The sequence below is a fragment of the Amycolatopsis suaedae genome, assembly GCF_004214935.1.
GTDB lineage: Bacteria > Actinomycetota > Actinomycetes > Mycobacteriales > Pseudonocardiaceae > Amycolatopsis > Amycolatopsis suaedae.
On sequence record NZ_SFCC01000002.1, the window covers coordinates 56,119 to 171,461 of the forward strand.

103 protein-coding genes and 2 tRNA genes (2 of these 105 only partly in view) are annotated in these 115,343 nt (G+C 70.5%); 35 read left to right on the forward strand and 70 right to left on the reverse strand.

From position 1 onward, the window contains the following. Positions 1-392, reverse strand: the 5' portion of a protein-coding gene (locus tag EWH70_RS03480; protein ID WP_130473769.1) for a nucleotidyltransferase domain-containing protein. The gene continues 376 nt to the left of window position 1, outside the view; the window shows 392 of its 768 coding nt (coding positions 1-392); it begins with the start codon at positions 390-392; the stop codon falls past the left edge of the window. 30 nt (positions 393-422) lie between these two features. Beyond that, complete coding sequence (locus EWH70_RS03485; RefSeq protein WP_130473770.1) at positions 423-1,226, reverse strand: LLM class flavin-dependent oxidoreductase; 804 nt, start codon at positions 1,224-1,226, stop codon at positions 423-425. 53 nt (positions 1,227-1,279) lie between these two features. Here EWH70_RS03485 and EWH70_RS03490 point away from each other — a divergent pair, with 53 nt between their 5' ends. After that, positions 1,280-2,104 (forward strand): LLM class F420-dependent oxidoreductase, encoded by an 825-nt coding sequence (locus tag EWH70_RS03490; protein WP_130473771.1) that lies wholly within the window; start codon positions 1,280-1,282, stop codon positions 2,102-2,104. On the opposite strand, the gene EWH70_RS03495 is transcribed toward EWH70_RS03490, so the two are convergent. Continuing rightward, a complete protein-coding gene (locus EWH70_RS03495) occupies positions 2,094-3,284 on the reverse strand; it encodes a cytochrome P450 (RefSeq protein WP_205669020.1) in 1,191 nt (396 codons plus the stop codon). The two genes, EWH70_RS03490 and EWH70_RS03495, sit on opposite strands and share 11 nt — an antisense overlap. Positions 3,285-3,388: 104 nt before the next feature. Between EWH70_RS03495 and EWH70_RS03500 the strand changes: the two genes are divergently transcribed. After that, complete coding sequence (locus EWH70_RS03500) at positions 3,389-6,475, forward strand: ATP-binding protein (protein ID WP_130473772.1); 3,087 nt, start codon at positions 3,389-3,391, stop codon at positions 6,473-6,475. Positions 6,476-6,478: 3 nt separating this feature from the next. Here the strand turns inward: EWH70_RS03500 and EWH70_RS03505 are convergent, their stop codons facing one another. From EWH70_RS03505 to dnaA, 15 genes are all read right to left on the reverse strand, one after another. Beyond that, a complete protein-coding gene (locus EWH70_RS03505; protein ID WP_130473773.1) occupies positions 6,479-7,279 on the reverse strand; it encodes a TrmH family RNA methyltransferase in 801 nt (266 codons plus the stop codon). 4 nt (positions 7,280-7,283) lie between these two features. Then, positions 7,284-8,090 carry a TrmH family RNA methyltransferase gene (locus EWH70_RS03510; RefSeq protein ID WP_130473774.1) on the reverse strand — a complete coding sequence of 269 codons (807 nt, stop codon included), beginning with the start codon at positions 8,088-8,090 and terminating at the stop codon, positions 7,284-7,286. Between the two features lie 17 nt (positions 8,091-8,107). Continuing rightward, positions 8,108-8,180: transfer RNA gene (locus EWH70_RS03515), tRNA-Ala, on the reverse strand. Positions 8,181-8,206: 26 nt separating this feature from the next. Beyond that, positions 8,207-8,401: a DLW-39 family protein gene (locus tag EWH70_RS03520; protein ID WP_130473775.1), complete on the reverse strand. Its 195-nt coding sequence runs from the start codon at positions 8,399-8,401 to the stop codon at positions 8,207-8,209. 109 nt (positions 8,402-8,510) lie between these two features. Beyond that, positions 8,511-10,058 carry a tannase/feruloyl esterase family alpha/beta hydrolase gene (locus EWH70_RS03525; RefSeq protein WP_338078558.1) on the reverse strand — a complete coding sequence of 516 codons (1,548 nt, stop codon included), beginning with the start codon at positions 10,056-10,058 and terminating at the stop codon, positions 8,511-8,513. 9 nt (positions 10,059-10,067) lie between these two features. Then, positions 10,068-10,811, reverse strand: coding sequence for a glycosyltransferase family 2 protein (locus EWH70_RS03530; RefSeq protein ID WP_130473776.1), 744 nt, complete (start codon positions 10,809-10,811; stop codon positions 10,068-10,070). 242 nt (positions 10,812-11,053) lie between these two features. Further along, a tRNA-Ile gene (locus EWH70_RS03535) sits at positions 11,054-11,127 on the reverse strand. Between the two features lie 50 nt (positions 11,128-11,177). Then, positions 11,178-11,942 carry a DUF3566 domain-containing protein gene (locus EWH70_RS03540; protein ID WP_130473777.1) on the reverse strand — a complete coding sequence of 255 codons (765 nt, stop codon included), beginning with the start codon at positions 11,940-11,942 and terminating at the stop codon, positions 11,178-11,180. 31 nt (positions 11,943-11,973) lie between these two features. Further along, positions 11,974-14,520: a DNA gyrase subunit A gene (gene gyrA, locus EWH70_RS03545; RefSeq protein WP_130473778.1), complete on the reverse strand. Its 2,547-nt coding sequence runs from the start codon at positions 14,518-14,520 to the stop codon at positions 11,974-11,976. 36 nt (positions 14,521-14,556) lie between these two features. Further along, positions 14,557-16,521 carry a DNA topoisomerase (ATP-hydrolyzing) subunit B gene (gene gyrB / locus EWH70_RS03550; RefSeq protein ID WP_130473779.1) on the reverse strand — a complete coding sequence of 655 codons (1,965 nt, stop codon included), beginning with the start codon at positions 16,519-16,521 and terminating at the stop codon, positions 14,557-14,559. 196 nt (positions 16,522-16,717) lie between these two features. Then, complete coding sequence (locus EWH70_RS03555; RefSeq protein ID WP_130473780.1) at positions 16,718-17,293, reverse strand: DciA family protein; 576 nt, start codon at positions 17,291-17,293, stop codon at positions 16,718-16,720. A gap of 206 nt (positions 17,294-17,499) precedes the next feature. Beyond that, positions 17,500-18,657, reverse strand: coding sequence for a DNA replication/repair protein RecF (gene recF, locus EWH70_RS03560; RefSeq protein ID WP_130473781.1), 1,158 nt, complete (start codon positions 18,655-18,657; stop codon positions 17,500-17,502). Positions 18,658-18,665: 8 nt separating this feature from the next. Next, a complete protein-coding gene (gnd, locus tag EWH70_RS03565; protein WP_130473782.1) occupies positions 18,666-19,556 on the reverse strand; it encodes a phosphogluconate dehydrogenase (NAD(+)-dependent, decarboxylating) in 891 nt (296 codons plus the stop codon). A 28-nt stretch (positions 19,557-19,584) separates the two neighbouring features. Next, the gene (gene dnaN, locus EWH70_RS03570; RefSeq protein WP_130473783.1) at positions 19,585-20,709 is read right to left on the reverse strand and encodes a DNA polymerase III subunit beta; all 1,125 of its coding nucleotides are present in this window, start codon (positions 20,707-20,709) and stop codon (positions 19,585-19,587) included. A gap of 685 nt (positions 20,710-21,394) precedes the next feature. Next, positions 21,395-23,041 carry a chromosomal replication initiator protein DnaA gene (gene dnaA, locus EWH70_RS03575; RefSeq protein WP_130473784.1) on the reverse strand — a complete coding sequence of 549 codons (1,647 nt, stop codon included), beginning with the start codon at positions 23,039-23,041 and terminating at the stop codon, positions 21,395-21,397. Positions 23,042-23,501: 460 nt separating this feature from the next. Between dnaA and rpmH the strand changes: the two genes are divergently transcribed. The 7 genes from rpmH (at position 23,502) to EWH70_RS03610 (ending at position 27,746) form a co-directional block, all read left to right on the forward strand. Beyond that, a complete protein-coding gene (gene rpmH, locus EWH70_RS03580; protein WP_130474218.1) occupies positions 23,502-23,645 on the forward strand; it encodes a 50S ribosomal protein L34 in 144 nt (47 codons plus the stop codon). A gap of 17 nt (positions 23,646-23,662) precedes the next feature. Next, entirely contained in the window at positions 23,663-24,046 is a 384-nt protein-coding gene (gene rnpA / locus EWH70_RS03585) for a ribonuclease P protein component (protein WP_130473785.1), read from the forward strand. After that, a complete protein-coding gene (yidD, locus tag EWH70_RS03590) occupies positions 24,043-24,351 on the forward strand; it encodes a membrane protein insertion efficiency factor YidD (RefSeq protein ID WP_130473786.1) in 309 nt (102 codons plus the stop codon). The genes rnpA and yidD overlap by 4 nt, the downstream gene beginning before the upstream one ends. 84 nt (positions 24,352-24,435) lie before the next feature. Then, a complete protein-coding gene (locus EWH70_RS03595) occupies positions 24,436-24,981 on the forward strand; it encodes a Jag family protein (RefSeq protein WP_130473787.1) in 546 nt (181 codons plus the stop codon). Between the two features lie 159 nt (positions 24,982-25,140). After that, positions 25,141-25,815, forward strand: coding sequence for a 16S rRNA (guanine(527)-N(7))-methyltransferase RsmG (rsmG, locus tag EWH70_RS03600; RefSeq protein WP_130473788.1), 675 nt, complete (start codon positions 25,141-25,143; stop codon positions 25,813-25,815). A 42-nt stretch (positions 25,816-25,857) separates the two neighbouring features. Beyond that, complete coding sequence (locus tag EWH70_RS03605; RefSeq protein ID WP_130473789.1) at positions 25,858-26,772, forward strand: ParA family protein; 915 nt, start codon at positions 25,858-25,860, stop codon at positions 26,770-26,772. Continuing rightward, positions 26,772-27,746, forward strand: a complete 975-nt coding sequence (locus EWH70_RS03610) for a ParB/RepB/Spo0J family partition protein (RefSeq protein ID WP_130473790.1) — start codon at positions 26,772-26,774, stop codon at positions 27,744-27,746. The genes EWH70_RS03605 and EWH70_RS03610 overlap by 1 nt, the downstream gene beginning before the upstream one ends. Positions 27,747-27,812: 66 nt before the next feature. Here the strand turns inward: EWH70_RS03610 and EWH70_RS03615 are convergent, their stop codons facing one another. Together EWH70_RS03615 and EWH70_RS03620 are read right to left on the reverse strand one after the other, a co-directional pair. Beyond that, positions 27,813-28,763, reverse strand: a complete 951-nt coding sequence (locus tag EWH70_RS03615) for a D-alanine--D-alanine ligase family protein (RefSeq protein WP_130473791.1) — start codon at positions 28,761-28,763, stop codon at positions 27,813-27,815. Positions 28,764-28,794: 31 nt separating this feature from the next. After that, positions 28,795-30,120, reverse strand: coding sequence for an aminotransferase-like domain-containing protein (locus EWH70_RS03620; protein WP_130473792.1), 1,326 nt, complete (start codon positions 30,118-30,120; stop codon positions 28,795-28,797). A 186-nt stretch (positions 30,121-30,306) separates the two neighbouring features. Here EWH70_RS03620 and EWH70_RS03625 point away from each other — a divergent pair, with 186 nt between their 5' ends. After that, positions 30,307-30,942: a GNAT family N-acetyltransferase gene (locus tag EWH70_RS03625; protein WP_130473793.1), complete on the forward strand. Its 636-nt coding sequence runs from the start codon at positions 30,307-30,309 to the stop codon at positions 30,940-30,942. Between the two features lie 92 nt (positions 30,943-31,034). Here EWH70_RS03625 and EWH70_RS03630 read toward each other — a convergent pair whose 3' ends face one another. From EWH70_RS03630 to EWH70_RS03670, 9 genes are all read right to left on the reverse strand, one after another. Continuing rightward, positions 31,035-32,171, reverse strand: coding sequence for an N-acetylmuramoyl-L-alanine amidase (locus tag EWH70_RS03630; protein ID WP_130473794.1), 1,137 nt, complete (start codon positions 32,169-32,171; stop codon positions 31,035-31,037). Positions 32,172-32,373: 202 nt separating this feature from the next. Beyond that, on the reverse strand, positions 32,374-32,700 hold the full coding sequence (trxA, locus tag EWH70_RS03635) for a thioredoxin (protein ID WP_130473795.1): 327 nt from the start codon (positions 32,698-32,700) through the stop codon (positions 32,374-32,376). 30 nt (positions 32,701-32,730) lie between these two features. Then, positions 32,731-33,720 (reverse strand): thioredoxin-disulfide reductase, encoded by a 990-nt coding sequence (gene trxB, locus EWH70_RS03640; protein WP_130473796.1) that lies wholly within the window; start codon positions 33,718-33,720, stop codon positions 32,731-32,733. A 140-nt stretch (positions 33,721-33,860) separates the two neighbouring features. Further along, complete coding sequence (locus tag EWH70_RS03645) at positions 33,861-34,640, reverse strand: hypothetical protein (RefSeq protein WP_130473797.1); 780 nt, start codon at positions 34,638-34,640, stop codon at positions 33,861-33,863. Then, the gene (gene sigM / locus EWH70_RS03650; RefSeq protein WP_130473798.1) at positions 34,637-35,239 is read right to left on the reverse strand and encodes an RNA polymerase sigma factor SigM; all 603 of its coding nucleotides are present in this window, start codon (positions 35,237-35,239) and stop codon (positions 34,637-34,639) included. Before sigM ends, EWH70_RS03645 begins: the two co-directional genes overlap by 4 nt. A 53-nt stretch (positions 35,240-35,292) precedes the next feature. Then, positions 35,293-36,837 carry a protein kinase family protein gene (locus EWH70_RS03655; RefSeq protein WP_130473799.1) on the reverse strand — a complete coding sequence of 515 codons (1,545 nt, stop codon included), beginning with the start codon at positions 36,835-36,837 and terminating at the stop codon, positions 35,293-35,295. Between the two features lie 92 nt (positions 36,838-36,929). Then, the gene (gene murJ, locus EWH70_RS03660) at positions 36,930-38,939 is read right to left on the reverse strand and encodes a murein biosynthesis integral membrane protein MurJ (RefSeq protein WP_420809030.1); all 2,010 of its coding nucleotides are present in this window, start codon (positions 38,937-38,939) and stop codon (positions 36,930-36,932) included. Positions 38,940-39,141: 202 nt separating this feature from the next. Next, on the reverse strand, positions 39,142-41,262 hold the full coding sequence (locus EWH70_RS03665) for a DUF6049 family protein (protein ID WP_130473800.1): 2,121 nt from the start codon (positions 41,260-41,262) through the stop codon (positions 39,142-39,144). Further along, on the reverse strand, positions 41,259-41,765 hold the full coding sequence (locus tag EWH70_RS03670; protein WP_130473801.1) for an NUDIX hydrolase: 507 nt from the start codon (positions 41,763-41,765) through the stop codon (positions 41,259-41,261). Before EWH70_RS03670 ends, EWH70_RS03665 begins: the two co-directional genes overlap by 4 nt. Before the next feature lie 72 nt (positions 41,766-41,837). Between EWH70_RS03670 and EWH70_RS03675 the strand changes: the two genes are divergently transcribed. Then, positions 41,838-43,295, forward strand: a complete 1,458-nt coding sequence (locus tag EWH70_RS03675) for a CCA tRNA nucleotidyltransferase (RefSeq protein ID WP_130473802.1) — start codon at positions 41,838-41,840, stop codon at positions 43,293-43,295. Here the strand turns inward: EWH70_RS03675 and EWH70_RS03680 are convergent. Continuing rightward, positions 43,292-43,591 (reverse strand): hypothetical protein, encoded by a 300-nt coding sequence (locus EWH70_RS03680; protein ID WP_130473803.1) that lies wholly within the window; start codon positions 43,589-43,591, stop codon positions 43,292-43,294. The genes EWH70_RS03675 and EWH70_RS03680 overlap by 4 nt on opposite strands. A gap of 150 nt (positions 43,592-43,741) precedes the next feature. Here EWH70_RS03680 and EWH70_RS03685 point away from each other — a divergent pair, with 150 nt between their 5' ends. Genes EWH70_RS03685 through EWH70_RS03695 form a run of 3 tightly spaced genes read left to right on the forward strand, consistent with a single transcriptional unit; the run spans position 43,742 to position 46,924 of the window. Next, a complete protein-coding gene (locus EWH70_RS03685) occupies positions 43,742-45,037 on the forward strand; it encodes a sensor histidine kinase (protein ID WP_240686778.1) in 1,296 nt (431 codons plus the stop codon). Beyond that, complete coding sequence (locus EWH70_RS03690) at positions 45,031-45,894, forward strand: class I SAM-dependent methyltransferase (RefSeq protein WP_240686779.1); 864 nt, start codon at positions 45,031-45,033, stop codon at positions 45,892-45,894. The genes EWH70_RS03685 and EWH70_RS03690 overlap by 7 nt, the downstream gene beginning before the upstream one ends. After that, positions 45,884-46,924: a cytochrome P450 gene (locus EWH70_RS03695; RefSeq protein WP_130473804.1), complete on the forward strand. Its 1,041-nt coding sequence runs from the start codon at positions 45,884-45,886 to the stop codon at positions 46,922-46,924. The genes EWH70_RS03690 and EWH70_RS03695 overlap by 11 nt, the downstream gene beginning before the upstream one ends. On the opposite strand, the gene EWH70_RS03700 is transcribed toward EWH70_RS03695, so the two are convergent. From EWH70_RS03700 to EWH70_RS03765, 14 genes are all read right to left on the reverse strand, one after another. Further along, on the reverse strand, positions 46,921-48,825 hold the full coding sequence (locus EWH70_RS03700; RefSeq protein WP_130473805.1) for a TNT domain-containing protein: 1,905 nt from the start codon (positions 48,823-48,825) through the stop codon (positions 46,921-46,923). The two genes, EWH70_RS03695 and EWH70_RS03700, sit on opposite strands and share 4 nt — an antisense overlap. A gap of 52 nt (positions 48,826-48,877) precedes the next feature. Then, positions 48,878-50,269, reverse strand: coding sequence for an ADP-ribosylglycohydrolase family protein (locus EWH70_RS03705; protein ID WP_240686780.1), 1,392 nt, complete (start codon positions 50,267-50,269; stop codon positions 48,878-48,880). 1 nt (position 50,270) lies between these two features. Further along, positions 50,271-52,373 (reverse strand): YrhB domain-containing protein, encoded by a 2,103-nt coding sequence (locus EWH70_RS03710; protein ID WP_130473806.1) that lies wholly within the window; start codon positions 52,371-52,373, stop codon positions 50,271-50,273. Next, on the reverse strand, positions 52,346-54,541 hold the full coding sequence (locus EWH70_RS03715) for an ADP-ribosylglycohydrolase family protein (protein ID WP_130473807.1): 2,196 nt from the start codon (positions 54,539-54,541) through the stop codon (positions 52,346-52,348). The genes EWH70_RS03710 and EWH70_RS03715 overlap by 28 nt, the downstream gene beginning before the upstream one ends. Next, positions 54,542-56,227, reverse strand: a complete 1,686-nt coding sequence (locus EWH70_RS03720) for a TNT domain-containing protein (RefSeq protein WP_130473808.1) — start codon at positions 56,225-56,227, stop codon at positions 54,542-54,544. It abuts the gene before it with no gap. 3 nt (positions 56,228-56,230) lie between these two features. Next, positions 56,231-56,653, reverse strand: coding sequence for a hypothetical protein (locus EWH70_RS03725; protein ID WP_130473809.1), 423 nt, complete (start codon positions 56,651-56,653; stop codon positions 56,231-56,233). Positions 56,654-56,677: 24 nt separating this feature from the next. After that, positions 56,678-57,121 carry a hypothetical protein gene (locus EWH70_RS03730; protein WP_130473810.1) on the reverse strand — a complete coding sequence of 148 codons (444 nt, stop codon included), beginning with the start codon at positions 57,119-57,121 and terminating at the stop codon, positions 56,678-56,680. 2 nt (positions 57,122-57,123) lie between these two features. Continuing rightward, positions 57,124-57,567, reverse strand: a complete 444-nt coding sequence (locus EWH70_RS03735) for a hypothetical protein (RefSeq protein WP_130473811.1) — start codon at positions 57,565-57,567, stop codon at positions 57,124-57,126. A 2-nt stretch (positions 57,568-57,569) separates the two neighbouring features. Beyond that, on the reverse strand, positions 57,570-57,935 hold the full coding sequence (locus EWH70_RS03740; RefSeq protein ID WP_240686781.1) for a hypothetical protein: 366 nt from the start codon (positions 57,933-57,935) through the stop codon (positions 57,570-57,572). 80 nt (positions 57,936-58,015) lie between these two features. Further along, positions 58,016-58,459, reverse strand: coding sequence for a hypothetical protein (locus EWH70_RS03745; RefSeq protein ID WP_130473813.1), 444 nt, complete (start codon positions 58,457-58,459; stop codon positions 58,016-58,018). A 1-nt stretch (position 58,460) separates the two neighbouring features. Further along, positions 58,461-58,910 carry a hypothetical protein gene (locus EWH70_RS03750; protein ID WP_130473814.1) on the reverse strand — a complete coding sequence of 150 codons (450 nt, stop codon included), beginning with the start codon at positions 58,908-58,910 and terminating at the stop codon, positions 58,461-58,463. After that, positions 58,897-66,501, reverse strand: coding sequence for a WXG100-like domain-containing protein (locus tag EWH70_RS36460; protein ID WP_130473815.1), 7,605 nt, complete (start codon positions 66,499-66,501; stop codon positions 58,897-58,899). Before EWH70_RS36460 ends, EWH70_RS03750 begins: the two co-directional genes overlap by 14 nt. A gap of 59 nt (positions 66,502-66,560) precedes the next feature. Beyond that, positions 66,561-66,884, reverse strand: coding sequence for a WXG100 family type VII secretion target (locus tag EWH70_RS03760; protein ID WP_130473816.1), 324 nt, complete (start codon positions 66,882-66,884; stop codon positions 66,561-66,563). Continuing rightward, positions 66,884-67,480 carry a YbaB/EbfC family nucleoid-associated protein gene (locus EWH70_RS03765; RefSeq protein WP_130473817.1) on the reverse strand — a complete coding sequence of 199 codons (597 nt, stop codon included), beginning with the start codon at positions 67,478-67,480 and terminating at the stop codon, positions 66,884-66,886. Before EWH70_RS03765 ends, EWH70_RS03760 begins: the two co-directional genes overlap by 1 nt. Before the next feature lie 381 nt (positions 67,481-67,861). Between EWH70_RS03765 and EWH70_RS03770 the strand changes: the two genes are divergently transcribed. Next, positions 67,862-68,434 (forward strand): YqgE/AlgH family protein, encoded by a 573-nt coding sequence (locus EWH70_RS03770; RefSeq protein WP_130473818.1) that lies wholly within the window; start codon positions 67,862-67,864, stop codon positions 68,432-68,434. On the opposite strand, the gene EWH70_RS03775 is transcribed toward EWH70_RS03770, so the two are convergent. Next, positions 68,431-68,826 (reverse strand): SdpI family protein, encoded by a 396-nt coding sequence (locus tag EWH70_RS03775; protein WP_130473819.1) that lies wholly within the window; start codon positions 68,824-68,826, stop codon positions 68,431-68,433. The genes EWH70_RS03770 and EWH70_RS03775 overlap by 4 nt on opposite strands. A gap of 65 nt (positions 68,827-68,891) precedes the next feature. Between EWH70_RS03775 and EWH70_RS03780 the strand changes: the two genes are divergently transcribed. From EWH70_RS03780 to EWH70_RS03790, 3 genes are all read left to right on the forward strand, one after another. Further along, complete coding sequence (locus EWH70_RS03780; RefSeq protein ID WP_130473820.1) at positions 68,892-70,019, forward strand: esterase-like activity of phytase family protein; 1,128 nt, start codon at positions 68,892-68,894, stop codon at positions 70,017-70,019. A 152-nt stretch (positions 70,020-70,171) separates the two neighbouring features. Further along, a complete protein-coding gene (gene leuS, locus EWH70_RS03785; protein WP_130473821.1) occupies positions 70,172-72,994 on the forward strand; it encodes a leucine--tRNA ligase in 2,823 nt (940 codons plus the stop codon). 72 nt (positions 72,995-73,066) lie between these two features. Continuing rightward, entirely contained in the window at positions 73,067-73,804 is a 738-nt protein-coding gene (locus EWH70_RS03790) for an SDR family NAD(P)-dependent oxidoreductase (RefSeq protein WP_130473822.1), read from the forward strand. A 2-nt stretch (positions 73,805-73,806) separates the two neighbouring features. On the opposite strand, the gene EWH70_RS03795 is transcribed toward EWH70_RS03790, so the two are convergent. Beyond that, positions 73,807-74,667: a tetratricopeptide repeat protein gene (locus EWH70_RS03795; protein WP_130473823.1), complete on the reverse strand. Its 861-nt coding sequence runs from the start codon at positions 74,665-74,667 to the stop codon at positions 73,807-73,809. Positions 74,668-74,766: 99 nt separating this feature from the next. On the opposite strand from EWH70_RS03795, the gene EWH70_RS03800 reads away from it, so the two are divergent. Beyond that, complete coding sequence (locus EWH70_RS03800; protein WP_165436139.1) at positions 74,767-76,608, forward strand: Xaa-Pro dipeptidyl-peptidase; 1,842 nt, start codon at positions 74,767-74,769, stop codon at positions 76,606-76,608. On the opposite strand, the gene EWH70_RS03805 is transcribed toward EWH70_RS03800, so the two are convergent. Together EWH70_RS03805 and EWH70_RS03810 are read right to left on the reverse strand one after the other, a co-directional pair. Beyond that, on the reverse strand, positions 76,598-77,344 hold the full coding sequence (locus EWH70_RS03805) for a TetR/AcrR family transcriptional regulator (RefSeq protein ID WP_130473825.1): 747 nt from the start codon (positions 77,342-77,344) through the stop codon (positions 76,598-76,600). The two genes, EWH70_RS03800 and EWH70_RS03805, sit on opposite strands and share 11 nt — an antisense overlap. Positions 77,345-77,362: 18 nt before the next feature. After that, on the reverse strand, positions 77,363-77,602 hold the full coding sequence (locus tag EWH70_RS03810) for a hypothetical protein (RefSeq protein ID WP_130473826.1): 240 nt from the start codon (positions 77,600-77,602) through the stop codon (positions 77,363-77,365). Positions 77,603-77,982: 380 nt separating this feature from the next. Between EWH70_RS03810 and EWH70_RS03815 the strand changes: the two genes are divergently transcribed. From EWH70_RS03815 to ptsP, 3 genes are read left to right on the forward strand one after another with little or no spacing between them, the layout of a single operon-like run. Continuing rightward, positions 77,983-78,870 (forward strand): ribokinase, encoded by an 888-nt coding sequence (locus tag EWH70_RS03815; protein ID WP_130473827.1) that lies wholly within the window; start codon positions 77,983-77,985, stop codon positions 78,868-78,870. 7 nt (positions 78,871-78,877) lie between these two features. Next, positions 78,878-79,624 (forward strand): hypothetical protein, encoded by a 747-nt coding sequence (locus EWH70_RS03820; RefSeq protein WP_130473828.1) that lies wholly within the window; start codon positions 78,878-78,880, stop codon positions 79,622-79,624. A gap of 3 nt (positions 79,625-79,627) precedes the next feature. Beyond that, positions 79,628-81,253: a phosphoenolpyruvate--protein phosphotransferase gene (gene ptsP / locus EWH70_RS03825; RefSeq protein WP_130473829.1), complete on the forward strand. Its 1,626-nt coding sequence runs from the start codon at positions 79,628-79,630 to the stop codon at positions 81,251-81,253. Here the strand turns inward: ptsP and EWH70_RS03830 are convergent. Continuing rightward, entirely contained in the window at positions 81,213-81,830 is a 618-nt protein-coding gene (locus EWH70_RS03830; protein ID WP_130473830.1) for a DUF1707 SHOCT-like domain-containing protein, read from the reverse strand. The two genes, ptsP and EWH70_RS03830, sit on opposite strands and share 41 nt — an antisense overlap. Before the next feature lie 4 nt (positions 81,831-81,834). Further along, positions 81,835-82,464: a DUF1707 SHOCT-like domain-containing protein gene (locus EWH70_RS03835; RefSeq protein ID WP_130473831.1), complete on the reverse strand. Its 630-nt coding sequence runs from the start codon at positions 82,462-82,464 to the stop codon at positions 81,835-81,837. Positions 82,465-82,523: 59 nt separating this feature from the next. Here EWH70_RS03835 and EWH70_RS03840 point away from each other — a divergent pair, with 59 nt between their 5' ends. Beyond that, on the forward strand, positions 82,524-83,588 hold the full coding sequence (locus EWH70_RS03840) for a Kelch repeat-containing protein (protein ID WP_130473832.1): 1,065 nt from the start codon (positions 82,524-82,526) through the stop codon (positions 83,586-83,588). Here EWH70_RS03840 and EWH70_RS03845 read toward each other — a convergent pair. The 3 genes from EWH70_RS03845 to EWH70_RS03855 are packed head-to-tail and all read right to left on the reverse strand — an operon-like array spanning position 83,585 to position 86,522. Beyond that, on the reverse strand, positions 83,585-84,235 hold the full coding sequence (locus EWH70_RS03845) for a response regulator (protein ID WP_130473833.1): 651 nt from the start codon (positions 84,233-84,235) through the stop codon (positions 83,585-83,587). The genes EWH70_RS03840 and EWH70_RS03845 overlap by 4 nt on opposite strands. After that, a complete protein-coding gene (gene macS, locus EWH70_RS03850) occupies positions 84,232-85,383 on the reverse strand; it encodes a MacS family sensor histidine kinase (protein ID WP_130473834.1) in 1,152 nt (383 codons plus the stop codon). Before macS ends, EWH70_RS03845 begins: the two co-directional genes overlap by 4 nt. After that, positions 85,380-86,522: an AI-2E family transporter gene (locus tag EWH70_RS03855; RefSeq protein WP_240686822.1), complete on the reverse strand. Its 1,143-nt coding sequence runs from the start codon at positions 86,520-86,522 to the stop codon at positions 85,380-85,382. The genes macS and EWH70_RS03855 overlap by 4 nt, the downstream gene beginning before the upstream one ends. Positions 86,523-86,810: 288 nt before the next feature. Between EWH70_RS03855 and EWH70_RS03860 the strand changes: the two genes are divergently transcribed. Both EWH70_RS03860 and EWH70_RS03865 read left to right on the forward strand, forming a co-directional pair. Continuing rightward, on the forward strand, positions 86,811-87,722 hold the full coding sequence (locus EWH70_RS03860) for a hypothetical protein (protein WP_130473836.1): 912 nt from the start codon (positions 86,811-86,813) through the stop codon (positions 87,720-87,722). A gap of 167 nt (positions 87,723-87,889) precedes the next feature. After that, entirely contained in the window at positions 87,890-91,027 is a 3,138-nt protein-coding gene (locus EWH70_RS03865; RefSeq protein WP_130473837.1) for a PE-PGRS family protein, read from the forward strand. 68 nt (positions 91,028-91,095) lie between these two features. Here the strand turns inward: EWH70_RS03865 and EWH70_RS03870 are convergent, their stop codons facing one another. Then, the gene (locus EWH70_RS03870; RefSeq protein ID WP_130473838.1) at positions 91,096-91,854 is read right to left on the reverse strand and encodes a dioxygenase family protein; all 759 of its coding nucleotides are present in this window, start codon (positions 91,852-91,854) and stop codon (positions 91,096-91,098) included. A 112-nt stretch (positions 91,855-91,966) separates the two neighbouring features. Between EWH70_RS03870 and EWH70_RS03875 the strand changes: the two genes are divergently transcribed. Continuing rightward, positions 91,967-92,656, forward strand: a complete 690-nt coding sequence (locus EWH70_RS03875; protein WP_130473839.1) for a hypothetical protein — start codon at positions 91,967-91,969, stop codon at positions 92,654-92,656. A gap of 162 nt (positions 92,657-92,818) precedes the next feature. Here the strand turns inward: EWH70_RS03875 and EWH70_RS03880 are convergent, their stop codons facing one another. Then, on the reverse strand, positions 92,819-93,346 hold the full coding sequence (locus EWH70_RS03880; protein ID WP_130473840.1) for a ClpP family protease: 528 nt from the start codon (positions 93,344-93,346) through the stop codon (positions 92,819-92,821). A 38-nt stretch (positions 93,347-93,384) separates the two neighbouring features. Between EWH70_RS03880 and EWH70_RS03885 the strand changes: the two genes are divergently transcribed. Then, a complete protein-coding gene (locus EWH70_RS03885) occupies positions 93,385-94,134 on the forward strand; it encodes a PIG-L deacetylase family protein (protein WP_130473841.1) in 750 nt (249 codons plus the stop codon). Positions 94,135-94,136: 2 nt separating this feature from the next. On the opposite strand, the gene dnaB is transcribed toward EWH70_RS03885, so the two are convergent. The 12 genes from dnaB to EWH70_RS03945 all read right to left on the reverse strand — a co-directional run bounded on the left by dnaB (position 94,137) and on the right by EWH70_RS03945 (position 103,715). Then, positions 94,137-95,549, reverse strand: coding sequence for a replicative DNA helicase (dnaB, locus tag EWH70_RS03890; protein WP_130474223.1), 1,413 nt, complete (start codon positions 95,547-95,549; stop codon positions 94,137-94,139). A gap of 443 nt (positions 95,550-95,992) precedes the next feature. Then, positions 95,993-96,784 (reverse strand): ESX secretion-associated protein EspG, encoded by a 792-nt coding sequence (locus tag EWH70_RS03895; protein WP_130473842.1) that lies wholly within the window; start codon positions 96,782-96,784, stop codon positions 95,993-95,995. Positions 96,785-96,828: 44 nt separating this feature from the next. Continuing rightward, a complete protein-coding gene (locus EWH70_RS03900) occupies positions 96,829-98,139 on the reverse strand; it encodes a hypothetical protein (protein ID WP_165436141.1) in 1,311 nt (436 codons plus the stop codon). 90 nt (positions 98,140-98,229) lie between these two features. Further along, on the reverse strand, positions 98,230-98,841 hold the full coding sequence (locus EWH70_RS03905) for a DUF3558 domain-containing protein (RefSeq protein WP_130473843.1): 612 nt from the start codon (positions 98,839-98,841) through the stop codon (positions 98,230-98,232). Further along, a complete protein-coding gene (locus EWH70_RS03910) occupies positions 98,838-99,188 on the reverse strand; it encodes a hypothetical protein (protein ID WP_130473844.1) in 351 nt (116 codons plus the stop codon). The genes EWH70_RS03905 and EWH70_RS03910 overlap by 4 nt, the downstream gene beginning before the upstream one ends. 136 nt (positions 99,189-99,324) lie before the next feature. Further along, entirely contained in the window at positions 99,325-99,780 is a 456-nt protein-coding gene (rplI, locus tag EWH70_RS03915; RefSeq protein ID WP_130473845.1) for a 50S ribosomal protein L9, read from the reverse strand. Positions 99,781-99,805: 25 nt separating this feature from the next. Further along, positions 99,806-100,054 (reverse strand): 30S ribosomal protein S18, encoded by a 249-nt coding sequence (gene rpsR / locus EWH70_RS03920; RefSeq protein WP_130473846.1) that lies wholly within the window; start codon positions 100,052-100,054, stop codon positions 99,806-99,808. A 38-nt stretch (positions 100,055-100,092) separates the two neighbouring features. Beyond that, positions 100,093-100,593, reverse strand: a complete 501-nt coding sequence (locus EWH70_RS03925) for a single-stranded DNA-binding protein (RefSeq protein WP_130473847.1) — start codon at positions 100,591-100,593, stop codon at positions 100,093-100,095. Between the two features lie 2 nt (positions 100,594-100,595). Next, a complete protein-coding gene (gene rpsF / locus EWH70_RS03930; RefSeq protein WP_205669022.1) occupies positions 100,596-100,907 on the reverse strand; it encodes a 30S ribosomal protein S6 in 312 nt (103 codons plus the stop codon). Positions 100,908-100,987: 80 nt separating this feature from the next. Then, positions 100,988-101,848: a hypothetical protein gene (locus tag EWH70_RS03935; protein ID WP_130473848.1), complete on the reverse strand. Its 861-nt coding sequence runs from the start codon at positions 101,846-101,848 to the stop codon at positions 100,988-100,990. A 64-nt stretch (positions 101,849-101,912) separates the two neighbouring features. Then, a complete protein-coding gene (locus EWH70_RS03940; RefSeq protein ID WP_130473849.1) occupies positions 101,913-102,749 on the reverse strand; it encodes a hypothetical protein in 837 nt (278 codons plus the stop codon). 162 nt (positions 102,750-102,911) lie between these two features. Then, positions 102,912-103,715: a hypothetical protein gene (locus EWH70_RS03945; RefSeq protein WP_130473850.1), complete on the reverse strand. Its 804-nt coding sequence runs from the start codon at positions 103,713-103,715 to the stop codon at positions 102,912-102,914. A 94-nt stretch (positions 103,716-103,809) separates the two neighbouring features. On the opposite strand from EWH70_RS03945, the gene EWH70_RS03950 reads away from it, so the two are divergent. The 3 genes from EWH70_RS03950 (at position 103,810) to EWH70_RS03960 (ending at position 105,589) form a co-directional block, all read left to right on the forward strand. After that, the gene (locus EWH70_RS03950; protein WP_130473851.1) at positions 103,810-104,580 is read left to right on the forward strand and encodes a deoxyribonuclease IV; all 771 of its coding nucleotides are present in this window, start codon (positions 103,810-103,812) and stop codon (positions 104,578-104,580) included. A gap of 34 nt (positions 104,581-104,614) precedes the next feature. Further along, positions 104,615-104,956 (forward strand): hypothetical protein, encoded by a 342-nt coding sequence (locus tag EWH70_RS03955; protein ID WP_240686783.1) that lies wholly within the window; start codon positions 104,615-104,617, stop codon positions 104,954-104,956. A 96-nt stretch (positions 104,957-105,052) separates the two neighbouring features. Beyond that, positions 105,053-105,589, forward strand: coding sequence for a hypothetical protein (locus EWH70_RS03960; protein ID WP_130473852.1), 537 nt, complete (start codon positions 105,053-105,055; stop codon positions 105,587-105,589). On the opposite strand, the gene EWH70_RS03965 is transcribed toward EWH70_RS03960, so the two are convergent. After that, positions 105,567-107,099, reverse strand: a complete 1,533-nt coding sequence (locus EWH70_RS03965; RefSeq protein ID WP_130473853.1) for a glycosyltransferase family 87 protein — start codon at positions 107,097-107,099, stop codon at positions 105,567-105,569. The two genes, EWH70_RS03960 and EWH70_RS03965, sit on opposite strands and share 23 nt — an antisense overlap. A 66-nt stretch (positions 107,100-107,165) precedes the next feature. On the opposite strand from EWH70_RS03965, the gene EWH70_RS03970 reads away from it, so the two are divergent. Next, a complete protein-coding gene (locus EWH70_RS03970) occupies positions 107,166-108,212 on the forward strand; it encodes a Gfo/Idh/MocA family oxidoreductase (RefSeq protein ID WP_130473854.1) in 1,047 nt (348 codons plus the stop codon). Between the two features lie 49 nt (positions 108,213-108,261). On the opposite strand, the gene EWH70_RS03975 is transcribed toward EWH70_RS03970, so the two are convergent. Continuing rightward, a complete protein-coding gene (locus EWH70_RS03975) occupies positions 108,262-110,901 on the reverse strand; it encodes a transglycosylase domain-containing protein (protein WP_130473855.1) in 2,640 nt (879 codons plus the stop codon). A gap of 70 nt (positions 110,902-110,971) precedes the next feature. After that, positions 110,972-111,376, reverse strand: coding sequence for a DUF5318 domain-containing protein (locus EWH70_RS03980; protein ID WP_130473856.1), 405 nt, complete (start codon positions 111,374-111,376; stop codon positions 110,972-110,974). Between the two features lie 249 nt (positions 111,377-111,625). Between EWH70_RS03980 and EWH70_RS03985 the strand changes: the two genes are divergently transcribed. The 4 genes from EWH70_RS03985 to EWH70_RS04000 form a co-directional block, all read left to right on the forward strand. After that, positions 111,626-112,180, forward strand: coding sequence for a PadR family transcriptional regulator (locus EWH70_RS03985; RefSeq protein WP_130473857.1), 555 nt, complete (start codon positions 111,626-111,628; stop codon positions 112,178-112,180). A 51-nt stretch (positions 112,181-112,231) separates the two neighbouring features. Further along, positions 112,232-113,323: an inositol-3-phosphate synthase gene (locus EWH70_RS03990; RefSeq protein ID WP_130473858.1), complete on the forward strand. Its 1,092-nt coding sequence runs from the start codon at positions 112,232-112,234 to the stop codon at positions 113,321-113,323. A 99-nt stretch (positions 113,324-113,422) separates the two neighbouring features. Further along, complete coding sequence (locus EWH70_RS03995) at positions 113,423-114,628, forward strand: MFS transporter (protein ID WP_130473859.1); 1,206 nt, start codon at positions 113,423-113,425, stop codon at positions 114,626-114,628. A gap of 96 nt (positions 114,629-114,724) precedes the next feature. Further along, positions 114,725-115,343: the 5' end (the start) of a PhoX family protein gene (locus EWH70_RS04000; RefSeq protein ID WP_130473860.1), read on the forward strand. The gene runs 1,427 nt beyond the window's last position; the window shows 619 of its 2,046 coding nt (coding positions 1-619); its start codon is at positions 114,725-114,727; its stop codon lies beyond the right edge, outside the window.

Sequence of the window (115,343 nt, forward strand, 5' to 3'; positions counted from 1 at the left end):
AGTGCCAGCTCCGCCACCACCAGGTACGACGGGATGCCGGCGAGGTGGAACAGCAGCGGCTCCACGTGGAACCGGCCCTCCCGTGCCTCGGCGAGCTGGTGTTCGACCACGTCGAGATCGCGGTAATGCACGTCGACGTGGATTCCCTCCGGCCGCAGCCACGCGCCGCCGTTGAACACGCCGCCGCCCCAGCCGCCGATCTCCGAGACCTCACCCGGCCAGCCGAGATCGCGTACGTGCTGGGGATCGAACGTACCGCGGTAGTAGATCGCCAGATCCCAGTCACTGTCCGGCCGGTTGGTCCCCAGTGCCCGTGATCCGCCCAGTGAAACGGCCTCCACCCCCGGCAGTCCGGCGAGCGACTGGGCAACTCGTGCGAGAAACTCGTCCATCCGGCCCATCTTCCACAATGGACCGTTCGGTCACGCCGCCGGACCGTCGCGAAGGATCGCGCGCACCCGGTCGACCGACACCTCGGCCGGCGAGATGTCGGTCAGCCACCAGGTGGCGCCCGCGTCCGCGTACGGGCGCGGGTCGGTCCCCGGCGCCAGCGCCACGACGAGGTCGTACGGCCCGGGATCGGTTCGCAGCTCACCGATCGTGCCCGCGACGTCCGCGAGCTGACCAGGACCGTCCAGGTGCACCGGGAAGAACCCGTCGAGCCGCGCCGCACGGCGCAACGGCTTGAGGTTGCCGGGAAAACCCGCCGCCCAGACCGGAACTCCCGGCCGCTGCACCGGTCGCGGCAGGAACCGCAGGCCGTCGACCGTGTAGTGCTCGCCGCGGTGGTGGACCTCATCGCCGCTCCACGCGGTGGTGAGGACGTCGAGGAACTCGTCGAGCATCGCGCCCCGTGCGCGGTCGGCGAGCTGCTCCCCCGTCCCGGAGAACTCAGCGCCGAACCGGTCGCTGCCGATGCCGACGCCCAGCGTGAGCCTGCCGCCGCTGAGCACGTCGAGCGTCGACGTCTCCCTGGCCACCTTGGCGGGCCGCCGCCGGGGCAGCGGGGTGACCATCGGCCCGATCCGCAGTTCGCTGGTGGCGCCGGCGACCGCGGCGAGCGTGATCCACGGGTCGGCGACCGGCAGTTCCGAAGTACCCCAGCGCAGGTGGTCCCAGACGAAGAACCCGTGCCAGCCGGCCTCCTCCGCCTCCACGGCGAGCCGGGTGACCACCCGAGGATCGGCCAGTTCGTCGAAGATCGGGAGCCACAGAGCAGCACGCATTCCAGGGATCGTGCTTGACTCTGACACTGGCGTCAATGTCTAGCGTCGAGGGCATGAAGATCGGGATCTCGACGTTCGCCACCGACGAAACGCTGCGACCGGACGCGCTGGCCAGAGCTGTCGAGGAACGTGGGTTCGAATCCCTCTTCCTCGCCGAGCACTCCCACATGCCGAAGGGTTCGACGGGTCCGGACGGCGCCGAGCTGGGGCGCGCCTACTACCGGTCGCTCGACCCGTTCCTCGCGCTGACGGCCGCCGCGTCGTCCACCGAACGGCTGTTGCTCGGCACCGGAGTCGCGCTGCTGGTCCAGCGCGACGTCATCCACACGGCCAAGGAGGTCGCTACCCTCGACCTACTCTCCGGCGGCCGCGTGCTGTTCACGGTCGGCGCGGGGTGGAACCGGGCGGAGATGCGCAACCACGGTGTCGATCCGGGCAGCCGCGGCAGGCGCCTGGATGAGCAGCTCGCGGCGTTGAAGCTGATCTGGACCAGGGACGAGGCCAGCTTCCGCGGTGCGCACGTCGAGTTCGGCCCGATCCACATGTGGCCCAAGCCGGTCCAGTCTCCGCACCCGCCGATCTACATCGGCGGGCACAGCGCGGCGGCCCGGCGCCGGGTGGTCGAGTACGGCGACGGCTGGTTCCCGATCACCGTCACGCCGGACGACGTCCGCGGAATGCGGGCCACGCTGGCCGCGCACGGCCGCACCGGCGTCGTCATCAACGTGCCTGCCGACGAGGACGACCTCGACCTGGTGCACGAGTTCGCCGAGGCAGGCGCCGACCGCGCCACCTTCCACTTGACGACGGTCGGTGACGCGGCCACCCTGCGCAAACTCGACGAACTGGCCGCCGTGCGGGAGCGGCTCACCAGGTGACCGGCAGCTCGTGCACGCCGTAGATGTTCATGTCCGTCTTCAGCCTCACTTCCCTGGCCGGGACGGCGAGCCGTAGACCGGGGAAACGACGCAGCAGCCCGCTGAAGCCGGCCCGCATCTCGATACGGGCCAGCTGCTGGCCGAGGCACTGGTGGATGCCGTGCCCGAAGGCCACGTGGCCACGCGCCTTGCGGTGGATGTCCAGGGTGTCCGGGTTCGCGAAGCGCTTCGGGTCGTGGTTGGCGGCCAGCAGCGCGAGGACGACGGTCGAGCCCGCGCTGATCGTCTCACCGCAGAGTTCGATGTCCTCCGTGGCGTAGCGGTAGAAGATGTCGGCGACGGACAGGTACCGCAGCAGTTCCTCGACGGCGTCCGGCATCAGCTCCGGGTTCGCCCGTAGCTCGGTCAGCTGGTCGGGGTGCTCCAGCAGCGCGAACGTGCCCAGCGACAGCATGTTGGCGGTGGTCTCGTGCCCGGCCAGCAGCAGCAGGAACGCGACGCCGGTCAGTTCCTCGATGGTCAGGTCGTCCTGGCGGGCGAGGTCGGACAGGATGTCCTCGCCCGGCTCGGCCCGCTTACGCGTCACCAGCCCGGCGAGGTAGCCGGTCAGCGCGCCGACCACGCTCGCCTTCTCCTCCAGCTCGATGTCCCTCGCCATGAACCTGGCGGAGTTGGCCTGGAACGTCTCCCGGTCCTCGTAGGGCACCCCGAGCAGTTCGCAGATCACCAGTGACGGCACCGGCAGCGCGAACTCGCTGACCAGGTCGACCGGCGGCGTGAGCCGCTCCAGCGCGTCCAGTTGCCGCTCGGTGATGTCGGCGATGTGCTCTTCGAGCGCCTTCATGCGTTTGACGGTGAAGGCGCCGGTGAGCCGCTTGCGCAGCCGGGTGTGGTCCGGCGGGTCCATCGCGACGAACACGCCCGGCATCGGCGGGTTCGGCTCGGTCGGGGCCGGCATGCCGGGGGTCGCGTACGGCACGTGGACGATGCCGATGTCCAGGCGGGAACTGAACCGGGTGTCGACCAGGGCCTGGCGGACCGCCTCGTGCCCGGTGACCAGCCAGCCCTCGTGACCGTCGGGGAACAGCAGCGGGCTGACCGGGCGGGTGTCCCGCAGCTGGGACAGCCGGCTGGGCGGGTCGAAGGGGCCCGCGTCACGCTGCATCGGAAGGCCGTTCATCGGGTGTCCTCTCGTGGTGGGTGCTGAGACCAGGTTCGCCACCGGACCTGTCACCCTCCTGACACCGCCCTGACACCATTGGCCACCGTGGCAAAATCGGCCCGGTGCAGATCGGGATGCTCGGACCGTTCGAGGTTCGCACGGACGACGGCGTCCCAGCCGACGTGCCGGGTGCCCGCCTGCGCGGGCTGCTGATCGCACTCGCCCTCGAACCGGGCCGCGTCGTCCCGAAGGCGACGCTGGTCGACTGGATCTGGGGTGAGCACCCGCCCGCCGACGCGGCCAACGCCCTGCAGCGCCTGGTTTCCCGGCTGCGCAAGGTGCTGCCCGAAGGCTCCGTCGAGGGAACGAACAGCGGTTACCGGCTGCTGGTGGAACCCGACTCCGTCGACGCCGTGCGGTTCGAACGCCTCGTCGGTCAGGGCCGGTTGCGGGACGCCCTCGCGCTGTGGCGCGGCGCGGCCATGCAGGACGTCGGACTCCAGGACAGCGCGGCGTTCGACGCGGCGGTCACCCGGCTCGAAGGCCTTCGCCTGACCGCGCTCGAGGACCGCTTCGACGCCGAGATCCCGGGCGCGAACGCGGTCGCGGAACTCACCGACCTGGTGGCCGCGCACCCGGTGCGGGAACGCCTCGTCGCCGCGCTGATGCGTGCCCTCGCCGCGAGTGGCCGGGACACCGACGCGTTGCTGCTCTACCAGCGCACCAGGGAAACCCTCGCCGAGACACTGGGCGTCGATCCCTCACCGGAACTGTCCGCGGTCCACCTCGCGCTGCTGCGCGGCGAGCTGGGCCGCCGCGAGGACGACCGGAAGAGCAACCTGCGGGCCGAGCTGACCAGCTATGTCGGCAAGGAAGCCGACATCAGCGCCGTCCGCGAGCTGGTCACCGGACACCGGCTGACCACCGTGATCGGCCCGGGCGGCTCGGGAAAGACCAGGCTGGCCACCGAAGCGGCCCGCACCCTGCTCGGCGACCTGCCGGAGGCCTGGCTGGTGGAACTCGCGGCCGTCGGCGCGAACAGCGACGTCGCACACGCGACGCTGTCCGCGCTCGGCGGGCGCGACCCGCTGATCGGCGACGCTCCGGACGCCGAGCCGGCGGATCGGGTCGTTGCCGCGATCCGCGAGCGGGAAATGCTGCTGATCCTGGACAACTGCGAGCACGTGATCGAATCCGCCGCCGCGTTCGCCCACCGGCTGCTCGGCGAGTGCGGCCGGCTGCGGATCCTCGCGACGAGCAGGGAACCACTCGGCATCACCGGCGAGGCGCTGTGGCCGGTCGCGCCACTGACCCTGCCCGCACCGGACGCCGACCCGGCCGAGATCGAGTCGTCGCCTGCCGTCCGGCTGCTCCGCGACCGGGCCGGCGCGGTACGCAGCGACCTCAGGATGGACGCCCGGACGCTGGCGACCATGGCGCACATGTGCCGGGCGCTGGACGGCATGCCGCTGGCGATCGAACTCGCCGCGGCAAGGCTGCGCACGATGTCACTGGAACAGCTCGCCGACCGGCTCGACGACCGGTTCCGCATGCTGACCGGCGGCAGTCGCACCGCACTGCCCCGGCATCGGACGCTGCGTGCGGTGATCGACTGGAGCTGGGAGCTGCTCACCGACGCCGAACGGGCGGTGCTGCGCAGGCTCTCGGTGTTCTCCGGCGGTGCGAGCCTGGAAGCCGCGGAACAGGTCTGCGCGGGTGGCGGCGTCGAAGCGGGCGAGGTACTGGAACTGCTGACCGCGCTGACCGAGAAGTCGTTGGTGGTCACCAAGGACGACCGGTACCGCATGCTCGGCACGATCAAGGAATACGCCGAGCAGCGACTCGCCGAGGCGGACGAAGCGGAGCGGACCCGGCTCGCGCATCTGGCCTACTTCACCGAGCTGGCCGAGACCGCGGATCCACATCTGCGCCGCACCGAGCAACTGGAGTGGCTCGCCAGGATCGAGGCCGAGCACGACAACGTCACCGCGGCGATGCGTGGCGCACTCGCCGCCGCCGACGCGCAGGCGGCGATGCGGCTCGCGGCGGCGTCCGGGTGGTACTGGTGGCTCGGCGGGCACAAGGCCGAGGGCAGCGAGCTGATCATGGCGGCGACCAAGGTGCCCGGCGAGGTCAGCGACGAGGCCAAAACCATCGTCTACGCGTTCGTCTCGTCGTTCCTGACCTCGGGAATGGCCGACGAACGCCACGCGGAGGAGTGGATCCGCACGGCACATGAGATCAACCAGCGGGTCAGGAGTTCGCACCCCGCACCGAAGCTCATGGCCGCGCTGGAGCGCGTCCTGCGAGATCCGGACGCGTTGCTGGACGTGTGGGACGAGTTCCGCGCCGACGAGGATCCCTGGGTTCGGGCACTCGCCACGATGCATCTCGGCAGGACACGTGTCGTTCTCGGGCACAGCGGCCGGGAAGCCGAGGAGTATCTCGAGACGGCGCTCGACGAGTTCCGCGCGCTGGGTGAGCGCTGGGGAATCTCGCTGACCCTGTCCACCCTGGCGGACCGGATCGCGACGCGCGGCGAGTTCGCCGTCGCCTGCGAGTACTACGAGCAGGCGATCGCGGTCGTCACCGAGGTCGGTGCCGTCGAGGACGTCGTGCACCTGCGGTCGCGGCAGGCTCAGCTCTACTGGCTGGCCGGCGACCTGGACTCCTGCGCCGCCGCCGTGGCCGACGCGGAACGGGCGGCGGAAGGGATCTCCTGGGCGAACGCGCTGGCTGACCTGGCGCTGGCGAAGGCGGAACTCGCGCGCTGGCGTGGCGACGCCGCGGAGGCACGCCGGCAGGTCGGCGTCGCCGAGGAGCTGCTGGGCGCTGAGGCCCAGGAGCACTACGTTCGCGCGCTGACCCAGAACCTGCTCGGCTACCTGACCGAGGATCTGGCCGGGGCACGCGAGCATCGCGTGGCGGCCCTCCGCTCGGTGACCGAGGCCGGGCACGCGCTCGGGATCGCGCAGGTACTCGTCGGCATCGCGGATCTGGCTCTGCGGCACGGCGAGTACGAGCAGGCCGCGCGGCTGCTCGGGGCGAGCGCGGTCGTGCGCGGCCTGCCCGACAGTTCCCAGCCCGACGTCGCCCGGATCGAACGTGCCGTGCGCGACCACCTCGGTGAACCACGGTTCGCCGTGGCGACCGGGGAGGGCGCGCGGACGGACTGGCAGGAACTGGCCGCGGCCACGCTCGCCCGCTGACGGTTACCTTGCCGCCCTGCGTGCCTCGTAGAGCATGATCGACGCGGCCACGCCGATGTTCAGCGAATCCACGGTGCCGACCATCGGAATCCGCAGCCGGCGCGTCGCCCGCGCCAGCAGGTCGTCCGGCAGACCTTCCCGCTCGCTGCCGAGCAGAAACGCGAGCGGCGGCTCGTAGCCGGCGTCCCAGTGGTCGTCGTCCGCGGTGCCCGACGTGGCGAGAACGCTGACTCCGCGGTCCTCGGCCCAGGCGAAGAACTCGCCGGCGTCGGGCGTGTGCACCACGTCGACGGCGAACAGCGAACCCATGCTGGCCTTGACCGCGGCGGGCGAGTAGGCGTCCACCGTCTCACCGATCAGGACGACGCCCGCTCCGCCGACGGCGTCCACGGTACGGATGATCGTGCCGAGGTTGCCGGGATTGGCGATCCGGTGCAGTGCGACGAAGATCGATCCCGGTTGGACGTCCAGAGTGGACAGATCACCGGTCCGGCTCCGCACGATGGCCGCGAGACCGCCGGGACCGTCCCGGTCGACGAGGCGTTTGAACAGCTCGCCGCTGAGCCGCGCCACCGGCACGCCAGCCCGTTCCCGGTCGTCGACCATGCGCTGGGCGGCCTGGCCGGTCAGCAGGCTGGGCGCGACGATCAGCGTCTCGATCTCCCACCCCGCCTCGACGGCGTACCAGACCGGCTGGAGTCCCTCGACGACGAACGCGCCCTCCCGGCGCCGGTGTTTGCGGTCCGCGAGGAGCCGGACCCGCTTCGCGAGCGGGTTGGCCGCGCTGCTGATCGTGTCTGCCACTGACCTACCAGCCGTTCTTGTGCGCCCGCGCCTCGTACAGCAGAACCGACGCCGACACCGAGACGTTCAGCGAGTCCGCCGACCCCAGCATCGGAATCCCCACCCGCTGGAACCCGGCGTCGTACCACGGCCGGGAAACGCCGAACCGCTCGCTGCCGACCACCAGCGCCGTGCGGCCGCGGTAGTCCAGCTCGCGGTAGTTCACGCTGTCGTCGGTGTCCGCGATGTAGACCCGGAACCGGTTTCGCTTCAGCCAGTCGATGGCGTCGTCGACGTCGTCGAAATCGAGCGAGGGAACCTTGATGCTCATTCCCTGACTGCTGCGCAGCACCTTCGGATGGGTCATCCGGGTGCGCCGGTTCGTCATGACCAGGCAGTCAGCGCCGCAGGCATCCATGGTGCGCAGCAGCGTGCCGAGGTTGCCGGGGATCTCCAGCGCGTCGGTCACCAGCACCAGCGCGTCGTCGCCGAACTCGAAGGTCGCCGGATCCCAGTCGGGCAACCTGGCGACGGAGAGGAGGCCGTCCGGATTCGGCCGTTCGGCCAGGCGTGCCAACGTCTTCTCGGAGATCTGGTACGCGCGTCGCGCGCGGTCCGCGAGTTGTGCCGCTCGCTTCTTCGCCTCGTCGGAGTAGGCGGCATCGGGACACCAGAGCAGCGTTTCCACCGGGACGCCGGTCTCCAGGACGATGTTGTTCTCGAACAGTCCCTCGGCGACGAAGGTACGGCGCGGAATACCGGTGCGGTTGTTCTGGATGTCCCGGACGAGACTCGCCGCCGGATGCTGCAGGCCGATCTGCTGGAGTTCCATATCGCCGTTCGGTTACGTGGAGCTGAGGGGAATCGAACCCCTGACCCCCGCCTTGCAAAGGCGGTGCTCTACCAATTGAGCTACAGCCCCGGACGCGGGCGGTGCCCGCGTTGAGTTCAGTTGTTGGTGGCGGCGTCCGAGGAGCTCGCCTTGGCGGGCGCGCTGCCGTTGCTGGAGACCGTGCCACGGCCGGCGGGCACCGGAGCGGTGGCCTCGCGCCAGAGGGCAGCCTCGGCCTTGTTGTCCTTGTTCCGCTTGATGACGAAGAGAACGCCACCAGCGACGACCGCGAGTGCCAACAGCTTCTTCACGTGAGGCCCCTCCTCGAACTGCGATTACCGTGCTGCCCTGTTGATGCTACTGCACCCGGCCGGGGGCTTGCCGTCCTGGTCCGGCCGTGGTTCCACGTGGAACCATCCGTCATGGCGCCACCGGCCCCGGCCGGTGGTACAGGCCCTCGCCCACCCACCGCACGACGTCCCGCGGACGCCCGTCCGACTGCCGCGGGTACGGGAACACCGGCTCCGACCGCTTCCCGGTGGCGACGATGCGCTCGGGTGCCGTACCGCGCTCGACCCACGACACCAGCTCCCGGAACGGGTCGAACCGCTGCAGCTGGTAGCCACCCGAGCAGTGCGCCATCGTGGGCACCATGAACAACCGCGCCCACTGCTGGGTCGCCCGCAGACCGCCGCTTCGCTCCCAGAGCCGCTGGTAGTAGTCCAGGGTTCCGGCCGCCGGGATGGCCTGGTCGTCCCAGCCGTGCCAGATGATCAACTTGCCACCTGACCTGCGGAACCCGCTCAGGTCGGTGTTCATCGCGTTGGCCTTGACGCCCTCGGCTGCCAGTCTGCTGAAGTCCCGCGTGTCCAGCCTGAAGTCGGCCAGCGACGAGTGCGGCCTGCCGATCGGGAAGCTGACGTGACGCAGGGCGTTGTCCGCCAGCAGGCCGGCGACCGAACTGCCGATCGCGGGGTCGGCGACGCCCCACTCCGCCCAGGCCAGCTCCGAGCCCCTGGTCTGCGAGCCCGGGTACAGCCGCCGGCCGTGCGAATCGACCGGCCCGCGGTACAGCTCCCGCGCGACGGCGACCTGGTCGGCGGTCAGGCAGGTCTTCCCGTCGCCGTCGGGGCACTGGATGCTCGCCGGGTCGAACGTGCACTTCCTCGGGTCGTCGATCTGCTGGTCGACGCGTCCGTCCAGGCCGTCACAGGCCGAGACGACGGCACTGTGCAGCACGGGCAACTTGTCGACACCGATGATCGGCGTGCCATCCGCGCGGTGGTTGGTGCGGTGCAGCCAGGTCTGGTAGACCCCCGCCAGCGAGGAGAAGTGAAGAGCCGGGGCACCAGCGATGATGCCGTCGAAGTCGTCCGGGTAACGCTGGGCGAGGATCAGTGCCTCGCGGCCGCCGTTGGAGCAGCCGGAGAAGTACGACGTCCTCGGTGGTGCGCCGTAGAACTCGGCGATGATCCGTTTCGCCGCCTTCGACAGCACGTGCGGCGCGCGGAAGAAGTAGTCATCCCTGGCGGCCTGGTTGTCCCGCGCCCACCGGCCGTCGGTGAAGGCGAGCTCACCTCCCTCGCCGACGTGGCCGTCGTCGGTCGCGGCGACCGCCACGTCACCGGCCTTCGGCCCGCAGTCCGGGAACGGCGTGTTCGGCACGGTCCCGCACAGGCCACCACAGCCGTACTGCAGGTACCGGCCGAAGAACGTGTCCAGCGGCAACCGCAGGGTGAAGCGGACCGCGGGTTCGATGACGCCCCGGACCTCGCAGTGCGCGGGGCCGGTGCTCACCTCGGTCGCCGAGGTGACCGTGGTCCGCGCGTGTGGGACGTCGAACGTCCGCTCCAGGTCCGCGCATGTCCGCACCGGCCTGAGCGCGCCGGATTCGGCCACGGCCGGAGCCACCGGCGACAACAGTGCCGCACAGCCGATCAGAATCGTCAGCCTCTTTCCCCAGTTCACGCGCCGACGCTAACGACCGTCGAACGGCCACCGCCACCCCGCACGCCGCAGTTCTTCGGTACGGCTGACTGCCATTGACAGGCGGGCCGCGTGTTCCTCGTCGGCCCAGTACCGGCCGTCCGCGGTCGTCTGACCGTCGTGTTTGCGGTACAGCATGCTCGGCCGGGCGATGAACTCACCGGGCGCGACCGCCTCCGCGGCCAGCAGCAGGCCGACGGTCTCGGCGCCGGTGAGGGCGGGCCACCCGCCCAGCGCGCGGACGAGCCCGGTGTGCGCGGCGAACGTCGACGCCTGCACGGACAGCCGGTCCTCTCGCTGTTCGGCCAGGAACCGGCCGGGCGCGACCGGACCGTCCGGCGGGTCGTACGGGCCCGGGGTGACTGACCCGTCCGGGTGCAGGTCCAGGCACGCCGACACACACCAGGCCGCCCTGTGCAACGCCTCGATGTCCCGCGCCAGCGCACCCGGCAGCAGCAGGTCGTCGGCGTCGAGGCAGCGAACCAGCTCGCCGTTGGCCCTGGCCAGGGCCATGGTGCGGGCGACGGCCGCCCGGCCGGGCAGGCCGGTGCCGTGGCTGATCCGCGGGTCGTCCGGCAGCTCCCGGCGGGCGACGCCGGTGTCGCCGTCCTCCTGCACGCACCACTCCCAGGTCCAGCCGGCGGGCAGGTCCTGCTGGAGCAGCGACTCGTAGGCCGCACGCAGGTGCTGATGCCCACCGTCGAACACCGCCGTGACGACTGTGACCGCGCTCACCAGTTCCCCCATTTCGGTGACAGCCGTCACCGGTTCGGGCCGTTAGCCTTGACCTCACAAATCTACGGAGGTGATCGCCGTGGAGTTCTGGACGGTCCTCCCGGTGGTACTCGCCATCCTGTTGGTGGTCGCACTGATCGTGGGCAGGCACCATCAGGAACCCGGCAGAACGATCGACTGGCGCGACTGAGGCCCAAACGAAAACCGCCCCCGTCCCGAGTGGGACGAGGGCTGGTGATCTGTGGGCCCAGGAGGACTTGAACCTCCGACCTCTTCGTTATCAGCGAAGCGCTCTAACCGCCTGAGCTATGGGCCCGTGGAACGCAGGAAAGACTACCCGACGCCCCACAGAGCCCCGCAACCGGGTTACTCCCGCTCGGACAGCGTGACCTCCAGGCCGCCTGCGAGGTCGGCGGACACGTTGTAGATGAACGCGCTGACGGTAGTGAGCGCGGACAGCAGCACGATGTTCACCGCGCCGATGATGGCCGCGATACCGAACACGCGACCGGCGCTGATCAGCGGTTCCGCGGCGGTGGCGGTGCCCTCGCCCTGGACGAGCTGGGTGTAGGTGCCGTTGAGGTTGTCCCACACGCCCATGCCGTCCAGCACGGTGTAGAGGACCCCGACCGCGACCAGCCAGACGAAGAACAACGCGACGCCCAGCACCAGCGACAGCTTCAGCACCGACCACGGGTCGAACCGCTTGATCTGCAGGCTCGCCCGCCGCGGCCCCCGCCCGGGGCGGCGCAACGCCGTCGGCGTGGCCCGGCCGCCCCGGCTGCGGTCGCGGTCCGGCCGCGCGCTCGGCGGAACGGCGTCCTGTGCGCCGGTGTCGCCGAACAGCCGGTTGGCCGCCGTGCCGGTCACGACCGGCGGCTCGTCGGCACGCGGCGGTTCCGGGGCAGGCTGGCGCACCTCCGTGGTGGTGGCCTGCGACGGCCACATCGCCGTCGGTGCCTGACTGGGGTCGGCAGCCTGCCCGGCAGCGGAACCGGCCGGCGGGGTGGACGTGGCCCCGCCCGCCGAAGCGGCGGGGGCGTCCTCCTCCTTGGCCACACGCTGCCACGGAGGCGTGGACGCGCCGGCGCCGTTGGATCCTTGTGCCTCGGGTTTGTCGGCTGGAGTCACGAAGTGTCAGTCCTTACCCAGTTCGCGCCGCTTACTCCTGCGGTGCCTGCGTGTCAGTTGTCTCGGAGCCGTCGGTTTCCGCGGCGGTGCCCTCCTGGGCCGCCGCACCGTTGACGTTCGAGGGCTCGTCGGCGTTGCGTGCCACCGCCAGCAGGGTGGTCCCCTCGCCCAGGTTCATCAACCGCACACCCTTGGTCTGCCTGCCCGCCTTGCGAACCTCCTTGGCCGCGGTGCGGATCACGCCGCCGCTCGACGTGATCGCGTAGAGCTCGTCGTCGACGTCGACGATGAGTGCCCCCACCAGCCTGCCACGTTTCCGGTCGTGCTGGATGGTGAGCACGCCCTTGCCACCCCTGCCCTGCACCGGGTAGTCCTCGATCGGGGTGCGCTTGGCGTATCCGCCGTCGGTGGCGACCAGCAGGAACTTGCTCTCCGACACCACGCCGATGGCGAGCAGCTCGTCGCCCTCGTTGAACCGCATGCCCAGCACGCCGGACGTCGCCCTGCCCATCGGGCGCAGCGTCTCGTCCGAGGCGTGGAAGCGGATCGACTGGCCCTCCGCCGACACCAGCAGCAGGTCGTCGGTCGGACCGGCGAGCACGGCGCCGACCAGCTCGTCGCCCTCCCGCAGGTTGACCGCGATCAGCCCGCCCGCGCGGTTGGAGTCGAAGTCGACCAGCTTGGTCTTCTTGACCAGGCCGTTGCGGGTCGCCAGCACCAGGTACGGCGCGACCTCGTAGTTCTTGATCTGGATGACCTGGGCGATCTGCTCCTCCGGCTGGAACGCGAGCAGGTTCGCCACGTGCTGGCCGCGGGCGTTGCGGTTGGCCTCCGGCAGGTCGTACGCCTTCGCCCGGTAGACCCGCCCCTTGTTGGTGAAGAACAGGATCCAGTCGTGCGTCGAGCACACGAAGAAGTGCTGGACGATGTCGTCCTGCTTCAGCGTCGCGCCCTGCACGCCCTTGCCACCGCGCTTCTGCGCCCGGTACAGGTCGGTTTTCGTTCGCTTGGCGTAACCCGTGCGGGTGATCGTGACGACCACGTCCTCGACCGCGATCAGGTCCTCGACGTTGACGTCGCCGTCGAACGGGATGATCTGGGTCCGCCGGTCGTCGCCGTGCTTGTCGACGATCTCGGTCAGCTCGTCGGCGATGATCTGCCGCTGCCGCTCCGGCTTGGCCAGGATGTCCTGCAGGTCGGCGATCTCGGCCTCGATCCGGGCCAGCTCGTCGATGATCTTCTGCCGCTCCAGTGCGGCGAGGCGGCGCAGCTGCATGTCCAGGATCGCGGTGGCCTGGATCTCGTCGACGTCGAGCAGCTCCATCAGGCCGGTCCGCGCGATGTCGACCGTCTGCGACCGGCGGATCAGCGCGATGACCTCGTCGATCGCGTCCAGCGCCTTGACGAAACCACGCAGGATGTGGGCCCGCTCCTCCGCCTTGTTCAGGAGGAATCGGGTACGCCGGACGATGACTTCGATCTGGTGCTTGATGTAGTGCCGGATGATCTGGTCCAGCCGCAGCGTGCGCGGCACGCCGTCGACCAGGGCCAGCATGTTGACACCGAAGTTGTACTGCAGCTGGGTGTGCTTGTAGAGGTTGTTCAGCACGACCTTGGCCACGGCGTCGCGCTTGAGCGTGACCACGATGCGCATGCCGCGCCGGCTGTTGGACTCGTCGGCGATGTCGGCGATACCGGTGATCTTGCCGTCGCGGACCAGCGAGGCGATGTTCTCGACCAGGTTGTCCGGGTTGACCTGGTACGGCAGCTCGGTGGCGACCAGGATCGTCCGCCCCTTGGCGTCCTCCTCGACCTCGACCACCGCGCGCATGCGGACCGAGCCGCGGCCGGTGCGGTAGGCGTCCTCGATGCCGGACGTGCCGAGGATCAGGCCCTTGGTCGGGAAGTCCGGGCCCTTGATCCGCTGCAGCAGCGCGGCGAGCAGCTCGTCCTCGCTGGCTTCGGGGTTCTGCAGCGACCAGATGACGCCGTCGGCGACCTCGCGCAGGTTGTGCGGCGGGATGTTGGTCGCCATGCCGACCGCGATCCCGGAGCCGCCGTTGACCAGCAGGTTCGGGAACCGGCTGGGCAGGACGTCTGGTTCCTTCGTGCGGCCGTCATAGTTGTCGGAGAAGTCGACGGTGTCCTCTTCGATGCCGGCCAGCATGTGCATGGCCAGCGGGGCGAGCCGCGACTCGGTGTACCTCATCGCGGCGGCCGGGTCGTTGCCCGGCGAGCCGAAGTTGCCCTGGCCGTCGATCAGCGGATACCGCATCGACCAGTGCTGGGCCAGCCGCACCAGCGCGTCGTAGATGGCCGAGTCGCCGTGCGGGTGGTAGTTGCCCATCACGTCGCCGACCACGCGCGAGCACTTGTTGTACCCGCGTTCCGGCCGGAAGCCGGAGTCGTACATCGAGTACATGATCCGGCGGGCGACCGGCTTCAGACCGTCACGCACGTCCGGCAGCGCCCGCGACACGATCACGCTCATCGCGTAGTCGATGTAGGAGCGCTGCATCTCCTGCTGGATGTCGACCGGCTCGGTGCGGTCGTGCTCCGGCGGCAAGGTTTCCGTCATGGGTTCCTTCTCAGTGGTAACGCGCGGCGGGCTGGACTACACGTCCAGGAAGCGAACGTCCTTGGCATTGCGGGTGATGAACGACCGGCGGGCCTCGACGTCCTCGCCCATCAGCACGGAGAACAGCTCGTCGGCGGTGGCCGCGTCGTCCAGCGTCACCTGCCGCAGCAGCCGGTTGGCCGGGTCCATGGTGGTCTCCCACAGTTCCTCGGCGTTCATCTCACCGAGACCCTTGTACCGCTGGATCGCGTCGTCCTTCGGCAGCCTCTTGCCAGCCTCGACGCCGGCCGCGATCAGGCCGTCGCGCTCCTTGTCGGAGTAGGCGTACTCGGGTTCGGACCTCGGCCACTTGATCTTGTACAGCGGCGGGGACGCCAGGTAGACGTGCCCGTGCTCGATCAGCGGGCGCATGAACCGGAACAGCAGCGTCAGCAGCAGGGTGCGGATGTGCTGACCGTCGACGTCGGCGTCGGCCATCAGGATGACCTTGTGGTACCGGATCTTCTCGACGTCGAAGTCCTCGTGGATGCCGGTGCCCAGCGCGGTGATCAGGCTCTGCACCTCGGTGTTCTTCAGCACGCGGTCGATGCGGGCCTTCTCCACGTTGATGATCTTGCCCCGGATCGGCAGGATCGCCTGGTACATGGAGTCGCGGCCCTCCTTGGCGGAGCCGCCCGCCGAGTCACCCTCGACGATGTAGAGCTCGCACTCCTCCGGGTTGGTGGAGCGGCAGTCCTTCAGCTTGCCGGGCAGACCGCCGATGTCCAGCGCGCCCTTGCGGCGCACCAGGTCGCGTGCCTTGCGGGCGGCCAGGCGCGCTTGCGCCGAGGAGATCGACTTGTTGATGATCGTCTTGGCCTCGGCGGGGTTGGCCTCGAACCAGTGCCCCAGCCACTCGTTGGTGGTGGTCTGCACGAACGACTTGGCCTCGCTGTTGCCCAGCTTGGTCTTCGTCTGCCCCTCGAACTGCGGCTCGGCGAGCTTGATCGACACGATGGCGGCGAGGCCCTCGCGCACGTCGTCGCCGGTGAGGTTGGCGTCCTTCTCCTTGAGCAGCTTCTTGTCGCGCGCGTAGGCGTTGACGACCCTGGTCAGCGCGGCGCGGAAGCCCTCCTCGTGGGTACCGCCCTCGTGCGTGTTGATGGTGTTGGCGAATGTGTACACCGACGGCGTGAAGCCGTCGTTCCACTGCATCGCCACCTCGACCTCGAGGCCGGTGCCCTTGGCCTCGAACGCGATCACGTTCTTGTGGATCGGGTCCTTGCTGCCGTTGATGTGCCGGACGAAGTCCTCGAGCCCGCCGGGGTAGTGGTAGGTGCGCTCGGAGATGTGCGCCTTCTGCCCCTCGGCGTCCTCCTCGGTGTCCTGGCTGACCCGCTCGTCTCGCAGGACGATGGTCAGTCCCTTGTTCAGGAACGCCATCTCCTGCAGCCGGCGGGCGACGGTCTCGGCGCTGTAGGTGGTGGTCTCGAAGATCTCCGGGTCGGCCCAGAAGGTGACCGAGGTACCGGTGGTGTCGGCGGGCCCGGCGTCGATCAGCTCACCCGGCACGGACCGGTCGTAGTGCTGCCGCCAGATCCGGCCGTCGACCTTGATCTCCACGTCCAGCGCGGTGGACAGCGCGTTCACCACGGAGACGCCGACGCCGTGCAGGCCGCCGGAGACGGCGTAGGAGTCGCTGTCGAACTTGCCGCCCGCGTGCAGCATCGTGAGCACGACCTCGACGGTCGGCTTCTGCTCCTTGGGGTGCATGGCGACCGGGATGCCGCGGCCGTCGTCGACGACCCGGACACCGCCGTCGGCCAGCAGCGTGACCTCGACCCTGGTGGCGTAACCGGCCATCGCCTCGTCGACGGAGTTGTCCACGACCTCCTGGATCAGGTGGTGCAGACCGCGCTCGCCGGTGGAACCGATGTACATACCGGGGCGCTTGCGGACCGCCTCGAGTCCCTCGAGCACGGTGATGGACTCTGCGCCGTATTCTTTCTTCTGGTCAGCCACCGGGCCTGCTTTCTCCTCGGGACGCGCGCCTGGCGGCGCATGGGGTCGGGGTCGACTCACCACTCCATCTACATCCTACTTGCCCACCTTCGCTGACATACGGCAAGGACACCCCTGATTAGCTCACAGAGCCACGAAATCGCCCTTGGGCGTGTCGGATCGTAGCCAACGGGCCGTTCGCATGCTTGCGCGAAGCTCAGCCGTACGTGTCACGCGGGCCGCGGCCGGGCACGTGCCGGGGCCCCTTACGCCAACTGGGGGCAGTCGGCCCCTGGATCCGCATGCGCTTGACGACGCCGTTGCCGACCCCGGCCGCGATCTTCCCGATGAGCTGCCCCTGCAGCAGCCGCAACTGCGTGGCCCAGGCCGTCGAGCTGGCGCGGACGGTCAGCTCGCCGTCCTTCAGCGCGACCGGCTGGGCATGCTCGGCGACGTCCTCACCGACCAGCCGGGCCCAGCGGCCGAAAATCTGCCCGTTGGCGAGGTTGGTGTTCCACCCACGCTCGACGGCCAGCCGCGACGCGAGCCTGCCGAGCGGCTGCGGGTCCCTGCTGTCCGCGCCGGGCCCCGACCAGCGGCGACGGCGGGGGTCCTGCCGCATGCCGGTGCCGGAGCCGCCTCGGCTAGGCTTGCGAACACCCGGCTCCGAGCCCCGGGCGTCGGCTTTCGCCTTCGCCGCGGCCAGCGCCTGCCGGGCCAGGTCCCTCCCTGAACCACCGTTCACGTTTGGCCCAGCGTGATCATCACGTTCCGTGTTCGGTACCGTGGTCATCTCGGGATGATCGCCCACGCGAGGAGCAATCCCTCGACCATTTGGCCGTGTGTTCACCACCGGCGATGACTCTTTCCTCGTGTTATCCACACTATCCACAGGTTTATCCCCAACTTGGGGGGTAATTGCTGTGGCCCCGGTCACCCCTCGTGCCCGCGGACGGTCAGCGCTGTTCATCGACGGTGTCCTCTCGGTATCACTCAGGGTCACTCGCGGACGACAGTGGCGTCCGCGATGGTGAACCGGTCACCGGCCAGTTCGGCGGGAACGTCCTCCGCCACCGCCGCCGTGACCAGCACCTGCTCGGCGTCGGCGGCCACCTCGGCAAGCCGGGCCCGCCGGTTCCGGTCCAGCTCGGCGAACACGTCGTCGAGCAGCAGGACCGGCTCACCCGCCTCGGCCCGCAGCAGCTCGTAACTGCCCAGCCGCAGCGCCAGCGCGAACGACCACGACTCGCCGTGACTGGCGTAGCCCTTCGCGGGCGCCTCGCCGAGCACCAGTTCCAGCTCGTCGCGGTGCGGGCCCACCTGGCTGGTCCCGCGTTCCAGGTCGGCCGCGCGGGACTCGCCGAGCGCGGTCAGCAGCACCTCGGTCAGCCGATCCTCCTCCGCGCGTTCCCCGCCCGGTACCCCGTACCCCTCGGGCAGCGTGTCACCGAGGCTGGACCGGTAGCCGACGACGGCGGGCCGCGAGTCGGGTGCCACCCCGGCGTAGGCCGCCGCGGTGTGCGGTGCCAGGTCGGCCACCAGGTTCAGGCGCGCCGCCAGCAGTTGCGCGCCGGCGACCGCGAGGTGGTTGTCCCACACGTCGAGCGTGCTCTCGACGTACGGGTCGGCACCACGCGAACCCCGGCGCTTGCCGCTCGTCTTGAGCAAAGCGTTGCGCTGCTTGAGAACCCGTTCGTAGTCCGCGCGAACCCCGGCGTAGCGCGGCGCACGCAGCACGAGCAGTTCGTCAAGGAACCGCCTGCGCTCCCCGGGATCACCACGCACCAGCGCCAGGTCCTCCGGGGAGAACAACACGGTGCGCAGGATTCCCAGCACGTCCCTCGGTCTGCCGACCGCGCCGCGGTTGACCCTGGCCCGGTTCGCCTTGCCCGGCGTGATCTCCAGTTCGACGGTCAGTTCCCTGCCGTCGTTGACCACGGCTGTCCGCACCAGTGCACGCGGACGGCCGTGCCGGACCAGCGGAGCGTCGGTGGCCACCCGGTGCGAGCCGAGGGTGGCCACGTAGCCCAGCGCCTCCAGCAGGTTCGTCTTGCCCTGACCGTTGCGTCCAATGAGGACGGTGGGACCGGGCGTGAGCGGAAGATCCGCGTGCTCCCAGGAGCGGAAGTCGGTTACCTGTAGATGCCGTACGTACACAGCGGGTGCTACCCGCCTACCTTCCGGACAGCGTGGCCGCCGAACTGGTTGCGCAGCGCGGCAACCGCACGCATGGCGGCGGAATCCTGCTGGCGCGAGGCGAACCTGGCGAACAACGCGGCGGAGATGACCGGCGCCGGAACGGCGTTGTTGATGGCTTCCTCCAGGGTCCACCGGCCCTCGCCGGAGTCCTCGACGTAGCCCTCCAGGTCGTCCAGCTCCGGGTCCTCGTCGAGCGCACGCACGAGCAGGTCCAGCAACCACGACCGCACAACGGTTCCACGCTGCCAGCCCTTGATCACCGCGGGAACGTCGTTGACGACCTTCGCGGCCTCCAGCAGTTCGAAGCCCTCGGCGAACGCCTGCATCAGGCCGTACTCGATGCCGTTGTGCACCATCTTCGCGTAGTGCCCGGCGCCGACGTCGCCCGCGTGCGAGAAGCCTTCCTCGCGCGGGCCGTCCGGACGCAGCGCGTCGAAAATCGGCATCGCCTTCTCGACGTCGCTCGCCGCGCCGCCGACCATCAGGCCGTAGCCGTTCTCCTTGCCCCACACGCCACCGGACACGCCGACGTCGAGATAGCCGACGCCGTGGCCGGCCAGGATCTCCGCGTTGCGCTTGTCGTCGGTGAACTTCGAGTTGCCGCCGTCGATCAGCAGGTCGCCCTCGCCGAGCAACTCCGCCAGTTCGAGGACGGTCTGCCGGGTCGGGTCACCGGCCGGGACCATCACCCAGACGATCCGGGGACCGTCCAGCTGCCCGACGAGTTCCTCGAGCGACGCGACGTCGGAGACCTCGGCGTTGCGGTCGTAGCCGACGACCGTGTGGCCGGCGGCCCGCAGCCGCTCCCGCATGTTGAAGCCCATCCTGCCGAGTCCGACGAGGCCGAGCGAAACCATGAGTACTCCCCTTCTTACGTGCGGGTGATCAGCCGGGCAGCCGGACCGGCATCAGCAGGTAGAGGTAGCCGGGCACGACGTTGCCCTCCTCGTCAGCCGGCTTCACCAGCGCGGGCCGGTTCGGCGTGGTGAACGTCAGCTCGGCGCGGTCGGTGTGCAGTGCGCCGAGACCGTCGACCAGGTAGCCGGGGTTGAAGGCGATCGTCACCGGCTCGCCCTCGTACTGGACCTGCAGCTCCTCCTCGGCGCTGCCCTCGTCGTCGCCGCCGGCGGACAGCCGCAGCGAGCTGTCGGTGAACTCGAGCCGCACCTGGGTACCGCGCTCGGCGACCAGCGAAACCCGCTTGATCGCCTCGGCCAGCGGCGCGACGTCGATGACGGCGCGCGCGGTGTGCTGCGCGGGCAGCAGCTGGCGGTAAGGCGGGAACTCCGCGTCGAGCAGCCGGGTGGTGGCATAGCGGCCGGAGCCGGACAGGCCGAGCAGTCCCTCGCCGCTGGCGAGCGCGAGCTTGACGGTGGCGCCGGCGCCACCCATCGACTTGGCCGCCTCGGCGAGTGTGCGGGCGGGCACCAGGATCGCGGCGTCCTCCAGACCCTCGGCCGGCTTCCAGCTGAACTCGCGCATGGCGAGGCGGAACCGGTCGGTGGCGACGAGGGTGACGGTGTCGCCGGAGATCTCCAGGCGCATACCGGTCAGCATCGGGAGGGTGTCGTCCTTGCCGGCGGCGACGGCGACCTGGGCGACCGCCTGGCCGAACGCGTCGCCGGCGAGCTCACCGGCGAAGGCGGGCTGGGACGGCAGCTGCGGGTAGTCCTCGACCGGCATGGTCGGGAGGCTGAACCGGGCGCTGCCGCAGTTGATGGTGGCGCGGGCGCCGTCGACGGAGATCTCCACCGGCTGAGCGGGCAGCGCCTTGGTGATGTCGGCAAGCAGCCGGCCGGACACCAGCGTGCGGCCGCCGTCGGCGATGGTGGCCGGGACGCCGACGGTCGCCGAGACCTCGTAGTCGAACCCGGACACGGTGAGCGCGTCCCCGTCACCCGCCTCGAGTAGGACCCCGCCCAGTACGGGTACGGGCGGCCGGGACGGCAGGCTGCGTGCCACCCAGGCGACAGCGTCAGCCAACCCGTCGCGTTCGACGCGGATCTTCATGCGCCCATCCTTTCGACAGCCGAGCCCCTCCGGCTCGTTGAGATCAGCGGACGCCCCCACCTACGCGCCCTTCGTGCAGGGCGCGCGGAGGCCTCGCCGGCGTGGTGTGTGTGGTCCGGGAGCCGACGGCGCGCGCCGACTGGCGAACCAGGTGTGGGCACCCACGTTAGAACGTCGGCCGACCCGCCGTCACCCGGGGCCGGTGTCGACAAATCGATCTAGCTACCGCTTCGAGGCCAGCTGTCCCCAAGTTCGCCGCTCGCCTGTTTTTTCTTTGTTCTTTTCTTCGAAAGACAAAAGACAGTGACAGTAATAGGGGCTGTGGGTTGTGTGGACAGCGTCCATCGTCGCAGTTCGCACGGCGCGGCGCGCTGTGGACAGCCGGGGTGGCGATCCGGTGGACAGCTCCGGGCGCCGGTGGAGAACTTCGCGCCGTCCACCACTCGTCCACATCCATCCACAGTTGTCCACACGACTGTCCCCAGTTGTGGGTCAACCTGTGCCCAGGTTCCCCACCGCCCGCGATCGCTGTGCACAACCCAGGAACCGCCCGGGTGAGTGACCCACGTCGCACAAAATCTCGTTGGGCGTAGGGGTATCCCGCTTCGTCGCCGCGCAAACCGTCCACTCGCGACACTGGCCCGCACCGCGGCGGGCGGTACGGGCCAGTGGCTACTTTGGACAGTTACTGGCGGGCGCGCTGCTTGATCCTCGACGTCAGTTCCTGGACCTGGTCGTAGATCCGCCTGCGCTCAGCCATTTCCTTGCGGATCTTCTTGTCCGCGTGCATGACCGTCGTGTGGTCGCGGCCGCCGAACGCCTGTCCGATGCGCGGCAGCGACATGTCGGTGAGCTCCCGGCACAGATACATGGCGATCTGCCGCGCGGTGGCGAGTGCCTTCGTCTTGCCCGGCCCACACAGATCGTCGAGCGTCACGTCGAAGAACTCGGCGGTGACGCCCATGATCGTCGGCGCGCTGATTTCCGGTGCCTGCGAGTCGGGAATGAGGTCGCGCAGGACGATCTCGGCGAGGCCGACGTCGACCGGCTGCTGGTTCAGGGACGCGAACGCGGTGACGCGGATCAGCGCGCCTTCCAGTTCCCGGATGTTCGCCTCGATGCGCGTGGCGATGAACTCCAGTACGTCACCGGGAACGGCGAGCCGGTCCTGTGCCGCCTTCTTGCGGAGGATCGCGATGCGCGTCTCCAGCTCGGGCGGCTGGATGTCGGTGATCAGTCCCCACTCGAACCGCGTCCGCAGGCGGTCCTCCAGCGTCTCCAGCCGCTTCGGCGGCCGGTCCGACGACACGACGATCTGCTTGTTGGCGTTGTGCAGTGTGTTGAAGGTGTGGAAGAACTCCTCCTGAGTTCCTTCCTTGCCCTCCAGGAACTGGATGTCGTCGACGAGCAGGATGTCGATGTCGCGGTAGCGACGCTGGAACGCGACCTTGCGGTCGTCGCGCAGCGAGTTGATGAAGTCGTTGGTGAACTCCTCGGTCGACACGTACCGCACGCGCATGCCGGGGAACAGCCGTTGCGCGTAGTGGCCGACCGCGTGCAGCAGGTGGGTCTTGCCGAGTCCGGACTCGCCCCAGATGAACAACGGGTTGTACGCCCGGGACGGCGCCTCGGCGACGGCCACGGCCGCCGCGTGCGCGAACCGGTTGGACGCGCCGATGACGAACGTGTCGAAGTTGTACTTCTCGTTGAGCCGGGTCTTGGAGGTCTGCGGCTGGGCGGGCGCCGTGTACGGCTGGCCGGCGATCGGCTGACCGGAGAAGGTCGGCCAGATCTCGTGGACGGCGGCGAGCGCCTCGCCTTCCTCGTCCACCTCTTCCTCGGTGTCGTCCGGCGTGCCGGGATCGGGCACGTCCCTCAGCTCGCGGAGCTCACGCACGTGCTCACGCGGCGGCGGCTGCTCGACCCGGCTGACCCGGCCGGCGGGCGGCAGCATGCCGTCTTCCGCCATCGGTGGTGGTACCCGCGGCGGTGACTGCGGGCCACCGTCGCTGTGCGGGTCCACGCGGCCGGGTGACGCCGGGTACCGGCTGGGTGGAGGTGGGGCGGAGTCCGCGACGTCCACCTTCACCGCCAGGGAGACCTCCCGGCCGAGGCGGCGCGACAACGCGTCGGTGATCGGCTCACGCAACGCGCGCTCGATGGCTTCCTTGGCGAAGTCGCTCGGCGCGGCCAGTAGAGCTGTGCCGTCCAGCAGGCCGATGGGCCTGGTCACCCGCATCCACGCACGCTGCTGGGGCGAGAGGGTTCCGTCGGAGAGCTCACGGACGACCTGTTCCCAGACGACCCCGAGATTCAGCTGATGCTCGGACACCTGTGCGCTCCCCTCCCTCCAGGTTCACCCAGTTCATCGACGTCCCCCGACGGGACGGCGGGCGAACGCGGCTACCCGCACAGCAGGTATCCACATGCTTGTCCACAACTGTGCACCAATGTACGGCGAGCCGCCGCGACCGTGGTCGCGGGCTCGAACTAGGCAGCCGGAGCGAGAACAGGCACGCTAACAAGCCCCGGCGTTTGCCACAAGACCTCCTGGTGCGCAAGCATTTCATGGTGTACGGCGTGTTGCCATTCGGTGCTGCGGGGTAGGCTTACGGTCAGTCGCGAACGGTTATCAGGGGGCCGGTTTCGGGGTCACCGGGCCGGGTGCGTACCCTCGTAAGGTCCCCGCTGACGGCGGGTGTGTTGTGGTGCCCGTGTTCTCTCACCAACGAGGTGAGCTGCGGGTCGGCAGGGGACGACACTAGCTATGGGTGAGACAGGAGAAGCCGACCGTGGCCAAGGGTAAGCACACCTTCCAGCCGAACAACCGCCGTCGCTCGCGGACCCACGGGTTCCGCCTGCGGATGCGGACCCGTGCCGGCCGGGCGATTCTGTCCGCTCGCCGCCGCAAGGGCCGCGAGAAGCTGTCCGCCTGATCCCAGCGAGGCCCGCGGTGCTACCCGCCGCTGCCAGGCTCCGCCGCAGCGACGACTTCCGCGCGGTGATGCGCGGTGGTTCCCGGGCGGGACGCCGTCGTCTCGTGGTGCACGCACTGGTGGACTCGCCCGAGTCCACCAGGCGTGCCGGGTTCGTCGTCAGCAAAGCCGTTGGCAACTCGGTCGTCAGGCACCGGGTCACCCGCCGGCTGCGGCATCTGGTCGCGGACAGGCTGGGAACACTGCCGGGCGGTAGCTCGTTGGTGGTTCGGGCCCTTCCGCCGGCCGCCACCGCTACCAGCGCCGAGCTCGGTTCGGATCTCGACGCGGCACTCCGCCGGCTCGGACTCCTGCCGGACCGCCGGTCCGGCGGTCGAAGCGACGACAGGCCAGCGGAGTGAGTGACACGACTATCCCCTCCGGCCAACGGACCGCGGGTCCGGTCGCGTGGGTACTGCTTCTACCGGTGCGGTTCTACCGCCGGTTCATTTCCCCCTATCTGCCGCCCAGCTGCCGGTTCTATCCCAGCTGCAGTGCGTACGCGCAGGAAGCCCTCACCCGCCATGGCGCCGCACGCGGCAGTTATCTCGCCGTACGCAGACTGCTCCGCTGCGGACCGTGGACTCCCCCTGGGCGGGACCCGGTCCCGGAGGTCTTCAGCTGGCGCTACCACGGTCCGCAGCTGCCGGACGAGGACGAGCCGTGAGCCGTTCGTGGGGGACACAGACTCAACGAGGTGGAAGGACCAACAGGGTCGCCGAGGCGGCATGAGGTCGGGAGGAGAACAAGCATGTCCGAGACAGTCGAGAAGGTCGAGGCCGACGACGCGGTGGAGGTAGTTGCCGCGGAGGAGACCGAGTCGAAGAACACCGACGACCTTCTGGTGCGCGAGGGCGACATCGCGGGCGACTATCTGGAGCGCCTGCTGGACCTGCTGGACTACGACGGCGACATCGATCTCGACGTGGAGGCCGGCCGGGCGATCGTCAGCATCGACGGCGGTGAGGATCTCGACAAGCTCGTCGGTGCGCGCGGCAACGTCCTCGAGGCGCTGCAGGAGCTGACCCGGCTCGCGGTGCAGCAGGAGACCGGCTCGCGGAGCCGGCTCATGCTCGACATCGCCGGCTGGCGTGCCGACCGTCGCGAGGAGCTGAAGGAGCTGGGTCGCTCGACCGCCGAGGCGGTGCTGTCCTCCGGCGAGCGGGTTCGGCTCCAGCCGATGAGCCCGTTCGAGCGGAAGGTCGTCCACGACGCGGTGGCCGCCGTCGACGGTGTGCACAGCGAGAGCGAGGGCGAGGACCCGAAGCGTCGCGTGGTGATCTTCCGCGAGGAGTGATCCGCTCCCCTTTGTTCGGACGAAGGCCCGCCGGTTCGACCGGCGGGCCTTTCTTGTTTCACGTGAAACCCGGAGCGTCGCGCAGGCGTGCGGAGTCGATCGGGGACAATCGTCGGCAGAGCGTTTCACGTGAAACGAAGGTCCGGAGAAGGGTGTCGAGTGGGTGTGGACGAGGTGACGGCGCCGGCGACGGCGGCTCGGGTGTTCGGTGACCGGCTACCGCTGGCCGAGCGCTTTGCCGACATGTTGGCCGAGCACGGCATCGAGCGTGGCTTGATCGGGCCGCGGGAGCTGGACCGGCTCTGGGACCGTCACCTGCTCAACTCCGCCGTCATCGGCGAGCACATCCCCGACGGGGTCGGCGTCGTCGACGTCGGCTCGGGCGCCGGCCTTCCGGGGGTTCCGCTGGCGATCGCGCGACCGGACCTCGATATCGTTCTTCTCGAGCCGATGGCTCGCCGCGTCGACTGGCTCAACGAGGTCGTCGCGGAACTCGGCCTCTCCGCCACCGTGATCCGCGGCCGTGCCGAAGACGGTGTGGTCCGCACGGAGGTGGGTCAGCACGAGGTGGTGACCGCGCGAGCGGTCGCTCCCCTCGCGCGACTGGCGACCTGGTGCCTCCCCCTCGTGCGAACGGGCGGGTCACTGCTGGCGCTGAAGGGTTCGAGTGCCGCGGAGGAGATCGAACGTGACAAGCTGGCGGTGAGCCGCGCCGGAGGCGGCGAGCCGGTCCTCGTCCGCTGTGGCGAGGCCGTTCTGGAGACCCCGACCGTCGTGGTGCGGATCCCCCGAGTCGCACCCAAGCCGTCCAGGCGGCGTGGCCGGAAGCAATGACCATCGACATGTTCCACGTGAAACAAGGAGGTGCTTCGCCCGGTGAACCCCCCACGGCCAGCTGAGCCAGACACCAGGCACGACCTGGGTTGGACCCCGATCGCGGAGGAGGCCGAGCGCGCCGCGCGAGTACTTCACCCCGAGGCAAACCAGCTCCCCCGCCCGCATCGGCGCCGGGTCCTGACGGTCGCCAACCAGAAGGGCGGCGTCGGCAAGACGACCAGTGCGGTCAACCTCGCCGCCGCACTCGCGGTGCACGGGCTGAAGACGCTTGTCGTCGACCTCGACCCGCAGGGCAACGCGAGCACGGCGCTCAACGTGGACCACCGCTCCGGCACGCCGTCGGTCTACGAGGTGCTCCTCGGCGAGGTGTCGCTCGCCGACGCGGCCGCCGTCAGCGAGCAGTCCCCCAACCTGTACTGCGTGCCTGCGACCATCGACCTCGCCGGTGCGGAGATCGAGCTCGTCTCGATGTCGGCGCGGGAGTCGCGGCTCAAGGAGGCGCTGACGAGCGAGGCGATCGACCAGATCGGCGTCGACTACATCTTCATCGACTGCCCGCCGTCGCTCGGGCTGCTGACGGTCAACGCGATGGTCGCCGCGCAGGAAGTGCTCATCCCGATCCAGTGCGAGTACTACGCGCTGGAAGGCCTCGGGCAGCTGCTCAGCAACATCGACCTGGTGCAGCGGCACCTCAACCCGGAGCTGGCCGTCTCGACCATCCTGCTCACCATGTACGACGGCCGCACCAAGCTGGCCGACCAGGTGACGAACGAAGTCCGCAACCACTTCGGCGACACCGTGCTGAAGACCGTCATCCCGCGCAGCGTGAAGGTGTCCGAGGCGCCCGGGTACGGCCAGACCGTCCTCGCCTACGACCCCGGCTCGCGGGGTGCGATGAGCTACATGGACGCCGCTCGTGAGATCGCCGAGCGTGGTGCGAAGGGAAGCAGCTGATGGCTGAGCGGAGGGGCGGGCTCGGGCGCGGGCTCGCCGCGTTGATTCCGACCGGTCCGGCGGAGGAGCCGGGCGCCAAGCCGACGGCCGAGCGGCCGGCTGTCACGTCGAACGGCGCGGCACCGGCCGTCCCCGGCGGCGAGGTCGCCGGAGCGGTGTACCGGGAGGTCCCGCTCAGCGCCATCCAGCCCAACCCCAAGCAGCCGCGGCAGGTGTTCGACGAGGAAGCGCTCGCCGAGCTGGAGCACTCCATCCGCGAGTTCGGCCTGATGCAGCCGATCGTCGTCCGGGAACTGCCGGGCGGCAAGTACGAGCTGGTGATGGGCGAGCGCCGGCTGCGTGCGTCGCAGCAGGCGGAGCTGGAGACCATCCCCGCCATCGTCCGGCAGACCGCCGACGAGGCGATGCTGCGGGACGCCCTGCTGGAGAACATCCACCGCGTCCAGCTCAACCCGCTGGAGGAGGCGGCCGCCTACCAGCAGCTGCTCGACGAGTTCGAGGTCACCCACGAGGAACTCGCCGGGCGGATCGGCCGCAGCAGGCCGGTCATCACCAACACCATCCGGCTGCTGAAGCTCCCGCTCCCCGTGCAGCGGCGGGTCGCCGCCGGTGTGCTGTCCGCTGGCCACGCCCGCGCACTGCTGTCACTGGAGGACCCGGAGGCGCAGGAGGACCTCGCCACCCGGATCGTCGCGGAGGGCATGTCGGTGCGGGCCACCGAGGAGGCGGTCACGCTCAAGAAGAGCGAGGCACCGGCCAAGCCGAAGGCCGCTCCCCGCAAGCCGATCCAGGCGCCGGGTCTTCAGGACCTCGCGGTGCGGCTGTCCGACACGTTCGACACCCGGGTCAAGGTCGACCTCGGACGTCGGAAGGGCCGGATCGTGGTCGAGTTCGGTTCGATCGACGACCTCGAACGGATCGTGTCGATCATGGACCCGAATGGGACGAATCGGACTCGTGATGAGGACGTATGATCACCCACGGTCGTTTCGTCACGGTGATGATTTCGGTCCGCTGATCGCGGACCACGCTGGGTAGCGTCAGGAGGCGCGGGCGACGGCGCGCTTCACCAGCTCGGCGAAGACCGAACCGAGCGACTCGCCGTGTGCCTCGATCGCCATCGGCACGGTCGACGTCTCGGTGAGGCCCGGCGAGAGGTTCACTTCGAGGAAGTGAACTGAGCCGTCCGGGCACACGACCGCGTCGGTCCGCGAGATGTCGCGCAGCCCCAGCAGGCGGTGTGCCGCGACGGCGAGTTCGCCGACCGCCTTGGCCGCGTCGTCGGGGATGCGGGCCGGCGCGAAGAAGTCGGTCAGCCCGGCGGTGTAGCGAGCGGTGTAGTCGTAGACCCCGCCCTCCGGGACGATCTCCACCGCGGGCAGCGCGACCGGTCCGTCGGCACGCTCGACGACGGCGACCGCCACCTCGATGCCTTCGACGAACTGCTCGGCCAGAACCGTCTCGCCGTAGGCGAAGCAACCGACCATGGCCGCGGGCAGCTCGGCGGCGTCGCGGACCACCTGGGTGCCGAGTGCCGACCCACCCTGGTCCGGCTTGAGGATCATCGGCAGGCCGAGCCGCTCGACCATCGCGTCGAGCACGGCCTGCGCGCCCAGCTCCCGGAAGGTGCTGTGTGGCAACACGACCCAGTCGGGCGTGGTGAAACCGGCCTGCGCGAGCAGCGCCTTGGCGGTGGGCTTGTCCCACGCCCGGCGGCACCCGGTCGACGTCGTGCCGACGAACGGCACCCCGAGCATCTCCAGCACCGTCTGCACCGAGCCGTTCTCGCCCGAGCCGCCGTGCAGGGCGACGACCGCGGCGTCCGGCCGGTTGGTGCGCAGCCGGTCGAGCAGTCCGGAGTCGGTGTCCCACTCCTCCACGGTCAGTCCCTGGGACCGCAGTGCGGCGGACAGCCGCCTGCCGGAACGCAGCGAGATGTCGCGCTCGTGGGAAAGCCCGCCCGCGAGCACGGCAACGGTGTGGTCGGCCACGAAGGCTCCTTTATGAGTGGTGCAAAGGGATTCAGGCCGTGTCGGGAGACGGCGACTGCGGTGACTGCGGACCCGACACGGCCCTGGTCACCGTACCGAAGGTGCGCAGGAGGTCCATTTCGGACTCCAGCACGGCGGCAAGTCTGCGGACGCCTTCGGTGATGCGCTCGGGTGTCGGGTAGCAGTACGACAAACGCATCTGCCTGCTGCCGAAACCGTCGGCGTAGAAACCGGTCCCGGACGCGTAGGCGACCCGGGCGGTGACGGCGCGGGGCAGCATGGCCTTGGTGTCGACGCCTTCGGGAACCGTGACCCAGACGTAGAAACCGCCGTCCGGGCGGGTCCACTCGCAGCCGGCGGGCAGGTACTGCTCCAGCGCCGACAGCATGGCGTCGCGGCGCTCGCGGTAGTTCTCCTGGAACTTCTTGATCTGGCCCTTCCAGTCGTGCGTGGCCAGATAGCGGGAGACGATCAGCTGGTTGAGGGTCGGCGGGCAGAGCGTGGCCGACTCGGCTGCGAGCACCAGCTTCTCCCGCACGGCGTGCGGCGCCAGCACCCAGCCGACCCGCAGGCCGGAGGCGAACGTCTTGGAGAACGAGCCGAGGTACACCACGTTGTCCGGGTCGGTCGACCGCAGCGCCGGATAGATCTGGCCGTCGAAGCCGAGAAGGCCGTACGGGTTGTCCTCGATGACCAGCACCCCGTGCGTCCGGCAGATCTCCAGGATCTCCGCACGACGGCGCACGGCGAGCGTCACGCCGCCGGGGTTGTGGAAGTTGGGGATCGTGTAGAGGAACTTGACCCGCCTGCCGTCCTTCTCCAGCCGGACGAGTGCTTCCTTCAGCGCTGCGGGCTGCAGGCCCTCGTCGTCCATCGCGACGTGGACGACCTGCGCCTGGTAGGCGGCGAACGACCCGAGCGCGCCGACGTAGGACGGCCCCTCGGCGATCACGACGTCGCCGGGGTCGCAGAACAGCCGGGTCACCATGTCCAGGCCCATCTGCGAGCCGACGGTGACGACGACGTCGTCCGGATGCGCCGAGATGCCCTCCAGTGCCATGACCTCGCAGATCTGCTCGCGCAGCGCGGGCACCCCGTGTGCGGAGCCGTACTGCAGCGCCACCAGGCCGTCCTCGGCGATGGTCTGACCGACCTGGGCGGACAGCGTATCCAGCGGCAGTGCGGCGAGGTTGGGCATCCCACCGGCGAGCGAAACCACCTCCGGCCGGCTGGCCACCGCGAACAAAGCTCGGATCTCCGAGGCCGTCATGCCGGCCGTCCTGGCCGCGTAGCGGTCCAGGTGGGGATCGAGATTGTGGTGGCCGCTGCGCGGCTTGACGGGGTGCTGCTCGGTCATGTGGCACTCGCAAGGAGGTCGGCCGGTCGGCTAGGGGCTACCCTCGGGTAGATCCATCGAGTGTAACCGTCCCCTCTTCGGGGGCTCTGAGGCTTCCGACACTATGCTGGCAGGGCATATCCTCTGCGTGGGCGTTTGCCGGGGTTGGCCGTGCCCAATCGCGTTTCCTATTGGGGAGGTCGTCGGGTGTCGCGACGCGTCGTGGGCGTCACGCTGGACAACCTGGATCAGCTTCCACTGCACTGCCGCCGGTGTGTGTACTGGGAGGTCGCACCGCACCTGAAGGCCCAGGCCGAGGAGTTCGGGGAGACCGAGCTGGAGAAGGAAGCCTGGGTGTCCAGCGTCCTGCTGGAGTGGGGCTCCTGCGGCCGGATCGTCTACAGCGAGAAGCTCCCCATCGGGTTCGTGCTGTACGCCCCGCCGAACGCCGTTCCGAGGGCGAACGCCTTCCCCACCTCACCACCCGCGCCGGACGCGGTGCTGCTCACGGCGTTCCACGTCGCACCGGAGTTCCGTGGCGGCGGGCTGGGCAGGATGCTGGTGCAGGCCGTCGCCAAGGACCTCACCCGGCGTGGTGTCCGGGCCATCGAGGCGTTCGGGCAGTCCGGTCCCGCGCTCGACGACGAGCACGCCTGCGTGCTGCCGGCCGAGTTCCTGACCAGCGTCGGGTTCAAGACCGTACGGCCCCACCCTCGCTACCCCAGGCTGCGCCTGGAGCTGCGTTCGGCGATCTCCTGGAAGGAAGACGTCGAGGCGGCGCTGGAGCGGCTGCTCGGCCAGGTGACCATTTCCACGGCCGAGCCGAGCAGCGCCCGCGCCTGATCGCGACTTGTCCACAGGACTGCCCACAAATAACGGGGTTGTCCACAGGGTTGTGCACAGAACTAGTGCACAACCCTGTGGTATCGCGAAACTTACTCGGCTTTCGCCAGCTCGTAGGCGAGCACGTCGGCGAAGGTGAACGTGCCGGTGGGCTGGTCGCCCTCACCCAGCAGGTACAGCCGCTTCACGGCGATCAGGATGCCCTCGGCGACCACGTCCCGGAACGCCGGGTCGGCCAGCCTGCGCCGGTCGTCCGGGTTGGTCAGGTAGCCGATCTCCACCCGCACCGCGGGGCAGCGGGTCATCCGCAGGATCTCCCACGTCTTCGGGTGGGCCCGGCAGTCCAGCATGCCGGTGCGGGCGGCCAGCTCCCGCTGGATGAAGCCGGCCAGCAGCTCACCCACGGTCGACGTCGTGCCGTTGCCGGTCCCGAAGTGGAAGCTCGCAACGCCTTGGGCGTACGGCGACCGGTTCTGGTCGCTGTGCAGCGAGAGGAACAGGTCGGCACCCGCCTCGTTGGCGAACGCGGCCCGCTCGGCCTCGGTCGGGCTGTGCTCGGGGCCCCGGGAGATCAGCGCCTCCATGCCGGTGGCCTTCATCCGGCCTTCCAACCTGCGCGCCAGGTCCCAGGCGACGTCGGACTCCCGCAGGCCGGGCACCACGATGCCGGTGTCCTTGCCGCCGTGACCGGGGTCGATGACGATCCGCTTGCCACGCAGCCGCGGGCCGGCCTTACGCACCTGCTCCTGCTCGCGTAGGAAGACCGGACGCCCACCACGTGCCCTCGGCGACAGCTGCCGCAGCGAACGGACCGTCGCCGCACCGCAGATGCCGTCGACGACCAGGCCGTACTCGCGCTGGAACGCACGCAGCGCCCGTTCGGTCTGCGGGCCGAACACACCGTCCGGCCGCCCCGCGTCGAAGCCGAGCTCGGTGAGCCGCTCCTGCAGGGTGAACACGTCGTCACCGTGGGTGGGTGCCGAGATGAGGTACGCGAGCGGGCGGCTGCCCAGGTGATAGGTCGAGCCACGCAGGGCCCGGTAGGTCGAGGGACCGACGATCCCGTCGGTAATCAGGCCACGCCGCTGCTGGAAGGCCCGGACGGCCTGCTCCATCGCGGTGTCGAAAGATCCAGAGCCGTTCGCCGGGGCAAGCAGGTCCAATGCCGTCAGCATGGACCGGATCTCGGCGACGTCCGGGCCGACGTCGCCGCGGCGGAGTACCCGCATGCACTCCTCGCTCTTCCTTGGGCATCGATGGGGGGCTCGATGCTGTGCACTGGTGCTGAGTATGTCCCAGCCGTTCTATTGTGCCTTGAGAACTCTCGGTGAGCGCGCAGGGCCGGTTGGTGCGCGGCGTGTCACCGTCTTCGGGCATGAAAGAACCCGGGGGTGCGGTGTTCCCGCACACCCCGGGTCATCTGACGGTGTCTCAGGCGAGCACGTCGGACAGATCGGACAGCAGCGCCGCCTTCGGCTTCGCGCCGACGATCTGCTTCACCGGCTTGCCACCCTGGAACAGGATCAGCGTCGGGATGGACATGACCTGGTAGTCCCTGGCGGTGTTCGGGTTCTCGTCGATGTCCAGCTTGGCGATCGTCAGCTTGTCCTTGTTCTCGGCCGCGATCTCCTCGAGCACCGGCGCGACCATCTTGCACGGGCCGCACCAGGTCGCCCAGAAGTCGACCAGCACAGGCTTCTCGCTGGTCAGGACGTCGTCAGCGAAGCTGGCGTCGGTCACCTTCTTGGTCTCGCTCATGTTCACTCCTGTCGTGTCGAAATCTGTGGGTCAGTTGCTGGTGGCGTAGCCGCCGCCGACCAGCTCGGGGGCGGAACGGGCCGCGTCGGTCGCCGCGTGCTCGGCCAGCCAGCGCTCGGCGTCGATGGCCGCCGTGCAGCCGGAGCCGGCCGCGGTGATGGCCTGCCGGTAGGTGTGGTCCACCAGGTCGCCTGCGGCGAACACGCCGTCGAGGTTGGTGTACGAGCTGCGCTCCTTGGCGATCACGTACCCCTCGGCGTCGGTGTCGACCTGGCCCTTGACCAGCTCGCTGCGCGGGTCGTGCCCGATGGCGACGAAGAACCCGGTGACGTCCAGGGTCGACTCCTCGCCGGTCACCGTGTCGCGCAGCCGCAAGCCCTCGACCTTGCCCTCACCCAGCACCTGGGCGACCTCGGAGTTGAGCTGCCAGCGGATCTTCTCGTTGGCCTTCGCCCGCTCCAGCATGATCTTCGACGCCCGGAACTCGTCGCGCCGGTGCACGATGGTGACGCTGCGGGCGAACTTGGTCAGGAAGGTCGCCTCCTCCATGGCCGAGTCGCCACCGCCGACCACCGCGATGTCGTGGTCGCGGAAGAAGAAGCCGTCGCAGGTCGCACACGAGGACACGCCACGCCCGAGCAGTTCCTGCTCACCCGGCACGTGCAGGTAGCGGGCGGCCGCGCCCATCGCCAGGATGACCGCACGCGCCGCGTAACGCTTGCCGTTGACCGTCGCGTACTTGATGTCGCCGGTGAGGTCGAGCGCCTCCACGTCCTCGGCCCGCAGCTCGGCACCGAAGTGCTTGGCCTGCTCCCGCATCTCCTCCATGAGGTCGGGACCCATGATCCCGGTGCGGAAGCCGGGGTAGTTCTCCACCTCGGTGGTCGTCATCAGCGCACCACCGAACTGGGACCCCTCGAACACCAGCGGTTCCAGCTGCGCCCTGGCCGCGTACACGGCCGCGGTGTAACCGGCGGGACCCGATCCCACGATGATCAGGTTCCGAACGTCTTCTGTCACCCGTGCCTCCGCTCGTCGTGACCTGTACCAGGCTCAACACGATCGTAGGCGGAGGTGTTCCCGGGGTGACGCGCACCGCAGAAGCGGAGCAAGGGAGCTTTACTACCCCAAGACGCTAGTAAAGCTCCCTTGCTCCCACTTCAGGCGCCGCGGCCGATGGTGCGGTCGAGCAGCTTCGAGCAGTCCTCGCCCAGGACGAGCAGGCGGTACTGGGCCAGCTCCCCGGTGGTGCGCAGGACCATCGTGCCGGGCTTGCCGTCCAGCGTGACGCCCTTGACGCCGACGGCCTTGACCCTCGGGTCCTCGCCGTTCTGGCTCAGGCAGGCGTCCAGCCGCTCCTGGGTGCCCAGCGGGCCGAAGTCCCGCGTGCCCTGCGTGCTCAGCACCGAGCCGACGTCGAGGTCGTCCTGCTTGAGCGCCAGCGGCGCCTCACCCGGCGAGCCGGGCGCGGGCTTCGACGTCGCGGCGGGCGGCTGCGCCACGTCGGAGCTGCCGTTCTCACCCCCGGTGCCGGGCAGGACCACCGCCACGACGGCGACGGCCGCCGCTGCCGTGGCCAGCACCCCCGAGCCCCAGGCGATCATGCGGTTACGTCGCTTGCGGGCGACGTCGATGCTCACCACCGGCGCGACCGCCGGAGCGGGACGGGCCTTCTCCGCCTCCTCGGCGAGTGCCGCGTCGATCCTGGCCGCCACGTCGGCGGGCATCGGTTCGGGCGCGGCGTTGCCCCAGGCAGCCAGGTCGGCCGTGGTGGCCTCCAGTGCCTCGATGATCGCCAGCGCCTCCGGGTCGGCCTCGACCTGGGGCCACAGCCGTGCGGCCTCCTGCTCGTCGAGCACCCCCGCGTGCAAGTCGGCAAGCACGTCGACAGACCACGGCGGGCCCACAGCGCCGCCGATCCCCCGAGCTTCGTCCGTCATCGTCCCTCCCTGCGTTTGCTTTCGTTAGCTGGGACGCCGGCATCCGCGTCGGGGTTCCGCAGATGTCCGAGAACCTTCGCGAGTTTCGCGCGACCTCGGGCACACCGGCTCTTCACCGTGCCCTGGGCGATCCCCAGCAGCTCCGCCGTCTCGGCGACCGAGTAACCCTCGACGTCGACCAGCACGATCGGCGCCCGCTGGTCCTCGGGGAGCTGGTTCAGTGCCTCCTTGATGACCAGCCGGGTCTCCCGGTCGGCCATCGAGTCACGCGGGGTCGCCGGCTCGTTGTGGCCGGTCTCGGGTAGTGGCACTGTCGGCCTGGCCTGACGTCGGCGCACCCGGTCGAGGCAGGCGTTCACCACGATCCGGTGCAGCCAGGTGGTCACCTGCGACTCCGCGCGGAAGTTCGCCGCCGCCCGGTAGGCGGAGATGAACGCGTCCTGCAACGCGTCGGCGGCTTCCTCGGGATCTCGCACGGTGCGGAGGGCGACGGCCCACATCCGGTCCCGGTGTCGTCGCACCAGTTCACTGAACGCGTGGGCGTCGCCCGCGGCATGTGCCGTGATGAGGTCGGCATCCGTGGGTGAGGCTGCGGTCACGCGCAAGAGACTACTGAGTCTCCTGTCACCCACCGAGGCGACATCGGCCTGGCTCAGGGCGCCGCGATGAACTCCAGGTCAGCGATCTGCGAGGAGAACTTGTCGCCGTCGGCACTCAACTGGGTGATCCAGACGATGATGTAGCGGCCCTCGGCGGGCTGCTGCAGTGTGATGTCCGTGCTCGGCCCGCTCAGGTCGGCGCCGCCAGCCACCCTGGTCTCGGTCAGCTTCGGGTTCTTCTCGTCGGCGACCCGGATCTCGACCTTGGTGCCCGGGTTCTCCCCCTTGACCTTGACCTGGCTGATCTTCACCGGCTTGTCGAACGTGGCGATGAGGCCGACGCCCGGCTTGAGCGCGGGGAACTGCTTCTTGTACTCGTCGGTGCGCCAGGCCGTCTCCGGCTTGCCGTCCAGCACGTACTTGGCCCGTGCCGGGCCGTCACCGTTGCCCTCCGGGTTGTAGACGCCCACCGTCTCCGGCTTGACCGGCTGCCCGGTGGACGGCTGCGCGGGCGGCGGGTTGCTGTTGCCGTCGCTCGCGGGCGGCTGGGTCGTGCTGGACGGGGCCGCGACGTTCACCGTCGGCCCGGTCGCCGACGGGTTGTCCTGGAAGAAGCTGATCATCAGCATGCCCAGCCAGGCCAGGATGCCCACGGCACCGACGACCAGCACGGTGACGCCCAGCGCCAGCTTGCGCCGCCGCTTCGCGTCCTTCACCGGCTTCTTCGTGGTCCAGATGCCGTCGTCTTCCTCGGCCTCCTCGCCGCCGACCTGGCGGATCAGCTGCGTCCGCTCCTCGGCGTCGGTGAAGTCGTCGAGCATCCGCACGATCGCGGCCGTGGTGCGGATACCGCCCTGGTCGCCGTCGGAGATGGTGCGCACGGCCAGCGAGGACAGCTCGACCGGCACCCTCGGCTGCAGCGACCGCGGCGGCACCAGCCTGCCGTCCGGCGCGTGCGGCGCGGTCGGCACGGCAGGCGGCCCGCCGGGCAGTGCCCAGCGGCCGGTCAGCAGCAGGTACAGCACCGCGCCGATGGCCTTGACGTCGTCCCGCAGCGTCGCCTCCGGCAGCGGGCCGGGGAACGCCAGGCGTAACGAGCCGTCCGGTGTCAGCCGGAGCCGCTGCGGGTGGTCCAGGCCCAGCACCAGGCCGGTGTGGTGGGCCTGTTCGACGGCGTCGGCCAGCGCCCGCACCATGCGGGCGGCCGCGCCGGGCTCGATCGGCTTGTCCGCGACCAGGTCGACCAGGTCGGTGCCCTTGGTCCAGTCGGCGACGACGATGCCGAGCAGGCCCTCGCTGGAGCTGATCCCGTTGCCCAGGTTCAGCACGTCGAGCACCCTGGCGACACCGCTGTGGCTGAACTTGGCTGCGTGGGCGGCGCGCTCCAGCGTGCGCCTGGCGAGGCGGGCGGCCTCGGCGTCGGCCGGGTCGCCAACCAGCAGCGTCAGCGCGACGTCGCGGCGCAGCTGGCCGTCCCTGGCACGCCAGAGGTGGGCGTCGGCGCGTTCGTCGAAACCGAACTGCGCGAGCAGGCGGTAGCGGCCGTCACCTACGACGGCGCCAGGCGCCAGCGACCCGCTCCGGGCACGGGCTGCCATCCGGGCCGCACCTCCTGTCCGCTCGGCTCGCTGTCTTTGGTCGAGGGTACGTGAACACGACACCCGGTGAATGTCGATCCACGCCGCAATCGTTACCGGCGCTTGATCAACCGGGTGATTCTCGACGTCGCCGGCTTGAGCTCCTCGACCTTCAGCGCCATCAGCACGCCGAACGACACGCCGATGCCGACCACGCCCTGGAGCACCAGCTTCACCCACGCCTGCAGCGTCGGGCCGAGGAAGTCGGGCACCAGCCAGCCGACGGCTAGCGCCGCCCCGACGCCCGCGCCGCTGGCGACCACGGTGAACAGGATCACGCCGAGCACGCGCTTGCTGCGCAGGTGGCCGAGGCGCACCCACAGCCACACCTGGCCGAGGATGGCGCCGATGACGAACACCAGCGAGTTGACCATCATCACGCCGAGCACCACGTGCTGCGGCGCGAGCAGGGAGGACGCCAGGAACAGCAGCGGGATCTTGACCGCCGTCATCACGACCATGATCAACGTCGGCGACCGCGAGTCCTTCAGCGCGTAGAACACCCGCATCTGCAGCATGACCAGCGCGTACGGCAGCAGGCCGAACGCCGAGACGGCCAGCGCCTGGCCGAGCCGCTCGGCCTGGTCGACCTCGCCCTTGCCGATGGCGAACAACGCGATACCGATCGACGTGCCTGCCACGGTCATCACCGCGGAGATCGGCACGAGCATCACCGTGGAGATCCGGGAGGCGTAGGACAGGTCCGCGACCAGCTTCTTCGTCTCGCCGTCGGCCGCCGAGCGGCTCATCCTCGGCATGATGGCCGTCAGCAGCGACACGCCGATGACGCCGTAGGGCAGCTGGAACAGCAGCCAGGCGTTGGAGTAGATCGACACGCCACCTGCCGCGCCGCTGGTCAGCACGTTGGTGTTGACGATCATGCCGACCTGGCTCACCGCGACGTAGCCGAACACCCACAGCGCCAGGCCGCCGAACTCCTTGAGCCGGTCGTCGATGCCCCACCGCCACTTGAAGCGGAAGCCGGACCGGCGCAGCGCCGGGACCAGGAACAAGGCCTGCACGGTCATGGCGGTCAGCACGCCGGCGCCGAGGATGATGACCTTCGGCTCGGACATCCGCGACGGCACGATCGTCGGGTCGCCGGGGGCGAGCGCGAACGCGGCGATGGTGGCGAAGATGACCAGGTTGTTGATCACCGGCGCCCACTGGGCCGGGCCGAAGATCTGCTTGGCGTTCAGCACCGCCGACAGCACCGCGAACAGGCCGTAGAACAGCAGGCCGGGCAGCAGCAGGTAGGCGAACCAGGTGGCCAGCTCGAGGTTCGCCTCGCCACCGTCGGACATCAGCAGCGAGGTGATCTGCGGCGCGAAGAACACCGACACCACGGTCCCGACGAACAGGATCGTGGTCGCCATGGTGATGAGGCGCTGGGTGTACGCCTCGCCGCCGTCCTCGTCGTCCTGCGAGCGCACCAGCAGCGGCACGACGACGCTGGTCAGCACGCCACCGAGGAGCAGCTCGTTGATGATCAGCGGCAGCGTGTTGGCGACGGTGAACGAGTCGTAGAGCACGCCGAGGGTGGCGACCCAGCCGAGCATGACCTTCCAGGCGAACCCGGTGATGCGGCTGGTCAGCGTGGCGATGGCCATCCGGCCGGAGGACTTGGCCAGTGACGGCGTGCCGCTGGCGCCACCGCTGGGCTGCGCCTCGGTCGGCGCGACGCCGTCGGCGATGCGGGGGATGAACCGGGTGGCGTACTCCTCGTACGGCCGGTTCATGTCGGGGTCGGCCGACGGCCAGCGCGCGCCGGGCGGCAGGCCGCGGTCGACCGGGATCAGCTGGGTGTACTCGATCCGGGGCCGGGCGGGCGGCGGACCGCTCTGGCCCTCGCGGTGCCAGGGCCGGACCGGCGGCTCCGGCCGGGGCGGTCGCTGCGGGATGGGCGGCGGCCGTTCACCGGGGGCGAGCGGCCTCGGTGGCGGTGGCTGCCTGCGCTCCGGTGGCGGTGGGACGGGGACGGCCCGGGTCGGCGCCTGGGCGTTCCTCGGCGGCTGGCCGGTACCCGCGCGGCGCGGCACCGGGCGCCCGTCCGGCGGTGGCACCGGACGCTGCACCCGCGTCGGTGGTGGTGGTTGTTGTTGTCGGCGCCCACGTGGCGGTGGCTGGACAGGCGGCGGTGTCCGGTCAGCTTCCTGGCGCCTGGGTCGCTCCTGCCGCGAACCCGGCTCTCTGTCCAACACTCGCCCAATCCATATCGGCCAACTCTGCCGTCAAGGGTAATGGCCAGTGCCGCCGAACCGGGAATCAGCGCGGCCTGCGCTCGCGAATCCGCCGGTAGATACGCCGTCCGGCGAGTAACACCAGTGCCACGCCCGCGGTGGCGGTGAGGATGACGGTGATCAGCCCGAACTCGCTCGACGTCAGGTCGAACCGCTGCGGCGAGCCCAGCTCGATGCCGTCGGTGGTGGCCAGCGAGACGTCGACGGTGAACCGTCCCGTTCGCAGTGCCTCGGCTTGGATGAACTGCTGGACCTGGCCCATCGCGGGGATCGGCAGGGGCTGGACCGGGTCGGTGCGCAGCCCGGTGTTGTTGTTCAGGGTGAGCTGCACGGTGATGCCGACCGGCAGCCCGTTCTTGATGAACACCGGCAGCGGCGAGGAGCCCGAGGCCAGGGTGATCGGCTGACCCGGCGTCTCGATGGTCACCTTCCGCCGCATGGCGTCGAACTGGTCGCGGGCCAGGTTCGCGCCGGCCAGCGCGGCGCCGGTGTCACCTCGGGACGCCGTCGACGTCGCGCGGATCACCGCCTCCCGCAGCGGCTGGGTGAGCACCGCGGGCTGGGTCCTGGTCAGCGGGTCGACCGCCATGGCGCCGGTCAGCTCGGCCACGCCGTGCTCGGTCGTGCCGAGCGACTCGATGACGGCGCCGGGCAGCTCGACGGGCGCGTCCTTGGTGTAGTCCATGGCGGCGGTGCCCTCGACGGGTGCCTCCAGGACGTCGGTCAGCGGCGTCGGGTCGACGAACCCGGCCGTGGTCAGCTCGTTGACCGTGTCGAGCAGGCGGTCCAGCTCGGTGCCGGTGGCGGTCCAGCGGCGCGGCGGCGAGAGGATGAGCGGCCCGTTCGGCGGGCCCTGCTGGTTCAGCCCGGTGAGGAACGCGAGCGCGGCGATGCCGTTCTGCGCGGCGACGGCGGGCTGACCGGCCGGGGTGCTCGTGCCTGCCGCGGAGGTACCGCCCGCCATCGCCGTGGTGAGCAGGTCGTTCAGCGGCTGGCCCCGCAGCTGGGTGCCCTCGATGACGGCCGCGCCGCCCGGCAGCCTCCCCGGCTCGGTGATGACCGTGCGCACGCCCGCCTCGCCCAGTGTGTCCAGCGTGTCGGCGGTCAGCCCGCCACCGGGCCAGAGCACCCCGGGCAGCGGCTTGACGCCGAGGATCCGCTCGATCGCCGAGCCGTCGACGGCCTGCTTGACCAGCTCGGCGCCGCCGGTGACCTTGCGCAGGCCCGGCAGGTCTGCGTCGGCGAACGGCAGCTGGACGACGCAGTGCCCGCCAGCGAGCTGCTTGAACGAGTTCAGCCACAGCTGCGCGGCGTTCACCCCGCGGCCCTCGACGGTACCGCCGTCGGTGCGGACCTGGTAGCCCCTCGTCATCCGCTCGACGGTGCCCAGCAGGTCGGGGTCCACCGCGAAGCAGAGCGACGAGAACACGCCACCGCTGCCCTCGGCCGACCGTGCCGCGGCGAGCAGGCCGTCCAGGCGGCCGCCAGCGGACAGGTCGGCCGCCAACTGGTCGTCGGCGAGGACGAGCGGCCCGCCGAGCGGGGCGTCCAGCACCCGCGGCCTGCTGTCGGTGATGGGCCAGAGGATCGACAGCGGGGTGGCCTTGGCCGGCTTGGCCGGGGCCGCCTGCCCCGGCGCGCCCAGCGCGGGCAGCAGCATGCTCAGCGCGGCCAGCCGGGCGGGGCCGCCGAACTCCGGCGTGCCGTTGACGTTGACCAGCAGCGGGTAGACGCCCGGCCGGTTGACCGGCAGCGAGCGCAGCTCGTCACCGAAGTTGACGGTGATGTTGAACGGGACCTGCTGCCCCGGTTCGATGACGTCGGCGACCGGGACGAAGTTCGGCTGCGAGGCGTCCGCAGGCGGTGCCTCGGCCAGTGCCTCGGCCACCTGCCGCTGGCTGGTCTGCCGCTCGCCGATCTGGATACGGGCCCGGACGTTGGTGATCCGGCGGTCGCCGACGTTGGTGACCTTGCCGGCGATCGTGATGTTCTGCGAGGTCGACCGCACGACCCGCGGGTTCATCTGCTCGACGTCGAGCCGCAGCCTGCTCGGCCCCTCCGGAACCGGTTGGGCGGCCGCCACGCCGGTGATCGCGTGCAGCACCAGCAGGAACGCGGCCAGAACGACCGCGGCCAGCCTTCTCACTCGGGAACTCCCTCTGCGAACATCTCCCGCGCCTTGCGGACCAGCGTGCGTTCGTCGGCGTAGGCCAGCCGGCTCTCCAGTTCCCCCAGTGGAACCCAGGCGACCTCGGTGACCTCGACGTCCTCGTCGGACAGCTCGCCGCCGATCGCCTCCAGCAGGAAGTGGTGCACGGTCTTGTGCACCCGCCTGCGTTCGGCGACGAACCAGTAGTCGATCGTGCCGAGGAAGTCGAGAACCTGGGCGGAAATGCCGGTCTCCTCCTTCACCTCGCGCACGGCCGTCTGCTCGGTGGTCTCGCCGTCCTCGATGTGCCCCTTCGGCAGGGACCAGAGCAGTTTGCCGCGCCGGTCGAGGCGGCCGATCAGCACTGCCCGTTGCCGGTCGGCGTCGACCACGAGCCCGCCGGCCGAGGTCTCGTCGACGGTGGTCAGCCTCCTGCCACGGCGGCGCCGGGATCGGCGTCCCGGTTTGGCACCACCGGCACGACCGGCCGATCCAGGCATGCTGCGATGCTAGTGCGTGGCCTGCTGTGGTGGACGTGAATGCGTAGCAGGACGGTCACCCACCCTGATGGTATGGGATCGGTACGCTGGTTCCTCGTGAACGAGCTAGTGGCCGAGCAGAACGCGGTGATCGGACTGATGCGGATTTCACCGGTGGCCGACGAGCTCGCCACGCGGTTCCGGGACGCCGGGCACCGGCTGTACCTGGTGGGCGGCAGCGTGCGGGACGCGCTGCTGGACCGGCTGTCGACCGACCTGGACTTCACCACCGACGCGCGTCCGGACCGGATCATGGAGATCGTCCGCGGCTGGGCCGACGCCGTCTGGGACGTCGGCATCGCGTTCGGCACGGTCGGTGTCACCAAGGGCGGCATCCGGCTGGAGATCACCACGTTCCGGGCCGACAGCTACGACCGGGTCACCCGCAACCCCGAGGTGACCTTCGGCGACACCATCGAGGGTGACCTGCTGCGCCGCGACTTCACGGTCAACGCCATGGCCATCGACCTGACGACGAAGACCTTTGTCGACCCGTACAACGGCAAGGACGCCGTGCGGGACCGGATCCTGGACACCCCGGCGACGCCGCAGGAGTCGTTCGCCGACGACCCGCTGCGCATGCTGCGGGCCGCCCGGTTCGTCGCCCAGCTCGGCTTCACCCCGGCGCCGCGGGTGATCGAGGCGATGACCGACATGGCCGACGAGATCCGGCGCATCACCGCGGAACGCGTGCAGGTGGAGCTGTCCAAGCTGATCACCGGCAGGTTCCCGCGACGCGGCATCGAGCTGCTGGTCGACACGGGGCTGGCCGAGCACGTGCTGCCGGAGGTGCCCGGCATGCGGCTGGCCATCGACGAGCACCACCAGCACAAGGACGTCTACCAGCACTCGCTGACCGTGCTGGAGCAGGCGATCGCGCTGGAGCGCAGGGACGACCCGGAGGCCGAGCCCGACCTGGTGCTGCGGCTGGCCGCGTTGCTGCACGACATCGGCAAGCCCGCGACCCGGCGGTTCGAGCCGGGTGGCGGGGTCAGCTTCCACCACCACGAGGTGGTGGGGGCCAAGATGACCCGCAAGCGTTTGCGGGCCCTCAAGTACAGCAAGGAGATCGTCGAGCAGGTCTCCCAACTGGTGTTCCTGCACCTGCGGTTCCACGGCTACGGCCGCGGCGAGTGGACCGACTCGGCCGTGCGCCGCTACGTCACCGACGCGGGCGAGCTGCTGCCGCGGCTGCACAAGCTTGTGCGGGCCGACTGCACGACCCGCAACAAGCGCAAGGCCAACGCGCTGCAGCGCACCTACGACGAGCTGGAGGAGCGGATCGCCCGCATCCAGGCGGCGGAGGACCTGGCGAAGGTGCGGCCGGACCTGGACGGCAACGAGATCATGGAGCTGCTCGGCCTGCCGCCGGGGCCGCTGGTCGGCAAGGCGTGGAAGCACCTGAAGGACGTCCGGCTGGACCGCGGCCCGCTCAGCCACGACGAGGCGGTCGCCGAGCTGCGCAGGTGGGCCGAGGAGAACGGTCTCTAGGCGGTGATCGCCGCCGTCGCCCTGGCGGCCAGCGCGTGCAGGACATCGACGCGGGCGGGCGGCACGGTGATGTCCAGCCACAGCTCCGAGCTGGTGGCGGTCAGCGAGAAGGTCAGGTAGGCACTGCGGCTGACCGCCCACATCATCAGGTCGGCGACGTGGGCCGCGACCTCGCCGGTCGGGTCGAGTTCCAGCCGCAGCAACGCCGGGTCGGTGTGCCGGACCGCGCGCACGGCCGTGGTGAACAGCGTGTCGAACTCCGCCAGCCGCAGGTCGTCGCTCTGGTGCACCGCCATACAACGACGGTAAGCCCAGAGTTGGCCACACGGTGAAATCCGGTCCGCGATTAATGCGATTGGTGGCACTTCGACATCCGATAGTTCGCTTTGCATACGTTCTGTCAGATACTCAGTCCCCCAGATGAGCTAGAACGGGGTGAGGTGACGGTGTCGAAACGGCGGACGAGCTTCCTGCTCGCCCTGCTACGCCGGGGTGCACCGGCCATGGCGACGGCCACCAGCGAGCTGCGGGACGAGGTCGCGGACCCGACACCGGTGCGGGCGCTGCGCCGCATCTCGGTGATGGCGGGGCCGGTGGACACCGGCGCGCAGGACGGCCTGCTGCTCCGGGCCGCGCGGTACGTGGCGCTGGCCCCGCTGGTCTACCGGGTGTTCGCGGTGCCGGGTGCGCTGGTCGGCTTCCTCGCCACCACCGGCGGGCCGGGGACGGCCGTCGTGGTGGCGGTGGCCGTCTGCTCGTTGCTGCTGAACCTCTACGGCGTGCGGTGGATGCTGCGTTCCGCCCCGTTCCGGCCCGCTGCGGCCGTCCGGCTGCTGACGCTCGACGTCGTGTTCACCGTCGCCGCGAACCTGGCCGTCGGGCTGGCTGTCCCGCCGGCGGCGTTCGAGGCCGCCGCCGACGTGCCCGGTAAGCACCTGCTCGGGGCCATCGCCCTGCTGACGCTCGCCGTCGGCATGCCGTGGGGACTCGCGCTGCTGGCGGCCGACGTCCCGCTGCACGGCACGATGTACTTCCTCAGCTCCGGCCAGTGGGACTTCGGGATCGCCGTCGGCAGGGTCGGCAGCATGCTCGGCGTGCTGTTCACCGCCACCGGCGCGCTGATCCTGCTCGGCCTGGGCACCCGTCTCGCACTGGCCTACGGCATCCGCAACGGCATGCAGGCCGAGCAGGCCCGGCAGCATCGCCGCATCCACGACACCGTGCTGCAGACGCTGGAGGCGATGAGCCTGCCAGGGGCCGGCCCGCCCGAGGAACAGCTGGCCCAGCTACGCAGGCTGGCCCGCGCGCAGGCCAGCGAACTACGCAGGGCCATCGAGGCCGACGGGATGGCCACCAACCGCCCGCTCGGCGAGAAGCTGGCGTCGCTGGCCACGGAAATGGCCCGTGACGGGCTGCGGGCGCAGGTCGTGATCGCCGAGCTGGACGCCGCGACGCTCGACGAGGTGCGGCAGATCGCCATCCGCGACGCCGTGCGGGAGGCCATGCGCAACACCATGAAGCACTCCGGCACCGACCACGTCGTGGTGCGGGTCGAGGAACGCGACGGCGGCATCGCGGTGATCACCCGCGACCACGGCACCGGCTTCAGCGCCGAGAACCGGCCACCCGGGTTCGGCATCAGCGAGTCCATCACCGCCCGGCTGGCCGAGGTCGGTGGGACCGCGACCGTGGAATCCGCTCCCGGCAACGGCACGCGCGTGACATTGTGGGTGCCGTGTTGATCAACGCCACCGAACGCCTCGCCGAAGCCCTCGCCGCCGTCCGCGCCGGAGACCGCCGGAAGGCGGCCGAGCTCGCCGACTCCGCCGACTGCCCGCTCGGGACCGAGCTGGCGCTGCATCTGCGCGGGTCGGCAGGCCGGGAGGTCTACTCGCAACCGGACGCGTTCACGGCCTTCATCCGCGGTGGGCAGAACGTCGCGCTGTACGAGGCGCTCGCCGACCGGCTGGCCGCCCGGTACGCCGAGCTGACGGTGTCCACGCTGCTGGACGTCGGCTGTGGCGACGGCATGGCGCTGGTACCGGCACTGGAACGGGCCACCACCCGCCCGGCGACCGTCGGGTTGATCGAACCGTCGGAGGCGTTGCTGACCGCCGCCGTCGAGCGGCTCGCCGGGCTGCCGGTGGAGGTGCGGTCCTGGGGCACCGGGGTTCTGGAGTACCTCGCCGCGGACGCCGGGAAGTGGACGCTGGCCCAGTCCACCTTCGCACTGCAGTCGCTGCCGCCGGACGCCCGGCTGGCTGCGCTGCGTGGTCTGCGGGAACGCTGCGACGCCGTCCTGATCGCCGAGTTCGACATCCCTGACATCGATGTCGACAGCGACGAGTACCTGACCTCGCTCGCGCGGCGGTACCAGCGTGGGCTGGAGCAGTACCCGGACAACGCCCGGCTGGTGGCGCAGGGCTTCCTGCTGCCGATGCTGCTCGGCCAGGCGGCGCCGCTGACCGGGGCGAACAACTGGGAGCAGCCTGCCGCCGCCTGGGTAGACCAGCTGCGGGCGGCCGGCTTCACCGAGGTGTCGGTCGAGCCGCTGGCCGAGTACTGGTGGTCCCCAGCGGTGGTGGTCAATGCCGCCTGAGCGGGTCATCAGCCCGGACGGCCAGTCGCTGTGGCTGGTCACCAGTGAGCCGGAGGTGCGGGCCGGTCTCGCCGACCCACGGCTGACGTCGAACCGGCAGCTCGTCCGCAACGGGCAGGTGCCGCCCATCCTGCACGTCAACCAGCGTGGCCGCGACGGCGAGGACCACGCCCGGCTGCGCAAGCTGGTGGCCTCGGCCTTCGGTACCGGCAAGGTCGCCGCCCTGCGGGAACGTGTCGTCGGCTACGCCGAGGAGCTGACCGACGGCATGACCGGCACGGTCGACCTGGTGGCCGAGTTCGCCGCGCCGCTGCCGACGGCGGTGATCTGTGAGCTGCTCGGTGTCCCCGACGATCACCGGAGCGACTTCGCGGACTGGACGTCGACGATGATCGGCTCGACCGATCCGGCGCGGGTGCGTGACGCGGTGGCCAGCCTGCACCGGTTCGTCGTTAACCTGATCGAGGTGCGCCGGGCCGAACCGGGCGACGACGTGCTGTCGGCGTGGATCGCCGCCCGCAGCCCCGACGGCGCCGGGCTTACCGACAACGAGCTGCTGTCGATGGCGGTCCTGACCATGGCCGCGGGCATCGAGAACGTCACCCATGTGCTCAGCCACGGCATCCTGCTGATGATCCGCGATCCGCAGCTGCGGGTCGGGTCGGACCTGGTCGAGCAGCTCATCCGGTTCACCGCCCCGACGGTGGTCTCGATCCGCCGGTTCGCGACGGCCGACGTGGAGATCGGCGGGGTGACCGTTCCCGAGGGTGACACCGTGTTGCTGGTGCTGACCTCGGTCGACCGCGACCCGGCGGCGCTGGCCGAACCGCCGTCGCCGCACCTGGGGTTCGGCCACGGTCCGCACCACTGCCTCGGCATCCACCTGGCCAAGACCGAGCTGGAGGTGGCCTTCGAGACGCTGCGTGGCCGGTTTCCCCGGCTGGAACTGGCCGTGCCGGAGGCGGAGCTGGTGTGGCGCCGCTCGTTCCGCTGTCACGCCCTGCGTGCGCTGCCGGTCCGAGTGGACTAGAGCCGCTCCAGCGCGCCCGCCTCCACGTGCTGGCCGACCGCGCGCGGCAGCAGGTAGGCCACCGCGCCGCCGGGCTGGGTACCCCAGGGGACGGTCACGCCGGTCAGTACCCGCAGCGGTCGCACCACCCGGTAGCTGTGCCGTTCCCGTTCCCTGTCGAACGCCAGCGAGGTCTCCGGGAACGTGGCCGACGGCGTGTGCACCAGGTTGCCGCCCTCGTTGCCGAACCGCTGGACGGTCGCGCCGGCGGGCAGTACCACCAGGCGCTTGGCGGTGAAGAAGTTCAGCGGCGGCTCGCCCCGCATCGGCAGGATCGGCCAGTCCGCCGGGTTCTCCTGCTGGTCGGCGGGGCCCGCACCGCGGGAGGGGAACAGCGTCAGCGCGCCGAGCAGGTACTGCGCGGCGTCGGCGACGTGCTCGAACCGGACCGGCTGCTCGTCCTCGTGCCCGCCCGCGTACCGCGCGACGCCCCAGCTTGAGCCCTCGCGGGCCAGCCGCCAGCCGGTGTCCAGCGGCTGGTCGCCGATGGCGTAGGCGGACTCGTGCACACCCAGCTCGGCGAGCCGCCTGCGCAGCACGGTCAGCACCTCGGTCGCACGCAGCGTCGGCGACGGTTCGCGGTCGGCCTTCGTCTGCGCGTCGACCTCGTGTGGCTCCTGCGGTGGCCGGGGCCTGCCCGCGACGTCCGCCTCGGCCGTCGCCCGGACCTGCTCCGGCACGAACGGCGGCCGGTGCTGGTTGGCGCGGATGTGGTCGATCAGCTCGGGCTGCGGCGGCACACCGTACTTGCGCAGGTAGTGCGGGACGGCCGCGGGCCAGATCCAGGCGCCGTCGGTGTGGAAGGCGTCCGGTACGTCCGGGCGTCCGTTCGGGGCGAAGATGTCCGGCAGCGTGCCGGGCCGGGCCAGCGCGACCGGCGAGCGGTACAGGTAGTCCAGCACCCTGCGGACCTCGTCCGGCGGCACCGGCGGCCGGTTGACCACCGGCTTCTCGCCCTCGTTGTGTGCGTCGACGACGGCGGCCTGCACGAACGCGATACCGAGTGGCTGCCCGGCGCGGGCGGCGAGCCAGCCGGGCACCTTGCCGCGGTCGCGCGGGAACCGCTCCAGCTCGGCGGCGTAGACCTTCGCTCCTGGCCGTCCGGCCTCGCCAGGGGCGAGCCGCCAGTTCGGCTCCGCGTCGAGGTCGTAGTCGAAGTCGAAGTTGGAGTTCGAGTCCAGGGTGAACGTGCCCTGGAACCAGGTGCCGGCGCCCGGCTGGTACATGGCCGAGCGCAGCAACGTGAACAGCTGGCCGAGCTGCGCCGGCGGGGACAGCGAGACGATCAGGTCGTCGGCGACGGCCCTGACCTCCAGCTCGGCGTACCCGCCGACCTGCCGCAGCTGCGCGCCGACCCGCTGCCAGCCCTCCGGCAGGACCTTCAGGATCGTGCGGCCGATGGCCCGCAGCAACGTGCTGGGCTCCGTGCCGCCCGGCTGCGGCGGGCCCGCGGTGTCCGCCGCGAGGAAGTCGTGACGTTCCTGCCAGATGGCCTCGATCTCGTCCGGGTCGGCGCGGACGGTGAAGTCGGTGAGCCCGAGGTCGCGTGCGCTCGCCTCGTCGGTGCCGGTCCAGCGCAGGGTCAGCGTGTCGCCGCCGTTCTGCGGTGCGACCCGGTAGATGTCCTCGGCGTAGCGGCAGTGGGTCTGCACGCTGAACGTCGACGGCGCCTCCGCCTCGGGAACGACCTTCGCCTTCGCGCCGTCGACCTCGCGGTCGAAGTCGGCGGGTGCTTCTTCGCCGGGCAGCGTCGTCAGCAGTACCGTGCCGTCGGCGGTGGAGCGCTGGGCGCGGAACACCTGTCCGTTCCACACCGTGTAAAGCGCGTCAGGCCGTTCAGCCGCGTCGATCCGGTATCGCACCGTGGGCCCCCTTGTCCCCTCGAATCAGCCCGCACAAATCTAGCCGGGTGCGTCACGGCAGCGGGTAGCGGTGCCGCCAGTCGGTGTCGCCCACATCGGTGAACACGGCCAGCGCGTCCTCGGCCGCCGTCTCGACCACCGTGCGGAGCTGCAGCTTCTCCAGCCAGTCCGGCCGGATGGCCCCCTCCCCGTACCACGCGCCCACGATGTTGCCGCAGATCGAACCGGTGGAGTCACTGTCCCCGTCGTGATTGACCGACGCCAGCAGCGCGGCGTTGGGGTTGTCGGTGGCCAGCGCCGCGTAGACGGCGATGGCGAGCGCTCCCTCGCCGACGCCGCCGCGGCCCAGCTGGGCGACCAGTTCCGGGGTCGGCTTGCCCCGTCCGGCCAGCGCGACGGCCGCGTCGAGCGCGCCGGACTGCTCCTCGTGCCCGTTCCAGCGGACCAGCTGGGTGCGCGCACCGTCGAGTGCCTGGTGCAGGTCGGCCCCGCGGACCAGGTGGTGGACGAGCACCGCGAGCGCACCTGCGGACAGGTAGCCGCTGGGGTGGCTGTGCGTGAGCGCGGCGGCCGCGGCACCGACCTCGAAGACCTCGGCCGGGTCGTCCGACCACAGTGCGGCAGGCGCCGCCCGCATGACCCCGCCGCAGCCCTTGGAGTTGTTCAGGGTGTGGGTGAACGTGCCGATCTCGCCGGTCGCGCCGTAGCCCTTCAACGCGAAGAAGCAGGTGGCACCGGGGGCACGGCGGCGGAACAGGTCCTTGATCCCCATCAGCCAGCCGTCCGGCTCAGCGGTGGTGTCGCGCGGTCCGCGTGCCTTCTCCCATGGCACGCCCTGCGTGTGCAGCCAGCGCTGGTAGGCCAGCTGCAGCGAAAGCCGCATTGTCGACATGTCGCCTTGTCCGGTGACCAGTCGCCGGTGCCGCTCGCGGATCAGCCCGTCCAGGGTGAACAGCGTCATCTGGGTGTCGTCGGTGATCCGGCCGACGCCGTCGTAGTCGGCGATGTAGTCGGTCAGCCCCTCCGGGCCGGTGGCCTGGCGAATGCGGTCCATCGGCTTGGACTCGATCGGCGCCCCGAGCGCGTCACCCACCGCGCCGGCGAGCAGGCTGCCCCGCCACTTCTCCCTGGAGACGGGTCCGAGTGCGGCGGGAGCGGCGACCCGCACCGGCTGGGTCGTTTCCGGTCCGGGCGGCAACGGCGGAGGCGGTGGATACGGCGTCCACGCCTTGGCCGGCCGCAGCGTCTCCGGATCGGCGTCGACGGTGGGCTGCCTGGTCAGGTAACGCCTGCCCTTGCGGTCGGTGGCCAGGTACAGCTCGACCCGCATCACCTCGTCGGGCTCGCGCAGCGGCGGCGGTGCGTCGTTCAGTTGCCGCTGTCGTTCGAGCAGCCGGGACAGCACGCCGAGGTCGTTGTCGCTGAGCCAGTGGTCACCGGCCACGTCAGTACGCCTTCGGGTAACGCTTCTGCCAGTCGGCCTGCCGGTCCGGCTCGCGGCCGACGCCGAAGCGGTGGAAGTACCGGAACACGTCCTCGGCGATGTTGTCGATCAGCCCGAGGTGCGGCAGCAGGGCGACCCAGTCGGCGGGCAGGCCGGGCACCCCGTAGCAGCCACCGAGCAGCGCGCCGGTGATCGCGCACGTCACCGACGAGCGGCCGGACTGGCCCGCCGCCAGCCGCAGTGCCGCGCGTGGGTCGGTCCCCTCGGCCAGCACGGCGAACAACGCACGGTCCAGTACTGACCGCGGAGTCCTGCCGTCGCCGAGCGTCTCGATCTGCTCGGACCGGTTCGCGGCGCGGTTCACCCGCATGTCGACAACGGCCTTCAGCCGGGCACGCAGCGGTGAGCCGTCCGGTTCGTCCCTCATCAGCAGGAGGACCTGCAACATCGGTGACGGCGGCACTTCCAGGCCGGCGCCGGAGTCCCGGCGGAACAGCATGTGCAGCAGCGTCACCAGCAGGTCGACGTCCTCGGTCAGCTCGGGTCCGGCCGCGGCGCCGATCAGCTCGCGGGCGACGGCCTGCACGTAGGCGAGGTCGATGCCGTCGACAGGAGTGCCACCCGCTGTGGTGGCCGCCAGCGCGGTGGCCAGCAGCGTCGAGTACTCCTGTGGTGCCGGCCCGGTTCCCGCGGTGACCGCGTTCAGCCAGCCTTCCGGCCGCCCGACCGCGGGCAGCGCGGCAGGCACGGTCGCCGTCTCGTTGACCGGCGGGATGCCCCGGATCACGGCCTCGGTCTGGAACAGCGCCTGCCGGGTGAGCCCGCCACGCGGCAGGGGCTCGCCGTTCCACGCCCCGGCTTCGTCGAACACCGTGCCGATCGAGTCGCCGAGCGCGAACCCGATGTAGGCGCCGAGCACCCGGTTCCAGGCGTAGTTGCTGCCCTCCACGGGCAGCGGCTGGACCGGGAACTTGCCGAACGTCCACGGCACCGGGTTCGGCTTGCCGGCCGAGTCGATGTGGGCGACCAGTCCGTTCGCCCACAGGTCCTCGGGCCACTCCGGGGTGGCGCCGGTGTGTGGTGCGCGCAGGTTGCGGAAGCGGATGGCGAAGCCACGCGCGTAGCTCAGGCACTCCTCGGTGGTCAGCTCGTAGCCGTACCGGCGGGCGACGGCAGCCACCGACGGCAGCGTGCCGGACAGCACGCGTGGCGGGTCGAGCTGGAACTCCGCGGCCAGTGCCGTCGCCGCTTCCGTGACCGGGGCGCTGACCTCGGGCGACACCTCGTCGACGGGCGCGGGCGAGTCCGGTGCCTTCGTCCCGTTGATGTACTGCCCGAGCGTGGTCAGCCGCTCGCCACCCGGACGGTTCAGGTTCAGCTCCAGCCACGCGGGCTGGTCGCCGGTGATCTCGTTCTGCCGCTGCCACACCTGCCGCGGGGTGGCTCGCCGCCAGCGGGTGACGTCCGGCGGGATCTGCTGCGACGAGGTGTAGGCCAGGACGCGGTGCCGGACGTCGGCGAGGTACTCACCGTTGTCGTCGACCAGGAACAGCAGCTCGGTGTCGGCGAGCTGGCGCAGGAACTGGTCCTCGGTCAGCCAGTCGACGATCTTGTAGTGCCACAGCTTCTCCGCCGTGGTCCGTGCCTCCGGCAGACCTCGCCACCGCGGACCCGTGTGGTACTTCGGGTTCTTCCTGATTTCGCCGGTGGGCTCGGTCCAGTACATGACGGCCCACTCCGGCGTCTCGTCCAGCCACGGCAGCAACGCCGGGTCGAACTCCGGGTCGACGACCGGAACCGGTTCCGGTTCGGGTGGGGTCATGGCCGCGGCGAAGTGCCGCGGCTCGCCGCCGTCGTCGGGAACGAACAGCACCGGCGTCGGGAACAGGCCCTTGCCGATGTCGGTGCGGTCGAGGTAGGCCGCCGCGTTGTACGGCACCGCCCATCCTTTGCCGCTGCGGACGACGTGCTCGGTGCGTACGCGCAGCGCCGACGGACCGACCGTGCGGTCGCCGTCGGGGTGCTCACGCAACCACGTCTCGACGCGGCTGATGGCCTGCTCTGCGGTCAGCTGGTTCATCGTCGCGGGTACCGCCTTGCCCATTCCGGCCTGTCGAACACCGGCGACGTCCGCTCGAAATGCCAGAACGCGTCGGTGGCCAGGTTCTGCACGAGGTAACGAAGCTCCAGCTTGCTCAGCCAGTGCTGAGGCAGGCCGGGGATGCCGTGGTACGCGCCGATCAGCGCGCCGGCGAGCGCGCCGGTCAGCGCGCTGCGCCCGGAGTGGTTGACCGCCCGCAGCAAGGCGTCCTCCGGGTAGTTCTCGAACCCGGCGACCGCTGCGATCACCTGGCCGAGCACGGTGCGCGTGTCGCGCCCGGCGCCGAGCGACTCGGGATCACGCAGCTCCCGCAGGCCCGGCCGGTTCAACGCGGGCAGCGTCTCGTCGACCAGGGCGGTGAGTTCCTCCCCGGCTCCGGCGACCGCTTCGCGTCCGCAGGCCCACAGCGGCGAGGCGACCGGGTCCTTGGTGAACGCCTTCTCGAACACCAGCGCCAGGTAGCCGGCGGCGTCGAGATCGAAGCCCTGCTGGTGGGTGAGGCCGGCGAGCGTCCGCGTCGCGGCGGTGACCCCGCCGGGCAGGGCGGTGTCCGGCCCACCGGCGGTGAGTACACCGGGCATCGCGGCCAGCAGTGCGGCCGGTCCGGTTCCGGTGCCCGGCTCCTCGACGGCCAGGCGGCGGATCGCGTCCAGCTCCGCCGGGTCGGGATCGCGCTTGGCGTGCAGGCCGGAGACCTTGATCAGCCAGCCGTCGTCCTCGACCGGGGCGGGCTCGCCCTGGGTCCGTAGCCAGCGCAGCAGCCCGCGGGCCGCCGCCGGGGCGAACTGCGCGTGGGCTTCGGGGTTCTCCCGGTGCGGGCTGCGGATCACGCCCTCGGTCAGGAACAGCAGCCGCTGCGTCAGCGGACCGAGCCGCGCGGGTTGATCCGGCTCGGGGACCAGCTCGGTGAGCCCCTGGGCGCCGAACCGCTGCTCGATCTCCGCCCTGGTCAGGCCGTCGACGGTCGACCCGAGCGCCTCGCCGAGCGCGAACCCGGCGTACGCGCCTGCCACCCGCTGCCAGCCGTAGCGGAAGCCGGGGTAGCCGTAGAAGAAGTACTTGCCGAACCGGTCGGTGACCGGGACGACCTTGCCGTCGTCGTCGTACCAGGGCATCAGCCCGTTCGCGGCGAGGTTGTCCGGCCAGCGGACCCCGCCGGCCCGCTTGTGCAACCTCTCCCACGTCCAGCCGAGGACGGTGAGCTGGCACTCGCGTTCGGTGAGCGTGAAGCCGCGTTGCCTGGCTTTCTCGGCCGGCCCGATGGGCTTCCCGACCGGCTCATCGACGCCGAGCCGCTCCGCGGCCTCGGCAGCCAGGCGAGTCAGGCCGTCGGAGACCTCCGGCGCGGCCGCGACCTCGTCGACGATCGGCGCGGTGTACGGGAACCGTTCCAGTACACCGGTCAGCTCAGCCGCGGTGATCTTCTGCAGGTAGGGCGGGCAGCCGTAGACGTAGAAGGTCGTCGCGGGCTCGTCCTCCAGCAGCTTGCGGACGTCGACGTGCCGCCAGTGGCGCGTTCCCGCGCGCAGCCGTTCCGACGAGGTGTAGACGTCCAGCTCGCGGACGCCGTCGCGGTCGCGTACGTGGGAGAGGTCGAGCGATCCGTCCTCCAGCAGCGGGACGAACACCCGCCGCGCCGACACGCCGACGACCATCGTCTCGTGGTCGATCCAGCCGTTGAGGCGGCACGCCAGCAGCCACTCCACCTCGCTGATCGGCCGGGGCATGCCACGGCGGACCGGACCGGGCAGGTAGCCGGGGTTGGCCCGCTCCTCGCCGGTGCGTCCCTGTCCCGGTACGACGCGGTAGTAGCCCGCCACCGCCCGCTCCGGGACGCCGATGTCACCGATCCCGGCGTCGCGGAACTCGGGGTCGACGAACTCGCCCCAGTACTCCCTGGACCGCCACTGGATCGGGATGCTGATGCCACCCGGCTGCGGGTTGGCGTGCCGTAGGTCGCCCTGCGGCTCCCTGACCAGGACGTACGGCATCGGGAACAGGCTGGCGGTGAACTCGCCGGTCTCCAGGTACTTGAGCGTGTTGTACGGCACCGACCAGCCCTCGGGGATCCGGTGGACGTTGTCCCGGTCCACCCCGACGGTTGGCTCGTCGCCGTCGGCTCCCTCCCGGAGCCATTCGTCGACCTTGGCGATCGCTTCAGCCGCTTCCACTCAGCTGAGTCCTTCCAGGCTCGCGTCGGCGAGGTGCTCGACGATGGTCTTCGGCAGTACGTACGCGACCGCGCCGCCGGGCAGGGCGTCCACCGGGTGGGCGACACCGGTGACCGCGTACAGCGCGCGCGTCAGCCGGTAGCGGCGCCGCGTGTGCTCCGCGTCCAGCGGGAGCGAGGTCATGGGAAACCGTACGCCATCGGCGTAGAGCACGTTGCCGGTTTCGGCACCGAACCGCACCAGCACCGTGCCGGCGGGCAGCCGGACCAGCCGCTTGGCGCCCAGCGTCTCCAGGCCGGGTTCACCCTCGGCGGGCCGGACCGGCCAGTCGACCGGCTCGTCACCCGTGGCCGGTTCGGTCAGCAGGGTGCCCAGTAGGTGGGTCGTGGCGTCGGCGAGCCGGTCGAACCGCACCCCGTCGACCTCCCAGTGCGTGCCCGTGTGGTGCAGCGAGGGGACGCCGGGCTCGGCAGTGCCGAGCCGGTAGGCCGAGTCGGGAACGCCGTACTCGCCGAGGCGCTGCCGCAACGTGGCCAGCAGGTCACCGGCGTTCGGCGTCGCGTCCGGGGTGGTCTCCGGCTCGTACTGGTTGGCCGCAGGCCGGGGCTGGCCGAGCAGCTCGGCCGCTGCCGTCAGCCGGATCACCCGGTCGACGTAGCCGAGCCGGTAGTCGCGGGCGCGGACGTGGGCGAGGAAGTCCGGGTCCGGCGGCAGGCCGTACTTGCGCAGGTAGTACGGCACGGAGGCATGCCAGATCCAGAGCCCGTCGGTGAGGTAGCGCTCGGGGACGTCCGGCGGCTGGTCCAGCGCGAAGATGTCCGGCCCCGGCTGGTCGCCGACCAGCACCGGCTGGGCGGCGTCGAGGTAACCCAGGACCTTCTCGGCCTCGCCGTCGGGCAGCGGCGGCCGGTCGACGACCGGTGGTGCGCCCTCGCTGTAGGCGTCGACGATCCGCGCGTGCTGGAACACCACGGCCAGCGGCAGCCCCGCCCGTCGACGCCACCACAGCGGCACGTGCTCGTCCTCGCGGGGGAACCGGGCCAGCTCGGCGGCGTGCGCGGCGGTGTCCGGGGCGGTCCGCCAGGCCGGCTCGGAGTCGTTGTCGAAGTCGACGTCGAACGAACCGTCCCTGCTCAGCACGTAGGTGGCCCGCAACCAGGTGCCCCGGCCCGGCTCGTAGCGGCCTGCCCGCAGCTGCGCCAGCATGCCGCTCAGCTCGGGCGGCGCCGACCAGTACAGCGTCTCGGCGTCGGAGCGGGTGGTCAGCTCCAGCTCGGCGTAGCGGTCGAGCTGGCGGAACTCCACGACCAGCCGCTGTGCGTCGGTGTGCTCGGTCTCGGTCAGCAGCCGGTGCAGCAGCTGCCCGACGACGATGAGCTGTTCCCGCTCCTCGTCCTCGGTCAGTTTCGTCGCCGCCGGCAGCTCGTCGGCCGTGTCGACACGGACCTGCCACAGCGCGGTCAGCTGCTCGGGACGTGCCGAGTCGGCCCCCTCCGGGCCCACGCCGAGCACCGCCGCGAGCTGCGGGTCCTGCCCGGTCCAGGTCAGTGCGTAGGCCGGCGGCGTGAAGTCGCCGACGAGGAACGTCTCGTCCTTGTACCTGGCATAGGTACGCAGCAGGTATCCCGCGAACTCGCCGTGGTGCGGCTTCTGCTCGCGGACGCCCTGCTCCCCCTGTCGCGTCATCTGTCAGCCGTTCGAGTCATACCAGTAGTTGACGGAGGAAGGCTCACCCGCGGCCTGGCGGGCGAAGTCCTCCTCCCACATGTGGAAGGTGCGTTGCCGCAGGGCGTACACCAGGTCCGCTTCCTGGTCGGTGAGCTCTCGTCCCTCCTCCTTGGCCTGTGTGTACAGCCCTCGTATGGTGTCGTACAGGGCGAAGATCGGTCCATCGCCGTCGAAGTAGCGCATGCGGTTGCGTTCGGTCTCGTCGGCGAACTCCTCGGCGGACAGTGTGCTGATCTCCGGGTGCCCCATGTCGAACAGCACCCGGTCGATGATGTCTGTGCGTGGGTCGAATCCGCCGGTGTCCCAGTTGTACAGGTAACCGACCATGCCGCCCTCGGGCGTTTCGTCGATTCGGTACGTCCGGTGGAAGTACTCGAAGTACATCGGGAACCTATATCGCGCCACAGGTCACCCGCTCAGATCTGACCGGTACGCGAACGAAGGAGGTTCACCCGCGTCCTGGCGGGCGAACTCCTCGTCCCACATGCGGAACGTTCGGCGGCGGATGCTCATCACCAGCGCCCATTCCTCCGCGGTGAGCCGACGTCCCTCGCTCTTCGCGGCAGCGTAGAGCCCGTTGATGGTCTCGTAGAGTGCGAAGATCGGTCCATCGCCTTGCAGGTAGCTGGCCCGCTTGCGTTCGGTCTCGTCGAGGAATTCGTCTTCGTCGAGCCGGCTGATCTCCGGATTGCTGGTGGCGAACAGCACTTTGTCGATCAGGTCGGTGCGCTGATCGAAACGTCCGGTGTCCCAGTTGTGCAGGTAACCGACCATGCCACCGTCCGGAGTCTCGTCGATCCGGAAGGTCTTCTTGTAGTACTCGTAGTACCGCGGGAACGTGGTGAGTGCCATGGTCAGCCGTTCGGGTCATACCGGTAGTTGAGGGACGAAGGCTCTCCCGCGGCTTGGCGGGCGAAGTCCTCCTCCCACATCCGGAACGTGCGCTGCCGCAGGGCATGAGCTAGGTCCGCTTCCTGCTCGGTGAGCCGCCGCCCCTCTGCCTTGGCCTGTGCGTACACGCCGCGGATGGTGTCGTACAGGGCGAAGATCGGTCCGTCGCCGCGCAAGTCGCGCATGCGGTTGCGTTCGGTCTCGTCGGCGAAGTCCCGAGCGGACAGCGTGCTGATCTCCGGGTGACCCATGTCGAACAGCACCCGGTCGATGAGGTCCGTGCGTGGGTCGAAGCCACCGGTACGCCAGTTGTACAGGTAACCGACCATGCCGCCGTCAGGTGTTTCGTCGATCCGGAAAGTTCGCGCGAAGTACTCGAAGTACATCGGGAACCTGGTGAGTGCCATGGTCACCGGTCCCACTTGGAGCGGTACTCGAACGAGGGCGGTTCACCTGCGGCTTGGCGGGCGAACTCGTCCTCCCACATGCGAATCGTTCGGCGGCGGAGGTTCATCACCAGCGCCCATTCCTCCGCGGTGAGTCGACGTCCTTCACTCTTCGCCGCGGCGTAGAGCGCCCGGATGGTCTCGTAAAGGGGGAAGATCGGCCCATCACCGGACAGGTAGCGAGATCGGTTGCTTTCGGTCTCGCTGATGAACTCGTCTTCGTCGAGTCGGCTGATGTCGGGGGTGCTCGTGGCGAACAGGACCTTGTCGATCAGGTCGGTGCGCTGGTCGAAGCGTCCGGTGTCCCAGTTGTGCAGGTAGCCGACCATGCCACCGTCCGGAGTCTCGTCGATCCGGAAAGTCTTGGCGTAGTACTCGTAGTACCGAGGAAACTTGGTGAGTGTCATGGTCAGCCGCCTACATCTGACCTGTACTCGAACGAGGGCGGCTCGCCCGCCGCTTGGCGCGCGAACTCCTCCTCCCACATCCGGAACGTCCGCTTGCGCAGGCTGTCCACGAGCGCGCCTTCCTCGGGATCGAGGCGTCTTCCTTCGCTTTTCGCCTGGTCGTAGAGCCCGTCGATGGTCTCGTAGAGTGCGAAGATCGGCCCGTCACCGTGGAGGTAGTGGGCACGGATCCGTTCGGTTTCGTCGATGAACTCGTCTTCGTCGAGTCGGCTGATCTCCGGGTTGCTCGTGGCGAAGAGCACCTTCTGGATCAAGTCGGCGCGTCGGTCGAAACCACCGGTCGACCGGTTGTAGAGGTAACCGGTCAGCCCCCCGTCGGGCGTTCGGTCGATCCGGTAGGTGCGCTTGTAGTACTCGAAGTAGAGGGGTACTGGAAGTTGCGCCATGTCAGCGGTCCAGCTCGGAGCGGTACTCGAACGAGGGCGGTTCACCCGCGTCCCGGCGGGCGAACTCTTCCTCCCACATGCGGAACGTCCGCTTGCGCAGGCTGGCCATTAGCGCGAGCTCGTCCGGGCCGAGTGGCCTGTTCTCGCTTTTCGCCTGGTCGTACAGTCCGTCGATGGTCTCGTATAGTGCGAAGATCGGCCCGTCACCACGCAGGTCCATGGCGCGGTTCTGCTCGGTTTCGTCGATGAAATCGTTCTCGTTGAGCCGGCTGATCTCCGGAGTACTGGTGGCGAACAGCACCTTGTGGATCAGGTCGGTGCGCGGTTCGAAACGCCCGGTGGACCGGTTGTAGAGGCGCCCGATCAGCCCTCCATCAGGTGTTTCGTCGATCCGGAAGGTCTTGTTGTAGTACTCGAAGTAGAGGGGGACTGGAAGCTTATTCGCCGCCATCGGTGTTTCTCCTCATGTTCTCCGGTAGCCCGGTCTGCAGCGCCTTCCAGAACAACTCCTGCTCACGCTCGAGCAGTGCCACGGCCAGAGCGTTCTCCTCCGGGGTCAGCACCGCCTCGTCCTCCCCCTTCTCGTTCTTTCGGACCCTGCCCTCGTCCACGGCGAGCGACTCGATGTCTCTGCGTACCTCGTACAGCGCATGCTCGTACTCGCTGACCGCGTCGAGCGATTTGAGGTGTAGGCGGAACTCGGCGATGTGGTTGTTCGGCTCCATTCGGACGTTCATCTGAAGATCGCGGTACCCACTGCCCTGCGGATTGGCGAACCGGTCCTTGAACTTGACGATTTCGAGTTCCGGATGGCTACTGACTGCGGCCAGTGCGCTGTACACCTGGGCGACGGAGTCGAACTGGATGTAGACACCGGTAAGGTCCGTCAGCTGCGCGGCGTCGCCATCGTAATCGTTCTTGATCTTGTCCCAGGCCCGGCCGCGTTCCTTCGGCTGTTCCCTGCCCTTCGCGATGGCGTCCTGGGAGATCGCGCCCGCGATGTCCGTGGCGATCTGGGTCAGCCGCTTCTGCGCGACCTTGTGATCGTCGTAACGGGCGTCCAGGTATTTCTTCAACTTCTCCTGGTAATCAGCCTTCTCGGGGTTGTCCCTGTCGTACAGGTTCTTGCCGTCGAACGGCACCTGATACCGATCGGCCTTCGTGGCGCTACGTGCTGCGGCGTCGACGGGCTCAGCCGCCTTCAGTTGCGCCTCCGTCAGCGGCGTGATCTCGACGACCGGCGGGGTGCGGTCCAGCGAACCGCTGTCGATTCCGGCCGCGACCTCCTCCACGGCTTCACGCAGGATCGGAAGTGACTCCGGGTGCTGCAGCAGGCTGAGCATGGTCTTCGGCCTGGTCAGCAGCGACTTCTCGAGGTACTCGGCATTGCGCGAGGTCATGATCTCGGTCAGCCGCGGGTCCGCGAGCATCGCGTCCCGCAGAACCTCGGCCGGATTGGTGAGCGAAACCTTCTGACCCTCGGCGATCGCCCGGTCGGTCTCCGCCTGCCAGCGGGCGAGCGACTCCTGGACCTTGTCCCGCGCCAGGTATTCCTCCACCTTGGCCCGCTGCTCCGGGGTCACCTGCTGCGGCGTGCCGGCGTCCTCCGGGCCACGGTCGGTCGGGCCGCCGAAGCCACCCTGGGCGTGCTCCGGCGTGCCGATGTCCTGCGACACCGCGGGCACCGGCCGGCCGTCCGGCCCGATGCGGGACGGACCGGCGCCGTAGTTCGGCGGCTGCATCCACTGCTGGCGCGGGTCGTTCGGGCGCATCCACTGCTGCCGCGGGTCCGGCCTCGGCGGAGGCGGGGGCGGCGGGGCCTGCTGCTGTTGCGCGGGCGGGTGCCAGGGGTGCGGCGACGGCGACTGCTGGGCAGGCGGGTGCCACGGGTGCGGTGACTGCGACGGCTGCTGCCCGGGTGCCCGCACCGGCTGGGTCGTGTCCGGCCCCGCCTGGTTCGGCTTGACCACGGCGGAGTTCGACGCCGGGTTACCGTCCAGATAGGACTGAGCGGCCGCGGCCGGGTCGTAGGACAGCGTTCGCAGCGTCGCCGCGGGGTGCGGCAGGCGCATGAGGCTGCCACTCTGCGGGTCGATGAACGCCACGCCCTCCTTGGTGTTCACCACCTCGGCGACGTGCCCGATCAGACCGCCACGGCCGTCCGGGGTCTGCACGGCGACGATGGCCCGCGAACCGAACGGCTCGTTGCGCATGTGCCGGATCAGGTCGTCGTAGCCGTTGTGCGGCTTCCAGCCGTTGGCATCGACGGCCAGCCCCTCGGCCACGAAGTCGAGCGAACCGAGCCTGCGCATCTGCTCGGGCGTCAGCGGGATCGTCGAGACGTCGATACCCATCTGCCGCAGCGCGTGCACCACGGTCGCCCTGGTGCAGTTGGTCTGGTAACCGGCGTCCCACGCACCGGGGTCGTTGAAGTGCGGGTTCGTGCCGAGCAACGCGGGGTGCCGCTCGGCGATGTACTTCGCGGCCTGCGCGGGGTTGGCCGTGTCGAAGTGGATCGCCGGCTCGCCGGGCGGGTTGGTCGACCTGGCCAGCGGCGACCAGTCGCGGTCGCCGAGCTCGCCGAGATCCGGCCCGACGTGCTGCAGCTCCGGCTCGGCCTTGCCCTCGTCCGGCTGCTCGCCGGTGTCGCCGGTGTCGCTGTCCGGCGTCTCCTCCGGCTGCGGCTCGGCGGCCTTCTCCGGCTCCGGCTCGGGCTTCGCCTCCGGCTCGGGTTCCGGCTTGGCCTCGGGCTGCTGCGGCGGGATGTCCTCCCGCGACGGCGGCGTGAGGTCCTCGGCGGTCCGCTGCGCGGGCGCCTCGGTCTCCGCGCGTTCGGTGCGCTCGGCCAGAATGTCGGCGATCGACCTCGACGGCTGCGCCGGCGGCGCCTCGGACTGGGCCTTGTTCTTCCCTTCCGGGTCGAGGAGGTCGCTCACCGACTTCGCCGGCGTGCTCGACTCCGGCTTGGGGCTGCCGTCCGCGGTCAGCGTGGTGAGGCTGTCGAACGGCGACTTCGCCGCCGCGGCCTCGAACAGCGGCCTGTCGTTGCGGTAGCGCTCGCGCCGGGCTTCGAGCTCCTGGCGTGCGTCGGCGGGCTCGAGATAGCGCGGATCGCCGGGAAGGACTTCCTCCAGCTTGATGACCCACTTCTTCCGGCCACCGCTGCCCGGGATCTCCTCCTGGTACTTCTCGACGCAGTGGTACTGCGTCTCCGGCTTCGACAGCGCCTCGTTCTCGCCGGGGTTCTGCGAGATCTTCGAGATGTCCCTGCTGGTCTTCGACTCGATGTGGATCTCGACGTCGTCACCGAACTTCGACCGCTGACCGGGGCGGTCGACCTTCGACGCGCTGGTGAACGTCGGCTCCGCGGTGGTCTTGCCGGCCTGGTAGTGGTCGGCGATGGCCTTGGCCAGAACCGGGTCGCCACCGGTGTCGACGCCCCGCAACAGCGGTCCGACGTGCGGATCCAGCTTGTTCAGCGCGGACGCGATGGCCCGCGACGTCGCCTCGGCGTCGGCGAAGCTCTGGTGGGTTTCGCCGTGCCGCATGACGTCGTTGTTGGTGTCGTACAGCTCGTGCCCGGTGTAGGCGTAGATCGCCGCCGCGTCCCTGCGCTCCAGGTTCCCCAGCGTCGGGTTCTCGCTGGCGGCGTCCTTGTCCAGCTTGCGCTGCGCGAGATCCTCGATCTCGGCGTACCGGTCGGCGTTGTCCTTCGAGCAGGCCTTCTCCAGGGCCTCGTGATCGGCGTCGCCGGCGACGAAGTCGTCGTCGCGCATCGGGTTCGACGCCACCTCGGGAGCTTCCGGAGTGCTCTCGGCGTGGTCGGCCACCGGCTGGTCGGTGGTGGTGTCCGCGGTCGCAGGAGTGTCCGTGGTCCGGTCCGGGCCGCCGTAGGGCAGCGTGCTGACGTCGGTCGCCGGATGCGGCAGCGTGGCGAGCCGGTTGCTCATCGGGTCGACCAGTGCGAGGCCGTGCTCGGTGTTGACCGCGGTGAACATCTGCGTCACCGGCCGCTCGGGCAGGCCCCTGGCGGGGTCCGCCGGCGCGATGTGCTCGACGGCGATGACCGACCGCGAACCCACCGGCCGGTCGGCCAGCTGCTGCAGCGCCGCGTCGTAGTCGGTGCCGTGGCTACGCCACTCGCCGCCGAGCTTGTCCTTGACGTAGTCGAGGCTGCCCGTCCTGTCGACGTCGCCCGGCTTGACCGGCTCGGCAGTGCTGTCCTGGCCCTGCAACCGTTCCTCGAACGCCACGACCGACCGGCTGGAGTTGGTCTGGTAGCCCTCGGCCAGCGCGTCCTTGCCGTAGTACTTCAGGCCGTTGGCACGCGCGATCTCCGGCATCTCCTCCCGGAGGAAGTTGACGCCCTGGTGCGGCGAATCGGCGGTTCCGGCGTGGATGGCAGCCACGCCCGGCGGATTGGTCGCCCTGGCCAGCTCCTGCCAGCCCGCCTCCGGACGTTCGGTCCGCGGACTTCCGGCGTCGGTGTCGACCGTGGTGTCCGGCTGCTGGGTGTCCGGGGTGGGGTCCGGCGTCTCCTTGACCGTGCCGTCCGCGTTCACCAGGGTGGTCTCGAGGGCGAAACCACTGCGCGGCTGCGCGGCCTCTTCGGCGGTGCGGTCCCGCCGCTCGTCCATCTTCTGCTTGACGGTCTCCGGGTCCAGGTACCGCGGGTCGCCGGGACCGATCTCGTCGGCCTCGATGACGTGGACCATGTGGGTCCGGGGGTTGCCGTTCTCGTCGAGCTTGGGGTTGCCCTCGGAGTCCAGCAGCGGCTTCTCGACGAGTTCGTTGCGGGTGACGTAGAGCTGCGTACCCGGCTGGTAGAGGACCTCACGTTCCTTCTTGATGACCGCGAGGTCGGTGATGTCGCGGCCGGACAGCCCGTTGACCCACAGCTCGACCTTGCCGGGCAGCACCGGGTTCGGGTTGTCCGCGTCGACCGCCGACGAGCTGCCGAACTGGTGCTCGACGACGACTCCGCCGACCGGGTAATGCGCGGCGTCGATCGCGGCCTTCTCCGCGTTGCCGGACTTGCCCCAGGTCCGGACGGTGCGGCCCTGGTGCGGCGGCAGCTCGTTGAGACCCGAGGTCAGCGCGCCGGCGACCTTGGTCCACTTGTCGAGGTCCTTGCCGTTACGCATCGCCCAGTTCATGTCGCCGAAGTAGTCGGAGACGGCGTAGGCGCCGATCGCGTAGGCACCGTCGTCGGACATCCGGCGCACGGCGGGCGACTTCGCCTCGGCACGCATTTCCTGCGCACGTACGCGCAGTTCCTCGTGCCGCAGCGCGCCGGTCTCCGGGTTCGGCTCCTTGCCCTTGTTGACCAGCGCCTGGTCGAGCGCGTCGATGTCGGAGTGGTCCGGTGAGCGGTAGCCGGGCTTCACGTACGGCTCGTCGACCCGGGGCAGGTCCGAGGACGGCACCTGGTCGGACCGGTCCTGCTTCGGGACGTCCGCTTCCTTCGCCGCAGGCGTTTCCGGGACCTCCGAGACCTCCGGGGTCTTCGGTGGTTCCGGTGCCTTCGGCGGCTCCGGCGTTTTGTCCGCGGGCGGCGGCGTGCCGCGGTCCGGAGCCGGTTCGCGCAGATCCGGACGCGTCACCGGCGGACCCGCCTGCTGGCCCTGCCGCTGGTCGGGGATGCGCGGCGGCGCGTTGGGGTCGGGCTTCTGCCACGGGTTGAAGTCCTGCGGACCCCGCTGCGGACGCCCCGCAGGCGGTGGCGGCGGCGTGGGGCCCTGCGGCCGCGGTCCGGCGGGACCGGGCTGGTAGCCCTGCGGCGGACGGCCGCCTTGCGGCGGGCGTTGCTGGCCGGGGTACGGCGGCTGGCCGCCCTGCGGCGGCATCGGGCCACGCGGTGGTCCCTGGCGTCCCGGGCCGGGCTGCCCCGGCTGGTTCTGCCAGAGGTCGCCGCGCACGGGCTCGAACCCGCGCCGGTTGGGCGGCGGGCCCTGCGGTGGCGGCGGTCCCTGGGGCGGACGCGGGCCGCCCTGGTTGGGCCGGGGACCGGGGCCACCCTGCTGCGGAGGCGGCGGGGGGTAGCCACCACCGGGCGGCGGGCCGCCCTGCTGCATCGGCGGCGGGCCGTCGGTCCGCGGAGCGCCGGGAGCCGGGCCGTCGTGGCGGGGCATGCCGCCGGGCGCGCCGGGGACGAAGCCTGCAGCCGACACGTTGTCGTTCGGCCGGTTGCCGCCCTGGGGCGGGCTGTAGTTGCCGGGCGGCGGTCCGTACCCGCCGGGACCGGGCTGAGGGCCGTAGCCGCCCGGGCCCTGGCCGCCACCCGGGGACGGGCCGTAGCCACCCGGGGCGGGACCGCCGGGGGACGGACCGTAGCCACCCGGTGCGGGACCACCCGGCGCCGGTCCGCTGGGTGCCGGGCCGTTCGGGGTGGGACCGCCACCACCGGGCGGCGGCCCACTCGGCGCCGGTCCGCCGGGGGCGGGTCCACCCGGCTGAGGGCCGTACCCGCCCGGCGTGGGGCCACCACCGCCAGGCGGCGGGGTCGAGTTGCCGAAGCCACCGGAGCTGGGGCTGGGGCTGGGGCTGGACGACGCCGAGCCGAAGCCGCCACCGCTCGAACCGGCCGACGGCGTCGCACCGCCACCGGGCGACGGCGCGCCACCGGCCGACGCCGCGGCGGGGCTCTGCCCGCCCATCGCGGCCATGCCCTGTTGCTGACCACTGCTCTGGCTCTGCTGCCCGCCGCCGTCCGAGGACGACGACGGCGCGGGCGACGACGGCGCCGACGTGGGTGTCGCCGCCGGGGTGGGACCACCACCGTTCTCGGTGCGGTCCAGAGTCGGCGCCGACGCGGACGACACGGCGTCCGACGAACGCGGCGCGCTGGGCGTGTTGTCCGGCTGCGAACCGCCGGACGGCCCGAAGTCGCCACCGCCACCGTTGCCGGACGGCCCCGGCGACGAGGAGGAACTGGACGGCGCCGGCGCGGAGGCCGTGCTCGGCTCGGGCGTGCTGGAGCGGCTGGGCGAGTCGGACGACGAATCCGGCGTGGAGGACGGCGAGGGGTCCGAGGACGGGGTGTTGACCGGGTCCGCGTCCGGCGTGTTCAGGTCCCGCAGGCCCTTGATGGCCTCGGTGCCGCTGCCGATGCCGCGGTCGAACGCACCGCCGGACGCGCCCTTGGCGATGTCGCCAGCGGACAGCTCGTCGAGGTTGCCGGTGACGGCGGCTTCGCCGATGGTCGTCGCGGCACCTTCGGCAGCGCCCCGGACGGCGCCGCGCGCGATCCCCTCGGCGACCTGCCCGCCCGCGCTGCCTGCGATGTTACGGGCCGGCCCGTCCGGGCCCAGGCCCCCGACCACGCCCTCGACCGCGCCGCCGATGGCGCCGTCCTTCGTCTTGCCCCAGTCCCACGACTTGCGGTCACCGGAGGCCATCTGCAGACCCTGGATGCCCGCGTCCAGCGCGACACCGGTCGCGACGTTCGTACCGACCTCGATGGCCAGCCGCCTGCCGAGCTTCTGCAGTACTTCCTTGGTGATCTTCTTGAGGACCTGCTCGAGGACCTCCTTGGCGACCTTCTTGAAGCCCTGCTGCATCAGCTTCTGCAGCAGCTGCCGGAAGATCATCTGGACGGTGACCCTGGTGGCGATCTGCGCGGGCGCGATACCGGCCGTCGAGCCACCGAACGTCACCGCGGCCGCGGCGATCATGCTGGCGATCGAGATGGCGAGCATGATCAGCGACGCGATGATCATGTACTTCGTGTACTCGACGTCCAGCGCCGTCGAGTCACACGCGTCACCGAGTGCCTTGCAGGCCTCGGCGAGCGATTTCAGGTAGGCCTCGTCGCCCTCGACGAACTTCTTCCAGGTGTCCTCGAAGGCCTTCGCGCCGTCACCGGTCCACGCGCCGAGAACCTGGGACGCGCCCTGGGTGGCGGTGTCCGTGACACCGGGGATGGCCTCGGCCGCGGCGTGCCAGGCGTCGCGCAGGTTGCGCAGCTTGTCCTCGTCGCCTTCCGGCCAGCTCTCCCCGACGACGATGGGCAACAGCCACTTGACCTCGTCGGGCATCTCCATACCCACGGTGCACTACCCCCAGAGCGCGTTCGCGCGTGCGCGGCCGGACGACCTCATCGTCAGGCGTCCTTGACCGAAAGATCTTTGGTGAAGGTTTCCTCGGTGTTCTCGAATCCGGCCACCGCTTTGTCGACCTGATCCTTGAGGCCGCGCAGGCCCTCCACCAGCGACGTGAACGCGTCGACTGCTCCCTGGGCGCCGGGCTCGTAGTCCTTGGCGAACTCCTTGCCGGACTCGTCGTCGCCCCAGCAGGCGCCCTCCGCCTGCAGCGCACTGGACAGCGTCTGACCGATCTGGCCCAGTGCGTCGGCGGCCGTGCTCAGCTGGGTGCCACCGGACTTCGCCTCGTCCGGGCGGAGGGTGAAACCACCACCGGACGTCATCAGCGGTCACCCCGGGTGAGCCAGCTGTCGGGCAGCTCTTCCTCTTCCTCGTCGCGGTCCGGGCGCCTGCGTGGCGTCACCTTCGGGGTCGGCGGCGCGGGCGGAGGCGGAGGCGGCGGTGGCGGAGGAGGTGGCGGTGCGGCGGCCTGCCGCTCGGACTGGTCGAAGATCGACCCCTCGTCCTCGAACGACTCCGGACGCTGCGGCTGGGCGGCCTGCTGCTGTTCCGCGCTGAAGTCGGGCATCTTCGGCATCAGCCCGGCCAGCGACGGGGCGCCCTCGACGAGGTCCGACAGGTCGGGCATGCCCTCGGTCAGCGGCGCCATCAGGTCCGCGACCTGCTGCTTGACCTGCATGGTGCCTTCCCGCACGACCTGCAGGACGCTGGCGGCCAGCGCCGCGGGGCTGCTGCGTTCGAACGCCGGGGGCGCGAACTCCAGCTGGGTCAGCACACCGTTGGAGTCGACGGTGGCCCGCACCAGGCCGTCCTTCGACGTGATGGTGGCCGTCGCCGCGGCCGCGGCCTGCTGGGCGTCCTGCAGCTGTTCGGTCTGCTTGCGGAACGTGTCGAGCAGGCTGTCGACCTGTTCCTTCATGGCCGCGTTGCGTGCCTCAAGGAACGCTCGGTCGTCAGGCGTGGTCACAAGGCCCCCGGGGAACGTGGTGCTGTCGTCGACGTCACCCTAACGGTCCACCCGGACCGCCATATGGGGTTTACCGCTAACGCATGACCATCGTTTGCGCGGGCGAACAGAGCTAACAGCTGAATGACCCGCCGGCCGCGGGAGCGGCCAACGGGTCATTCAGCACAAGCACGCTCGGTCGCCTCTCGGCGGCATTGCGCAGTGTGGCTCCAGCCGGACGGTATTCCACAAAGGCGTTTCTTCAGTGAGCCCGGGGGACACGGAAGCGTGCCTGCGATATCTCCAACGGCCCGGGGCCCGCACTTGTTCCCGAGCGGTGGGATCATTGTGCGCGTGCCACCGGACGCCGAGGTTGAACCGGGAACTCTCCTGGTCGCTGCCCCCACGATGTTCGATCCCAACTTCCGGCGAACCGTCGTGTTCGTCATCGACCACCGGGACGAGGGCACGCTAGGCGTCGTCCTGAACCGGCCGAGCGAGGTGCCGGTCGACGACGTGCTGCCCAGCTGGGGCCAGCACGTCGTGGAGCCGCAGGCGGTGTTCGTCGGCGGCCCGGTCGAGAAGAAGACCGCGTTGTGCCTGGCCGCGTTGCGGACCGGTCAGGACGCCGACGACGTGCCCGGCGTGATCGCCGTTCGCGGCCCGGTCGCGCTGGTCGATCTGGACGCCGACCCCGACGAGCTGGTGCCGAAGGTCCGCGGGTTGCGGGTGTTCGCCGGATACGCGGGCTGGGACTCGGGTCAGCTGGCCGGGGAGATCGACCGCGGTGACTGGCTCATCGTCCCCGCGCTGCCCAGTGACGTGCTGGCCACGCCGGACCGCGACCTCTGGGGCCAGGTACTGCGCAGGCAGGGTGTGCCGACCGCGTTGCTGGCCACCCACCCCGGCGACCTCCAGCGCAACTAGGCCCTGGACAGACAGGCACTTCCGCAGGCGCAGCCCTTGCACCCGGCGGGCTCCGGCTCCGGGACGGCCTCCGCCGCCCGGTTGCCGAGGACCGCGCCCGCGCCGAGCAGCAACGTCCCGCCGACGATGCCGATCAACACGGCGACCACCGTCCCCGTCCCGCTGGGCATGGCCAGCGCCGCGGCCCCCGCCGCGACCGCGACCACGCCACCGGCGAGCGTCGGCAGGCCGGCGACCTTGTTGCCGACGCGGAACGCCTCCTCGCTGCGCAGCGTCGCGGCCGTCCGCACCCCCGCGCCGCGGTCGAACGCCAGCCGCTCCCGCCAGGCCAGCAGCCCACCGGCACCGATCAGCACACCGAACACCATCGGGATCACGGCCACGAACGTCATGTGACGAGCATAAATGCCATCTGGCGGCAATCTTCCCGCTACCCTGACCCGCTGTGCTGCACGCCATGCCACGCAGACTGACTGCCGCCGTACTGGCCGGCGCCCTCGCTCTCCCCCTGCTCGCCACGCCCGCCGCCGCGGACAGCGGCCCGCGCCTGCTCGGCGAGCGGATCGTTCCCAACGGACTGCTGTTCGCCGGGACCGAGGTCGGCGGGCTGTCCAGCATCGACTACGACCGGCGCACCGGCCAGTACGTGCTGATCAGCGACGACCGTTCGGACCGCCAGCCCGCGCGGTTCTACACCGCCCGCATCCCGGTGACCCGCGACGGCATCGGCACGGTCGAGTTCACCGGCACGACGCCGCTGCTGCGCCCGGACGGCACGACCTACCCGCCGCTGCGCGCGAACGACCCGGCGGCGCCGCAGAACGCCCAGACGATCGACCCGGAGGAGCTGCGAACCGATCCGCTCGGCGGCGGATACTACTGGTCGCAGGAGGGCGAGCGCAGCGCGTCGGCGCTGATCGACCCGTCGATCCGCGAGGCGGACAGGGACGGCCGCTACCGTCGTGACCTGCCGATTCCGGACGGCGAGCGGATGACCGCGACCACCGGGCCGCGGCAGAACTACGGCATCGAGGGCTTCACCTTCGCCGCGGGCGGCGTGTTGGTGGCCAGCGCGCTGGAGGGCCCGCTGCTGCAGGACGGCCCGGAGGCCACCCCGTCCTACGGCCCGCTGTCCCGCATCACCGTGCAGGGCCGGTTCGGGCCGGTGCTGGCGCAGTACGCGTACCCGCAGGAGCCGATCTTCGCCACACCCAACCCGCCGACGGCGTTCGCCAACACCGGCGTCACCTCGATCCTCGCGGAGAACACCTGGGACCCGAGCCGGTTCCTGGTCATGGAACGCAGCTTCGTCACCGGCGTCGGCAACAGCGTCCGCATCTACGAGGTGGACACCCGCGGCGCCACGAACGTGCTGCGCATGCCGTCCCTGAAGGACCGGAAGGTCACTCCGGTTCGCAAGCGGCTGCTGGTCGACCTCGCCGACGTCGGCTTGTCCACTGTGGACAACATCGAGGGCATGACCTGGGGCCCGCGGCTGCCCGGCGGCAAGCGCAGCCTGCTGCTGGTCAGCGACAACAACTTCTCGGCGACCCAGGTCACCCAGATAATCGCGCTGGCCCTGTGAGCTACCATTACCCCATGAACACGGCTCGGCTGCTTCTTGGCCTGCCGCGCTGAGCTGACCACCGGTTCGGCGCGGCGACCCCTCATGCCCTCGGGCTGAGGGGTCGAGTTGTTTCTGGAGCAGCAGCCACAAGGCACGGAGGAAACGGGCACATGAGCGAGGAGACTCCCGAGCACCGCTACAGCGCGGCGCTGGCAGGGAAGATCGAGCGTCGGTGGCAGGACTACTGGGCCGACAACGGCACCTTCCACGCCCCCAACCCCTCCGGCCCGCTCGCGGAGGGCGAGGTCCCCTCGGACAAGCTGTTCGTACAGGACATGTTCCCCTACCCGTCCGGTGCCGGCCTGCACGTCGGGCACCCGCTGGGCTACATCGGCACCGACGCGTACGGCCGCTATCACCGGATGATCGGCCGTAACGTCCTGCACACGCTGGGTTACGACGCGTTCGGCCTGCCCGCCGAGCAGTACGCCGTGCAGACCGGGACGCACCCCCGGGTCACCACCGAGGCCAACATCAAGAACATGCGCCGCCAGCTGCGTGCGCTGGGCCTGGCGCACGACGACCGCCGCTCGATCGCCACCACCGACCCGGAGTACTACCGCTGGACGCAGTGGATCTTCCTGCAGATCTTCAACTCCTGGTACGACGAGAAGCAGGGCAAGGCCCGGCCGATCATCGAGCTGGAGACCGAGTACGCGCAGGACAAGCGGCGTACGCCGGACGGCCGCAACTGGTGTGAGCTGACCCGCGTCGAGCAGCGCAGGATCATCGACTCGCACCGGCTGGTCTACTTCTCCGAGGCGCCGGTGAACTGGGCGCCCGGCCTGGGCAGCGTCGTGGCCAACGAGGAGGTCACCTCCGACGGCCGCACCGAGCGTGGCAACTTCCCGGTGTTCCGCAGGAACCTGCGGCAGTGGATGATGCGGATCACCGCCTACGCGGACCGCCTGGTCGACGACCTGGACCTGCTGGACTGGCCGGACAAGATCAAGACCATGCAGCGCAACTGGATCGGCCGCTCCATCGGCGCGTCGATCCGGTTCCCCGCCGGCGACGCCGCCGTCGAGGTGTTCACCACCCGGCCGGACACCGTGTTCGGCGCGACCTACCTGGTGCTGGCGCCGGAACACCCGCTGGTCGAGAGCCTGACCGCGCAGCAGTGGCCGGACGGCGTCGCGCAGGCGTGGACCGGTGGCGCGGCCACCCCGGCCGAGGCCGTCGCCGAGTACCGGCTGGCCGCGTCCCGCAAGTCCGACCTGGACCGGCAGGAGAACCGGGACAAGACCGGTGTGTTCACCGGTACATACGCGACCAACCCGGTCAACGGCAAGCCGATCCCGGTGTTCATCGCCGACTACGTGCTGATGGGCTACGGCACCGGCGCCATCATGGCCGTCCCCGGCCAGGACCAGCGTGACTGGGACTTCGCCGAGGTCTTCGGGCTGGAGATCGTCCGCACCGTGCGGCCGACCGAGGGCTTCGACGGCAAGGCGTTCACCGGCGACGGCCCGGCGATCAACTCGGACTTCCTGGACGGCATGGGCGTCGACGACGCCAAGAAGGCCATCACCGCCTGGCTGGAGGAACACGGCCACGGCGAGGGCACCGTCCAGTACAAGCTGCGGGACTGGCTGTTCGCCCGGCAGCGGTACTGGGGTGAGCCGTTCCCCATCGTGTACGACGAGGACGGCCTGCCGGTCCCGCTGCCGGAGAGCATGCTGCCGGTCGAGCTGCCCGACGTCGACGACTACTCGCCCCGCACGTTCGACCCTGAGGACGCCGACTCCGAGCCGTCGCCGCCGCTGTCGCGGGCGACCGACTGGGTCAACGTCACGCTGGACCTGGGCGACGGCCCGAAGCAGTACCGGCGCGACACCAACGTCATGCCGCAGTGGGCGGGGTCGTGCTGGTACCAGCTGCGCTACATCGACCCGACCAACTCCGAGGTGTTCGTCGCCCCGGACAACGAGCGGTACTGGCTGGGGCCGCGTCCCGCCGAGCACGGGCCGGCCGACCCCGGTGGCCTGGACCTGTACGTGGGCGGCCAGGAGCACGCCGTGCTGCACCTGCTGTACGCCCGGTTCTGGCACAAGGTGCTGTACGACCTGGGGCACGTGTCGTCGAAGGAGCCCTACCGCAGGCTGTTCAACCAGGGCTACATCCAGGCGGCCGCCTACCGCGACGCCCGTGGCGTCTACGTGCCCGCCGAGGAGGTGACCGAGGCCGACGGGAAGTTCTTCCACAACGGCGAGGAGGTCACCCAGGAGTTCGGCAAGATGGGCAAGAGCCTGCGCAACGTCGTCACGCCGGACGAAATGTACGACCAGTACGGCGCGGACACGTTCCGGTTCTACGAAATGGCCATGGGGCCGCTGGACGTGTCGCGGCCGTGGGCGACCAAGGACGTCGTCGGCGCGCACCGGTTCCTGCAGCGGTTGTGGCGCCTGCTGATCGACGAGGAGACCGGCGCGCTGCGGGTGTCCGACGCCCAGGCGACCGAGGACGACCGGCGCCAGCTGAACCGTGCCATCGCCGGCGTCCGGGAGGACTACGCGGAGCTGCGGTTCAACACCGCCGGCGCGAAGCTGATCGAGCTGAACAACTACCTGACCAAGGTGTACGGCTCGGCGCAGGCCACGCCGAGGGAACTGGCGGAGCCGCTGGTGCTGATGCTGGCGCCGCTGTGCCCGCACATCGCCGAGGAGCTGTGGCAGCGGCTGGGGCACACCGGCACGCTGGCTTACGGCCCGTTCCCGGCCGCCGACGAGAAGTACCTGGTGGACGAGTCGGTGGAGTACCCGATCCAGGTCAATGGCAAGGTGCGGTCCCGGGTGACCGTGCCCGCCGACGCCGACCAGGACGCCGTCCGCGAGGCCGCGCTGGCCGAGGAGAAGATCGCCGCGCTGCTGGACGGCGGCGACCCGCGCAAGGTGATCGTCGTACCCGGCCGCCTGGTCAACGTCGTCGTCTGAAAGGCGCCAGCATCGGCGCCTCCCGCTCGGTTCGATGGGTGTCGTACAAACCCCATCGAACGGAGTGTGGAGATGTCCCTGGACGGCAAGGTGGCCCTGGTGACCGGCGGCAGCCGCGGGATCGGCGCGGCGGTCGCGCTGCGGCTGGCCGCCGACGGCGCCGACGTCGTGCTGACCTACCAGAACGGCGCGGAGCGGGCGGCGGCCGTCGCCGACCGGATCAAGGAACTCGGCAGGCGGGCGCTGGCCGTGCGGGCCGACAGCGCCGACCCGGCCGCCGTCGAATCCGCCGTCGCTGAGGCGGTGGCCGAGTTCGGCAGGCTCGACGTCGTGGTGAACAACGCCGGTACCGGCGCGGTCGGCCCGATCGGCGACTTCTCGCTGGCCGACGTCGACCGGGTGCTCGACGTCAACGTGCGGGCGCCGTTCCTCATCGCCCGCGCCGCGGCCGCGCACCTGGGTGCCGGTGCCCGCGTGGTGAACATCGGCAGCTGCGTCGCGGACCGGGTTCCCGGGCCGGGCATGACGTTGTACGCGATGAGCAAATCCGCCGTCGACGGGCTGACCAAGGCGCTGGCACGGGAGCTGGGTGAGCGGGGCGTGACCGTCAACGTGGTCCACCCCGGCCCCACCGACACCGACATGAACCCCGCGGACGGGCCGTTCGCGGAGTCGCAGCAGGCACTCACCGCGCTGGGTCGCTACGGCACCCCGGACGAGGTGGCCGCCGCGGTGTCCTACCTGGCAGGCGACGAGGCCCGGTACGTGACCGGCACGGCCCTGTCGGTGGACGGCGGCCACGCGGCCTGAGCTCAGAGCACGTGCGGCCGGCTCCACGAGCGGGCCGACGGGTTACCGGTCACCCACAGTTCCAGCAGGGTCCGCGCCTGCTCCTCGGAGGCGGCGAGCAGCATCTGCCGTTCGCCGTCCTTCGGGGACAGGTCGCGGGCCGTCGCCACGCTGCCCTCACTGCAGCAACGGCACAGCGTCCGTCCGCTGTCGGCGGGCTCGACGGCCAGGCCGAACTCGTCGAACACGTCGGACAGCGCGACGAAGTCCGCCTCCTCACCCCGGATGACGCAGCTCAGCGTCGGGATGGCGGACGGCGTGAACGGCATCAGCTCGTCGAAAACCAGGAACCGGTCCTCGCCGACGACCCGCTCGCCGTTGGGGGCGCCGTCGTGCAGTACCACCTCGCCGAACCGGCGGTCCGGCGAGAACGGAATGCTCAGCACCCGCGCCCGCGCCGGGCACAACCGCTGCGCCCAGACGACCTCCTGACCGCCGGCCGTGGAGACGCGGACACAGGTGACCCCGAAGTCGGCCTGGATCTCGCCGTCGCCGGGCGGCAGGTCGATCCCGTAGCCCGCCCAGGCGTCGCGGGCCACCGGCCAGTCCCGCAGGGCCGTCGCCGCGATACCGAGGTTCCAGAACGCCGGGTCCTCCGTCCCGCGTTCGGTGCGAGCGGCGGCCTCGACGCCCAGCCGCAACGCCCTGGGCCAGTCGTGGAGGAACTTGGCCGCCAGCGCCGCGTCGAACCACCACGCCGGGCTGAACCTGTGGTCGGGGAACCGGGCTAGGAGTTCCTCGTAGGCCGCGACGGACGCGGGCCAGTCCTCGCGTTCCCACGCCTCACGTGCCCGCCGGTACAGCGCCTTGGCTTCGGTCGTCACGGCGCCAAGTATTCCAACACCTTCGGCCCTAGCGGGTCGCGAATCACCTCGGGCATCGTGATGAACACGCCGAGTGACGTCGGGTTTCTGGGGGGCCTCATGTTCCGTCGTGTCCATCCGCTCGCCGCGGCGCTGGCCGCGCTCGCCGTCGTGGTCACCGCCGCACCCGCGACCGCCGCCCAGCCGCGGATCGCCGTCGAGGACGGCCAGACGCAGCCGGTCTTCTCCCGGGCGAACGCCATCGTCGAGTCGGTGTTCGTCGAGGCACCGATCGACTCCGACCGCGACGGCAAGCGGGACCGCATCGCGCTGGACATCATCCGCCCGGCCGAGACCGCGTCCGGCCTGAAGGTGCCGGCCGTCATGCGGGCGAGTCCCTACTACGGGCTCTCCGACGACCAGTTCCGCCAGGTCAGCGCTTCGGGCTACCGGATCCCCAGGGACTTCGCCGACTGGTACGACGACTACTTCGTCCCGCGCGGATACGCCGTCGTCGAGGTGGAGATGCAGGGCACCTCCCGGTCCACCGGCTGCGCCACCACCGGCGGTCCGGAGGACACGGCGAGCGCCAAGGCCGCCGTCGACTGGCTGAACGGCCGGGCACCCGGTTTCACCGCCGACGGTGATCCGGTCACCGCGGACTGGAGCACCGGAAACGTCGGCATGATCGGGGTGTCCTACGAGGGCACGCTGCCCAACGCCGTCGCCGCCGAAGGCGTCGAGGGGCTCAAGACGATCGTGCCGATCGCCGCGATCTCCAGCTGGTACGACTACACCCGCGACTCGGGCATCGGCTACGCCAACGGCTGGGACAACCGCTACCCCGAGTGGCTGGCCCGGTATGTCGGCACCCGCATGCAGAACGCCGTCTGCCGGCCGGTGCTGCGGGAACTGGGCGACCAGGCCGCGGACGACCCGTTCGACCACACGCCCTTCTACGACGTCCGCGACTACCGGCCCAAGGCGGGCAACGTGAAGGCGTCGGTGTTCGTCGTGCACGGCCAGGAGGACTGGAACGTCAAGCCGGCCAACTTCTCCCGCTGGTGGACCGAGCTGGCGAACCACCAGGTGCCGCGCAAGCTGTGGCTGCACAACGGCACCCACATCGACCCGATCTCCGCGCGGCCGCAGGAGTGGCAACGCCAGGTCGGCCGCTGGATGGACCACTGGCTGCACGGCATCGAGAACGGGATCATGGACGAGCCCATGGTCGACCTGGAACGCCCGGACGGCACCTGGGAAACCCACCCCACCTGGCCCGCCCCGGAGGCGAAGCCGACCGACCTGTGGCTCGACTCCAGGTTCGGCGAGGGGACCCTCGGCACCGCGAAGCCCACGCAGTCGTTCGACCGGTTCACCGACGACATCAACCAGTTCGAGAACGCCATGATGGCGGAGCCCGAGCTGCGTAAACCGTTCCGGCTGGCCTACCGCACGGACCCGCTGCGGCAGGACGTCCGCATTTCCGGCACCCCGTCGCTGGAGGTGGAGTTCGCGGCCAACCGCACCAGCACGCCGCTGACGGCGCTGCTCGTCGACTACGGTCCCGGCCCGCGCATGCTGCCGACGCAGCAGGAGCCGATCGACCTGTACCGGTCGTCGTGCACCGAGGCCGACATCGCCAACCGCACCGGATGCGCGGCCCCGCCGGAGAAGGTCGCCGACGACAAGCCGTACGTGCTGGTCACCCGCGGCTCGGTGGACACCAAGCACCGCGACGGGCTGGAGTCGAGCAAGCCGCTGACACCGAACCTGCAGTACACCGTGCGCTGGCCGACTCACCCGAAGGACTACGTCTTCAAAGCGGGGCACCGGATCGGCGTCGTGCTGGTCGCCAACGACCGGGAGTACGTCACCACCGACCCGGCGCGGGCGACGGTGATCGTGTCGCACGGCCCGAGCAGGCTGACGCTGCCCGTGGTCGGCACGTTCACGGGGTGATGGCGAGCCCGATCTCCCTGCCCAGGTCGGCGAGCAGGGCGTCGAACAGGACGTCCGGCTTGGTGACCGGGATCGGGTAGTTGCCGAACACCTCCAGGGTGACGTGACCGTAGAGGCGTGCCCAGAACTGGATCATCAGATACGTCGTGCCCAGGTCCAGCTTGTCGGCGGGGAAGTCGAGGCCGGACTCGGCGAGGCTGGTCAGCAGCTCGCCGCGGTAGGCCGTCAGGTCGTCCCGCAGCTCGGCGGGGACGGTCTCGTCCGGCGGGGTCACGACGTCGTGCGTGGCCAGCACCCGGCCCGCGGTGGCCAGGAACAGCCTGCCGAACGGGTCGTCGACCCGGTTGAGCGTCGCCACGCTGGCCTCGGTCGACCCGACGGCACCGGTCGGCGAGGCGAACACCAGCGTGAACTCCTTGGTGTGGGTCAGCGCCCACCGGCGGAAACCCTTGCACAGCGCGAACAGCTGGATGGCGCCGTCGTCGGGCAGGCCGGCCAGCTCGGCGCTCATCTGCTCACCGAGGTCACGCACGACGTCCAGCCGCAGGTGACCGATGAGGTCGTCGCGGGAGCCGTAGTAGCGGTACAGCGCGGGCGCGGTGATGCCCAGTTCGCGGGCGATCGCGCGCAGCGTCACCGCCTCCGGCCCGCGCTCGACCAACAGTGCCAGCGCGGTCGCGCGGATGTCCTGGTCGGTGGCGGCACGGACCCGGCCACGTCGCGTGGGCCTGCTCATTCCCCGGATTCTAGGAGGTCAGGCGCGATCTCCTCGCGGGGCACGCGTGAGGCGCCGGATGACGTACCCGGCCGGGACGGCGATGGCGAGCCCGACGATCGCGTGCACCACCCACGCGCCGAGCAGGGTCGGCCCTCCCCAGGAGGTGTTCGGGTCGGTGGCCGCGTCCCAGAACAGCGGATACGTCAGCACCCGGAAGGCCAGGAACGCCACGAGCAGGACCAGCGGCAGGGCGAGGATTCGGCGGAACGTGAGCACGCCTCGACGGTAGGTGCGGCGGGGGCCGCGACGGCAGCCGGAAAACCCGCCGCTTCGGTGGGGAAAACCCGGGGCGCCGCCGGCACCGATCACTCGGGGGGCTACGTGATCGGTGCCGGCGACCCGATGCCCTTCCACCGGCGGGGCCGAGGTCGGGCAACGCCGCCGCCCGAGGACGGTGGCGTGTCAGGAGAGGGGCGGCTGGACGACGTTATGACGCCTGGCCGTACAGACACCCCGATCGGGTGAAGCCTGGCAACCACTCGCCTGATTGTCGCATTCGGGAGGCAAGAAGTTACAAAGTTGTTCACATCTGCATAGGCGGGTCCGTTTCGTCTAGCGCCGAACGAGTAACCGGCTGTGTCTGCGAGGCTGGACGGATGAGCGAGTTGCTGGTTGTCGGGTCGGCCAACGTCGACCTCGTGGTGGAGACACAGCGGCGTCCCGGAGCCGGTGAGACCGTGCTCGGCGGCGACACCCGGGTTCTGCCCGGCGGGAAGGGCGCGAACACCGCCGTCGCGGCCGCCAAGCTGGGCGCCGGCACGGCGCTGTACGGGGCGGTCGGCTCCGACGAGTACGGCGAGCTGCTGCTCGACTCGCTGGGCGAGGCCGGCGTCGACACGTCGCTGGTGGAGATGACCTACCGGCCGACGGGGATCGCCTACATCACCGTCACGCCCGACGGGGAGAACTCCATCCTGGTCTCCCCCGGTGCGAACAACACTGTCGAGCCGGACCGGCTCACCGACGCCCTGCCGGGCGCGAAGGTGCTGGTGGCGTCCATGGAGATCCCGCGGGCAACGGTCGAGCGGGCCGTGCTGGACGCCGCGGCGGCGGGAGTGCGGACGATCCTGAACCTGTCCCCGGTCGCCCGGGTCTCCGGTGAGGCCCTCGCCGCGCTGGACATCCTGCTGGTCAACGAGCACGAGGCGAAGTGGCTGCTGGACGGCGGCGACGACCTGACGGCACTGCTCTCGCTCGGCCCGTCGGCCGCGGTCGTGACGCTGGGCGCCCGCGGTGCGCTGGTCGTCGAGTCCACCGGGACGACCGAGCTGGAAGCGCTGCGGGTCGAGGCCGTCGACACGACGGGGGCGGGCGACGCCTTCGCCGGTGCGCTGGCCGCGGGTTTGGCCCGCGAGGTCGGTCTGGTCCAGGCCGCACGGGAGGCGACCTGGGTCTCGGCCTACTCGGTGACCCGCGCCGGGGCGCAGCCGTCCTACCCATGGGCGACAGAACTACGGGAATGGAGCCTCCTCCCGTCGCGTTAGTCCTGGTATGAGCGCCGTCACGGACCACTTCGGCCTGGCCTGGTGGCGTGGCAGGCTGGCATCGCTGGGCGCACTCCTGGCCGTCCGGCCTCCGGAGGAGCTGGCCATCATGCCGCTCGACGCGGCCGTCGCCGCGCTCGGGCATCGGGGGGAGGTGGACCTCGGCCGCCAGGAGGTCCACCTCGCCCACGTTGTCGGCACGCAGGCTCGCGCCGAGGACTTCGACCGCGACTTCCGTCCCCGCAGCAGGCTGCTGCGACACCGCTGGGAAGCGGCCGCCGCCTGCCCGGCGGACCGCCCGGTCGACCTCGTCCGGCTCGGTGACCTGCACTTCGTCGTCGACGGCCATCACCGGGTCTCGGTGGCGAAGTCCAGGGGTTTCCCGACGATCGAGGCGAGGGTCCGGCAGATCCTCACGGTGGCGTTCGGGATGGCGTGCCTGCGGTTGATCCACCTGGCTTCGAAGAACGCCGAGCGGCAGTTCCTGGAACGCGTTCCGCTGCCCGAGGACGTCCGGCCCGGCCTGTGGCTGGACAACCCGGCCGACTGGGCCCGGCTGGCCGACGCGGCCGAGGCGTGGGGTTACCGGCAGGCCCTGGCCGGGCGACGGCTGGACCGGCGGGCGCTGGCCGAGGCCTGGTGGACCGAGGAAGTGCAGCCCCTGGTGCGGGAGCGGCGCGCGGACACCAGGTACGACATCGAGACCTACTGCGAAGCGGTGCTGCCCCGGACCACGCGGTCCGCTATGGTCTAGACCATGTCTGACTCTGCTCTCACCGGTGTGCCGGTCAGCCCGGGGCGCGCCAGCGGCCCCGTCGTCCGCGTGGCCGAGCCGATCGGCGAACCCGCGGGCACTCCGGAGCCGCGGGATCGCGCGGCCGAGGCCGCCCGGATCGGCCCGGCCGCCACGGCGGTCGCGGCCCGGCTGGAGGCCCAGGCCGGCCTGGTCGAGGGCGAGGCGGCGACGATCCTGCTGACCACCGCCGCCATGGCAGGCGACCCGGCACTGGTCGGCAAGGCGGAGGAACTGGTCAACACGCGGGGCCTGCCCGCGGCGAAGGCCGTGTACGACGCCGCGGCCGGATTCGCCGAGGCACTCGCCGCGGCGGGCGGCTACCTCGCCGAGCGGGTGCGGGACGTGCAGGACGTCCGCGACCGGATCGTCGCCGAGCTGCTCGGCCTGGCACCGCCCGGCGTCCCCGAGCTGGCCGGCCCCAGTGTGCTGGTGGCCAGGGACCTGGCCCCGGCCGACACCGCCGGGCTCGACCCGGCCAAGGTGCTCGCCCTGGTGACCGAGGAGGGCGGACCGACCAGCCACACCGCGATCCTGGCGCGGGCACTGGGCATCCCCGCCGTCGTGGCCGTGCGCGGCCTGCTGGCGTCCGACGCCGAGGCACTGCTGGTGGACGGCGGGAACGGCACCGTGGAGCCCGTCGACCCGGCGGCGCCGGTACTGGCCGCCGCGGGCCGTGCCGCCGCCGAGTGGGACGGCGTCGGGCAGACCGCGGACGGGCACCGAGTGAAGGTGCTGGCCAACGTCGGCTCACCGGCCGACGCGCGAGCTGCCGCCGACGCGGGCGCGGAGGGCGTCGGCCTGTTCCGCACCGAGTTCTGCTTCCTCGACGCCGCCACTGAGCCGTCGGTCGAGAACCAGCGTGCCGCGTACGCGGCCGTGCTGGAGCCGTTCCGCGGCAAGCCGGTGGTGGTGCGGACGCTGGACGCGGGTGCCGACAAGCCACTGGCGTTCCTCGCCCCCGACCCCGAGCCGAACCCGGCGCTCGGCGTGCGGGGCCTGCGGGTGGCGTTCGACCGCCCGGACGTGCTGGACCGCCAGCTCGCCGCCATCGCGGGCGCCGCCGCGGACTCCGGCGCCGAGGTGTCGGTGATGGCCCCGATGGTGGCGACCGCGGCCGAGGCCGCCTGGTTCGCCGAGCGGGTCAGGGGGGCGGGAATCGCCAGGGCGGGTGTGATGATCGAGATCCCCGCGGCGGCGTTGTCGGCGCGGGAAATCCTGGCCGAGGTGGACTTCGTGTCCGTCGGCACCAACGACCTCGCCCAGTACACCTTCGCCGCGGACCGCCAGCTGGGCGCCGTCGCGAAGCTGAACGACCCGTGGCAGCCCGCGTTGTTGCGCCTGCTCGCGTTGATCGGTGAGGCCGCGGCCGAGACCGGCAAACCGGCCGGTGTCTGCGGTGAGGCGGCGGCCGACCCCGCGCTGGCCGTGGTCCTCGCGGGCCTTGGCGTGTCCAGCCTGTCGATGAACGCCGCCGCCGTGCGTGCGGTCGGCGCCGCGCTGGCGGCGACCACCCTGCAGGCCGCCCGCGATGCGGCGGCCCAGGCACTCAACCCTTCCACTCCAGCCGCCACGGCCAGCGGACGGTGATGGGCCCGACCTGCATGTAGCGCGGCGTGCGGATGCGGACCGACCCGGCCCGCACCGTGCCGTAGAGCACGAACCGGGGCGTGCCGGACGGGCCGTCGAACTCGGTCTCGTCGTCGAGCGTCCCGGCGGCGACGGTGACCCCGCTCGTCGACATCCCCGCGCTGGCAGGCAGCAGCAGCTCCACCGAACCGGCCAGCACGTGCAGCTCGATCCGCACCTCGGAGTGCCGGATGTCGGCCTCGGTGAAGTCCAGCTCGGTCGAGCCGACCCGGTTGTAGACCGCGATCTCGTGCGGCACCTTCCAGCGGCCCTCGCGCTTGGCCGAGGACATCGTGTTACGTAGTTCCAGCCGTTCCGACCGGGCCGGAACCGTCCCGCGGGGCCCGTGGTGCACGAGTCCGGGAAGGTCGGTCAGCACGGCGTTCAGCTCGCCCCGCGTCCGCGCGGCCAGCGCGCGGTCGGTCCGTTCGGTGAACTCGTCGAGGTTGATCAACCCCTGCCCGACGGCTCTCTCCAGCAGGCCGGTCACGTGCTCCCGCTCCGCGTCCGAGACCCGAAGGTCGCGTTCTCCGTTCACGAGCTCACCCGAAGATGCCCCGCCGCGGGTTGCGCAGCTTCAACGCCCCACCGTGCACCTTGCCGGTCAGCACGAACATCGGCGAACCGGTGGCGCCGGTCGCCCGCTTGTCGTCGATCTCGCCGTACTTGACCTCGGTGATGGCCGAGACGTCCACGCCGGCCTGCTCGGGCACGATCAGCTCAACCGAGCCCCACTTGTTCTGCAGCTCGATGTGCACGACCGGCGAGGTCAGCTGTGCCTCGGTGAAGTCCAGCTTGGTGTGGCCGTACTTGTTCTGCACCAGGACGTGGCTGGGCACGACCCACGGTCCGCTGCGGTTGATCGTCGACATGTGCCCGCGCAGCTCCAGCCGTTCCCCGACGACCGCGCCCGCGTACTGCACAACTTGCGGGGCCGCGTCGCGGTGCACCAGGCCCGGAAGGTCGGTCAGCACGGCGTTCAGCTCGCCCCTGGTCCGCGCGGCCAGCGCGATGTCGGTGCGCTGGGTGAACTCCTCGAGGTCGAGCATGCCCCTGCCGATGGCCTTCTGCAGCAGCCCGACGACGTGCTCCCGCTCGCCGTCGGACACCCGCAGGTTGCGCGGGTCGAATCCCGCGGACTGCTCGATCTCAGCCTCAGCCATACCCACCATGCTAGGTCGCCCATACCCGGCCCGGATCGGGGAAAATCCCTGAACGGGAGGTGAGGCCGGTGCGTGTCCTCGTCGTGGCGCTGGTACTGCTCCTGGCCGCCTGTACCGAACCGCCGCCACCGCAACCGGTTCCGCCCGACCCCGAACCCGGCCCACTCGCGGGTGCCCCGGCGCCGGCCGGGCTGCGACTGCTGTTCGCGACGGCTCCGCCGGTGGTGTTCGACGTCGGCACCGGCGTAGCGACTCCCGTGCCTGCTGCGCCGCCGGGCGACCGGCTGACGTCGGTGTTCCGCGCCGGCAGCACGTCCGTGTTGCTGTCCGCCGAACGCTGCGGCGCCACCTGCGTGCAGCCCGCGGAGATCTTCCTCCTCGACGGGCCACACGCCCGCTCGATCGGCCAGGCCCGCAGCGCCGCGCCGACCGCCGACGGCCGCGGGCTCTGGCTGGTCCGGCACGAGGGCGAGGTCTGCAGGCTCGTCCGGGCTGGTCTCGACGGCACCGAGACCAGCCTGACCCGGCCGTCCAGCTGCGACACCGGCGTCCGCGCGGAGACCTCGGCAGGCCTGCTGATCACCGTCCGCGCGAACCGGCAGTCCGAGCAGTCGGCGCAGGACGTCCTCGTCGACCCGGCCACCGGCCGTACGCTGCGTCAGCGGGGCCGCGTCCTCGGCATGGCAGGCGACCAGGTGCTGTTCACTGAGCTGACCGGGTTCACGCTGCTCGACCAGCGCACCGGCGTCGAGCAGCCGCTGCCGGACCCGCTGCCCAGCGGCGAGCCGGGCGACGCGCTGACCAGCCCCGACGGCCGTTACCTCGCCGTGCCGTTCGGCGATCCGGCCTGGCGTGGCACCAGCACGCAGGTGTTCGACGTCTGGCTGCTCGACCTCGCGGCCCGCCGCTGGATCCGCGCGCCGTCGATGCCGGTGTCGGCAAGGCTCAAACACCAGGCGGTCGACTGGGCTCCGGACGGCTCGCTGGTGCTGGCCGGTGCGCTCGGCCCGCGGTCGGCATCGGGTGACCCGGCCACGGTCGTCGGCCGCTGGCAGCCCGGTGCCGAGCAGTGGCAGGTCGCCCAGGTCCGCCTGCCCGAGAACCGGGGGCAGTCGATGGTGGTCCTGTCCTAGTCCCTGTCCAGCCCGTGCTCGATGGCGTAGCGGGCCAGCTCGACCCGGTTGTGCAGCTGGAGTTTGCGCAGCGTGGACTGGACGTGGTTTTCCACCGTGCGGTGCGAGATGACCAGCTTCTCCGCGATCTGCCGCGCGGTCAGCCCCTTGGCGACCTGCCGCAGCACGTCGGTCTCCCGCTCGGTCAGCCGCGGCGGCGGGTCGCCTTCCGGCGGCACCTCGGCCATCCGCCGGTACTCACCGAGCACCAGCCCGGCCAGACCGGCGGTGAACACCGGGTCGCCTGCGGCGGTCCGCCGCACTGCGTCGACCAGTTCCCGCGAGGACGCGGACTTGACCAGGTAACCGCACGCGCCGGCCTTCACCGCCTCCAGCACGTCGCTGTGCTCGCCGCTGGCGGACAGCACCAGCACCCGGGTGTCCGGCAGCGCCGAGGTGATCTCCCTGGTCGCGTTGACGCCGGAGGTCGAGCCCAGGTTGAGGTCCATCAGGATGACGTCCGGCCGGACGGTCTTGGCGATCCGGACGGCGGTCGTGGCGTCCGGCGCGGTGGCCCGCACGTCGAAGCCGTGTTCGGCGAGGTCGCGGGCGACGCCGTCGCGCCAGATCGGATGGTCGTCGACCACCATCACGGAAACTCCGGTCATCGCCTCGGCCTCCCCTTGGGCACCCGCAGCTCCCATTCGGTACCCGATCTCGGTCCGGTGTCCAGGGTGATGGTGCCACCCAATCCGGTCACCCGTCCTCGAATCGACTGGTCCACCCCGAGATGGCCCTGTGCGCGGGCCTGTTCGAGCCTGCCCTCCGGGATGCCGGGGCCGTCGTCGCGCACGGTGATGACGACCTCGTCGCTCAGGTCCTCCAGCAGCACCCACGCCCTGGCGTCCCGGCCCGCATGCTTGTCCACATTGGACAAAGCCTCGCGGACGGCCGCGACCAGCTCCGCCGTCGTCGCGGCGGGCAGGTTGACCTCGCCCGCGGGCGCCGAGACCTGCACCCGGGAGGTCGCCAGCAGTTGCAGAGCACCCCGCAGGTCGGCGGTCTCGCCTGCCGCGGACCCGGCGGGCTCGCTGGTCACCAGCGCACGCAGCGCGATCTCCTGTTCGCCTGCCAGCTCGGCAAGCTCCGTCGCCTCGCCACCCAGCTCGGTGCCGCGCTTGCGGACCCTGGCCAGCACCTGCAGGACGTTGTCGTGGATCGACCGGGCCAGCCGTTCCCGCTCGGCCGTCGCGGCCTCGGCCCGCAGTGCCTGCGCCAGCCGCGCCCCCGACCGCCGGGCGACCGTCGCGGTCAGGCCCACCAGCAGCCCGCTGATCAGCAGCAGGAACCCGTCGCGGGCCAGGTCGAGGGTGAACTCCTGGCGGGAGAGGCCGGTGGCGATGGCGATGACGGCCGCGCTGATCACCCCGCCGCTCGCACCGAACCGCATCCCGCCCGCCAGCGGCGCGACGGCCGCCCAGACGGTCGTCACCAGCGGTGCGCCCGCGCTGATCTGCTCGCGGGTGAGCACCCAGTGGCTGGCCACCACGAGTGCGGCGGTGATCAGCACGTCCGCGTAGACCACGCCACGCCGGCGCCAGCGTGGCCGTTCCCGCGAGTAGACCAGGCTGGTCGCGATGGTCCAGGCCGTCATGATCCCCAGCACGATCCAGGCCAGCCACTGTCGCCGGTAGTCCTCGTGGTGCACGACGGCGACCACCAGCGCGTAGATCAGCGTGACGACCCGCAGCCCGATCGTCGCCCACCACAGCGGGGTGGCGAGATCGCGTGGCGTCGGCCCGAACCGCGTGCTCACGACTGTTTCGGCGGCGGTGTGTCGTTGGGGTGAGCGCTGGCCTTGTCGAGCACGTCGACCGATTCCGGGTCCAGCGGACGGTGCTCGTGCACCAGCGACCGGATCCCGGCGTTGAGCACGGCCAGCAACGGAACCGACAGCAGCGCACCGGCGATACCGGCGACGACCAGACCAGCGGCGATGGCCAGCACGACGGCGAGCGGGTGCAGCTTCACCGCTCGGCCGAGCAGCAGTGGCTGCAGCACGTGGCTTTCCAGCTGCATCACGCCGATCACGATGGCCAGCACGATCAACGCGGTCACGAACCCGTTGGTCACCAGTGCGACCAGCACCGCCACCGCGCCGGTCACGACCGCGCCGATGATCGGGATGAACGCGCCGAGGAACACCAGCGTCGCCAGCGGGATGACCAGCGGCACGCCGACGATCCACAGCCCGATCCCGATGCCGACACCGTCGACGACGGCCACCGCGGCCGTCGCCCGCACGTAGCTGACCAGCGAGGCGAAGCCACGTCGTCCCGCGGTGTCCACCCGGTCCCTGACCTCCCTCGGCACGCCGCGGACCAGGAACGACCAGATCTGCTCACCGCCGGAGAGGAAGAAGATCAGGATGAACAACGTCAGGATGAGGCCGGTGAGGATCTCGCCGACGGTGCCCGCCGTGGTGAGGGCGCTGTCGGTGATCGTCGACTGGTTCTGCTTGATGAACTCGACGGCGTTGTTGATGAAGTCCTGGATCTGCGTCTGCTGCAGGTGCAGCGGGCCCTCGATCAGCCACCGCTTGATCTGGTCCAGCGAGTCGCCGACCTGCTGCTGCAACGCGGGAAGGCCGCTGGTGAACTGGATGATCACGAACGTCAGCAGGCCGCCGATGAACGCGATCCCCGCGATCATCACTATCCCGACGGCCAGGCCGCGTGGTACCCGGGCCCGCACCAGCCTGCCGACGCCGGGCGCCATCAACGCGGCCAGCAGCAGCGCGATCGACAGTGGTACGACGACGACGGCCAGGTAGCCGACCACGTAGACGATCACGTACAGGGCCGCGATCACCACGAGGAAACGCCAGGCCAGGGCCGCTCCGATGCGCAGGCCCCGAGGGACCGCGGACGTGACGTCCAGTTCGACCGGAACGATGGGGCTGCTGGGGGATTCGGGTGCGGGCTCGCGTTCGGGCTTGCTCACGCGGCAAACCTACCCGTTCCGCGGACGCACCGAACCCTGCCAGTGGTGATCACGAAAAGTCACAACCGGATGCACAGCGTGCGCTTCACACGATCAGGGAGTCAAGTCGTGTCGGACGTGCGTCCCGCCCGGGGTGGCTGCCATTGTCGATCTCGCGTCGACGGAACGTGATCAACGCGCACCCTGTGCAATCAAGGTCAGTTCCCTGGCGCCCTGGACCACCGGAACGGAAAGGCGATCGTGGCGGAGACGGCGAAGGCTCGGCGGGACGCGGCAAGCGTCGGCCGCTGGGCTGCGCGCGCTCTGCTCGTCCTCGGCGGCATCGTCGCCGGCTGGCTGCTCGCCGTCGGTTCCGCGTCCGCCAGTGACTCCGGCGAGGCCCCGACCGCCGACCTGACCCCCGTCACCGACGCCACCGTCGCCGGCCTCGGCGACGTCACCGGCGGCGTGGCCGACCTGTTCGGCACGCTCGGCGGTGTGGTCGTCAAGGCCGACCCGAAGGCCGACCAGGCCACGGCCCGCGAGGTGGCCGGCAAGGTCCGCGACGGTGCCGAGGACTTCGCCGAGGACGCCCTGCTGAGGCCGGCCCACCGCGCGCTCGGCTCGCTGGAGCACATCGTCCGCAAGCCGGACGACGCGCCGAAGGTGATCGAGGAAGCGCTCAAGCCCTCGCAGGAGATGCGCGACCTCGGCGAGAAGGTGTGGAAGCTGTTCCACCCCGAGGTTCCGGATCTTCCGGCCCTGCCGGTGATCCAGCACCCGATCGGCGGCCCGGCCACCGACGTCGTGCCCGCGCCGATCACCCTGATCTCCGCAACCGACCCGGTCACCGTCCTGGTGCCGGCGGATGCGGACCGCCTCCCGCCCGTGCACAACGGCTGGAGCGGTGATGGTGGAACCGACGACTCGGACGGTTCCACGGACGGCAACGAACTGCCTGCCGTCCCCGTGCGCCTGCCGGTGGCTCCCGGCGGTGCCCCCACCTACCCCGGTGGTGGCTCCGGTGCCGGTGCTCACCTGGACGGGCTGCTGTTCGGTGTCCCCGCCGGGACGCTGTCCGCTTTCGGTAGCGCGGTGATCGGCTCGGTCCGTACCGGCTCCGGTCACCTGGTCATGGAGCCGGGCGCGCAGCCCGGCGTCACGCCTGACTGATTCCCACGCGGGTTGAGAAAGCCCGCGTGCCCCGCCCGCCGCAATCTTTCGACGGCCGGCTCTACGCGTGCTTCTTTTCCCGCGTTTCCTCCGCGGTTCGCCATTTCTCGCGCGACCGCACCCCCAAAAGACCCGCAAGGGAACCCAAGGAAAAGGAGATCCACCTAATGCAAACCTGGGCGAAGCGCGGCCTTCAGACCGCGCTGGTCACGGGTGGTTTGCTGATGCTGGGTACCGGCATCGCTTCGGCCGACGAGAAGGTAAACCCCGACTCGCCTGCCGGCCCGCTCGACGTGAACCTCACAGTTCCGCTGCAGATCGACCAGAACGCGCTCGGCCTCCCCGGCAAGCAGGTCAACCTGCCGGGCGTCGACAAGGAACTGAGCACCAAGCCGGTCACGAGCAAGCTGAAGGGCCTGACCGCCCCGCTGCAGAAGGCCGCCGCTCCCGCTGAGAAGGCCACCGCTCCCCTCGCCGGTGCCACCAGCAAGGCCACCGGCGCGCTGTCGGGTGTCACGAGCAAGGCCACCGAGCGTGTCGGTGCCAAGCAGGTCACCCCGCCGAGCCTGGAGTCGAACGGCGACGTCTTCAAGGGCAACAAGGTCGACCTCGACCTGACCGTGCCGATCCAGATCTGCGGCAACGCGATCGGTGTGCTCGGCGACGCCGCCGTCGAAGGCGACTGCGTCCAGTCGTACTCGAACGACGAGGACACCTCCACCGACGGCAAGAACTCCGGCCTGGCCGGCAACGCCGTGGTGCTGGACTGGGCGCTGCCCATCCAGATCGCGGGCAACGCGGGCGGTGTGGCAGGCGGTAGCGGCTACACCACCGGTGTGGCCGAGCAGGAAGTCACCGAGACCGGCGACATCAAGACCGACGGCACCGGCTCCGGCACCTCCGGCAACGTGGTCGCCGGGCAGTTCGCCACGCCGGTCCAGGTCACCGGCAACGCCGCGTCGTGGATCCTGGGCAACGCCTACAGCGACTTCGAGGCGGAGACCGAGGCCGAGTCCGGCGGGTCCATCCAGACCAACGGTGACGGTGGCTCGGTCGCGGGCAACGCGGTCGGCGTGCCGATCGGCCTGCCGGTCAAGTTCAACGGCAACGCTGCCGGTGTGTGGGGTTCGGACGCCGACTCGACCTCGCACTCCGAGGCCGACGCGACGGCCGGCGGGACCACCCCGGGCCTCAACGGCAACCCGAGCTACATCCAGACCGGCGGCGACAAGTCGTTCCTGTCCGGCAACATCGCGCAGCCGCAGGGCGCGCTGCTGGCCAACGTGACCGGCAACGCCGGCTCGTGGATCGGCAACGCCACCACCGGCAACGCCCTCGACGGCGGCGAGGCCAGCTCGACCACGAGCGAGGTCCAGGCCGGCGGGTTCTCCAGCACCACCGGTGACAAGTCCGGCGGTTCGGGCAACGTCGCCGACCTGCCCATCGCGCTGCCCGCCGAGGTGTTCGGCGTCGGTGGCACCTACATCGGCAACGCGCACGCGAACGCCGACAGCGAGACGGCCACCGAGGCCGGCGGCGGCACCTACAGCACCGGCAACGGCTCGGTGCTGGCCGGCAACACGGTCACCGGCCAGGGTGCGCTCGCTCCCGAGGTCTTCGGCATCGGCGGCTCGCACATCGGTAACGCCTCCGGTACCGCTTCCGAGGACAAGGTCGTCACGGCCGGCGGCTACAACGGCACGCAGGGCAACGACTCCAGTGCCTCGGGCAACCTGGTCCAGGTGCCGCTGGCGGTGCCCGCCGAGGTGTTCGGCGTCGGCGGGTCGTACATCGGCCAGGGCAAGGGCGCCGCGAGCGAGACCAAGGAGATCACGGCCGGCGGCGGTGGCAACACCGACGACGACAACGGCTTCGGCACCTCGAACCTGGTGGCGACCCCGGTGTCGCTGCCGGTCCAGGCCTTCGGCATCGGCGGCTCGCACATCGGGCGCGGCTCCGGCCAGGCCGTCACCGACACCCAGGTGACCTCGGGTGGCGACGTCAAGGCGACCGGTAAGAAGGCCGGGCTGGCCGGCAACATCGGCTTCGTGCCGGTGGCGCTGCCGCTGCAGGTGCACGGCGTCGGTGGCTCGTTCATCGGCACCGGGCACGGCGCCAGCGAGAACCTGACCGACGCGGTCGCCGGTGGCGACGCGAAGGCGACCGGCGAGGACGGTGCCGTCGCGGGCAACATCATCCAGGCGCCGTTCGCCGGTGTGGGTGACATGTTCGGCTCGTCGGCCGGGCTGGCGGCGCTGGTCGGTGGCCAGACCGCGGTGAACGACGTCGTCGCCGAGGCCGGTGGCGACAGCGAGACCAACGGTGACGGTGGCGGCCTGGCCGGCAACGTCATCAGCGCGCAGGGTCTGCCCATCGCGCAGGTCTTCGGTGACGCCGTCGCCGCCGCGGCGAAGGCGTCCGGTGCGGCTTCCAACTCGGTCGAGGCGACCTCGGGTGGCGACATCACCACCTCGGGCGAGGAGGGTGCCTTCTCCGGCAACATCCTCGACGTCCCGGCCGCCGCGGTCGCGCAGGTGTTCGGCAACAGCGTCGCCGGGCTGGGCGTGGCCGACGCGGTCGCCGACAACAACACCGTCGGCACCGTGGGTGGCAGCACCGACACCAGCGGCTCGACGAACAGCCTGTCGGGCATCGACGGCCAGCTGCCGGTGGGCGTCCTCGCGCAGATCTTCGACGTTCCGCTGGAGGTGCTCGGCGTTGCCACGGCCGACGCCACCAACGCGACGGTGATCGACGTGGCCGGCGACGAGCCGCAGATCAACCTGCCGATCGACGGTTCCGCGATGCCGATCAACGCGCTGCCGAAGATGCCGATGCCGGCTCTGCCGGGCGTGCCCTCGCCGGGCATGGCCGCGGGCGAGACCGGGCTGCCCGGGCTTCCCGGACTCCCCGGCGCGGGCGAGCTGCCCGTCCCGGGCCTGCCGGGTCTGCCCCAGCTGCCGGTTCCCGGTGGCGCTCGTTCGGACGTCCCCGGCCTGGACGCGCTGCCCGGCCTGGACGGCCTGCCCGCCTTCCCGGGCGTGCCGACCAACGTCACCGACGGCCTCGCCGCTCCGGTTCAGATCTCGAGCCTGAACGGGCTGCCGATGGACGTCACGTCGCTGCCGACGCTGCCCGCCGTTCCGGGTGTGCCGACCGACGTGCCGACCACGGTTCCCGCGCTGGACGCCCCGAGCCTGCTGCCGCAGGCCGACGTCCCCGCGCTGGCCCAGGTGGACTCGGGCCCGCTGTCGCTGTTCCAGCGGATCCTCGACGGCTTCGCCGGCAAGTTCCGCACCCAGTGAGAACCTGCTGAAGTAGCTGTCTGATTTTCAGGCCGGGCCCCGGGAATCCTCCCCGGGGCCCGGCTCTTTTACGTGAACTGGAGCGAGCGTTTCGCCAGCCCGAACCAGAAGCCGTCGATCACCGTGGACGGCGTGGTGTCGGTGGCGGCGCCGAGGGAGACGAACAACGGCGCGAAGTGCTCGGTCCGTGGATGGGCCAGCGTCGCCGCCGGTGCCTTGACCGCGAAGTCCAGCAGCGCGTCGACCTCCCCCGCGGCCAGCACTTCCTGGCCCCACTGGTCGAACTCCGCCGACCACGACGGCGGTGCGTGGCCCGCGTCCCTCGACATGTCCAAACCGGACAGATTGTGGGTGAAGAAGCCGCTGCCGACGATCAGCACGCCCTCGTCCCGCAACGGCGCGAGGCGCCGGCCCAGCTCGAACAGCCTGCGCGGGTCGAGCGTCGGCATCGACAGCTGCAGCACCGGGACGTCGGCGCCGGGGAACATCTCGACGAGCGGGACGTACGCGCCGTGGTCCAGTCCGCGGTCGGGCGCGTCGTGCACGTCCGGGACCAGCTGGCGCACCCGTGCGGCCAGCCCGGGCGCGCCCGGAGCCGGATAGGTGACGCGGTAGTAGCGCTCGGGAAAGCCCCAGAAGTCGTAGACCAGCGGCACGGTCGTGGTGGCGCCCAGCGTCGCGGGCGCCTCCTCCCAGTGCGCCGAGACCACCAGGATCGCGGACGGCTTGTCCAGGCCAGTCGACCAGTCGGCCAGCTGGCGGGTCCACGTCGGGTCGTCGGCCAGCGGCGGGGCGCCGTGACTCAGGTACAGCACCGGGGTCGGCATCGTCAGCTCCAAGCAGTTGAAGATTCAACTATAACATCAGACCCGGGTATGACGCCGAATCTCGGAACCCGGTCGGACGATCCGCACCGCGTTCCCGGGGAGAGTTCCCGCCATGAGCACACCCTTTCCGGGCCGGTGGGCAGGCGGCGTCTCCGCCACGCTCGCGCCGGTCCTCCTGCTGGCCGGCATGCTCCTGCGCTACGGCCCGCACTTCTTCTTCCCACACCAGCTCGCGGCATTCGGCGACCAGCCGAACCGGATGCTCGCCGCGTACAGTCTGGTTCTGCTCGGCACCGTTCTGCTCTGGCCCGGTGTCGCGGCACTCGTCGCTTCGTGCCGGCGGAGGGGCTGGGCGCTGTGCGGCGGCGTCCTGGTGATCCTCGGCCTGTTCGGCCGCACGTTCTCCGCCGGCGTCGACCACCTGGCCGCCAGCCTCGTCCCGGTGCTCGGCGCCCAGGGTGCCACCGAGCTGGTCGCCCAGACCTACGGCGCGTTCCACATGGCGAGGCTGTTCACCGTGGCGACCCTGTTCGGCTGGGTGGTGCTGGCGGTCGCGGTCTGGCCGACGAGCCGGGTTCGCGCGATCGCGCTCGGGCTGGGCACCTGCATCCCGGTCGGCGTGCTGAAGGGCACCGACGTGTTCTCGCTGGTCGGTGCGGCGGGGCTGGCGGTCGCACTGGTGCCGTTCGGCCTTTCGCTGCTGTTCGCGCAACCGAGGCCGAGACCACTGGTGGCCGCACGCTGGACGGCCGTCGCCGTGCTGGCGACCGCGGGGATGTTCGTGCTGGGCCAGTTCGGCTAGGCCGTGTTTCATAAGTCTGTTCGATGGGCTTCGTGATCCAGGTGGTTCCTGGCGGTGCGGGCGGATCGCCCTCGTACTGGGCCGTACTCGGGCGCATCCGCCCGTGCCGTCCAGGGGCCGCCTGGGCGCGAAGAACCGCGAACGTGACTTGTGAAACGCGGCCTAGGCCCGGTCGACGACGTGATCCACCAGGCCGTAGGTCTTCGCCCGCCGCGCGGTGAACCAGCTCCCGCGCTCGGAGTCCGACCGCACCCGTTCGACGGGCCGCCCGCTCGCCTCCGCGGTGATCCGGTACAGCTCGTCGGCCCAGCGCAGCATGACCTCGCGGCCGACGTCGCTGTCCGGCTGCCCGGACGGCCGCATCAGCAGGAGCTTCGCGCGGCGCAGCGCTGTCCGCTTGCCGGGCGCCCCCGCCGTGGCCACCACCTGCGCCATTCCGGCGGCGAGGCCCATGACGGTGGTGGCGACGTCCGGCCGCACCAGGCGCATCGTGTCGACGATCGCCATGCCCGCGGTGACCGAGCCGCCGTTCGAGTTCACGTACATCGTGATGTCGGAGACGGGGTCGTCGTCGGCGAGCAGGAGCAGTTGCGCGGTGACCCGGTTGGCCAGGTCGTCGTCGATGTCGCCGGACACCAGGACGATCCGCCGCTTCAGCAGCGCCTCGACCTGCTCATCGGTGAACGTCATGCCGCATGTTTACCGTCGCGTGCCCGGAACGCGGAAGGATGACCGCCATGACACTGCCTGCCCTTCCCGAGGAGTCCTTTCAGCGCGTGCTCTGCGTCGTGGCGCACCCCGACGACATGGAGTACGGCACGTCGGCGGCCGTCGCCCGCTGGACCGCGCGCGGCATCGAGGTCGGCTATCTGCTGCTCACCCGTGGCGAGGCTGGCATGCCGAACCATCCCGACGAGACGGCACGCATCCGGGTCGCCGAGCAGCGGGCGGCCTGCGCTGCCGTCGGCGTTGAGCACCTGACCGTCCTCGATCACCCGGACGGCGTTCTGGTCTACGGCCTCGACCTGCGCCGGGACATCTGCCGGGAGATCCGCCGGTTCAAGCCGGACGTCGTGCTCGGCGGCGGGTACGACATCGAGGCGCCATGGGGCTTCGACCAGGCCGACCACCGCGCGGCCGGGCTGGCGACCCTCGACGCGTTGCGCGACGCAGGCAACCGCTGGGTCTTCCCCGAGCAGATCGACGACGAGGGTCTCGAACCGCACTCCGCGCGGTGGTACCTCGTCCCCGGGATCCCCGCAGGCGCGACCCACGGCGTCGACGTCACGGGTGAGCCGCTGCGCCGCGGCATCGCCTCACTGGAGGCACACGCCGAATATCTGGCCGCGCTCCCCGACCACCCCGCCCCGGCGGACTTCATCCCGACGTTCGCCGCGATGAGCGGCAAGGCCATGGGCGTCGAGCACGCCGTCCTGTTCCGCGCCCACGACCTGCAGGCACCGCCGGAGTTCGACTGACGTCAGCCCTGCGCGAGGTCGGCGAACCGGCTGTAGTGCAACTGGTGGGCCACCACGACGGTGTTCAGCGGACCGGCACGGTGCTTGGCCAGGATCAGGTCGGCCTCGCCGGCCCTCGGGTCGTCGCGCTCCCACGCGTCCGGCCGGTTGATCAGGATGACGATGTCCGCGTCCTGCTCCAGCGATCCGGACTCACGTAGGTCGGACAGCATCGGCCGCTTGTCGGTCCGCTGCTCGGGGCCACGGTTCAGCTGGCTGATCGCCACCACCGGCACCTCGAGTTCCTTGGCCAGCAGCTTGAGCTGCCGGGAGAACTCCGACACCTCCTGCTGACGGGACTCGACCCGCTTGCCGGACGTCATCAGCTGCATGTAGTCGACGACCACCAGCTTGAGGTCGTTGCGCTGCTTGAGCCGCCGCGCCTTCGCCCGGATCTCCATCATGGTCATGTTCGGCGAGTCGTCGATGAACAGCGGTGCCTCGCTGATCTCGCTCATCCGCCGGGCCAGCCGCGTCCAGTCGTCGTCGGTCATGCGGCCACCACGCATGTCCTGCAGCCGGATCTTGGCCTCGGCCGAGAGCATGCGCATGACGATCTCGGTGCGGCTCATCTCCAGCGAGAAGATGACGCTGCTCATGCCGTGCTTGATGGAGCACGACCGCGCGAAGTCCAGTCCCAGTGTCGACTTACCGACACCGGGCCGGGCGGCGACGATGATCATCTGGCCCGGGTGCAGGCCGTTGGTCAGGTCGTCGAGATCGGTGAACCCGGTCGGCACACCCTGCGCCGAACCACCCCTGGACGCGATCGCGTCGATCTCGTCCATCGTCGGCTGCAGCAGTTCCTCCAGCGCGACGTAGTCCTCGCTGGTGCGCCGCTCGGTGACCTCGTAGATGGCTGCCTGCGCGCGGTCGACCACCTCGTTGATGTCGCCGCCGTCGCGGGCGTTGGCGCTGTAGCCGTACTGGACGATCCGGGTGCCTGCCTCCACCAGCCTGCGCAGGATGGCCTTCTCGGCGACGATCTCCGCGTAGTACCCGGCATTCGCGGCCGTGGGCACGGTGGCGATCAGGGTGTGCAGGTACGGCGCACCGCCGACCCTGCCGAGTTCGCCCCTGCGCTCCAGTTCCGCGGAGATAGTGATCGGGTCGGCGGGCTCGCCCCTGCCGTACAGGTCGAGCACGCAGTCGTAGACGGCCTGGTGTGCCGGCCGGTAGAAGTCGCCGGGCCGCAGCACCTCGACGACGTCGGCGATCGCGTCCTTGGACAGCAGCATGCCGCCGAGCACGGACTGCTCCGCGGCAAGATCCTGCGGCGGCTGGCGTTCGAAATCGCCACCCCGGCCGGGACCGGGGTCTTCCGGCGGCGGACCGTCGTTGGTGTAGACGGGACCGCGATCGTCGGTGAGCGCCACCGCGGCAGGCACCTCCTCAGGATGCGAACATCAGTTCGATTATGCCGGATCAGACCGACATCGGGGGCGATCCCCGGTGGGCGTTTCGCCGCCGGATCGGCAGCCGGACAGCACACGTCCGGGCGGCACAGTATGTCCCTCGGACGGAGCAGCGCAAAGGCGCTTGGGGACCGTCCTGTGGATAACCTGGGGACGGAAGCGGGCATCCCTTCACAGGCAACTTCCAGCCTGTGTACAACCTGGGGACAACACGGGGAAGCCTTGGCAAAACCGCAGGTAGAACCCTGTGTGCAAGTTGTGGAGAAATTAGTTCGAACTCGTCCGGCGTGTCGCGCGGGGTCGGCCCGTCGGCGTGTCGCGGACACCGCGCCGGGGGAGATACCCCCAGCCCCTGTGGATAGGACTACCGAGCGTAGAGGCACCACTCACTAGGCTGAACGGGGCTATCCACCGAGGGTGCTCTGCGCTGCTCGCAGTCGCTCCGTGAGCACCGCGGTGGTCGCCGGGGTGAACACGATCAGCGGCTCCCCCCGGCCCGCGGTCTCCTCGGTCAGCCAGCGGCCCTCCGAGGTGTCGATGTAGTTCACCGGCTTGTCCACCCGGACCCTGCTGCCGCTGCGGTTGCGCAACGCGACGTACAGGCTGCCGCCGCCGAGCCGGGGCAGGTGCAGGACCCGGCGCAGCTCGTCGGCCTCCTGCGAGCCCGCGCTCTGCCTGCCGCTCTGCATTACCGAGAAGCCCTCGTCCTGGGCGGTGGTCCGACGGTTGCCACCCAGCTCGCTCTTCGGCACCGACAGGGTGTTGCCCTTGCCCGCGGCGAGCCTGGGGATCTGGCCGATGAACTCGGGCAGCAGCTCGCTCGGGTGCACCGACGCCACCACGACGCCTTCCTGCTTCGTGTTGCGCGCGAGGACGAACCCCTCGGCGCCCGCCGCGCCCGCCAGCAGGTTGTAGTCCAGCGACTTGCCGTCGTACCCGCCGTTGATCCAGGCGTAGTACTCCAGCTGCGGCCTGGCGATCGCGTCCACGGTGGCCAGCAGGCCGGGATCCACGCCACGGCGGCCGGCCAGTCCGGCACCGGCCAGCTCCTTGTCGGCCCGCTCGTTCTCCTTGCGCTGCGCGTCCTCGCTCAGCCACGTCGGCGTGCTGGCGAGGATCTGGTGTGGCTCGCCACCGCGCCTGCGGATGAGGTTGAGCAGGGTGCCGGTGGACATCGTGACCTGCTTGGCCAGCACCGTGGTGGGTCCCCTCTGTTCTGTTTGGGCGGAACGGGAAAAGACTACTCGCCGATCACCGGCGGAGCCGTCAGCTCATCGGTGCCGAACACCTCGTTGGGGTCGTCACCGACCAGGAACCGCGACTGGCGCTCCTCGTCCTCGGCGCCCTGACCGCGGCCCGCGCCAGCGCCCATGCCACCCATTCCCATGCCGCCCATGGCTCCGGGACGGCCACCGGCGCCCGCGCCACCGGCACCGATGCCACCGGGCCGGGCACCTCCCGCACCCGCACCGGGACCAGCGCCTGCGCCGCTCTGCGTGCCGCCAGGGCCGAAGCCCGCGCCGGGCATCCCGCCGGGACCGAACCCGGCGCCGCCGGGGCCGAAGTCGCCACCGGGCATGCCGCCACCCGGCACCCCACCGGGCATGCGGCCGCCACCCGGACCGAAGTCCGCACTCGGCATCTTCGGCGGGGTGTATCCGGCCGCCGACGTGCCGTCGTCCCAGGCAGGCGGCTTGTAACCACCGCCGGGCATGTTGCCGCCCGCGCCGGGGAACTCCGGTGGCTTGTAGCCGCCACCGGGCATCTCACCGGGCTTGAAGCCGGGAACACCGCCGGGCATCCCGGCGCCACCGGGCATGCCACCCCCTGGCATGCCGCCACCGCCACCGGGCATTCCCCCGCCCCCGCCGGGCATCCCGCCGCCACCACCGGGCTGGTCGGGGTTCGGGTCCTGGGAGTCGGGGATGCCGTCGCCGTCGCGGTCGCCGTCCTTGCCGCCGTCGACACCGACGTTCTGGACCTGCCCCTCCATCTGGCTGTAGGTGGGCATGCCCTTGGCGTTCTCGTTGCTGGCCTTGAAGTACTCGTTGAAGGCCTCGACGTTGGCCTGGCCCTTCTCGTTGTACTCCTTGATGGCCCGGTCGGTGTCGGTCTCCCACGGCGTGATGTCGTTGAGGAAGCTGCTCTCCGGCGGCTTCTGCGGGACCTCCTGCACCTTCGAGTGCACGGTGGTGAACGCGCTGCGCTGCTCGCCGAGGAACTTGTCGCTGTCCTGGAGCTTGGTCCGCGAGTCCTCCATCCACTTCTTCAGCGGGTGGGCGCCGGACTTCGCGGCGTCGGCGCTGTTGCCGGTCCAGGCCGCGTCCATCTCCTTGATCAGGTCGTCGATGGTCGACATCCGGGACTCGTAGGTGCCCTTGAGCTTGCCGGCGGCCGCCCTGCCGTTGTCCAGGGACTCGGGGCCGTTGCCGTGCGTGATCTGCTCCCAGATCTGGTAGCAGTCGATCTTGCGATCGCCCTCGCCCGCGGTGTAGCTGCCGGCTTCCTCCTGCGTCAGCGCCGCGATGATCGGAATGAGGATCAGGCCCACGATCAACAACCCCTCGGAACGAACGACGAATTCAACGCAATCACCGAATCGGACGTACCGCCCGACCTCCCGGTTCCCCCGCGGTACACGTCAGCCGCCCTTGAGCGTCTCGACCATCGCCACCGCGACCTTCTCGGCCACCGGACACGGGTTCGCCTTGTCGGGCTCCCGCAGGAACTGGGTGCTGACCTGCACGGCGAGCTGATCGGTCACGCCGACGTGCAGCGTGCAGTCGCCACTCGAGCGCTGGTCCGCGTCCGAGGCGTACACCGCCGGGTACCCGGCGACCTGGGTTTCCTCGAAGTAGGCGAACTCGGCCTTCTGGTCGTAGATGTCCGACAGCCCGTTGGTGTTCTTCGGGTTGGCGGTCAGGTCGACCCGGTTCGCGTCGGCGGCCGTCTGCTTCCAGTAGCAGCTCGGTCCCACCGCGGACTCGCGCGAGGTGCCGTCGGCCAGGCCCAGTTCGCTCAGCTTCGACGCCGAGACGGCGGAGCACGGGTCACTCGAGAGGGTGGACGTGTTCAGCGGCTCGCCGACCCGCGGGGCACTGCCGCCCGGCGCGGCCGAGGAACTGGGGGCGGAGGCGCCCTCACCGGCCCTGGGCACCGTTCCGGAGCCCCGGTTGTCCGAGCCGCAGCCGGCGACCACGGCCGCCGCGACCAGCGTCGCGGCCCCGAACGCGAGCAGGCGGGAAGGGTTCATTGCGGCATCGCACCCGACTTGTTGACGTCGGCCATCGCCTGTTCCTCGCCGGTCTGCATCTTCCGCTTGGCGTCCTCGAGGGCACGCACGTAGTTGTCCACGTACTCGCGCATCTTGGTGTTCTGCTCGAGGAACGCCTTGCCGGACGGGTTCGCGCCCTTGGTGAAGTCGCCGCTGGCGAACTCCTTGCCCGGCGCCTTGACGTTCGCCATCAGCTCGCCGTCGGCCTTGTCGTTGGCGAGGTCCTCCTGCAGTTGCTTCCACTTGCCGATGACGGCGTCGAGCTTCACCGGATCGAACTGGAAGCCACCCGCGCCACCGGGAGCCGACATGTTGACGTTACCCATTGCGCCCAGTCCCCTTCACCTTGGACAAAGGTCAGTTTCCCTGCGCTTTCGACGCCGTGCAAGGCCGAACCGTTCCGACCGAAAGCGGGGCCGCCCTCCCGAAGGAGCGACGACCCCGCCATGGTGTTGCCGGGTGTTACTTGGCGACGATCTGCAGCCGGACGTCAGCCTTGACGTTGGGGTGCAGCCGGGCGCTGACCTGGTGCTTGCCCACCGTCTTGATGTGCTCACGCAGCTCGATGACGCGCTTGTCCAGCAGCGGGCCACCGGCCGACTTGATGGCCGCGACGATGTCGTTCGCGGTCACCGAGCCGAACAGCTTCTTCGAACCCTCGGCGGCCTTGGCCGACAGCTCGACGGCACCCAGACCCTCCAGCGCGGCCTTGACCTCCTTGGCGTGGTCGAGGTCGCGGATCCGGCGGCTCTCCTGAGCGCGGCGGATGGTCTGGACGTTCTTCTCCGCACCCTTGGTGGCCACGATGGCGTACCCGCGGGGCAGCAGGTAGTTGCGCGCGTAACCGTCCTTGACCTCGACGATGTCGCCGGGGCCGCCGAGGTTCGCCACGTCGGTGGTCAGAATGATCTTGGCCATGACGTGCCTCCTTCTCTTCTCAGGCTCAGCGAGCGGTCGAGGTGTAGGGCAGCAGCGCCATCTCACGGGAGTTCTTCACCGCGACGGCGATGTCCCGCTGGTGCTGGCTGCAGTTACCGGTGACCCGACGGGCACGGATCTTGCCGCGGTCGGAGATGTACTTACGCAGAAGGTTGGTGTCCTTGTAGTCGATCGACTCGGGACGGCCCTTCTTCTCGGCCTTGCAGAAAACGCAGACCTTCTTCTTCGGCTTACGAATGGGTGGCTTGGCCACGGCTACTCCTGGAAACTCTTCTCACGAAATGGGTCTGATCAGAACGGGGGCTCGTCGTTGAAGCCGCCTCCGCCTCCGCCACCGGCGGGCGGGGCCGAGCCCCACGGGTCGTCGGCAGGCGCGCCGCCACCGGGGCCGCCGCTGCCGCCGCCGAACCCACCGCCGCCGTTACCGCGGCTGACCTTGTTCACCTTGGCGGTGGCGTAGCGCAGGGACGGGCCGATCTCGTCGACCTCGAGCTCGACGACCGTGCGCTTCTCGCCTTCCTTGGTCTCGAACGACCGCTGCTTGAGGCGGCCCTGCACGACCACCCGCGCACCGCGGGTGAGCGACTCGGCAACGTTCTCGGCGGCCTGCCGCCAGATGTTGCAGCGCAGGAAGAGCGCCTCGCCGTCCTTCCACTCGCCGCTCTGGCGGTCGAAGGTGCGGGGGGTAGACGCGACGGTGAAGTTCGCGACCGCGGCGCCGGACGAGGTGAACCGCAGTTCCGGGTCGGCCGTCAGGTTGCCGACCACCGTGATGACGGTGTCTCCGGCCATGATCAGGCCTTCGCCGGGGTGCGCTTGACCTCACGCCGGACGACCTTGGTGCGGAGCACGGTCTCCTGCAGCGACAGCTGCCGGTCCAGCTCCTTCACCGCCTCGGGCTCGGTATTGAGGTCGAGGATGGCGTAGATGCCCTCGGCGTGCTTCTTGATCTCGTACGAGAGCCGGCGACGGCCCCAGACGTCGACCTTCTCCACGGTTCCGCCGGACGTCCGGATCACGTTGAGGAACGTGTCCAGCGTCGGAGCGACGGTCCGCTCGTCGAGGGTGGGATCCAGGATGACCATTACCTCGTAATGGCGTGACATAACCACTCACCTCCTATGGGCTCGCGGCCACGGACGTTCCGTGACAGGAGGGTATGTCCGCCCGAAAGAGTACCTGGGGGCTACGACACCCTGCGCAGCACCCAGGTGCGGACCAGCGCGGCGGCCACTCCGGCCAGCGCGACGACGGCCAGCAGCATCGGCAGCTGAACGGTTCCCGGCTGCTCGGCCGCGGCCAGCGAGGTGCCGTTGCCCGCGTTGTTTCCGGCGGGCTGGACCGGCTGCTCCTGGCCCAGGATGCCGAACTCGGGCGAGTGCTGACCAGGCAGCGGGCTGCCGGCGGGGTACCGGGCGCCCGGCGGCAGCGCGAGGCCGGGGACGGCGGCCGGGATGTTGCTGTAGTCCCTCGGCGGCACGGGCAGCGTGCCGGTGCCGAGCGGAACCGTGCCGGGGGTGGTCGGCGTGCCGCCGCCCGGCTGCTGACCGGCCGACCCGCCGGGCTGGGTGGTGGTCGGTGGGGTGTAGTTGCCCGCATAGGCGGTGAACCCGCAGCTACCGGCGACCTTGTTGTGGATGCTGGCCAGCGTCTTCTCGCGGTTGAGCCCGAGTCCCCACGAGCCCGCGTCCTTGAGCGCCTTGGTGACGGCCGCGCCGATGGCCTCGCCGGTGACGCTGCCGCTGGCCGCGTTGGGCACCGTGCCGACCTTGAGCTGGGCGACCTTGGCGATGTCGTTGGCCGCGACGTCGTACAGCGCCAGCGTGCCCGCCTCGCGGGCACCTCGGCGGACCAGTTCCTTGACCGAGGCCCCGGTCACGGCGACCTCGTCGCCGATCTGACCGGTCACGGCGGTGGCGCAGTCCTTGGGCAGCACGGTGGTCGCCGACGCGGTACCGGAGGTCAGCAGCATGCCGCCGGACGCGAGCGCGGCGAGCACCGTCGCGGTGAGCGCCCTGCGGGTGGTCGTGGCCAAATGGGTCCGCACGGGCGCAGTCCTCCGCTTCACTCGGTCAGGGGTCACCCACCATAACGACAGGGCGTCGTGGACGTTACGCCGTCGGCACGCGCCGCAACACCCAGGTGCGCACCAGACCCGCGGTGACACCGGACAGTGCGAGCACGGCGATCAGCGTCGGCAGCCCGACCCCGCCCCCGGACCCCGCAGGTGCGGCGACGGCCTCGGCGCTGCCTGCGTTGCGGACGCCGTCGTCCGGCTTGGGCTGGTCCTGCCCCAGGATGCCGAACTCGGGCGCGTACCCGGGCACCTGACCGCCGTAGCGGACGCCGGGCGACGGCGAGAACAGGCCCGCGGTGGCCATCGGGATGTTGCTGTAGTCGCGCATCGGGGAGAAGCCGGTGCTGAAGTTCGTCGGCAGCCCGGCGAACGTGGGCGCGCTGCCGCCGAGGACCGGGCTGTTCGGGCCGGGGATCAGCGGTTGCTGGGGCTGGGTTCCCGGGTTGCCTGGCTGCTGGCCGGGGTTCTGTGCCGGAGGTTTGGTGCCGGGCGCGGGCTGCTGCTGCCCGGGGTTGAGTGCCTGGCCTGCGGCGCCGGTGAGGCCGGAGACGGTGCCGTTCACCGCGTCGGCGGCCGGGCCGCCCACCACGGGAATGGGCGCGACGACCGTGTCGACCACGGTCACGGTGACCTTGCACAGCGTGCCGAGGACACCGGAGAGCAGCGTGGTGGCCGCGTTGACGATCCCGAGGTCCAGCGGGCCCAGCAGGGTCTGGGCGACCACCTTGTCGCCCGGTTTGGCGGTCACCGAGCCGCCGCATTTCGCGTAGTGGGTGTCGGCGGCGTGGGCAGCGGGTGCGGCGAGTGCCGCGGACCCGGCGAGCACCAGCGCGGCGGCCGCGGTGGCGGTGACCTTGCGGGGCAAGCCCATTGCATCCAGCCCTTTCAACGCTACAGCCCGTTGAACTGACAACGACGCTAACCGGAACCGGTGACGGCGTGCCTGCCGAAAGCGGCTGGCGAACGGGTGGACTTGGGGTTACCCACAGTGAAGGGCCCCTGCTCCGCGGAGCAGGGGCCCTTCAGGCTGGGATCAGGCGACCTTCTTGCGCCAGGCCCTCGCCAGCAGTGCCGCGACGATGGCCAGCGCGAGCACGGCCAGCAGCAGCGGCAGCCGTTCCGGCGGGCTGGACGCCGGCAGCGACTCGGCCGTGCCGGAGTTCTCCGCCAGCACCTGCGGCGGCGCGCCGCCCAGGTCGGGCGCCATCGGCGGAGCCGCGCCGGGCGGCAGCACCGGGCCGATCACGGCACCGAGCGGGCCGAGCGGCTGGAGGTTCGACTGGATCGGGCTGACCGCGCTGCCCCCACCGGAACCGCCGCCGGGGTTGATCCCACCCGGACCGTTGGACGGCGGGGTCGGCTGCGGCTTCGGGTCGTTCGGCTTGTTCGGCGGCTCGGGTCGCTCTTGCGCCGGGGGCTTCGTGTCGACGATGTCGTCGGTGGGCAGCACGCTCTGCGTGAGGCCGCTGACTTCGTTGCCTGCGGACTTGGTCGTGTCGCAGAGCCTGCCCGCCGTGTCGGCGACGAGCCGGTTCTTGCTGATCCCCAGGCCGTCCAGCGCTTCCTTGACGGGCAGCGACAGCAGCGGCTTGGAGTTGCCGTTGGTGCCCTTCGACTTGCTGCCGAGACCCACCGTGAGCAGCCCGGGCGCGTCCACCGGTGCGCCGAGATCGATGGTCAGCGGCTTGCCGTTCTTGCCTTTCAGCGTGGCGTCGCACGAGTCGACGATCATGGGATCCACGCCCACGTCCGCCGAAGCTGTGCCGGGCAGGGCCAGCGCCGCCGCGACCAGCGTGGCGATGGCGATCCCTCCGGCGCGTCCAATGGTTCTCCGCATCGCACCCCTCCCATCACGGATCGCGCTCACGGTACTTCATGTGCGTGACCGACTGTGCGTCGAGTGCGGAAGTTTCCGCCTGTAGCGTGCCCTCATGCAGATCGGCGCACATGTCCGCGACGAGGACCCGATTCCCGCAGCTCAGGAACGTGACGCGGAGGTCGTCCAGTTCTTCCTTTCCGACCCGCAGGGCTGGAAGGCGCCCAAACCGCACCCGAGTACCGAGCAGATCCTGGCGTCGGACATCGACGTTTTCATCCATTCGCCGTACCTCATCAACGTGGCGTCGCTGAACAACCGCATCCGCATCCCCTCCCGCAAGCAGGTGCAGCAGCAGGCGGCGGCCGCGGCGAAGGTCGGTGCGAAGGGCCTGGTGGTGCACGGCGGGCACGTCCGTAAGGACGAGGACCCGGCCGAGGGCCTGGCGAACTGGCGCAAGCTGTTCGAACGCCAGCAGGAGCAGGGCGGGTTCGAGGTGCCGATCCTCATCGAGAACACCGCGGGCGGCGACGGCGCGATGACCAAGGACCTGGACATGATCGCCCGGCTGTGGGACCAGGTCGGCGAGTTCGGCGCGGGGTTCTGCCTGGACACCTGCCACGCCTTCGCCGCGGGCTGGGAGCTGGACGGCGTCTGCGAACGGGTGCGGGCCATCACCGGCCGGATCGACCTGCTGCACCTCAACAACTCCCGCGACGAGTTCGGCTCCACCCGCGACCGGCACGCTCCGGTGGAGGGCGGCACCATCGCGCCGGACGTCCTGGTGGCCGTCGCCGCGACCGCGCAGGCACCGATCGTCGTCGAGACCCCGGCCGACTCGCAGGCCGCCGACGTCGCCTACCTGCGGGAACACCTTTCCGCTTGACCCTCACGTGACGTGAGGCCGCAGCCTGGGGCCCATGATCACGATGCACCCTGTCCACCGGGAGGACGACGGCGAGCTGGTCGGCTACCTGAAGCCGGTCGGCGACCACTGGCAGCCGCTGACCGTGTTCGGCTACCCGCTGGCCGAGCCCGCGGACCACGGCGACTCCACCGCGGTGCTGGAGCGCGCCGGGCTGAGCTACCTGGCCGAGCGCTGGTCGGTGTACTGGCCGTCCGACGACGCCTGGTACGCCTGCCAGCTCGTCGAGGTGGCGCCGGGCCGGGTCACCGTGTCCAACGCCGACTTCGGCTCGCCGGAGTTCGGCACCAGGGTGACCCTCCACGACCCCGGCCCCGACCGCCTGCGGCTGGGCTGACCACGCCGCGGAGGGAATGGGGTCCCTCCGCGGCGGGAGGAGACCGCCGCGCCGCCCGGCCAGAGTGAGTGCATCACCGACCGGGAGGACGACGAGATGCGCAGGGGAACGAGGATCTGGGTGGCGGCGCTGGCCGGGATCGCGGCCGTGGTCGCGGGGGCACCCACGGCGGCTGCCGGTGACCCGCGGGGGGTGCGGGTCACCGGCAGCGCGAGCGGACGGCTCGATGCGCTCGGCGAGTACTGGAAAGGCCACCAGGTGCGGTTCACGGTCGACGGCCGGTTCTCCGGTGAGGGGCAGCCGAGCGGGCGGTTCCACGTCGACCACCGCACTCCCGGCGGCGGCCCGTTCGCCGAGTTCGAGGGCCGGGTGGACTGCGTGCTGGCGTCCGACGGCCAGGGTGTCGTCACCGGCGTCATCGAGCGTGCCGAGACCCCGGGCCTGCCGCCGGAGGCGAACCTCGTCGGCCGGCGCGTCGGCATCAGCGTCGCCGACCGGCCGGGCAGGGACAAGCTCGGGTGGAGCTGGATCGCCGGCGGGTTCGACAAGGACACCCTGCCGTGCACCAGCGCGCCGCCGTTCCTGAACGTCGACAGCGGCGGTTACCGGGTCACCGGCTCGTCGATCGGCTGAGCACCCGCACGTCGGCGGCCCGGTCGAGCACTCCGCCGATCGGGTCGTCGACGCCGGCCTGGCGCACGACGTCGCGGGCCGGGCGGTAGATCTCCCGCAGGATCAGCACACACAGGCAGACGACCGCGACGTCCCGCACGACGACGGTGCCGAGGAACCAGCCCTCGGGCAGGCCGCGGTTGTTGACGCCGAGGTAGAAGAACATCCGCGGCGCCCACACCAGCGCGTCGATCACCATCCAGGCCAGCAGCGGCCGCCAGCGTGGGATCGCCAGCACGGCCAGCGGCACCAGCCACAGCGAGTACTGCGGGCTCCACACCTTGTTGGTCAGCAGGAACGCCGCCACCACGAGGAAACCGAGCTGCGCCACCCTGGGCCGGGTCGGCGCGGACAGGCCGACGTAGGCGATGCCCAGACAGCACAGGACGAACAACACGCCGCTGACCGCGTTGAGCACGACCGGGACCTCACCGTGCTCCAGCGGTCCGTCGAAGCCGGCCCAGCCGGTGAAGTAGGACACGACGTTGTACAGCGAGTCCGGGTCCATCCCGCGCTCGTTGTTCAGCCGGAAGAACTCCTGCCAGCCCTGCGGGTACAGCAACGCGATCGGCAGGTTCACCGCCAGCCAGGTGCCCAGCGTGGCCGCGGCCGTCCGCAGCCAGGCAGGCATCCGGCCCGCCCTGACGCACAGCACCAGCAGTGGCCCGAGCAGGAACAGCGGGTACAGCTTCACCGCGGCGCCCAGCCCGAGCAGTACGCCGGCCAGTACCGGTCTGCGCCGTGCCCAGGCCAGCAGGCCGCCCGCGGCACACGCGACGGCGAGCGTGTCGAAGTTGGTGAACGCGTGCACCAGCACCAGCGGGGACAGCGCGACCATCGCCGCGTCCCACGGACGTCTGCCTGCGGACTTCGTCACGGCCCAGACGACCAGCAACCAGGCCAGCCCCAGCCACAGCGCGCTCAGGTTGAAGTAGATGGCCACCGAGAGCCCGCCGGGCAGCAACCCGCCATCGGACAGGTTCTTCCAGCCCTCGGTGAGCTTCGCGTTGACCCACTGGAACAACCCGGCCAGCACCGGGTACTCCATGTACCTTTCCTGCTCCTGCGGCGTCCCCTCGTTCTCGACCCACTTCGTCTTGTACGGGAAGGTGCCCGGCTCGTTCAGCTTCTCCGCACCGTAGAGCGGGACGACGTCGGAATAACACATGGCGACGTACGGGCGCCCCGACCGCCAGTCCAGCTCGGCCTGGCCCTGGTCGTTGGTGTACTGCTGAATGCAGCCCGCCTTGCCGAACCAGGCGAGGGTGAGTGCGAGCACACCGAGTAGCAGGCACACCCGCAGCGGCGACCAGAACCAGTGCCTGCCGACGGCCGCGTGCTCCCCCACCGGGCCGCCCAGCGGCGCGGTCGCGGCTCTGACCAGCGGATCCGTCCGGCTCGGCAGCTCACGCTGCCGCTCGTCCAGCGACGTGACGTCGCCGGCGGTCCGCGGCTCGGAGTCGGTCGGCACGCGCCGGATCGTAACCAGCGTGGAGTGGGGTCCGGGTAGAAACCCACACTTGGCCACAATGGACGCATGGCGAATCTGCGAGTCGGCGTTCTCGGTTACGGCACCGGCGGCAGGGTGTTCCACGCCCCGCTGGTGGCCGCGACACCGGGCCTGGAGGTGGCCGTCGTCGTCACCGGCAACCCGGAACGGGCAGAGCGGGCACGTGCCGATCACCCCGGTGCCGAGGTCGTCGCCGACGCGGAGGCGATGTTCGCGGCGGGCGTCGACCTGGCCGTGGTGAGCACCCCCAACCGCACCCACGTGCCGCTGGCGCTACGGGCCGTCGAGGCCGGCGTCCCGGTCGTGGTGGACAAGCCGTTCGCGCCGACCGCGGAGCAGGCCCAGCGGGTGATCGACGCCGCCGCGGCGGCGGGTGTCGGGCTCACCGTGTTCCAGAACCGCCGCTGGGACTCCGACTTCCTGACCGTGCGCAAGGTGCTCGACTCCGGCGAGCTGGGCTCGGTGTTCCGCTTCGAGTCCCGCTACGACCGGTGGGTGCCCGCGCTGCGGGACAGCTGGCGGGAACTGGCCGACCCGGCCGACGCCGGTGGACTGCTGTACGACCTGGGCGCCCACATCGTCGACCAGGCGCTGCAGCTGTTCGGTCCGGTCACCGAGGTGTACGCCGAGCTGGACTCCCGCAGGCCGGGCAGCGTCGTGCACGACGACGTGTTCGTCGCGCTGCGGCACGCGAACGGCGTACGCAGCCAGCTGTGGACGACCGCGCTGGCCGGCACGCTCAACCCGCGGTTCCGGTTGCTCGGCGACGCGGGCACGTTCACCAAGTACGGCCTGGACGTCCAGGAACCCCAGATCAAGGCCGGGATGAAGCCGGGTGAACCGGGCTGGGGCGTCGAGCCGGAGTCCGACCACGGCACGCTCGGCGTCGGCGCCGACACCCGCCGGGTGCCCACCGAGACCGGCCGGTACGAGCGGTTCTACGCCGAGGTCGCCGCCGCCCTGCGGGGCGAGGGCCCGTGGCCGGTGGACCCGGCGTCGGCCGTCGACGCGCTGCGGGTCATCGAGGCGGCCGTCACCGCGGGCACCGAGCGCAGGGTCGTGACACTGTCCTGAACGGACGAAACCCCCGCCGGGCGGGCCCGGCGGGGGTTTCTGTCGCAGGTTACGGATCTTCGCCTCTGCCGTTCTGGTTTCCGGCTCCCGGCCACGGGATGTCGGGCGTCCTCGTGTTCGTCTTCGTGTTCGTCTTGGACGAGCTGGTCGGACTCTCCGTCGACGACGGGTTCTCGCTGGACGACGTCGACGAGGTCGGGCTCTCCGCGGAGGACTCCGTCTCCTTCTTGGACGACGACGGCGGCGCCTCGACCCGGCCGATCGGCTTGACGTCCTCGAACTTGTCCTTGGGCTTGCCCTTCAGGTACTCGTTCATGAACTTCTGCCACATCTCGCCGGGCAGGTCCTTGCCGTAGATCGGCCGGTTCCTGGCGTCCCGGATGATCTCCGACGGCCCCTCACCGGTACCGACCCACGCGGCGGCCGAGACCTGCGGCGAGTACCCCACCATCCACGCCTGCGCGTTGTCGTTGGTGTGGTCGACGGCCTGGTGCGTGCCGGTCTTGCCCGCGCAGTCGCGGCCCTCGGCGCAGGTGAGCTTCGAGTACGGCAGCACCGGGGTCAGCGACTTGGTGACGTTGCCCGCGATCTGCTTGCTCTTGTCCGCGTCACCGTTGGCGAAGGCGATCTTCTCCTTGGGCTTGGAGAAGTCCTCGACGATGTTGCCGTCGGCATCGGTGATCTTGGAGACGAAGTGCTGATCGCGGTGGACGCCGTTGGCGGCGAACGTCGCGTAGGCGGTCGCCATGTCGGCGGTGGTCACCTGGGTGTTACCACCACCGATGGCGATGTTGCTGTCGCCCTTCTGCATGGTGTCGACGTTGCCGACCTTGGCGGGGATGCCCGCCGCCCGCGCGGCCTCGATCACCGCGTCCACGCCGGTGTCGTTGACGACCATGTCGACGAACACGGTGTTCACCGACTTCTCCATGGCCTCGGCGACCGTGCACTGGTCACTGCTGCAGTTGGTGGAGTTGCGGATCGGTTTGGAGCCACCGAACGTCGAGCCGGACCGCCCGTTGTAGATCTCGCCGAGGCCCTTGTCCTTCTCCAGCAGCGCCACCAGGTCGAACGGCTTGTACGACGAGCCCGGGTTACGCGGCACGTTGGCCCAGTCGGTCATGTCGACGTTCGGGATGCGCGGGCCGCCGTAGTAGGCCAGGACGCCGCCGGTCTTCGGGTCGACCGCGACCAGTGCCTCCTTCAGCTTCTCCGGCTGCCCCTTCATCACCTCGGTGACCGTCTTCTTGGCGATCGCCTGGGCGTTCTGGTCGATCGTCGTGTAGATCTTGTAGCCGCCGGCCTTGACCTTGGACTCGGGATAGCCCTTGGCTTCCAGTTCCTCCTTGATCCGGGCCTTCACGAACTGGTCCGGGCCGTCCATCGGCTCCGGCCGCGCTTCCTCCAGCGGACGGATCGTGGGGAACTTCGCCTCGGCCCGCTGCTGCGGCGTGATCCAGCCGTTCTGCAGCATGCGGTCCAGTGCCGTGCGCCAGCGTTCCTCGGCCACCGCGCGGTTCTCCGAACGGCCCGGCTGCTGGATCAGGCCGGCCAGCAGCGCGGACTCGGAGTAGTCGAGCTGATCGGCCTTCTTGCCGAAGTACGCCTCGGCGGCCGTGGCCACGCCGTACGCGCCGCGCCCGAAGTAGATGGTGTTCAGGTAGGCCGTGATGATGTCCGGCTTTTCCTGCTCGTTGTTCATCTTGAACGACTGGACCAGCTCGACGGCCTTACGGGTGAGGGTGTACTCCTCGTTCTCCGTCGCCTTCTTGATGTACTGCTGGCTGATCGTCGAACCACCACCGACACCGGCGGTGACCTGGTTGTACACCGCACGCAGGATGGCCGTCAGGTCGAAGCCGGCGTTCGTCTCGAACGTCGAGTCCTCGGTCGCGTAGACGGCCTTGCGGGTGATCTCGGCCATCTGCTCGTACTTGAGGATCTGCCGGTTACCGCCCGGCGGGATGTCCCGGCCCAGCTCGGTCTGGCCGTCGCCGTAGTAGTAGGTGACGACCTTGTTCTGCTTCGCAGCCACCTCCTCCGGCGTCGGCACGTCGACCACGAAGTAGGCGACGGCGAACGCGACGGCCGGGATGACCACGAACAGGCCGACCATGACGTAGGCGACGCGCCGGACCCGGCGCCAGCGGCGCTTCTTCCGCTCGGCGACGGTCAGCCCGCCCTTGCCCCTTGCGGGTGGCTCGTCGTCGTAGCCCTCGGCGCCGGACGCGGTGTAGACGTCGTCACGGTCGTCGTAGTCGTAGTCGTCGTAGTCGTCCCGGTGGCCACGCGGGTCGGTCGTGCCGTTGTGCTCGTGGTGCGTGATGAGCTCCGGCTCCCGCTCGGGGAAGCCGGCGGCACCGGCGGCCGGGGCGGCACCGCGACGCGGGGGCAGCGGCGGCTGGTCCGGTGGGGGCGGCCGGTAGCCGCCACCGTGCTGAGGCGGCGGTGGTGGTGGCGCGCCACGGTGGTCCCTCGGTGGAGGGCCACCCTGCGGCCTGCCCTGCGGGCGGCGCGGTGGCTGCCGGGGTCGCTCGGGCTCCTGGCCCGGCCACTGGTGACCCGCCTCGTCGCCGGAGGGCCAGCCTCCGCGACCCTGCGGTTCACCGGGCCACTGCGGCTCCTCCGCGGGCCAGCCGTCGTCGCCGCGCCCGTCACCGGGCCACGAATTACCGTATCTGTCGTTCACCTGAGAGCCTCCCAGACCAGCGTGTCGGGGTACGCCGTTCTGTGGTCCAACAGCGTGTCCACCTGCCTCGTCACTGTCCCGCGGTTCTCCGCGGGGTCGTGCGCGGTTGTGGGGTGTCCGTGCCAAGGACGTATGACTGCACCAGGTGGTTCCAGGCACACGACCGGCACACTTCCACCACGTACACGGTGAACTCGCTGAAGAGGTTCGCCATCCGGGCGAGTTCCTCCGGTGTGCGAGCCGAACCGGCGGCGTGCTTGAGCTCGTCGCCGTAGACCCAGCAGACCTGCGTCAGCGGCTCCTTGCGGCACACCGGGCAGGTCGTGCTGGTCGGCTGACCATGGAACTTCGCAGCTCGCAGCAGGTACGGGCTGGCGTCGCAGACCTCCATGGTGCCGACGCGACCGGAGTAGACCTCGGCCAGCAGCGCACGGCGCTGCAGGGCGTAGTCCACGATCTGTCGCTGGGTTCGCACGATGACAGCGTACGTGCCCGTGGCCGGTTGGCGATGAGCCGTTCTGCCTAGCGACCGTCACGCTGCGCACGACACGCCGAAGTTTCGATAACTCTCTGGTGAATTTCCGCAGCGTACGGCGCCGTCCGAAAGGTTAGGTGCACCACTTCGATGTATCGGCGCGATATACTCGACCGGTAGGTTCACAGCGCAGTGGGCGATACATCTCAACGCCCTGACCGATCCGGTGTTCCGGGAAGGGGGTGCCACGTGTTGGAGCTCGCAGTTCTCGGGCTGCTGCACGAGGCACCCATGCACGGCTACGTGCTGCGCAAGCGGCTGCACGACACGCTCGGCATGTTCCGCACCTTCTCGTACGGCTCGCTCTACCCCACCCTGCGGCGGTTGCAGCGAGCCGGCTTCATCGTCGAAGAGCTGGACGAGGGCGAGGCGGCCGGCCGTGGCTGGTCCGGGCGCCGGGCGAAGCGGGTTTACAAGCTCACCGCGGAGGGCAAGGAACGGTTCGGCGAACTGCTCGGCGACGCCGGTCCGCAGACCTGGGACGACGAGGGTTTCGGTGTGCACCTGGCGTTTTTCTCCAGGACACCGGCCGACGTCAGGATGCGGATATTGGAAGGCCGGCGACGCAGGGTCGAGGAGCGGCGCGAAGGGCTTCGCGCCGCGATGGCGCGTGCCGAGGAGAGGATCGACCGCTACACCCGCGAGCTGCACAGGCTGGGCCTGGAGAGCAGTGAACGAGAGGTGCGCTGGCTCAACGAGCTGATCGCGCACGAGCAGGCCGAACAGCGCCGGCAGCAGGACTGACCGGGCTCGGCCACACCTACAACACGAGTGACTAGCTAAGGAGAAACCGGCATGGGCGAGCACCGCCGCAGCGTGAGGGTGGCCATCGTTGGCGTCGGAAACTGTGCCGCGTCCCTGGTCCAGGGCGTGCAGTACTACCGCGACGCCGACCCCACCGCGCGCGTGCCTGGCCTCATGCACGTGCAGTTCGGCGACTACCACGTGCGCGACATCGAGTTCGTCGCCGCGTTCGACGTCGACGCGAAGAAGGTCAACCGCGACCTGTCCGAGGCCATCGTGGCCAGCGAGAACAACACGATCAAGATCGCCGACGTGCCGCCGCTGGGCGTCACCGTGCAGCGCGGGCACACCCTGGACGGGCTCGGCCGGTTCTACCGGGAGACCATCGACGAGGCCGACGAGACGCCGGTCGACGTCGCGGCGGCCCTGCGCGAGGCGCGGGCCGACGTGCTGGTGTCCTACCTGCCGGTCGGTTCCGAGGAGGCCGACAAGTTCTACGCCCAGGCGGCGATCGACGCCGGTGTGGCGTTCGTCAACGCGCTGCCGGTGTTCATCGCCTCCGACCCGGAGTGGGCGAAGAAGTTCACCGACGCCGGTGTCCCGATCGTCGGTGACGACATCAAGTCGCAGGTCGGCGCCACGATCACGCACCGGGTGCTGACCAGGCTGTTCGAGGACCGCGGTGTCCAGCTGGACCGGACCATGCAGCTCAACGTGGGCGGGAACATGGACTTCCTGAACATGAAGGAGCTGGAGCGGCTGGAGTCGAAGAAGGTCTCCAAGACGCAGGCAGTCACCTCGCAGGTCGACCGGGACCTGGGCAGGTCGAACGTGCACATCGGGCCGTCGGACTACGTGCAGTGGCTCGACGACCGCAAGTGGGCCTACGTCCGGCTGGAGGGCCGGGCGTTCGGTGACGTCCCGCTGAACCTGGAGTACAAGCTCGAGGTGTGGGACTCGCCCAACTCGGCCGGAATCATCATCGACGCCGTGCGCGCCGCGAAGATCGCCAAGGACCGCGGCATCGGTGGTCCGATCCTGTCGGCCTCGTCGTACTTCATGAAGTCGCCGCCGGAGCAGTACGACGACGGCACCGCGCGTGAGGCCGTCGAGAAGTTCATCCGCGGCGAACTGGAGCGCTGACCCTCTCCCGCGACCGGCCCCGCCAGCACGGCGGGGGCCGGTTCCGTCTGTGCGCAGGCTTACTTAGACATGCTAAACAATATTGGTTAGCATAGCTAAGTGACTGATCACGGGAGTTTGCTGGCCGCGATCAAGGGCCAGCCGAAACAGGTCTGGATCACGGCCTTCGCCGCCGTGATCGCGTTCATGGGCATCGGTCTGGTCGACCCCATCCTGCTGTCGATCGCCGAGGGGCTGCATGCCACGCCCGCGCAGGTGACGCTGCTGTTCTCCTCGTATCTGGGCGTGCAGGTCGTCGCCATGCTGTTCACCGGCGCGATGAGCGCCCGCTTCGGCGCGAAGCGCACCGTCATCACCGGCCTGGTGCTGATCGTGCTGGCCACGGCGCTGTGCTCGGCCGCGGGTTCGATCGAGCAGCTCGTCGGCCTGCGGGCCGTCTGGGGTCTGGGCAACGCCTTCTTCATCGCCACCGCGCTGTCGGTGATCGTCGGTGCCGCGACCGGCGGGCAGGCCGGCGCGATCCTGCTCTACGAGGCCGCGCTCGGCGTCGGCCTGTCGGTCGGGCCGTTGCTGGGAGCGCTGCTCGGCAGCATCTCCTGGCGCGGGCCGTTCCTCGGCACCGCGGTGCTGATGGGTGCCGCGCTCGTGCTCTGCGCCGTCTTCCTGCAGCACGACAAGAAGGGTCCGCGCATCCGCCTGCTCGACCCGCTGCGAGCGCTCGGGCACGGCGGGCTGCTGCGTACGTCGATCGGCTCAGCGCTCTACACCGCCGCGTTCTTCGCCGTCCTCGCCTGGTCGCCGTTCGTGCTGAAGTGGGACGCCATCGCCGTCGGGCTGGTGTTCTGCGGCTGGGGACTGAGCGTCGCGGTCGCCGGGGTCGTGCTCGCACCACGGCTGGCGGCCAGGCTCGGCGAACGGCACGCGACGGTCGTCGCCGTGATCGGGTACGCCGCGCTACTCGCGGTCATGCTGGTCCCGAGCAAGCCGGTGCTGGTCGTGGCGATCGTCGCCTCCGGTCTGGTGTCCGGCCTGCTGAACACGCTGTTCACCGGAACGGCCATGTCGATCAGCTCCGCGCCCCGCCCGGTCGCCAGTGCCGGCTACAACTTCCTGCGCTGGCTCGGCGGCGCGGTCGCCGCGACGCTCGTCGGCCACATCGCCGAGTGGTTCGGGTTCGCGCAGGCGCCGTTCCTGGTGTCGGCCGTGCTCTGCCTGCTCGCCGCGGGACTGCTTGCGGTGCCGACCCGGGTGCCCGACCCGCACCGCGTCCCGGCCGGGGCCGCGTTGGTCGGGTCCGAGAACTGAACGGCGGGTGAACATCCGACCAACGGAGGTATTTCCCTCCCCGGTCGGCTGAGGCTAGCGTCGGACCACCCGAACTCCCACCACTCGGAGGTCCGCGTGAAGCTCCTGCCGCTGCTGCCCGGCCACGCCCCGAGCCGGGCAGCCGTGACCTGCACCTACCGCTGCGGTGACGCGTGCCTGCACGACGCCCCGAACACCTCGGACAACCCGACGTTCGCCGACGTCCTCGGCGAGGTCAGCAGGCGCGGTGCGCTGCGGGCCGGTGCGGTGGTCGCCCTGGCCACCGGCGGGCTGGCGGCCATGCCCGCGGCGCAGGCGCAGGCCCCGGCTCCGGACGGCAGGCCCGCGCCGGGCACTGACTTCCCCAGGGTTCAGCCCAACACCCGCGACGCCGTGGTGATCCCCGAGGGCTACGAGCAGGGCATCGTCATCCGCTGGGGCGACCCGGTGCTGCCCGGGGCGCCGGAGTTCGACTTCGGCAAGCAGACCGCGGCCGCCCAGGAAAAGCAGTTCGGCTTCAACTGCGACTTCGCCGCTGTGTTGCCGCTGGACCACTTCGGGCTGGTCAACCTGCTGGTGACCAACCACGAGTACACGTCGGAGAACTTCATGTTCACCGGCTACGACGAGGACAACCCGACCGAGGAGCAGGTCCGGATCGCCTGGGCCGCGCACGGGCTGAGCGTGGTCATGGTGACCAGGCCGTTCCACAGCG

What these genes read in the sequence shown, in the direction of transcription:
- EWH70_RS03725 (WP_130473809.1), bottom strand. Translation starts at nt 56,653, where the DNA reads ATGTACTTCGAGTACTTCCACCGGACGTACCGAATCGACGAAACGCCC.
- trxA (WP_130473795.1), bottom strand. Translation starts at nt 32,700, where the DNA reads ATGAGCGAGACCAAGAAGGTGACCGACGCCAGCTTCGCTGACGACGTC.
- EWH70_RS03990 (WP_130473858.1), top strand. Translation starts at nt 112,232, where the DNA reads ATGGGCGAGCACCGCCGCAGCGTGAGGGTGGCCATCGTTGGCGTCGGA.
- EWH70_RS03910 (WP_130473844.1), bottom strand. Translation starts at nt 99,188, where the DNA reads ATGGGTAACGTCAACATGTCGGCTCCCGGTGGCGCGGGTGGCTTCCAG.
- EWH70_RS03765 (WP_130473817.1), bottom strand. Translation starts at nt 67,480, where the DNA reads ATGAAGGAACAGGTCGACAGCCTGCTCGACACGTTCCGCAAGCAGACC.
- rpsF (WP_205669022.1), bottom strand. Translation starts at nt 100,907, where the DNA reads ATGTCACGCCATTACGAGGTAATGGTCATCCTGGATCCCACCCTCGAC.
- EWH70_RS03495 (WP_205669020.1), bottom strand. Translation starts at nt 3,284, where the DNA reads ATGAACGGCCTTCCGATGCAGCGTGACGCGGGCCCCTTCGACCCGCCC.
- EWH70_RS03875 (WP_130473839.1), top strand. Translation starts at nt 91,967, where the DNA reads ATGAGCACACCCTTTCCGGGCCGGTGGGCAGGCGGCGTCTCCGCCACG.
- EWH70_RS03710 (WP_130473806.1), bottom strand. Translation starts at nt 52,373, where the DNA reads ATGGGCAAGGCGGTACCCGCGACGATGAACCAGCTGACCGCAGAGCAG.
- EWH70_RS03620 (WP_130473792.1), bottom strand. Translation starts at nt 30,120, where the DNA reads ATGACCGAGCAGCACCCCGTCAAGCCGCGCAGCGGCCACCACAATCTC.
- leuS (WP_130473821.1), top strand. Translation starts at nt 70,172, where the DNA reads ATGAGCGAGGAGACTCCCGAGCACCGCTACAGCGCGGCGCTGGCAGGG.
- EWH70_RS03670 (WP_130473801.1), bottom strand. Translation starts at nt 41,765, where the DNA reads ATGCCTGGATCGGCCGGTCGTGCCGGTGGTGCCAAACCGGGACGCCGA.
- gyrA (WP_130473778.1), bottom strand. Translation starts at nt 14,520, where the DNA reads ATGACGGAAACCTTGCCGCCGGAGCACGACCGCACCGAGCCGGTCGAC.
- EWH70_RS03680 (WP_130473803.1), bottom strand. Translation starts at nt 43,591, where the DNA reads ATGGCGGTGCACCAGAGCGACGACCTGCGGCTGGCGGAGTTCGACACG.
- EWH70_RS03800 (WP_165436139.1), top strand. Translation starts at nt 74,767, where the DNA reads ATGTTCCGTCGTGTCCATCCGCTCGCCGCGGCGCTGGCCGCGCTCGCC.
- EWH70_RS03780 (WP_130473820.1), top strand. Translation starts at nt 68,892, where the DNA reads ATGCCACGCAGACTGACTGCCGCCGTACTGGCCGGCGCCCTCGCTCTC.
- EWH70_RS03775 (WP_130473819.1), bottom strand. Translation starts at nt 68,826, where the DNA reads ATGACGTTCGTGGCCGTGATCCCGATGGTGTTCGGTGTGCTGATCGGT.
- EWH70_RS03880 (WP_130473840.1), bottom strand. Translation starts at nt 93,346, where the DNA reads ATGACGTTCACCGATGAGCAGGTCGAGGCGCTGCTGAAGCGGCGGATC.
- ptsP (WP_130473829.1), top strand. Translation starts at nt 79,628, where the DNA reads ATGTCTGACTCTGCTCTCACCGGTGTGCCGGTCAGCCCGGGGCGCGCC.
- EWH70_RS03675 (WP_130473802.1), top strand. Translation starts at nt 41,838, where the DNA reads ATGGGATCGGTACGCTGGTTCCTCGTGAACGAGCTAGTGGCCGAGCAG.
- EWH70_RS36460 (WP_130473815.1), bottom strand. Translation starts at nt 66,501, where the DNA reads ATGGAGATGCCCGACGAGGTCAAGTGGCTGTTGCCCATCGTCGTCGGG.
- EWH70_RS03720 (WP_130473808.1), bottom strand. Translation starts at nt 56,227, where the DNA reads ATGACGCGACAGGGGGAGCAGGGCGTCCGCGAGCAGAAGCCGCACCAC.
- EWH70_RS03865 (WP_130473837.1), top strand. Translation starts at nt 87,890, where the DNA reads ATGCAAACCTGGGCGAAGCGCGGCCTTCAGACCGCGCTGGTCACGGGT.
- EWH70_RS03645 (WP_130473797.1), bottom strand. Translation starts at nt 34,640, where the DNA reads ATGACGGACGAAGCTCGGGGGATCGGCGGCGCTGTGGGCCCGCCGTGG.
- EWH70_RS03555 (WP_130473780.1), bottom strand. Translation starts at nt 17,293, where the DNA reads ATGACCACGGTACCGAACACGGAACGTGATGATCACGCTGGGCCAAAC.
- EWH70_RS03790 (WP_130473822.1), top strand. Translation starts at nt 73,067, where the DNA reads ATGTCCCTGGACGGCAAGGTGGCCCTGGTGACCGGCGGCAGCCGCGGG.
- EWH70_RS03630 (WP_130473794.1), bottom strand. Translation starts at nt 32,171, where the DNA reads ATGCGGGTACTCCGCCGCGGCGACGTCGGCCCGGACGTCGCCGAGATC.
- EWH70_RS03730 (WP_130473810.1), bottom strand. Translation starts at nt 57,121, where the DNA reads ATGGCACTCACCACGTTCCCGCGGTACTACGAGTACTACAAGAAGACC.
- EWH70_RS03610 (WP_130473790.1), top strand. Translation starts at nt 26,772, where the DNA reads ATGGCTGAGCGGAGGGGCGGGCTCGGGCGCGGGCTCGCCGCGTTGATT.
- rplI (WP_130473845.1), bottom strand. Translation starts at nt 99,780, where the DNA reads ATGGCCAAGATCATTCTGACCACCGACGTGGCGAACCTCGGCGGCCCC.
- EWH70_RS03905 (WP_130473843.1), bottom strand. Translation starts at nt 98,841, where the DNA reads ATGAACCCTTCCCGCCTGCTCGCGTTCGGGGCCGCGACGCTGGTCGCG.
- EWH70_RS03655 (WP_130473799.1), bottom strand. Translation starts at nt 36,837, where the DNA reads ATGGCAGCCCGTGCCCGGAGCGGGTCGCTGGCGCCTGGCGCCGTCGTA.
- EWH70_RS03745 (WP_130473813.1), bottom strand. Translation starts at nt 58,459, where the DNA reads ATGGCGCAACTTCCAGTACCCCTCTACTTCGAGTACTACAAGCGCACC.
- EWH70_RS03815 (WP_130473827.1), top strand. Translation starts at nt 77,983, where the DNA reads ATGAGCGAGTTGCTGGTTGTCGGGTCGGCCAACGTCGACCTCGTGGTG.
- EWH70_RS03925 (WP_130473847.1), bottom strand. Translation starts at nt 100,593, where the DNA reads ATGGCCGGAGACACCGTCATCACGGTGGTCGGCAACCTGACGGCCGAC.
- EWH70_RS03750 (WP_130473814.1), bottom strand. Translation starts at nt 58,910, where the DNA reads ATGGCGGCGAATAAGCTTCCAGTCCCCCTCTACTTCGAGTACTACAAC.
- EWH70_RS03695 (WP_130473804.1), top strand. Translation starts at nt 45,884, where the DNA reads ATGCCGCCTGAGCGGGTCATCAGCCCGGACGGCCAGTCGCTGTGGCTG.
- EWH70_RS03805 (WP_130473825.1), bottom strand. Translation starts at nt 77,344, where the DNA reads ATGAGCAGGCCCACGCGACGTGGCCGGGTCCGTGCCGCCACCGACCAG.
- EWH70_RS03760 (WP_130473816.1), bottom strand. Translation starts at nt 66,884, where the DNA reads ATGACGTCCGGTGGTGGTTTCACCCTCCGCCCGGACGAGGCGAAGTCC.
- EWH70_RS03845 (WP_130473833.1), bottom strand. Translation starts at nt 84,235, where the DNA reads ATGACCGGAGTTTCCGTGATGGTGGTCGACGACCATCCGATCTGGCGC.
- EWH70_RS03945 (WP_130473850.1), bottom strand. Translation starts at nt 103,715, where the DNA reads ATGCGGAGAACCATTGGACGCGCCGGAGGGATCGCCATCGCCACGCTG.
- EWH70_RS03955 (WP_240686783.1), top strand. Translation starts at nt 104,615, where the DNA reads ATGATCACGATGCACCCTGTCCACCGGGAGGACGACGGCGAGCTGGTC.
- EWH70_RS03940 (WP_130473849.1), bottom strand. Translation starts at nt 102,749, where the DNA reads ATGGGCTTGCCCCGCAAGGTCACCGCCACCGCGGCCGCCGCGCTGGTG.
- EWH70_RS03960 (WP_130473852.1), top strand. Translation starts at nt 105,053, where the DNA reads ATGCGCAGGGGAACGAGGATCTGGGTGGCGGCGCTGGCCGGGATCGCG.
- dnaN (WP_130473783.1), bottom strand. Translation starts at nt 20,709, where the DNA reads ATGAAGATCCGCGTCGAACGCGACGGGTTGGCTGACGCTGTCGCCTGG.
- EWH70_RS03735 (WP_130473811.1), bottom strand. Translation starts at nt 57,567, where the DNA reads ATGGCACTCACCAGGTTCCCGATGTACTTCGAGTACTTCGCGCGAACT.
- EWH70_RS03490 (WP_130473771.1), top strand. Translation starts at nt 1,280, where the DNA reads ATGAAGATCGGGATCTCGACGTTCGCCACCGACGAAACGCTGCGACCG.
- EWH70_RS03820 (WP_130473828.1), top strand. Translation starts at nt 78,878, where the DNA reads ATGAGCGCCGTCACGGACCACTTCGGCCTGGCCTGGTGGCGTGGCAGG.
- gnd (WP_130473782.1), bottom strand. Translation starts at nt 19,556, where the DNA reads ATGGTTTCGCTCGGCCTCGTCGGACTCGGCAGGATGGGCTTCAACATG.
- EWH70_RS03510 (WP_130473774.1), bottom strand. Translation starts at nt 8,090, where the DNA reads ATGGAACTCCAGCAGATCGGCCTGCAGCATCCGGCGGCGAGTCTCGTC.
- EWH70_RS03485 (WP_130473770.1), bottom strand. Translation starts at nt 1,226, where the DNA reads ATGCGTGCTGCTCTGTGGCTCCCGATCTTCGACGAACTGGCCGATCCT.
- EWH70_RS03740 (WP_240686781.1), bottom strand. Translation starts at nt 57,935, where the DNA reads ATGGTCGGCTACCTGCACAACTGGGACACCGGACGCTTCGACCAGCGC.
- EWH70_RS03870 (WP_130473838.1), bottom strand. Translation starts at nt 91,854, where the DNA reads ATGCCGACCCCGGTGCTGTACCTGAGTCACGGCGCCCCGCCGCTGGCC.
- EWH70_RS03970 (WP_130473854.1), top strand. Translation starts at nt 107,166, where the DNA reads ATGGCGAATCTGCGAGTCGGCGTTCTCGGTTACGGCACCGGCGGCAGG.
- EWH70_RS03950 (WP_130473851.1), top strand. Translation starts at nt 103,810, where the DNA reads ATGCAGATCGGCGCACATGTCCGCGACGAGGACCCGATTCCCGCAGCT.
- EWH70_RS03595 (WP_130473787.1), top strand. Translation starts at nt 24,436, where the DNA reads ATGTCCGAGACAGTCGAGAAGGTCGAGGCCGACGACGCGGTGGAGGTA.
- EWH70_RS03835 (WP_130473831.1), bottom strand. Translation starts at nt 82,464, where the DNA reads ATGGTGGGTATGGCTGAGGCTGAGATCGAGCAGTCCGCGGGATTCGAC.
- EWH70_RS03885 (WP_130473841.1), top strand. Translation starts at nt 93,385, where the DNA reads ATGACCGCCATGACACTGCCTGCCCTTCCCGAGGAGTCCTTTCAGCGC.